The sequence below is a fragment of the Antrihabitans cavernicola genome (assembly GCF_008297975.1).
Classification (GTDB): Bacteria; Actinomycetota; Actinomycetes; order Mycobacteriales; family Mycobacteriaceae; genus Antrihabitans; species Antrihabitans cavernicola.
In genome coordinates this window covers 228,493-326,243 of the sequence record NZ_VLNY01000006.1, presented here as the reverse complement: position 1 = coordinate 326,243, position 97,751 = coordinate 228,493, and the positions used below count along the sequence as shown (strand labels likewise).

Sequence of the window (97,751 nt, the reverse complement as noted above, 5' to 3'; positions counted from 1 at the left end):
GGACTCCAGCGTCACTCTTCAATACGGACTTGAAGATGCCAATCTGCACCGACGTCAGCGGTGACGCACCACCAGTTTCAACCACCCGCGAGCGCCCCGACAGGGGCATAAATCTCTTCAATGGAACTCCCTGGGCGGTGAGGTGACTGGTTGGCACCTTCACCGTCACCGCCCAGGCCGAAAGTTCCTGATCGACACGACGAGCAAGGGGTGGGGACTTCTAACTGGCCACCACCGGGGACCTCAAATTGGCCACCAGTGGGTACTTTTCCATGGCCACGGACAGATGTCAGCTACTACGAGGATCGCTCCACGATCCACCACCCCGGCACAGGCACCCCAGGCGAGGCCGCGCTCAGAAGCACTGCTGTGAATCTGCACCGCTCTTTGCCGGTGCCGACAAGATCGCTGAGGCCTACCGAACCGCCGCATTGACCGGGCACAACGCTCTGAAACTCTTCAAGAGTCCACAAACTCCCAGCTCACGAGCCTGTTAATCGACAACGGCGGAACCCTGGCTGCGCACGGCGGCCTGTAACTGCGAAATTACGGCCAGGGTGACCGTATTCCACAGCGACCGCGGGCGCAGTATATATCGAGCGAATTCGCGGCGGTGGCAGCCGAATTACACATTCTCCGGCCCGTCGGACGCACTTGAAAATCTTACGACAATTCGTGGGCCGAATAGTTTACCGAAACATTGAAGAACGAACGGGTATATTGCACGAATTGCCCGACGCGGAAGCAAGCAAATAAGAACAAGTCGCTATACCGCATTTCGAATAAAATTACATCAGACTTCACTCCTTAATTGGATATCAGACATCACTGAGATAGAGCCTGACTGGTTCGAGCAGAACTAAGCGTCGCAACAAACCGAACTTTCACTGTCCGAAATCCGCGGGGTTCCTCAAGGCAGACAGGACGTTGCGCCCAACCGCCACACCCCAAAAAATCATCATGAGAGCCTGGCAAGTAGATTCGTCCAGTAAAATACCCCAACGTTCAGAAAGGCTGGCTACATTGACAACGCCACTGTTTGCAAACGGCGATAAGCTGAGCTGTTTTACCTCAGCTCTGGCTAGGGCTCTGCTCGTCTGGGGTGAAGAGCGCTGGTGGCGGCCGCTATTGGTAGGGGGGCCGACTTTGTCCGTTAGTCCAGTCGGCGATGTGCTGTTGTTCGAGCATCATACCGTGCCCCCTGTTCCGGCGTTAGGTCTGCGCGTTAGAGGAAGCGAGTCTTGGGAATTGACACGACTAGCACTCAGTGAGCAGGTATCCTTGCACGGCTGCGTTGTAATACTTGCAGATATCTTTAATCTGCCGTGGCAACGCGGATATCGGAGATGGCACGGACCTCATTGGATGACTGTTGTGGGTCACCCCGAGGGCTGGGTGATCGAGGACCCGTTGACTATGACTACCGAACTTGGACCTCAAAGAGGCCAATGCATTCCAGTAGACTCCGAGGCAGACCTAAGTGCTTGGTCGAAAAGCCTTGAAACCGACGCGACGGTTCTGCGTCTGCGCGAAGAGGCGATGGTCGGGTCCAACGAGGCCACCATTGGCGTGACTTACCGCTGGCTCGAGTTCGGTGCCGCATTGGCGCACGCACCGCTTCCGGTAGGCCGCATGTCAGGCGCTGATGCAATGATGACCCTGGCCCGCCACTTCGAAGTTGCCAGTAAGGCAACTGATTTCCTTCAAGTTGACGATCTTTGGCAAGCGCTACGGCAGCGTGAACTACTGGTGTGGAGCGCAGGTCACGACTCCGAGTTGCTCGGTGTGAGCGAAAGAGAGCACTGGGAACACGCCACACAGCTCTGGCGCGGACTTCCGCTGCAGTTGATGCGCGCGCGAATGCGCGCCGAGTCGGGAAAGAAGGTGGATACCGCGCTCATCGTTGATACGCTTGAGGCCTTGTCCGAATACGAAGGAAAACACCTCACATCAGTACCCGAGACGGTATGGGACGGACGAGTTTGAAAACGCATCTATCCTTATTGCCGTCTCGCGAAGATTGAACCGCCCCGGCATGTCCGGAGACTTCATTCTTTGGGAAGGATGGAGTCACGTCATCAGGGATGTCGAAGAGGTATCCGCCGGAGCTGCGTGAGCGGGCAGTGCGGATGGTTGCCGAGATCCGTCACGAGCACAGTTCGGAATGGGCGGCTATCGAGTCCGTCGCCGGCAAGCTCGGCATCAGAACAGCTCAGACACTGCACAACTGGATCCGCAGAGGCCAGGTCTATTCGGGACAGCGCGCGGGCGTGAGTACCGATGCCGCGGCCGAGTTACGGAAGTTGCGGGCTGAGAACCGAGAGCTCAAGCGGGCCAACGACATTCTGAAGTCTGCCTCGACTTTCTTCGCGGCGGAGCTCGACCGCCAACGCAAGTGATCATCGGATACATCGACAGTCACAAACAGGAGTTCGGCGTCGAGCCGATCTGCAGGGTGCTCACCGAGCACGGCTGCAAGGTCTCGTCGAGCACCTACTACGACGGCCGCAACCGGCTGCCCTCCAAACGCGCGATTCCGGACGAAGAGCTGAAATCGGAGATCGCCCGGGTGCACGAGGCGAACTACCTTCGCTCGTATCGTCATCCGAGCGCGTGGCGGGATCTCGGGCACCGCTTCGGTGAACGACTTTCGACTCGCAGGAGATGTTGGTGCACAACCATTTACGCTTTCGCCACAGAACATCGGGGCGGTCCGGTCCGATCTTGGTGTCGCGTGGTGTCGTGGTCACCCAACCTTCGACCGCGTGGACACCGCCGTGCATGACGCGCACACTCCCACCCACTGAGGTGCGGTGGTCACCGCGACCGTGCGGGTGCCGTCGGGACTAATCCGGACGGATTCAACGACGATGCCGTCGAGTCCGAACAGGGCTGAACTACTGTTGGGCATGCTCGCGCCCTTGTTGTTGCTGGATGCGTGAAGAACACCCAGTTCACAAGGGCGCGAGCCCTCAATCAGTCACCGACACGAATCTGATCGGTCGCACCAGACCCCCACCAAGTCGGAAGAGCCGGTAAAGGTTCGTGAGCTCGCAATAGCATCGCTTGTGGTGGCTTGCGTACCAGTTAGCCAGGTGCGTGGGCATTCGCTTAGCCCGAGCGGCCGCCGGTCAAGTCGCGTGCGGTGTTGTTAAGAATTTGTAAGTAACCTGCAACCCCTCTGCAAGAAACACCACCAACTGAAAACCAAACGCCGCTGGACCTGCACCCAGCTACCTGGCGGAGCCCTGCGCTGGACCAGCCGCACCGGTATCACCAGAATCACCATCCCCACCACCCGCACGTTGATCGGGAAACCCGAACCACCACCGAAGCCACAACACCCAACAGCACCGCACCCACCCACCGACCCCATCACCGACCACGACGCCGTCGAACTGCTCTACGAACCCACCTGGTGGGAACGACACATGAGCACCCTCGACCCACCCACCCTGATCGACACCGCGAACAACCCCGCCCTGCAATACCTACGCGACCACCACGATCAACACCGCGCCATCACCACCGCCCGCGACACCCTCGCCCCACCACCCTTCTAACCCACACCCGGCCACGACGATCGCGTGACATTCCTCCCGGAAACCGGGAGGAAACGCAACCAATCAGCCACCACGACAGCGCGATTGCCACAGCCAGCATCAACCGGCACCAATAACGTCGCGCCAACACCACACAGTGGCGACACCAAGGACCGTGACGATCACGACCACACCCACATGCGCCGCATCGAGGCCGCGGGTCATTGAAGGTCGGCCAGCAGTGCGGAGAGGTTCTGCTCCTCTGTCGCTTGCACGGGAGTGGCGGCCCGCACTGCACTAAGCACCCCATCGATACGACTGTCGAGCGCATGCCAGGCCTCTTCGTCCATCGGCCGCAGCGTTGCCTCGTCGTCGTCCCACGCGGTTTCGAGATCCTTGACTCGTGCTGACGCGGCACCGTGATCACCGGCCTGCACCTTCGAAAGTGTCTCTGCGGCAATGGTTCGGAACCTTGCAAGCATCTGGGCGGGGAAATGTGCGGTCACCTGGCCTGGAGCGAGCGTCGCAGGCGTGCTGCTGTCCTCCTCGCTCGCCACCGTGGCGTGCGGCTGCTCCGACGCCGAAATCAGCAGCGCGGCAGTACCGACGGCGACCGCCGCAAAATAGCCGAGCATGATTCGCTCGCGGTTCAGCGAGGCTGGCGCAGTCGGCTCGGACTTCTCGATGACGTCACTCCGGCTGAATGTTAGGTACCCGACCGTCGCGAAGATTGCGACGAGAAAGATCACGCTGGTGAGTGCGGTACCCACACCGAGACCGTGATCCGCAGTGGGAGAAGCGAACCAGTCGCCGAGGTTCGCGCCCAGCGGCCGGGTCAGGATGTACGCGAGCCAGAACGACAGCACCGCATTGGCACCCAGCCGCCACCCGATCACGATCGACACGATGAGCCCAGCCGGCAACAGCACCGACGTCCCGGGTCCCCATCCGGTCAGAGTCAGCGTCCAATCACCGGCTGCTGTGCCCAGGGCGAAGGTGACCAGGATTGCGATCCAGTAGAACAACTCTCGCGGAAGCGTGACGATGCTGTGAATCGACAGCGTGCGCTCACGGGCATACCAGACACCGAAGACGACGGCAAGGATCGCTGTGAACACTCCGGTACTCACGGCGAGCGAGACACCCAGATTGTCGGTGAGTATGTCGGTGTAGAGGGTGCCGGTCACGCTCAGCACGACGACCGTCAGCCAATACGCGAACGGTACGTAGTGCGTGAGACGTAACTGCCACCCCAGAACCACGGCAAGCACGACCGTGAAACCGACGGCGGTCGCACCGAGACCCACACCCAACGTCATGTTTATCCAGTCGGCGAAGCTTTCACCCACGGTGGTGCACAGAATCTTGATTACCCAGAACCACACCGTGATCTCTGGAACCTTGCTGGCCAACACACGCTGTCGCGTTGGGATATCCGCCTTCTCTGTTTCGGTCATAGTGGCCGAGATTAGGAAACCGCAGCTGAAACAACGCTGAGACGTAGGTTCTCAGCGCCGTTCAGCGGTCCTTCAGCACCGTCGGCGAACAGTCGAGATTGCCGATCCACACCGGACCGGCGCAGGCCAAGGAGGACAGTCATGAAACTGAAGAAGAAGATCGTCTCTGTTGCTGCCGTGGTGATCGTCGCGGGATCGATCGGCGGCGGTATCGCTACAGCGCACGCACTCGACCACTCTGCCCCGGCACCTACTGCGGTGGTCGACACCCCCGAACCTGGCGACACCCCGGACCACCAGGGTGCGGTCGATGTCCCCGAACCTGGCGACACTCCCGATCAACCCGACGCAGTCGACAGTCCGGACCAACCCGACTCAGTCGGCACCCCGGATACTGGGCGCTGACCATCAACCGCCGCAGCCCCGCGCTGCGGCGGTCGCGCCGGATCTGGGCGACAGCACTCGCCGTCGCACTCGCGAGTTCGCTTGTCGTGTGCAGCTATTCCTACGCCTCCGCCGTGTTCGCGCCGGGCTACGCTACCTGGACCGACAAGACCGCAACATGGCTCCGTGATCACGGCGGAGCACCGCTCGTCGATGCCTACGAGAACTGGCGATACGCACGACCGCCACGCACCATTGCACCGGACCTGAAGCGTGCGCTCGACTCCACCGGCCTGATGGGACATGCCAAGCGAGCGTGGGTGCGTGGGCGCACCGGTAGCGACGGAACCGTGCACAGCTTCACCACGCTCTATCAACCGGACCCGCAGCACCGCGCAACGGTCATCGGCGTCGCCGTCATACCGATGATCGGCGTTGTGGCGCACCTGATGGCGGGAACCACACAGCCACAGACATCGACGACAACACTTGCGCGCGTTCCCGATTCCGACTTCGCGAACCTCGTTGCCACGTTCAATTCCGGCTTCAAGATGAACGACACGGCAGGCGGCTTCTACTCGGATCGGACGCTCGGTCGCGCCCTCGTCGACGGCCAAGCGTCGGCCGTCATCGACGACACCGGTCACTTGACCGTCGAACAATGGGGCCGCGATGTCGTGATGAACCCGCACATCGTTGCTGTTCGACAGAACCTGGCGCTGATCGTCGACCACGGCGCACCGGTATCCGGCCTTTCCCGCAACCGCGATTCCAGTTGGGGCAATGCGAAGAATCAACTCCAGTACACCGAGCGATCGGCGTTGGGCACCAAAGCCAACGGCGATCTGATCTACATTGCGGGCGCCAACGTCAACCTCACCACGCTGGCACAATCGCTTGCCGACGCCGGTGCCGTGCGCGGGATGGAACTCGACATCCACAGCGGCCTGACCGCTTTCAGCTCCTGGACTGTCGGCGGCGACGGAAAGCTTTCTCCCACATCACTTCTCCCCGGCGTTCAGAAAAGGCCTGATCGCTACCTCAACGAGGATCGTCGCGACTTCTTCTACGTCACGCTCGCGCCGCGCCGCGCCCGATGACACTCTGGTGTCCATGACCAACCCGATACATCCCGGTCGGTGGAACGTCCGGATGCGGTCCGCGGTCGCGTCGGCGCTGGTTGTCGGCCTTTGCCTGGCCATCGCGGGCGGCGCTCTGCTGTTCATGCTCTACCGCTCGCTGGAGACATCGGCACGGACCGCGGCAGACGGCAGGGCCCAGCAAGTGGTGGAGCAGCTCGTCAACGACCCCGCCGAAGAACTGGACCGGTCACTGTTCGCCACCGACGGTCAAGTGGGGATCGTGCAGGTGGTGGACTCGAACAACAAAGTGGTCAACGAATCCGCCGGTGGGGAGACCACCCCGATCGTTGCGACACTGCTGGCGCCATCGCAGTCGCAATTTCTCGGCCGAGTCGAGCTCACCGATGCGGACGACTTCTGGGTCACCGGTCGCGGCGTACAGTCACGCAACGGACCGGTCACCGTTTTGGTGGGCGCGGATCGCGAGCCGGTCGAAAACGTCGTCACCACCGTCGCATTGCTTCTCGCGGTGGCCGGACCCGTCGTGGTTGCGTTGGTCGCGGTCGCAACCTACCGGCTGGTGGGCATTGCGCTACGGCCGGTCGAACGGATGCGAGCGCGAGTCGCATCGATCTCGAGTAGCCAACTGGCCGAACGCATTCCGGTACCCGAGACGCGCGACGAGATCACCCGCCTCGCTGTCACCATGAACGACATGTTGGCGCGCCTGGAATCCGGGCAGCGCGCGCAACAACGGTTTGTCAGCGACGCGTCGCACGAGTTGCGAAGCCCGCTGGCCACCATCACAACCGCGCTCGAATTCGCAGAAACGCGGCCAGAACTGCTCGACGGCGCTCTGATCGACGAGTCCCTCCTCCCCGAGGCCCGCCGCATGCGTCAACTGATCGAGGACCTGCTCATCCTTGCCCGCGCCGACGAGCACACGTCACCGCTGCCGACCACAGACGTCGACATCGACGACATTCTGTATCTGGAAGGTGCTCGCATTCCCAATGTTTCGAGCCTCGCCGTCACGACGGCAATAGTTCCGGTCCGGGTCACCGGCGATCCGCGGGCGCTTGCGAGGGTGGTTCGCAACCTGGTCGACAACGCGCTTCGCCACGCGCGCAGCGAGATTCACCTGGAGTGCGGGACGGCCGGCGGCGTCGCACTGATCGTGGTCGAGGACGACGGGCCGGGTATCCCGGCCGCGGAACGCGACCGCGTCTTCGACCGGTTCGTCCGATTGGATTCGCCGCGAACGCGCGAATCGGGCGGAGCCGGTTTGGGTCTCGCGATCGTGACGGAAATCGTCCTCGCACATCACGGGACCGTCCGAGTGGTCGAGCGCGCCGGCGGTGGCAGCCGATTCGAGGTACGCCTGCCCTGGGAGCAGCACTGATCGAAACGTCACGGTGTCCGATTCAGATCTTCAGACTCGATTTCGCCGTCGTTCACCTTGCAGGCCTTTGATCCGAGCATGACTCGCGATCACCGCGGCCTTGCCGCCGCCGTCCTGTGCAGTGCCTGCGTGCTTCTCGCCACCGGCTGCGGCAGCGACGCCACCACGCCGACCGCCAACGGCAAGCACGTGCTGCTGCTGTCGATCGACGGGATGCACGAGTCCGACCTCGCCGGGTACATCACCTCGCATCCCCAGTCGGCACTGGCCAAGCTGGTCGGTTCGGGCACCCAGTACACGCACGCGCAGACCACCATTCCGTCGGACTCGTTCCCGGGCATGGTCGCTCAGGTGACCGGCGGAACGCCGAAGACCACCGGTATCTACTACGACGACACCTTCAACCACGACCTGCTGAAGGCAGGCACCACCAACTGCGCCGGGGTGGCCCCCGGTGCCGCGGTGGAGCTGACCGAGGACCTCGACAAGGACAAGTCGCACATCGACGCGGGTGAAGGGCTGCCCAACCTTCCCGACGGCGTCATCGACATGACCGGCGACCCGACCAAGGTGATCGACAGCGCAAACCTGCCCGTCGATCCGAAAACATGCAAGCCCGTCGAACCCGGAAACTACTTGCAGGTCAACACGATCTTCTCCGTTGCCCACAAGGCAGGCCTGCGCACAGCGTGGTCGGACAAGCATCCCGCGTACGCCATCCTCAACGGTCCCGGCGGCACCAGCATCGACGACCTCTTCACACCGGAGATCAACAGTGCGACCGACGGCACCAAGGATGGCAAGGACTGGACCAGCGACAACGCGCTGACCCAGCGATACGACACCTACAAGGCAGACGCTGTTGTCCACCAGATCGACGGCAAAGACCATTCCAGCCGCAACGACGTGGGCGTCCCTGCGATCTTCGGGATGAACTTCCAGTCCGTGTCGACTGCCGAGAAGCTGCCGACGTCCGGCGGCAAGACAGGTGGGTACGAAGCGGACGGCGTGACGCCCGGACCGGTCCTTGCCTCCGCGCTGGATTTCGTCGACAAGCAGGTCGGGCGGTTCGTCGACGAGTTGAAAGCGAAGGGACAGTCGGACAACACGACGATCATCGTCTCCGCCAAGCACGGGCAGGGGCCGATGAAGCCCGACACGCTGAACCGCATAGACGACGGCAAGATCATCGACGGGCTCAACGCGGCATGGGCGGCCACCCACCCGGACAACAAGGAACTCATCACCCATTCCGTCGACGACGACGCCATGATCATGTGGCTCTCGGACCGCTCGGCTGATGCGGCGACCTTCGCTAAGAACTACCTGCTCGGACAGAGCGGCAACGGAACCGACATCGCAGGAAACCCCAAGCCATTCCACGCATCCGGCCTCGACCAGGTGTACGCGGGTACCGACGCAGCCGGCTACTTCGGAACCAAGCCGGGCGATTCGCGGGTGCCGGACATCTACGCGACCACCCAGCCGGGCACCGTCTTCACGGCAGGCAAGTCGAAGATCGCCGAGCACGGTGGCGTCGCCGCCGATGATCGCAACGTTCCGCTCGTCGTTGCAGGAGCCACCGGCGGACACACCGTGATCGACGCCGACGTGGCCACCGCCCAGATCGCGCCGACCGTTCTGCAGCGTCTTGGCTTGAACCCTGACGATCTACAGGCTGTGGCTGCCGAGCACACCGCTGTTTTGCCGAACTGAGCTGGGTTGCCGAACCGAGTTGGGTTGCCGAACCGATAAGCGCCTACTCAAGCCGGCTCGCCGTGCGGCGCCAATCGCCGAGCCGTATCGACGAGCAGGACCGCTGCGATCGTGACAAGCAGAAAGGCAAGTGCGATCCACGAGCCGTCGTACAGCGTTCCTGCCGTGGCAGGCGCGCCGTCGATAGCCGGGCCGAACGACGTGGTTCGCACACCGTGATTCCACGACCATATGGCCGCGAAGATCCCGATCAGCGCGACAGGTAGTTCGGCGAACACAGCGATCGCTCTACTCACTTCGGCTCACTTTCCGATTCGTCGGCAAGGTCGGGTCGCGCAGTCAGCAACGCCGCCCGCAACCCCTTGTCGTTCTTGGCCCATGTTCGCAGCAACACTCCACTGCGCAGCCGCAGGCCGATCCCGGTGCGCCCGCGCGGGACGTCGGACAGCTCACCCATCGCTCGCGCCACCTCCCACAGTTCGTCGTCCCACGAGTCCTTGTCGCGCTCCGGAAAAACGTGGTCGATGTCAGCGAGATCGAGTTCTTCGGGACCGTTACGCAACGTGGTCGGCGTCAACTCGACGCTGACATAGCGCCTGCCACCGAGTACCTGTACCCACACCACCGTCGCCATGATGACCGCCGCGATGGCCAGCGCAACCCAGTGCACACCGCCACCTGCGACGATTTCGTAGAACGCCACAGCAAGGCAGAACAGCGGACCGTACGCGATCGTCCGCCAGCGGGCGCCCGACTCGGCAAACAACGTGTCAGTCATCGGCAGCCGACCCCCTATTGTCGAACCCCGGCTTTTCGAACCCCGGCTTTTCGAACCCCGGCTTTTCGAACCACAGCGCAGAGGATTGGCGAAAGACCAAGATGCCCGCACTCACCAGCAGCAGCGGCACGATCAGTAGGAACGCGGGGCTCAGTCCCAGCAGCACGGCCGCGATCTGCAGAAGGGCGAATACGCCGGACAAAGTCACCAACGCTCGACGAAAGCGCGGATCGCCCGAACGCACAGGCCCCGACAGCAACCCGGTCACGATTCCGACGATCAACGATCCGACGCCAACGCCCCGCAACAGCACCAGAAAACTGTCCGTGTTATCGGGTTTCACACCGTTGTCGACGAGTTGCTGCCGGATGGCGTCGCCCGACGACGTGAGAGCGAGCAAGCCGAAGAGAACGAGAATCACCGACGCCGCTAGCCACAGCCAGTAGGCAACCGAAACGGTCTTGGGACGGGTAAGCACCCCACCATCCTGCGCTATCCGCAGGTCAGTTGATGATCCCGGGCACCAGCAGCACGACGACCGTGACGATGGCGAACAACAGGAGCAGTCCGAGGATGACCAACTCGCGACGCAAGCTGTTGGTCTGCTCGATCACTACACGCATTTCGACGAGCCCTCCGAGATCCCACATACCTTGTGACAGCACTCACAATACATGTCGGCGTGTTCGGCGCCAATTCACCTGACAGACATAGAAATAAACCTGAAAAGGTGCTGCGAATTCACCGAGAGTTCACCTCGACTGGGACAGCCAGCCCGCGACCTCGGTCGCCCAGTACGTCAGCACCACATCGGCACCCGCACGACGAATGCTGGTCAACGACTCCAGAATTGCGGCGTCGCGATCGATCCAGCCGTTCTGCGCGGCAGCGGTGATCATCGCGTACTCACCCGAAATCTGGTATGCGCCAACCGGTACCGATGTCACGTCGGCAACCTCGCGCAGAATGTCGAGGTAGGACATGGCCGGCTTCACCATCACCATGTCGGCACCCTCGGCGATGTCGAGATCGACTTCGCGGATGGATTCTCGACGGTTCGCCGAATCCTGTTGGTAGGTGCGACGATCGCCCTTCAAGGACGACCCGACAGCCTCGCGGAACGGGCCGTAGAAGGCCGACGCGTATTTGGTGGCGTAAGCGAAGATTCCGGTGTCCAGATGACCCGCCGCGTCGAGACCTTCGCGAATCACGCCGACCTGACCGTCCATCATACCGCTGGTGCCGAGTAGGTGGGCACCCGAATCAGCTTGCGTCAGCGCCATTTCCACGTAGCGGGTCAGCGTCGCGTCGTTGTCGACCGAACCGTCGGTGGCCAGCACGCCGCAGTGTCCGTGATCGGTGAACTCGTCGAGGCAGGTATCGGCCATCAACACTGTCGAATCGCCGAGTTCGTCACGCAGCGCACGCAATCCGCGGTTGAGGATGCCGTCCGGATCGGACGCGCCGGACCCTTGCGCGTCTTTGTCCGCCGGCTTCGGAACGCCGAACAACATCAACCCGCCGACCCCTGCCTGCACAGCTTCGGTCGCGGCAGCGCACAGCGAATCCAGCGTGTGCTGGTGGACGCCCGGCATCGACGTGATCTCGCGAGGCTCCGCAAGGCCGTCCGCAACGAACATCGGCAACACGAGATGCCTTGGCGCCAAGGAGGTCTCGGCAACCAGTCGTCGCAGCGCGGGGGTGCGACGCAGGCGACGTGGTCGTTGCGTTGGGAACACCGACTAACGCCTGCGGCTCTTCTTCCGCGGCGGCGGGAGTGCACCTTCGGCCCGCAGGCGGCACGCGTGCTCGGCAAGCGCCTCCACCAGCGGTCCGACCTGTGCGGTCTCGGGCTGCACGTCGACGCGCAGGCCGAACTCCGTTGCCGTTTCGGCCGTCTTCGGACCGATGCAGGCGACGATGGTGCGCGTGTGCGGCTTACCTGCGATACCGACCAGGTTCCGAACGGTGGACGACGAGGTGAACAGCACCGCGTCGAATCCGCCGGTCTTGATCATCTCACGGGTCTCTGCCGGCGGCGGCGCGGCCCGTACGGTGCGGTACGCGGTGACGTCGTCGATCTCCCAGCCACGTTCGCGCAGGCCTTCGGCGAGGGTCTCGGTGGCAATGTCCGCGCGCGGCAACAGAACTCGGTTGACCGGATCGAACACGTCGTCGTACGGCGCGAACTCCTCGAGCAGGCCGAGGCTGGACTGCTCGCCCGACGGCACCAACTCGGGGTTGATGCCGAACGAGCGCACCTTGTCCGCGGTGGCCTGACCGACACACGCGATCTTCACGCCGGAGAACGCACGAGCATCGAGTCCGAATTCCTCGAACTTCTCCCACACGGCACGCACCGCGTTGGTCGAGGTGAACACGACCCACTGGTAGCGGCCGTCGACGAGGCCCTTCACGGCCCGCTCCATCTGGGCGGGGCTACGCGGCGGCTCGACGGCGATGGTCGGCACCTCGATCGGGATGGCACCGTGGGTGACGAGGCGTTCGCTCATCTCACCCGCCTGATCCTTGGTGCGCGGCACCAGGACAGTCCAGCCGTAGAGTGCGCGCGACTCCCACCAGGACATCTTGCTGCGCTGGCTGACCACCTTGCCGACGGTCACCACCAGTGAACCCTGCAGGTCTGCACCCGCGTCGTTCATCGTCGCCAGCGTTGCCTCGACCGTGCGCTGCTGACGCGTAGTGCCGCGAACGGTGATCGCGACCGGTGTCTGCGGAGCGAGTCCGTGCTCGACCAGCGCACTGGCGGTCTCGGCCAGGTGGCCTGAGGTGGCATGCAGGACCAGCGGGCCCGGGGCGGCGGCCAGTGCGGCCCAATCGGTTTCACCACGCACGTCGGCTTCGGTGTGGCCCGAACCCAGCGCCATTCCGGCGTAGCTGGGCACCGCGGAACCTGCGGGCAGACCCGGAAGCACCTCGAAGTGCACCTGCGTGCGCGCAACGGCAGTAACCTCGGCGATCACCGAATCGGTGGTCAGCGGGTCGCCGGAGACGATGCGGACGACGTCGTGGCCGTTCTTCGCCTCGGTGACCAAGGTCTTCGCAACCTCGGCAGGCTCGCCGAGCGCGGGGCGCACCTCGGTGATCAGTTCGTCGGAAGCGGCCTCGGGCGATGGCTCCAACGCGCTCAGCGCCGACCCGACGAGCGCGACGACACCCTTGTCGACATCGGGGTCGGTGAAAGCCAACGTCGCGGTGGCAATGACTTCGCGGGCGCGCACGGTGAGCAGTGCCGGATCGCCTGGGCCGGATCCTACGAAGAGGATCCGTCCGGGATTGTTCTTACGGGCTCGGCTCATGGGTTGTTCTCCAGTGCAATTTCGTGTCGAGCGTTCATGTTCAGGTTCGGTGTGCGGCGGCGTCTGGCGCCGCTGGCTTTTCGGTCACACGGTGGCCAGGGAATCGGTTCAGGCACCGGCACCACCTCCGCCACTCGCAGGTTCGGTGACCGCCATCAATTCGCGGGCGCCCAGATCGAGCAACTCACGGGCGAGGTCACGCCCCAATTTCTCGGCGTCGTCGGGCGAGCCGACGATGGAGGCTTTGACGACATCCGAACCGTCGAGTGCCGCAGCGCATCCACGCAAGGACAGCTCGTCGAAGATGCGACCGCTCTCGTCGATCGATTCGACCACCTCGGCGATCGCGCCGACCGGAGCCGTGCAGCCGGCTTCCAATTCGGCGAGCAGCGCCCGTTCGGCAGTAACCGCCGCACGACTCTGCGGATCGTCCTGAAGAGCAAGTGCTGCAATGGATTCCGCGTCGTCGATCCGGCATTCGACGGCCAGCGCACCCTGCGCGGGAGCGGGCAGCATCTGCACCGGCTCCAACGCCTCGGTGACGGCATCGAGTCTGTCGATGCGCGAAAGACCTGCGCGGGCAACGACAACCGCGTCCAGCTCGCCGTCGGCGACCTTGCGCAATCGGGTGTCGAGGTTGCCGCGCAACGGAACGACGTCGAGGCCCAGCCCCAGTGCCCGCAACTGCGCGGCGCGCCGTGGAGCCGAGGTCCCGACCTTGGAACCCGCAGGGAGCTCGCCGAGGACAAGTCCATCGCGTGCGACGAGGGCATCTCGCGAGTCCTCACGCGGCGGAATGGCGGCGATCACGAATCGCTCGTCCGGCGCGGTCGGCAGATCCTTGTACGAGTGCACGGCGATATCGACTGCGCCCGAGAACAATTCATCGCGCAGCGCGGTGGTGAACACGCCGACGCCGATCTCCTGAACCGGAGCTGCCGACTCGTCGCCCGCAGTGCGCACGACAACCAGCTCCGCTTGATGTCCAGTGGCGATCAAGGCGTCGCGCACGGTTCCGGCCTGCGTCAACGCCAACAGGCTGCCGCGGGTGCCGATCTTGAGGATCCGGCCGGTGTCGACGCCCGGAACGGCTTCGCGGGCAACGTAAGTGGGTGCGGTCACTGCGCAGCCCCCCAGGCGTCGTGCTCGTTGAACTGACCGGTGGTGAAGTCGTCGGCCAATTCGATCGAGGTCTCCAGCTGCCGGGCGGACGGGTTGGCGCTGATCTCCATCGGCGTCGCAACCGACTGGGCGGCACCGGGCTTCAATTCGAACAGCTCGCGCAGCGCCTCGGCGTAGGTATCCCCGCCGGGGGTGGCAGCGAGTTGCTTCACCCGCACCGTCGGCGCGTGCAGCAGCTTGTCGACGACGCGGCGCACGGTGCGCGCAACCTCGTCGCGCTGCGGGTCGTCCAGTCCGGGTAGCCGCGACTCCAGGCGCATCAGCTCGGCTTCGACCACCTCGGCGGCGCGCTGACGCAGCGCGGTGACGGTGGGAGTGACCTCCGCCAACCGCTGACCGGACAGGTACGCGGCCAACTCGCCCGCCACGATCTCGCGGGCAGCATCGGCATCGGCGCTGGCAGCACCGGCGGCCGGATCACGCTGCAGGGTTTCCATGTCGATGACGGTCACGCCGGGCAACCCGGCAACAGCATGCTCGACGTCGCGCGGCAGGCCGAGGTCGCAGATCACCAGCGGTCGGTCGTGTGCTCGCTTGGACAGCGCGAGGTGCGCATCCGCGAGCGTGACGACGGTACCGACCGCGCCGGTACAGGTGATGAGAATGTCGGCATCGGACATGGCCGACGACAGGTTCGCGATATCGACGGCGTCGGCTTCGACCCCGTGCGACTTCGCCGTGGCGGCGAGGTGCTCTGCACGCTCCATGGTCCGGTTGACCACGACGATCCGGCCGATACCGCTGCGGGTCAGCGCGGCCACCGAGAGGCCGCCCATCGCACCGGCGCCGAACACGACTGCCTGCTTGCCGACCAGCTGACCGTCCCCGAGGATTCCGGCGGCCCGATCCAGCGCCACCGACACCACCGACGCACCAGCCGAGTCGATGCCGGTTTCCGCATGAACCCGCTTGCCGACGCGCAACGCCTGCTGGGCAAGTTCGTGCAAGACCCGGCCCGACGCCTGCTGCGCATCGGATGCGGCATACGCGGAACGGATCTGGCCGAGGATCTGCTGCTCGCCGATCACCATCGAATCGAGCCCGCTCGCCACCGCGAACAGGTGCTCCGCCGCGGCCTCGCTGTAGCGGACGTACGCGTGCTTGGTCAGGTCGGGCAGCGGCAGGCCCGCATGCTCTGCCAGCATCTCGCCGACCTCGGCAAGCGCGCCGTGGAAGGCGTCGACGACGGCGTAGAGCTCGACGCGGTTGCAGGTGGAGACGATCATCGCCTCGGAGACGTGGCTCGACGCAAGCATCCGGTCGGTCAGCTTCGGCCGATCGGACTCGGAAATCGCGACCCGCTCCAGCACCGAGACCGGCGCGCTGCGGTGCGAAATTCCGAGGAGCAGAACACTCATGGGGCTACCACCGATCCGTTGCTGGTCGCATGTGCGGGCACCGGCACTGCCTCGCCTTCGGCATTGCGTGCGCTGCTGAACGACAGCATCTGCATTTCCACGGCGAGGTCGACGCGTCGAATCTCCACATGGGCGGGCGCGGTCAACATCAGCGGCGAGAAGCTCAGGATGCAGCGCAAACCGGCGGCGACCAGTCGGTCGCAGGTGTGCTGCGCTGCCGAGTCCGGAACGGCGAGCACGGCAATGGTCGGCTCGAGTTCGGCGCAGGCCGCGTCGAGCTGATTGCTGTCGCGAATGTCGATACCGGCGATGGCGGTGCCGACGAGCGTCGGATCGGTATCGAACAGCCCAACGATCGAGAAGCCGCGGCGCCCGAAGCCGCCGTAGCCCGCAAGCGCGCGGCCAAGGTTGCCGACGCCGACCAGAATCACGCGATGCCCCTGATCCAGGCCGAGGGCGATTTCGATTCGGGCACGCAACCGGGCGACGTCGTAGCCGACACCGCGAACCCCGTTGGGGCCTAGGAAGGACAGATCCTTGCGGAGCTTCGCAGAACCGACACCCGCCGCAGCGGCCAGTTCTTCACTCGATACGATCAGGATTCCGTCATCGACCATGCCGGTCAGAACACGAAGGTAGGTCGCAAGCCGCGAGACTGTGGCCTGGGGAATGTCCCTGGCCAGATGCAGCGACTTTGCCGTGGTGACCGCTGCGTCGACGCCAGCAGCGCTCGGCGTCGCGTGCTGATCGGTCACGTCAAAGGCTCCTCGTCTTCACCGGTGCTTTTGCGCCGGCCTTCACGCTGATCCGGGAATTGTTCTCACCACGGTAACTGCTTGTGAAGCCACGCACAAAGTCAGCGAATTCGGCCCCTACCACCACCTCGACCAGCGAAATGTCAAATCGCCCTCGTGGTCGGACAGCTCTCAGCGCGCCAGATCTGCTCGCAGGCGAGCCTCGTCGACTTCCCAATAGCTGTGCTCGCGCCCGTTCAGCAGGACGACGGGTAGCCGGTCGCCGTACTCCGCGCGCAACCCCGGTTCGGTGGCTGCGGCCGCGTCGACATCGACAGAATCGAGGGTTGCGCCGAACTCCGCGCAGATCGAGACCAGCTGCCCGTGCGCCACGTCGCAGAGTCCGCAACCGGCTCGCGTGAGCAAGGTGACTGCGTTCGTGGGGGTGATCATGCCGACACTCTGCCATCGACCGGAGTCATAGGGCGGAGCCGACCGGGATAGTGTTGTGACAAGGGTTTCGCGACACTGGAGGTGTGGTGCCTGGTCACACGGGAGCTGGTCGCTCCGTCATTTTCGGCGTGTTCGATTCCGGCCGTTTCGGTCAGTCCGGCGGCGGGCCCCGACGCACCAGAAATCCGTTGGGCCCCAGCGAAGCCGAGGTTCGCGCGAACCTCGCGGGCGAGGCCAGTGCCGACGCCGCGTTGGCCCTCCACGAGGCTGCCGAGTCGGCCCGCCTCGAACCGGCCGACGACGACCCGGCAGTCCCCCGCGACCTCACCGCCGCCGCCTTCTTCGACGTCGACAACACGATGGTGCAGGGCGCGTCGATCGTGCATTTCGCTCGTGGACTTGCCGCACGGAAATATCTCAAGACATCGGACCTCGTCGACTTCGCGTGGAAGCAGGTGAAGTTCCGGGTATCGGGCAAAGAGAGCAGCAGCGACGTCGCCAGTGGCCGTGAGAAAGCACTCTCGTTCGTTGCAGGCCGCTCGACGGCGGAGCTCGCCAGACTAGGCGAGGAGATTTACGACGAGATCATCGCCGACAAGATCTGGCCGGGAACGTTGGCACTCGCGCAGATGCACCTCGAGGCGGGCCAACAGGTGTGGCTTGTCACAGCGACACCGGTCGAACTCGCGCAGGTGATCGCGCAGCGGTTGGGTCTCACGGGCGCCCTCGGCACCGTCGCCGAGAGCGAGGACGGCAAGTTCACCGGTCGGCTGGTCGGTGACATCTTGCACGGCACCGGCAAGGCGCACGCCGTTCGGGCGCTCGCGGTGCGGGAGGGACTCAACCTCAAGCGCTGTTCGGCGTACTCGGACAGCCACAACGACGTCCCGATGCTCTCGTTGGTCGGCACCGCTGTGGCCGTCAATCCCGACTCGGATCTTCGCGAGCTCGCGAAGAACCGTGGCTGGGAAATCCGCGACTTCCGGACCGGCCGCAAGGCGGCCAAGGTCGGCGTTCCGACGGCGCTGGTGCTCGGTGCCGCGGGTGGCGCGCTTGCGGCGGTCATCACCCGCAGGCGCGACCAGCCGATCGCGAGCTAGCCCAGAAAGACACTGCTACCCGAGAAAAACATTGCGGCGCTGAGCAAGCAGGCGGTACAGCGTCTGCTGGATGGTTTCGCGAACGTTGTCGGTGACCTCGAACATGATCATAGGATCGTCGGCTGCGCCCGGCTCGTAGGAGTCGGTATAGATCGGCGCGCCGAACTCGATGTGCCACTTCGACGGCAGCGGAATCAGCCCGAGCGGACCGAAGTGCGGGAACAGCGGTGTCACCGGGAAGTAGGGCAGATTGAGCAGTCGCGCCAACGGTGCGAGGTCGCCGATCTTCGGGTAGATCTCTTCCGACCCGACGATCGAGCACGGCACGATCGGCACGCCGGTGCGCACCGCGGCGGAAACGAATCCGCCACGACCGAACCGCTGCAGCTTGTAGCGCTCGGTGAACGGCTTGCCCACTCCCTTGAAGCCCTCGGGGAACACGGCAGCCACCTCACCGTTGCGCAGCAGTCGTTCCGCATCGGGATTGCAGGCCAGCGTGTGACCGGCCTTGCGCGCCATCGAGCCCACGACCGGTGTCTCGAAAACCAAGTCGGCGGCCAGCATGCGGAGGGGACGGTGCTGCGGGTGCTTGTCGCGAACCGCGACCGACGCCATCAGCCCGTCGAGCGGGATCACGCCCGCATGGTTGGACACCACCAGGGCGCCACCGGTCGCGGGAACGTTCTCGATCCCGCTGACCTCGACACGGAACCACTTGTCGAACAGCGGCCGCAATGCGGGCAACAGAACGGCGTCGTTGAAATGGGGGTCGTAGCCGAACTCGTCCACCTGGTAGTCGCCGGTGATCCGACGCCGCAGGAATGCCGCCGTATCCCCGATCTGTTTGGTCAACGACCGCGCGACACCGTCGACCATGCTGCGTGAGGGGTCGGCCTCGTCGAGCCGGTCGGTGATCGACGTGACCTGCGCAGGCGCGCTCGGCACCGCAGGCTCGGCGGGAAACCGCAGTCGCGGCGACACCCTGCCCGGCTTGTCCTCGTGGAGGTGGATGACCTTTGCCACGTCGTTCATCGCAAAGCTCCTGCTCCGGCTGCGACCAGCCCTCGTAGTGCGGATTCGCCCCTGTCCACCCAGGCCGGGTCCACAACAGGCTTGATCGAGTTGCCTTGGACGAAGTCGTCGAAGGCTTGGATGGTAGTCCATCGGGGCTCGAACCCGAGGTCGGTTCGCATCCGTCTGGTGTCGAGACCGCAACCGAAATTGAAATACTCGAGCTGCTCTTTGGTGAAGTCGCGCATCATCGGCCCCATCAGTACGCGGCCGACGCTGCGGAACAACCGCATCGGCATCGGGACCTCGATCGCGCCTGCGCGTCGGATCGCCTGCGACATCATCATGGTGCCGTCGGCGGCGACGTTGAAGGTGCCCGCTCGGCCGACGGTCGCCGCACGCTCCATCGCTGCGAGGGCATCTTCCTCGTGCAGCAGCTGCAGCCGCGCGTCGCGGCCGATGATCGTCGGGACCACCGGCGACGTGAAATAGCGCGACACCGAGCCGTTGTGGCGCGGTCCGATCAAGGGTGCGGTGCGCAGAATCGAAATCGCGATGTCGGGTCGACGCCGGGCAAGCCCGCGTAGGAATCCCTCGATCTCGATCATGTCGTGCGCGAAGCCGCCGCTCGGCCTGCGCTGGGCGCTCATCTCCTCGGTGAACATCGCAGGGTCCTTCGGGCTGCAGCCGTAGACCGCGGACGACGACCGCAGGATCACCGATCGCACGCTCGGCGCGTTGTTGCACACCGCGAACAGCTGCATGGCGCCGAGGACGTTCATGTCCTTCATCGCCGCCCTGCTGCCGCCCTTCGGCGGGCGCTGCACCGTCGACGCATGCACAACGGTGTCCACGTCGTTTCCGTTGACCACCTTGCCTATCAACGGATTTCGGATATCGGCGCGCACGAACTCCGCGCGCCCCATGCGTCGCAGCATGTCCTTGCTCGGCGACTCGACGTCCACCGCGATCACTCGATCGATCGCCTCGTTGCGAGCCAACCTGGTCACCAGGTAGCCGCCGAGGTACCGGCTCGCGCCGGTGACCAGAACGACCTTGGGCGTGCTGTTCCCACGCTCGTCAGTACTCACCGGCAACCCCCATCACATTCTCTTCTTGGGGAGAGCTTAGTCACCCGGGGTGACGAGCAGGACGGTGTAACCGACTTCTTACGGTCTGTTAATACGACAACCTGCCCCGAAGACGCCGAATGCCCGCTGCCAGGAGGCAACGGGCATGGGCAAAAGCGGGTTCGGCTACTTGCCGAGTTTCCTACGCTGCACGCGGGTACGACGAAGCAACTTGCGGTGCTTCTTCTTCGACATGCGCTTGCGGCGCTTCTTGATCACTGAACCCATAGTGGGTGGCCCCTCACGTTCTTGTTTGCGTTCGTGCGCACGACGGTTACGTACGCGTATTCAGCACAGCGCCCACGAAACCGGCTCGCTGGCACGACGAGAGTCCATCTTACCGGGACAGCACGAGCAGAACGAAACCGGACGCCTGACCGGACCACCGGCTCTGCGTGCAGAGCGATGATCCGACCGTCGTCCGGTCACGTGCCACTCGTGCCGACCTCGTCGAACTGGCTTGTCGCCGTAACTACCGACTGTCAGCCAGCATCGAAATACGAGGTCTCCAAATAGTCGTGTACCGCCTTGGCGTGCACGCGGAACGAACGACCGACCCGAACAGCCGGCAGCTCACCCCCGTGCACCAGTCGGTACACCGTCATCTTCGACACTCTCATCAGGTTCGCCACTTCTGCGACCGTCAGGAACTGTGTACCACCGAGGGTCGAGCCGTCCGAAGACGACGGGCCCTGCGGCGGCTTGTTTACAGACGCCATAAATCCACATACCTCCGGCACGCGTCGCGCCGCCAGGCTTCCCCTCCGGCGGAACAGACACGCACGTGCTGTATGGAGCTTAGCGGGACTAGTGGGGTTACTGCGACGGGTGTGGGCAATCGAATACTTATTCGTTTACAGCGCCTTGCTCGGCCGAACGGTCGCGAGATGCCCTCAACGCCTCGATAAACGCAGATCGGAGGCCCTTTTCTTCGAGAACTCGCACAGCTGCGGCGGTTGTCCCCGCCGGCGAAGTTACTGCGGCGCGCAGCTCGTATGCACTGTCTCCGGAGCGTTCCAGCATGGCTGCGGAGCCGATCATGGTCTGCACGATGAGCGTTTTGGCCGTTCTGTGCGTAATTCCGAGGCCGACGGCAGCCTCCATCATCGCCTCGACGACCAGAAAGAAGTAGGCAGGTCCGGACCCAGACACAGCGGTCACGGCGTCCATCTGCGACTCGGTGACCGTGACCACCTTGCCCACCGATGTCAGCAGCTCGCGGACCAGTTCCACATGCGATTCCTTGGCGTAGCGGCCCGGGGCCACGGCAGTCATGCCCTCGCCGACCAGCATCGGCGTATTGGGCATCACGCGGACCACGGGGAAACCGGCCGGGAGCTTGGGCTCGAACCGGCTGGTCGGGATGCCTGCGGCCATCGTGACGATCAGCTGTTCACGCTCGGCGTCGATATCGACAGTGGCGAGCTCGTTGATCACCGCGTCCACATCGGCAGGCTTGACCGCGACGACAATGATGTCGGCGCCTTCGGCGGCGTCGGCGACGGTGGTGACCCGAACTCCGAAGAGCTCCTCGAGCTCGGCCGCTCGTGCAGGAACAGCCTCGGCGACAACCAAATCCTTCGCCGCGCGTCCCGCGTCCAGCAGGCCTGCGAGCAGTGCCTCACCGATCCTGCCGCCACCGATCAATGCGATTCTCGTCATGGCGACCAACAGTAGGCGGCGCTGCCGCCCGTGCGTGAAATCGGGTGCTGGGGCACCGAACTTCGCGCACGGTTGTCAGCTTCTCGGCAGCAAGGCCAGCTGTCTACTCTGCACGATCACGGCGCCGGTCGAGTCGACGATCAGATGGTCCTCGTCGAAGTTGCCGACACCGATCGACTTTGCGCTCGACATCACGCGCAACCAGCCGGGGGCAGGCTTGCGTTGGAGATAGGTGGTGAGCTGAATGGTCGGCGACCACCCGAACATGCCGCGGTTGAACACCACCGGCGGGCTGATGTCGCCCGCCATCATCGCGAACAACAGCACCACGTCGGGATCGTTCGCGTCGTCCTCGAACGGCCGAATCCAGAGCCGGAACGATGGCTCGCCCTTCTTCTGTTCGAGAAATGCCGCCGACGTCGGATCCAGGCGCAGATCGCAGCCCTTGGCCACGTTGACGATCTTGCCCATATCGGTGCTGTCGTCGTACACGATCGCGTCGGGTGTGGGCTCGATCGGCATATCGATCAGCGAATCACGCTGGTAGGCAGGCGGTTCGGTGTCCAGGTGACCCAACGTGACGGCTGCCCGCACCAGCGTTCGGTCCCCCTGTATCAGCTCGACGTCGGCCAGACAGATCTGCTTGCCGGTCTTGCGCAGGTTCACGTCCAGGATCACCGCACCCGGAACGGGCGCGCCGAGGTAGTCGACCGCCACCGACAACGGCTGCATGGCCCGCATCGGTTCGGAATCCTGTTCGCGCACCTTCTGTCGAGCGGCCGCGGCACAGACGGCGAGCATGACGCCGCCGTGCACCTTGGGCCCGATGGTCCAGAACTCGGCGATGGTGGCGTCGTAGCGTCCGTCGTCGCGCACACCGAGGGTGCACAGATCGCGGAAGGGAGCGGCACCTATCGGATCAACGGACATCGGGGCCTTGCCTTTCTCCATGAAGTTTCTTCGCAGCAATGTCTTGATGGGCAAGCCGTCGCATCGCGGCGATCACCGGTTCGTAGATCGCGGTACCCAACACGGCGTATTCGATGGCGTCGGCGGTGGCTTTCGGCATAGCAGCGACGTCGGCCTCGGCCAGGCCCATGATGTGCTTGCCGTAGGCGCGTAAGCGATCGTCGGTCATCGGAATGCCGACCTCCTCGGCAGCCCGCAGCGCACTCTCCAATTGGGCGACACCGACATAGCTCGGGTCGTAGACCTGACCGAGATCCGCAAGCACCGCCTCCGCCCGTGGAAAGTCACCGTCGGACGACACGTATGGCGGCAGTGCGCCGATCGCCTCACCGAGCGAATCGAACAGCGACGACGACGGTGCATCGATCAATTCGAGGATCACTTTGATCTTCGGAATCGGCAGACCGAGGCCTGACAGCGCCTTGACGAGCGCCAGTCGGTGGACGTGTCGGTCGTCGTACTCGGATCGGGTTGCACTGGTGGCCGCGCCAGGCATCAGCAAGCCCTCGCGCAGGTAGTACTTGACCGTCGCAAGCGGGATGCCGGTCTCGGCGACCAATTCGGATACCCGCACGGCACCTCCCTTGACAATTGGATACTGACGCTATCCAATATTGGAGAGTGCCGGTATCCAATCAAGAATACGCATCCCGAGGGGTTTCCATGCAATCGCTCCCACCATTTCTGACGATCGTCCTGGGCGGCACCGTGCTGACTGTGATCGGAATCGCGTTCGGCGGCACGTTTCTGCTGAAAGTCCTCGGCGGAAAGCAAGGCGCCAACGACCTACAGAAGACCTTCTTCCGAGCCGGTCATGCCCATGCCGGTGTACTGGTCACGCTCGGACTGACGATCGGATTGCTCACGCACGCAGCGGCTGTCGGCGACGGCTGGGCGGCAGCGGGAACCATCACAGTGCTCGCCGCGGCCATCTTCATGCCGGCAGGCTTCTTCCTGTCCGTCGTCGGAACGAACCCGTCGAAGCCGAACAGACTGATCACTCTGCTGTGGTTGGGTGCGGCCTGCCTGGTTGTCGGCCTGACGATCTCAGGCGTCGGAATCCTCGCCGCCGGTATCGGCAGGCTGTGACTCCGCAACTGCCGCATGACCGTTGAGATGCACCCGCGCGAACGTCAGCGCCTGGTGCAGCATGGATGCCCGCTCCGTCCTGGTGCGGGCGTTCTGCGTGTTGATCTCGACCACCGCCTGCCCGGAGAAACCGGAGCGCACCAGGTACTCGCACAGCTCCACGCACGGCTGCGAACCGTGTCCGGGAATCAGGTGCTCGTCGTAGGCGGCGCCGCGACCGTCCGCGAGATGCAGGTGGCTCAGGCCACTGCCCATCCTGGCGGCGAGATCCAAGGCGTCCATGCCCGCGGTGGCTGTATGCGACAGATCGAGGGTGTAGTGCGCGTGGTTGGAATCCGTCGGGTCGTAGGACGGGCTGAACGCCGACAGCGCCGCTCCCGGCCCGCCGCGCCGCTTCAACCGTTCCGCCGATGCCTCGCGGCGACCGAAGAAGCTGTCCGCGCGCATCGGGAACATGTTCTCGACGGCGACCACCACCTCGCTGGTCGATTCCAGCTCCGCAACCTGATCGGCGAACCCGTCGGTGTAGCGCCGCTGCCAGCGAAACGGCGGATGTACGACGACGTTGCCCGCACCGAGAGCTTCCGCCGTTCGCACCGACCGCTCCAGCTTGGCAACGGGATCGGCACCCCAGACGCGCTGCGAAATCAACAGACACGGCGCATGGACGGCCTGCACCGGGATCGCGTACTTACGGACCAGCCCCTTGACGGCGTCGATATCTTGGCTGATCGACTCGGCCCAGACCATGAGTTCCACGCCGTCGTAACCGAGTTCGGCGGCGTAGCGGAACGCAGCCTCGGTGTTCTGTGGATAGACAGATGCCGTGGACAGTCCGACCAAGATGTTCCGTCGCGCAGCGCGACCTCGAACGACCATCGGCTACGCGCTCAACTCGTACTCAGGAGGAATACGAGCGGACCCATCGTGACGAACACTCCGACGACGATCGCTATCACGATGCTCAACAAATCGTCCGTCTTGCGCAGGATGCGTACCAGCGCCACCAACCCGAGAATCACCAGCACCGCAAGCACCAGCGCCACCCAGGGCAGCATGTCCCAGAGCCGCTCGAAACCCTTGAACAACAGCGCGCCGATGACGATCGCGACGACGGCCTGACCCAGCAGCACCAGCCACTGGCGAACATTGCTGTGCTTGGCCTCCGGAACATCGGACGCCGCCGGTTCTTCGACCACCGGCTTGTCGTCGGGGGCGACGACGTCGTCGCTCCGCTTCGTCATCCAGCTGCGCTGTACCGGCGCACCCGACGGGTCACGAAGCGGCCCGAAGTTGTTGACCACCTCCGTCGACTCTTCCGGGCGCACGTCCTCGCGCACATCCGGCCGACGAATCAGATCGTTGGAGGTCGGCGAGCCTGCGAGTAGCTGCGGCTCGCTCTGCGACGACCACGCCGTCGGCCGTTGTGGCTCCTTGGGTACAGGAATGTCTTGGATGCGCAGGGCCGCGGTGGGCTCAGGCGCCTGGTTCGGTGTGGGTGTGGGTGCCGGCCACGCTGCTGTTGCCGGCGGCTCGGGCTTGGGCTCCTCGACCTTGGGCTCTGCTGCCTTGGGCTCGACAGGCTCGGGTGCTTCGACCTTGGGCGCTTCGGCCTTGGGTTCCTCGAGCTTGGGTGCTTCGGCCTTGGCAGGCTCGGGCTTGGCGGGCTCTACGTTGGCCGGCTCGGGCTTGACTGGCTCGGACTTGACCGGCTCTGCCTTGGCGGGCTCGGGAGCCTTTTCCGCTACCGGCGCCTCCTTCGCATCGACGCGCGGCTCGTCGCGATAAACCGGAATCTCGCCGGTGAGCTCGGCGACCGTGATGCCGCCCGCGACACCTGCGCGCCGACGACCGCCCTCGGTGGCATTGACGCCACCTTTCTGACCGTTGCGTGCCAGCAACTCCGCGACGGAGATCTGTTTCGGCTCTCCAGCCGTCTCGTCAGTCGTCATGTAGTACTCACCACCAGGTCACCGCCCATCTCGGTATCGAGCTTGCGCAAAATCAAGCCCTCGCGTAGCGCCCACGGGCAAATATCGATCGTATCGATCGACAATGCCCTCATACTGGCCTCGGCAATCAGCGCGCCTGCCACCAATTGCTGGGACCGATCTGCGCTGACACCTTCCAATTCTGCACGGTCCGCGGACGTCATCCGGGATATGAAGGCGATGAGTTGGCGCAGTCCGCTACTTGTCAGTGTTCTTTTCACACGAATACCTGCCCCGGACGGGGCCGCGCCGGTCAGCCGGGCGAGCGATCTGAACGTCTTCGACGTGCCGACGGCAAGGTCGGGTTTACCCGCGGCCTTCAGCTCTTTGGCGGGTTCGACCAGCTCGGCGTCGAGCCAATCGCGCAGCACGGAGACCCGGCGCTTGCCGGGCGGATCGCCTTGGAGCCAGTCCCGGGTGAGCCTGCCCGCTCCCAGTTGCAGCGAGTGCGCGACTTCCGGATCCTCGTCGCCGCCGATGGTCAGCTCGAGCGAACCGCCGCCGATGTCGAGATTGAGGATGCGACCCGCACTCCAGCCGTACCAGCGTCGTACCGCAAGAAAGGTGAGTCGGGCCTCGTCCTCGCCGGACAGCACTTCCAGCTCGACGCCGGTCTTGTCGCGGACTCGGGCGAGCACCTCGTCGGAATTCTCGGCGTCCCGAACGGCGGAGGTAGCGAACGCCATCAGCTCGCCGCAGCCCGATGTCGTAGCGATACTGGCGAATTCGTCGACTGTGGAGGTGAGCAGATCGGAGCCGTCACGTGTGATGCGACCCTTGTCGTCCATGTTCTCCGACAGTCGCAAAACGGACTTGGTGGAGCTCATCGGCATGGGGTGCCCACCACGATGCGCGTCCACGACAAGCAAGTGGACGGTGTTGCTTCCGACGTCGAGTACCCCTAGGCGCACACGGATACGGTACTGGTCTACCGTCGGGCCCTGTGACAGCAGGTGACGGTGGGTCCATCGGCAAGATCGACCCGGCCCCCGAGGTAGACCTCGACTTTCCCCGGGAATGGATCGAGTTCATCGACCCGGCGAATGCCGAACACGTGATCGCAGCCGACCTGACTTGGCTGCTTTCGCGATGGACCTGCGTGTTCGGCACACCTGCGTGCCAAGGAATCATCGAGGGCCGACCTGACGACGGCTGCTGCAGCCACGGCGCCTTCTTCTCCGACGACGACGATCGCAAGAAGCTGGACCGCTCGGTGAAGCTGCTCACAGCGGCCGATTGGCAGTTCATGTCGAAGGGCCTCGGCAAGAAGGGCTACGTCGAACTCGACGAACTCGAAGACGAGCCTGCCCTGCGTACCCGCCGTCATCAGGGCGCGTGCATCTTCCTGAACCGCCCCGGATTCGAGGGCGGTGCGGGCTGCGCGCTGCACATCATGGCGATGCGAAAAGGGATAGAGCCGTTGGAAGTGAAGCCCGAGGTGTGCTGGCAGCTCCCGATCCGCCGCACTCAGGATTGGGTGAAGCGGCCCGACGGCGTCGACATTCTGCGCACCACCATCACCGAGTTCGACCGTCGCGGTTGGGGCGAAGGTGGCGAAGACCTGAACTGGTACTGCTCCGGCTCACCTGACGCCCATGTCGGCACCAGACCGGTGTGGCAGTCGTACGGCCCCGAGCTCACCGAATTGCTCGGCAAAGATGCGTACAAAGAGCTCGCACGCCATTGCAAGCGGCGTGAAGGTTTGGGCTTGATCGCTATTCATCCTGCGACGGTGCACGCTTCCCGCTGATTTCCCCGCTGATCACGGAGTTTCTGCGCGCGGCTCCTCGCGTTTTGCATCAGAAAGTCCGTGATCGACGGTTATCCACAACGCATATTTCTATCCACAGATTTCCCTGGAAACCCATTTGCGGGGCTTTCTCGTCGGACGGCTGGTTCAAGATGCCGCTATGGGGGATATTCGGCTCGACAATCTAGCCAGGGCGCACCGTGGAATACTGCCGACTGGAGTTCTGCTCACCGAGTTCACGACGGCCGAGTGCCGCCGAATGGTGCAGCAGGGCATGCTCTTTCGGATATGGCAGGGCATATACTCGACGACGCCGCCCGATCTCGCGCACAAGCTCGCCGGGCTCGATCAGCTGTTCGGCACGCGCGTCGCGGCGTGCCTCGACAGTGCGTCGCAACTTTGGGGGTTCGACGTCCAGGAGAGCGAGACTGTGCACGTCATCGATCCGCTCGACCGGCATCGCAACGGTCGCCCCGGCCTCGTCGCGCAGCAACGGCTCGGCGCACCGATCACCGCGCTTGACGGCCAGTTACTGACTGCACCGGCGTGGACGGCCGTCGAAGTCGCTCGATCGCTTCCTCGCCCGCGTGCCCTCGCTACCCTCGATGCCGCGTTGCGTAGCGGTCGATGCACAGCTGCTGAGCTCGACGATGCGGCCCGACAGCAAGGGCGTCGTCGGGGCATCTGTGCAACGCGAAAGCTGTTGCCGCTTGCCGATTCCGGTGCACAATCACCGATGGAGTCGGAGACCCGATTACTGCTGCTCGACGCCGGTCTACCCGCGCCGACGTTGCAATACCCCGTGCCCGACAGGTGGGGCATGCCGAGGTACTTTCTCGACTTCGGTTGGGAAGATGCGAAACTCGGTGCCGAATACGACGGCGACGAGTTCCACTCGGGGGCGCTGGCTGTACGACGCGACAAGGGCCGCATCACCTGGCTGCAGGATCAGGGCTGGCTGATCGTGTACATCACGGCGGACGACGTCCATCGACGGCCGAAGCAATTGATCAATCGGCTCCGCGCACACCTCGAGCGCGCCGACAACTCACTTTCCGCCAACACCGTCTCGCGATTAGCGTGAGAAAGTCCGTGATCAGCGGGACCTAAGCCTCGAGCTTGTACCCCAGCCCGCGAACGGTGACGAGGTGCTCGGGCTTCGCAGGATCACCTTCGATCTTGGAGCGCAACCGCTTGACGTGCACATCCAGGGTCTTGGTATCCCCGACATAGTCCGCACCCCACACGCGGTCGATCAGCTGACCACGCGTCAGCACCCGACCGGAGTTGCGCAGCAGGTACTCGAGCAGGTCGAACTCTTTCAACGGCAGCGTCACCTGATCGCCGTTGACCAACACGATGTGCCGCTCGACGTCCATTCGCACCGGACCCGCTTCGAGAACGCCGGTGTCGCCTGCGCCGTCGAGATCGGTGTCGGAGCCGCGTCGCAGTACCGCCCGGATCCGCGCGATCAGCTCACGGGCGGAGTACGGCTTGGTGACGTAGTCGTCGGCGCCGAGCTCGAGCCCGACCACCTTGTCGATCTCGCTGTCGCGCGCCGTCACCATGATCACCGGGACGCCGGAACGCGTTCGCAGCTGCTTGCACACGTCGGTACCGCTCATCCCCGGCAGCATCAGGTCGAGCAGGACGATATCCGCCCCCGACTTGTCGAATTCCGCCAACGCCGACGGGCCATCGGTGCAGATGGTCGTCTCGAAACCCTCCTTGCGCAGCAAGAACGCCAGCGGATCAGCCAACGACTCCTCGTCTTCAACGATCAACACACTGGTCACCGGTGGGCCTCCACATTGTTTGTCGACTTGCCCCTCTGCACACCATCGCGGTGGTGCAGAGGTTCTTCGTGATCGGTTTCGAGATAGGCGGGAATTCGCAAGGTGAACGTCGATCCGGTCCCGATCTTGCTCCATAGCGAGATCGCGCCGTTGTGATTCGCCGCAACATGCTTGGCGATTGCGAGTCCGAGGCCGGTGCCGCCGGTCGCCCGGGAGCGTGCCTTGTCGACCCGGAAGAAGCGCTCGAACACCCGCTCCTGGTCCTCCTTGGCGATGCCGATGCCACGGTCGGTGACGGCGATCGCCACCTTGCCCGCGCGGATCGACCGGCTCACCGAGACCTGGGATCCCTTCGGCGAGTACGCGATCGCGTTCTCCACCAGATTCGACAGCGCCGTCACCAGCAACGTCTTGTCACCGATCACCTCGAGGCCGCTGGGGTGGTCGGTGTTGACGGTGATGTCCGCGGCTTCGGCTGTGGTGCGCGAGCGATCGACGGCCTCGGCGACGATCTCGTCGACAGCCACCACCTCCATGTCCGGCAGCTTCTCCGCACCCTGCAGCCGCGACAGCGCGATCAACTCGCTCACCATGTTGCCGAGCCGCACCGATTCCGCAAGCACGCGCTCGCCGAAATGCCGGACCGAGTCAGGATCATCGGCGGACTCCAGCAGCGCTTCGGCCAGCAGTCCCATCGCGCCGACGGGCGTCTTGAGCTCGTGGCTGACGTTGGCGACGAAGTCCCGTCGGGTTGCCTCCATGCGGACCGTCTCGGAATCGTCGTCGGCGAATATGACGACGAACCGGGTGTCTTCGCGGCTGAGCAGCCGTGCGACGCCACGGACAGCGATCCGATCACGCCCACCCTGGATCTTCTTGGTGGACAGATCGCATTCGACGGTATTGCCGGTGGTCAGCACCTTTTCCGCGGCCGCCCATGCGCGTTCGTCGAGCTGCCGGTTCTTCACCACAGAGAGTTCTTCGGCGCGCGGATTGAACAGGACGACGTCACGATGCTTGTCCACCACGGCGATACCGCTCTCGGACGCCAGCACGATCAAGTCGAGCACCTGCGACATCGTCAACCCGGACTGCGCTTGCCTGCGCACCGATTGCCGGGTGTTCATGTACGGGATCAGCAGACCGCCGACGCCCAAACCGACAAGAGCTGCCACGATGGCTAGCAGCACGGCTTGAACTACAGTCACGCGTGAATCGTACGTTCGCTGGACAGCTCACCAACGCAGGGTGCAGGCATTTTGATGCGAGTCACATGCTGGGAAACGAATGTTCTCCGCGAGTTCACGCAGAGTTCGCCGCAAACCCGCGAATCGATGGAACGGGACATGAAGGACAGCCGCTGGCACCAGTATCTCTTCGAGCAACACTCGCCCGACCGGCTGCAAACCTGGGCACGCAGCCTGCGCTATTTCCGGTTCTGTCGCGCATACGGCGGTCACGCGAACGACGGCGATCAACTGTTGGTTGCCATCGGGTTCGACGGCGTCGACGATCTGCTGTCCGTCTGCGACGGCCTCGGCATCACGCTCGCTGCACCGGGTGGGCCGGCGCCGGTCACGGGCGTCACCTACACCGGCGCCGAGTGGGCGAAGCTGGCGTTCCCGATCCAGGCCTTTCCACAGTTCGCGCAGCCAGGTTGGGTGCGGTTGGCCGACCACAACGTCCACGTGCACGTCGGCCACGACGTGCGGATCTCAGCGGCCGACGAGGACGAGCGCTACGACGTGACCGAAACTGCCGTCGCAGCGGCCCAACGGATCGAAGGACTCCTCGCGCCGATACAGGGCAGAATCATCGACCCGCCCCAGAACGACCGCAACTGCATCTGCCCGCAGCAGTACCCGGAGTTCTGGGATACCAGCTACTTCCCGCCCTGATTCGCGACAGCCGCAGCACCGGCAGCAGCAGCCTCGGGATCGAGGTAGGTGCCGCCGGGGTTGGTCGGCAACAGATCGTCGTCGAGGTCGTATCGGAGCGGAATACCCGTCGGAATGTTGAGCGCCGCGATGTCGGCGTCCGAGATCCCGTCGAGGTGCTTGACCAACGCGCGCAGCGAGTTGCCGTGTGCCGCAACCAAAACCGTCTTCCCTGCGCGCAATTCGGGCACGATCGTGGACTCCCAATACGGGATCATCCGCTTCACCACGTCGAGAAGGCACTCGGTCGTCGGAACGTCGATACCTGCGTAGCGAGGATCGCCGTCTTGCGCGAATTCGCTGCCGACCTCGATGGGTGGCGGCGGCGTGTCGTAGCTACGGCGCCACAGCATGAACTGCTCGTCGCCGTACTTGTCCTTGGTCTGCGCCTTGTTCAGGCCCTGCAGCGAGCCGTAGTGCCGCTCGTTGAGACGCCAATCGCGTACCACCGGAATCCAATGCCGCTCGGCGACGTCGAGCGCCAGGTTCGCGGTGCTGATCGCGCGTCGCAGCACGGAGGTGAACACGACGTCGGGCAAAACGTCGTTCTCGACGAGCAGTTCGCCGGCGCGCTTGCCTTCGCCGACACCCTTCTCGGTCAGATGCACGTCCACCCAGCCGGTGAACTGGTTCGATGCGTTCCATTCGCTCTCGCCATGGCGGAGCAGCACGAGGGTCCCGATACTCATGGACTTATCCTGACATGCTCGCGTCCACTTATTGCTGCGTGGCCTGCGATCCGTCCACCAGATGCTCGAACGCCTCGAGGTTCTTCAGCGATTCGCCACGCGAGACCCGCCATTTCCATTCTCGCCGAATGGATTCCGCGAAACCGAGTTCCAACAGGGTGTTGAAGTCGCCGTCGGCGGCCTCTAGCACCTGACCGAGAACGCGATCGAGCTCGTCGCCGTTGACCGCATGCGACGACATCCGACCGACCAGGTAGATGTCCCCGCTCCGGTCGATCGTGTAGTGCACGCCGTAGAGCCGACGGTTGCGCCGCAGCAGCCACTTGTGGACGCCGTCGATGTTCTCGTCGGGGTGACGGCAGACGAAGGCTTCGACGCGGACGCCGTGTTTGCCCACCGTCAGCAGGCACGTGGTCTTCAGTTTTCGCTCACCGGGCAGTTCGACGACGAACTGCTTGTCGCCCTTGCGCTCGTACTCGAGTTCGCGCTCACGCAACGCGGCATCGATGGTCTCGGCGACGGATTCGCTCATGCCCGCACTCCCCTACGGATCTTCCACATCCCGCGTGGACGACGCTGCGCGGGAGCCTCGGCTCTGGAATCGCGAATGTCGTAGTCCACAAGCGCCTTTCGATAGCTGGCGAGCAGACCCTCCGCGGTGTGCTCCCAGGAGAAATTGTCGGCATGGTGGTGCGCACGCTCGCCCATCCGAGCGAGTTCGCTGCGATCGGCCAGCATCGATCCGAGCGCCGACGCCCAGTCGTCGGCGCGATGACCCTGGACCAGGATTCCCGTCTCGCCGTTGCGAACCGCCGTGCCCAACCCGCCGACGTCGGCGGCGATCACCGGTGTCCCGCAGGCTTGCGCTTCGATCGCAACCAGACCGAAGGACTCCGAATAGCTGGGTACCGCAACGACATCCGACGCTCGATACACCTCGACCAACCGATCGGGCGGCTGTGGCGGTAGAAACGTGACGCGATCTGCGATGCCCAGGTCGGCCGCAAGCTCGATCAGCGAATCGGGCCGCGCCAACCCCGTCCCCGACGGACCTCCGACCACCAGTACGCGCAACGGCGCATCAGGTCGTCGGGTCAGAATTTCGGCGGCGGCGCGTAGCAGCACATCCGGAGCCTTCAGTGGCTGAATCCGTCCGACGAACGTCACCACCGACTCGAGCGGATCGATGCCGAAGGCAGCGCGTGCCGCAGCCCGATCACCCGGGCGGTAGCGGGCCAGATCGGCACCTGGTGACACGACGTCGATCTTGTCCAGCGGGGCGCCGTATGTCTCGATCAGCTGCTTGGCCTCTTCCGCGGTGTTCGCGATCAGCCGGTCGGCTTCCTCGACAACCTGGCGCTCGCCGATCTCGCGGGCGGCGGGCTCCGGAGTGTCGCCCTCGGCCAACGACGCGTTCTTCACTGCCGCGAGCGTGTGGGCGGTATGTACAAGGGGAACGCCCCAGCGGTCACGGGCGAGCCAGCCGACCTGGCCGGAGAGCCAGTAGTGCGAGTGGATCAGGTCGTAGTGGCCGGGCTGGTTACGCGCCTCTTCGCGGAGCACACCGGCCGCGAAGGCACACAGCTGAGTGGGCAGATCATGTTTGTCGAGGCCCTCGAAAGGCCCCGCGACAACGTTGCGCACCAAGACACCGGGGGCGGCTTCGACCACCGGCTCGTCGGCCGACGAGGTCGCTCGGGTGAATATCTCCACCTCGACACCGCGTTTGGCCATTTGCAGAGCGCTTTGCAGCACGTAGACGTTCATGCCGCCTGCGTCGCCGGTGCCCGGTTGCGCCAGCGGCGAGGTGTGCACCGACAACACGGCTACTCGCGTCAACCGCCTGCTCTGCAATGGGCTCACATCTCCATAGTGCACTGCGTGGAATCACGGTCAGGCGAGTGTGTCGATGAATTCACTCACCTCTGCGACAAACTTCCCCGGATCCTCGATGAACAAACCGTGCTTGGCGCCGTCCCAGTACGACGTGTGGACGTCGGGAATCAGCGCGGCGGCGTGCTCGGACGCGGCGATGTCGACGACGGTGTCGGCGGTGCCGTGCATGAGCAGCGCGGGAACGTCGAGCGTGCGGAGCATGTCGTCGTGATCGGTGGTTCGGACGAACAGCGCCTTGCGAACCCGCGGCGGTGTCGAGAGGCTGGCGCCGAACAGCCGCTGCGCATCGACACCCTTGCCCTCGCCCGAACCGATGTTGGCATCGCCGAACGCCGCGAATGCGCGCACCGCGGTGCCGGGCGACTCGTCGAACACTGCCGGCATTGCCGCCCGCATCGCCGGACCGGTGGTGCCGCCTGCCTTGCCAGGTCCGATTCCGTTGATCGCACTGACGAGGATGATGCCGTCGACCTCCGACGTGCCGTGCTCGGCGAGGTAGTCGCAGATCACCAGTCCGCCGTAGGACCAGCCGAGCAGTACCGCGCCGTCGATCGCGCTTTCGGCGTCGAGGATCGCGGCGATGTCGGCGGCCCAGTTCTCGGGATCGTCGTAGCCGGATTCTGGTGCGCCGGAATAGCCGTGACCGCGAAGGTCGGCGGCGATCACCCGGTACCGGGTCGACAGTTCGTCGACAACCCCAGTGCCCCAACAGGTCAACGATTCCGCCCAGCCGTGCAACAACACCAACGGGCGAGCATCCGGGGGTCCGCTGACCCGATAGACGATCGATGTACCGTCAGCGCTGATTACGTCCCGGATAGTCATGCTGCGCAACGCTACGCGGCTACTAGGCTCGGGAAATATGAACCCAACCGACATCGTCGCGGCCATCCCGTTTGCAGTAGCCACCGGCATCGTGCTGGTCTCGGCGTCGCCCTACGAGGCGGTCGGCACCCTCGAATGGAGCGAAGACCGCACCACGACGGGCGGAGCCATGCACGGCGGCGCGATCATGACGCTCGCCGACACCATCGGAGCCGTCTGCGCGTTTCTCAATCTGCCGGAAGGGTCCTTCACCTCGACCACCAGCTCGAGCACCGTCTTCACCCGGGGCGTTCGGAAAGGCACGGTCACGGCCACGGCGCGACCGATCCACGTCGGACGCTCGACGATCGCAGTTGTCACCGAGGTGCGCGACGGCGATGGCAAGTTGGTAGCGCAGGTGACACAGTCGCAGGCGGTGTTGAAGCAGGGTTAGAACTCGATCGGTTCGACGCGGCACGGTAGGCCTGGCGAATTTGAAAGTCGCCTATCGGCAGTGAACAGTGAAATGCCGAGTCCAGCGGCAAGCGTCACGTAGAGGCTGTCGTAATACGACAGATTGTCTCGCAACCTCCATGCTGAATCGCCGATCGAACCGTGGTGACTGTAGCGATAGTTGATCAAGCGTGGACCGTGGATGCGCGCGACCTCGGCACGTTCGATGTTCAATTTGCCGCTGCCGACCATCTTCCGCAACACGTTGCCGAACTCCGCATCGATCAAATGCGGTGCGTGACAACGTGAATTATCGAGTCGTGCGCGTAGGTCAGCGCCACGCGGTCCAACGTCGAGTGCAGCAAAAATCAAGACGTTCGCGTCGACGACGATGTCCGCGCGACTATCGACGATCGGCATGAATCGCGTCGACAACGAGGTCCGGTGTCAACCAAGAGTGATCGGCACCCACGAGCGACGCCTCGAGATACTCGATGGCCTCACTTTTCGTCGGCGCAAATGCAAAGTCGATGACGACTTCTCGCATGTACGCCTGGATCGACTGTCCGTGAGACTTCGCACGACGACGTATCGCTTCGTACGCGTCCTCGGGTATCTCTCTGATCTGAATTGTCGCCATAGCGCTATTTCAGCGCACTAGCGCTGAATCAGCGCTAGGTTTGTCAGGGCTACGGTCTACTTATGTCGCTGCTCGATCGCTACCGTTCCACCGGCGCCGACCTGCCCTTCGGTGATCCGTTGCGCGCTCACGATGTCGCAATGGAGGGCTACTTCTGGCGGTTCACATTGCCGGAAAGCGGACGGGTGCTGATCGCGCTGATCGGTATCAATCGGGCTGACGACGGGACGTGGTCGACGCTGGGACTCGCGTCGCATCCCAACGGGTTTCTGCGCACCGTCGCGCATCCGGACGGGGTCGCCGATCCAGAAGCGTTGGGCGCCAGTGCAGGTACGGCGTTTCGCGCTTCTGCCGATCGCGTTGTCGTCGACATGGGACCCGACGCGCGACTGGACGTGCAGATATCGGATCCGGTGACATGGTCGCGGCGCTCGTTCGGCGGGTCGAGCGTGTTTCAAGCCGTTCCTGCACTCAATCAGTACTGGCATCCGTGGCTGCTCGGCGCAACGGTGCGCGGGACGGCGACCGTCGGCGACGAGGAATGGAACCTCGACGGCGCCCAGATTTACGCCGAAAAGAACTGGGGCAAAGGCGGATTCCCGGAATCGTGGTGGTGGGGCCAGGCGCAGGGCTTCGCCGAACCCGAGGCCTGTGTCGCCTTTGCTGGCGGCCAGGTAACGGCCGGTCCACTTCGCACCGAAGTGACGGCAGTGGTGGCGCGACTGCCCGACGGCAAGCTGATCAGGCTCGGCAACCCGGGCGTTTCGGCGGTGCGGGCCAAGGTGAGCGACGAGAAGTGGTCGTTGCACGGACGCAGTGCGCAGTACGAATTGAGATCGAGGGAAACTCGCCGCTCGGCGCCGCACACGTCCTGCCGGTGCCGTTACCCGACGAGCGTCGTAACGTCCCCGGTGCGATCGAACACCTTGCGGGACATATGAACGTCGTCGTACGTCATCGCGCCAAGATCATCTGGAGCGGCGAAACCGATCTTGCCGCCCTCGAGCACGGCAGCATCGATCGTGCCAGAGCAGAAGTCACCCGACGAGGCGGAGCACCGGACGCAACCGATGCCCGCCCCCATTCGGGGTGAATGTACCTTTCGTTCGATCTGACCGAACGAAAGGTACATTCACCCAGGGTGGTCAGCCGAGCGCGCGCCGCATCGACGGCAGCGGATCGGCGTAGATCGCACTCAACGACGTCACACCGGCAGCGAATTCCTGCACCCGCTTACCGAAGCCGCTGACGCGAACGTCCTTGCGCGCCAGGGTCGACGTCGCCGCAAACGCCTCCGCTACGTGCGGAATGCCCGCCGGATATTCGGTGAACGCCTGACCGCCCAAGATCACCCGATCGGGGTTGAACAGGTCACGCAGCATCGCGACCGTTCGCCCCAGCACCTGCGCCCGCTCGACCAGAAGATCATGCGCCGCAACCGAACCCGAGCTTGCTGCGGTGTACAGGCTGGCAACGGTCGGACGATCGACGATACCGAGTCGTACGGCCCGTGCGGCGACACCCCGATCGCTGATCGTCGCTTCCAAGCAACCACGCTGCCCGCATTCGCAGATCACGTCCGAGCCGGTCGGTAGATGCGCGACCGATCCCGGACCGTTGTTGGGTGTGTGCACTCGGCCGTCGATGGTCAGGGCAACGCCCGCCGTCTCTCGAGCGTAGAAGTACAGGCTGGTGCCCGACGTCTGTCGATCCTCGGAAATTTTTGGCGCAAGCAACAATTCGGATGCTGCCATCGCCTCGACGTGCGCCGAGACCGACACCGGCAGCCCGAGTGCTTCGCCGACGATCGAACCGACTCGCGCACCGGTCCAACCGAGGCGCGGATGATCGACGACGCCCGACGCCGCGTCCACGCGGCCGCCCAGCGCGACGCCCACCCACAGGGGCTGACGCCGGTGCCATCGCGCGGTGAACGCACGCGCACTGCGGGCGATCGATCCCAACGCCGCGTTCTGATCTCCTTGCGGCGTAGGGATTTCCACGCCGCCGAGGATGCGGCCGCGTAGATCGCTGGCGATGACGCTGGTGACGACGGCGCCGATATGAATACCCACCGTTAGGTACAACTCGTGGTTGACCTCGAACGGAACACGCGGCCGGCCGATCGCACCCGAGGCGGTGAGGTCGGCCCGTTCCCGCAGCAGTCCCGCTCCAAGCAGGACTGCTACCTGGCGATTGACGGTCGCGATACTCAAACCGGTATCGCGGGAGGCCGCGTCACGCGAAATCGGACCCTGACCGGACGCAGCGCGCAAGACAGCGGCGGCTGGGTTGTCAGCGATCCGCAATTCCGGTGCGACTACCTGAACACGGTTAGGGGAAGGGCGAGAAAGTACTTGCGGGGAAGCGAATGTCGCTGTTGACATGATGTTCCTTGCTTGGGTCCCGAACGCACGGGACTATGTCTTTGCGGTAGGCAGACAGCACTGGACCAGCGCAAATATCGGCGGGCAGTGCCGACGGCATCCGAATTGCGGGCGCGTGTCAGCTGCAGAGGCAGCGACAGGAACAACACAATTCCCGCGCAAGAGGCAGCCGCGAACCCAGCGCAGCGGTCACATAGGTGACCCGCAGCGCGGACGACTGGCCGGTAGACATAGCGCCAAAGTTAGCACCCTGGCGGATTTTGTCCAATCGCAGGGGCGAGCGAAGCGGCGGGGGAATGACGCAGCGATTGGGATCACAGTGACAGAAAGCATTTCGCGCAGTCCGAACGGCTGCTTTCGTCGGAGGCGTCGAATTTCCAATCCTCTTCTGCGCGAAAGGCACCCATGTCCATCGATTTCGCCCCCAGCTCCCAAACCGTCCCCGCGCGCACAGCCTCGGTCGTCAAACTCGGCGCCAATATCGGCGCACGGATCGACGGCGTGCGACTCGGCGGTGACCTCGATCCGGCAACGATCTCGCTGATCCGCAAGGCTCTGCTCGAAAACAAGGTGATCTTCTTCCGCGGCCAGGATCACCTGGACGACGACTCGCAGCATGAGTTCGCCGAACTCCTCGGCTCTCCCACCACCCCGCATCCCACCGTCACCTCGCGCGGCGTGAAGACCTTGGCGATCGATTCCGACTACGGCAAGGCCAACAGCTGGCACACCGACGTCACGTTCGTCGACCGCATCCCGAAGGCGTCGATCCTGCGCGCCGTGTCCCTGCCGGAATACGGCGGCTCCACCACCTGGGCGTCGACGACGGCCGCCTACGAAGCCCTCCCCACGCCCCTGAAGCACCTGGTGGAGAACCTGTGGGCCGTGCACTCCAACCGCTACGACTACGCCGCTGCCAGCGCCGACGCGATCAACGACGAGAAAAGCAAGGAATACCGCGCCGAGTTCGAGTCCACCGAGTTCGAAACCGAGCACCCCGTCGTCCGCGTGCACCCCGAGACCGGCGAGCGCACGCTGCTGCTCGGCCATTTCGTCAAGCAGTTCGTCGGGCTGAGTTCCAAAGAGTCGCAGATCCTGTTCAACCTGCTGCAGGATCGCGTGACCAAATTGGAGAACACGGCACGCTGGAACTGGCAGGCAGGCGACGTCGCGATCTGGGACAACCGCGCAACGCAGCACTACGCCGTCGCCGACTACGACGATCAGTACCGTCGCCTCAACCGCATCACCCTTGCCGGCGATGTGCCCGTGAACGTCCGCGGCGAGCGCAGTCGAGTGGTCACCGGTGACGCCGAGCACTACTCCGTCATCGACGAGCCCGTCGCCAGCTGATCCCCTCGCCCGCTGATCACGAGCAACAGGTGGCGAAATCCGCGAGAACTGCCACCAATTGCTCGTGATCAGCGGGGCAACCGGGCACCCTAGGATCGAACCCATGACTACACAGCGCACAGCAGTTGTCACAGGTGCCAGCTCGGGGATCGGTGAAGCAGCGGCACGCACACTCGCCGCTGCCGGCTATCACGTGTTCGTCGGCGCTCGTCGCCTGGACCGACTCGAAAAGCTGGCCGACGAGATCGGCGGTACCGCACTGGAACTCGACGTCACCGACGAGGATTCGGTCGATGCGTTCACCGCCGTCATCCCCCGCGTCGATGTCCTGGTCAACAACGCCGGTGGCGCGAAAGGCCTTGCGCCCATTGCCGAAGCCGACCTCGACGACTGGCAGTGGATGTGGGAGACCAATGTTCTCGGCACGCTGCGGATCACGAAGGCGTTGCTGCCGAAGCTGATCGAGTCCGGCGACGGCCTCATCGTCACCATCACCTCGGTCGCCGCGTTGGGCCCCTACGACAACGGCGCGGGCTACACCGCGGCCAAGCACGGTCAGGCGATGGTGCACCGCACACTGCGGGGCGAGCTGCTGGGCAAGCCGGTACGACTCACCGAAATTGCCCCTGGCGCAGTGGAAACCGAATTTTCGCTGGTGCGCTTCCACGGCGACGCGGAGAAGGCCGCGAAGGTCTACGACGGCATCGATCCACTCCTCGCCGACGACATTGCGGAGATCATCGGCTTCGTCGCATCCCGGCCGCCGCACGTGAACCTCGACCAGATCATCGTCCGACCCCGCGATCAGGGTGCGGTGCCGGGGCAGTTCAGTCGTCGGTCGTAGTCGACAACTTGTCGAAGATGCTGATCGACATGCCGTAGGGCAGGAAGCGAACCTGGCGGCGACTGTCAGTGTTGTCGCGGTGTGCCCGCAGTGCGTCGAGTTCGGTGGCGAAGACTTGATCCGCGCGAGCGACACCGTCGTCGTCGACGATGAAGATCGCCCAGACCCCGTCGCCCTTCTGACCCGTGGTCTCCTGCTCGGGTGCAGGCGGGGCCGACGGTCGAGGTGTTGCGCCGCGCGCGAAGTCGGCAAACAGGTTCGACCAGCCTGCGGACTTTCCGGGTTCGACGAACTTGTTGAGCCCCTCCACCAACTCGCGGACACCGTCGCCGGCCTCGCGCATCACACGCTCGATGTCTTCGGGATCGAACCCGAACGGTCCATTCGCGGCCATTGCTGCTCCTGACGGCTCGATCGCCACGCCGCTCGCCGACGGGCACCTCTCCAGTGTGGGCATTGTCGGCGCATTGCGCCATGAGCGGTTGTTGTCGGTGACCTATGGAAAGCTCGCAACCATGTGGCCCACCGAATGGCCGGCGATTCCCCGCAAGATCGCCGACGCGACCGACGACGCGCTGACTGCGGTCCGCGGCACCGACTCGTCGGCTCTGAGCGACGCGCTCGACGACCTCGCGAAGTTGCCGAATCCGCAGGTCAGCGGTGTGCACGCCGGGATCGTGCGAGAACTGCTCGAGACTCTGCATCCCGACGGCCTCACCAGTGACGACGTTCATGCCGTGCTGGAACGCACCGCCCGCGGCGCGATCGGCTGGCTACCGCACCTCGACGTGTCCGCTGTCGCAGACGTGCTCACCGGCGCACTCGGGGTTTCCGATCCCGACGACGAGACGCCCAAGCGGGCTCGCACGGCTTACCTGCAGGCAGCCGTGCTGGTCATTGCCGATCTCGCGGCGACGGCGCACATCCCGACAACGGACTACATCAAGCGCGCCATCGCCGAGATCGCCAGAGCCGAAACTGTCGAAATGCCCTGACGCTATAGCGAGATGCCCACGGTGACCGGCTCCGGCTCCAACATGACCCCGAACGATCCGTGCACACCGTCGCGTACCGCTCGCGCGAGCCGCACCAGGTCGGTGGCCGTTGCGGAGCCACGGTTGGTCAGCGCCAGCGTGTGCTTGGTGGAGAGTCGAGCAGCGGCATCGGCGTCGGGATAGCCCTTCCCGAAACCGGCCTGCTCGATCAACCAACCAGCCGACAATTTGACACCGTTGGTCCCCGGAAACTGCGGCACCGCAACATCACCCAGCTTGCCTGCGATGGTGTCGAGCACCCCCGGGAGGCTGCTCTCCGACACGATCGGATTGGTGAAGAACGAGCCGGCGCTCCAGGTGTCGTGGTCGGTGGCGTCGAGCACCATGCCCTTACCGCTGCGCAATCGGAGCACGGCGTCGCGGACCGCCGCCGCAGGCCTGCTCTCGCCTTCCGCGGCGCCCAACGCATTCACCAATTCGCGATAGCGCAGCGGCGCACTGGAACCGTCCGAGCGAAGGGCGAATTCGGCGCCGAGGACCAAGGCGTGGTCGGAGTGTTTGAGCACGCTGGTTCGGTAGTCGAGACCGAGCGCGTCCGGTTCCACCCAGTACACGTCCCCGCTTCGCCGATCCAACAGACTCACCCGACGCAGCAGCCCTGAGATCTCGACTCCGTAGGCGCCGACGTTCTGGACCGGTGTCGCACCCGTCGAACCCGGAATTCCGGAGAGGCATTCCAGGCCGCCGAAGCCTGCGATGACGGTCGCGGCGACCACGGCATCCCATTCCGCACCGGCCTCGGCGTACACGGCGTCGTCGCCGATCTGCACGCCCGCGTTGGCAACCCGGACGACGACGCCGTCGAATCCGGCATCGGAAATCAACAGATTCGATCCACCGGCGACGATCAAGGTCGGCACCTGCGCCGCATCGAGCGCGCGCACGGTGTCGACCAGAGTTTGCGTCGATTCGCACTCCGCGAGAACCGCCGCGGGACCGCCGACGCGCAGCGTGGTGAGGCCGGCGAGCGGGACGGAGTCGGAGAGTCGGGCGCCCGCCGCGATCAGCTGGTCGCGTACTCGTGGATTCAGCACGCCACAGACGGTAGCGTGCCGCACATGGCAAGCCGCATCGAGCATTCCGCTCGCTACTCGAAGTCCGTTGACGCCGTGCACGCCGCTTTCACCAGCGAGCAGTACTGGAAGGACCGTATGGCCGAGATCGGCGGGCCGGGTGGACAATTGCTGGGCATCGAGACGGCAAACGGCACCACCACCGTCAATTTGCAGCAGAGCATCGCCGCCGACAAACTCCCGGGCGTGGTGACCGCGGTGCGCCCGGGCGACCTGGTGATCAAGCGTTCCGAGTCGTGGGGGCCGGTCACGAACGGCACCACCAACGGAACATTCACCGCCGCTGTCGACGGGGCACCGGCCAAGATCGGTGGCACGGTCACCGTCACCAACGACGGCACCGGTTCGGTTGCGAAGGTCGACGGTGAGGTCGAGGTCAAGATTCCACTGTTCGGCGGAAAGATCGAGAGCGTCATCGCCGAACAGCTGGGCAGGCTCCTCGACAGCGAGGACGCCTTCACCGAGCAGTGGCTCGACGCCAAACCTTAGGCACACGTTCGGTTCTGCCTGCCCCGACCGGTAGCCTTGACCGTCATGGCTCGCCGAATCGACTACTCAGCCCGCTACCAGTACACCGTTCCCCAGGTGTACGCGGCGATGACCGATCCCGACTACTGGGAAGCGCGCGTCGAGGAGATGCGGCAGTACTCGCCCAACCACGTGGAGAACTTCCATGCGGACGACAACGGCATCGAGATCGAGCTGCACCACATCCTGCCCCGCACCGAACTGCCCGAAATCGCACAGACGGTGATCCGCAAGGACATGGTGATCACCCGCAAGGAGAGCTACTCGGCGCTGGGCGACGAGGTCACGGGTAAGTGGGATGCATCCATTCCCGCAGGTCCAGGCAGTCTCGGCGGCACCGTGCGCCTCTTTTCGACGGATACCGGTTGCACACTGCGCACGTCGTCGGAGGCCAAGGTGTACATCCCGATGGTCGGGCCGAAGCTGGAGCAGCTGATGCTGGTGAACCTGATCGACCTGTTCCGCGCCGAGGCCGCCGCGACCGTGGCATGGCTCGAGAAAAACCCGCCGAGCGCCTGACCGCACATGCCGCCGCCCCCTCCGCGTGGGGTGATCACCCGCGGCACCACCGGCATCAATCGACTGCGTCGCAGTGATCGCTGGCTGATCCACGACCCACTCGTCCAGGAAACGCTCATCGCCGCACCCGATCCCCTGGTCGTCGACCTCGGCTACGGCGCCAGTCCCACCACCACCCTGGAACTGGCGTCGCGGTTGCGCACCGTCCGGGCCGACATCCGCGTCGTCGGCCTCGAGATCGATCCTGCTCGGGTGGTTCCAGGCCGCGACGGCGTCACGTTCGCGCGCGGCGGATTCGAGCTGGCAGGGCTGTCGCCGGTGCTGGTCCGCGCTTTCAACGTACTGCGGCAGTACCCGGAAGAGGCGGTGTCCGACGCGTGGGCAACCATCGCGTCGGGGCTGGCACCGGGCGGGCTGATCGTCGACGGGACGTGCGACGAACTCGGGCGCCGCTGCGCGTGGGTGCTACTCGACGCGGCCGGCCCATTGTCGTTGACGCTGGCATGGGATCCGTTCACCACCGATCGGCCGTCGGATGTGGCCGAGCGACTGCCGAAGGCGCTCATCCACCGCAACGTTGCGGGAGAACCAGTGCACGACCTGCTGGTCGCCGCCGATCGCGCCTGGGCGAGCGCCGCGCCGCTGTCCCCGTTCGGGCCGCGCGTGCGGTGGCGTGCCACGCTCGCGGCGCTGGACAAGCAGGGCATTCCGGTATGGCTGTATCGGCGGCGCATGCGTGATTGCGTGCTGTCGGTGCCCTGGAGTGTGGTGGCACCGAACGGGTTCTAGCCTGGACACATGCGGTCAACTTTGCTGTCCCGGCGCGACATCGATTTCCTGCTCTACGAATGGCTGCACGTCGACCGTCTGGTCGAGCGCGAGCGGTTCGCCGACCACTCCAAAGAGACCTTCGACGGCGTTCTCGATCTGTGCGAGCAAGTGGCGACCAAGTACTTCGCCCCGCACAACAAGAAGAACGACGCCAACGAACCCACCTTCGACGGCACCACCGTGACCATCATCCCGGAGGTCAAGGAGGCCATCGACGCGTTCTCTCGCGCCGATCTTGTGGGCCTGTCGATGGACAGCGCCATCGGCGGTTCGCAGCTCCCTGCAACCGTCAGCGCAGCGGGCTTCGCGTGGATTCAGGCCGCCAACGTCGGCAGTGCCGCATATCCGTTCCTGACTGTCGGTAACGCCAATCTTCTTGCCGCCCATGGCAACGCAGAACTTGTCGATACCTACGTCAAGCCGATGATCGCGGGCCGATTCCACGGCACCATGTGCCTGTCGGAACCGCAGGCGGGTTCGTCGTTGGCGGACATCACCACTCGCGCGGAGCCGCAGGACGACGGCACCTACCGGATCGTCGGATCCAAGATGTGGATCTCGGGTGGCGATCACGAGCTCGGCGAGAACATCGTGCATCTGGTGTTGGCGAAGGTCGTCGGCGGACCTGTTGGTACCAAAGGGATTTCGCTGTTCGTCGTGCCGAAGTACCTGGTGAACGCGGACGGCAGCATCGGTGACCGCAACGACGTGCTGCTCGCCGGGTTGAACCACAAGATGGGCTACCGCGGTGCCGTGAACACGGTGCTGAGTTTCGACGGTGCGACGGGCTATCTGATCGGCGAGGAAAACCGCGGGCTCACCTACATGTTCCACATGATGAACGAGGCTCGACTCGGCGTGGGGCTCGGCGCGACCGCGCTCGGCTACACCGGATACCTGAAGTCGTTGGAGTATGCGCGCGGCCGCGAACAGGGTAGGCCGGTGGCGGCGAAGGATCCGGCCGCCGCGCAGGTGCCGATCGTCGAACATCCCGATGTGCGGCGAATGTTGTTGGCGCAGAAGTCGTACGTCGAGGGCGCACTTGCGCTGAACCTCTATTGCAACCGCCTTGTCGACCTGCAGAAGACCGCGACGACGCCCGACGAACGCGCATCCTTGACACTGCTGTTGGACACGTTGACGCCGATCGCGAAGAGCTGGCCATCGCAGTGGTGTCTGGAGGCGAACAGCTTCGCGATTCAGATTCACGGCGGTTACGGCTACACCCGCGAATACGACGTGGAGCAGCATTACCGCGACAATCGACTCAACCCGATACACGAAGGCACGCACGGCATTCAGGGGCTGGACCTGCTGGGCCGCAAGGTGGTCGTGCAGGGTGGCGCCGGTCTCGCTGCCATTGCGGGCGAAGTCACCAAGACCGTCGTCGCCGCAGGCGAACTGGGCGGCGAGCCGGCCGATCTTGCGACACAGCTGGATTCGACGTGGCAGCGCATCGTATCGGTGACAGCCGCCATGTTCGGTTCCGGCGACATCGAGGCCGCACTCGCCAACAGTTCGGTCTATCTGGAAGCGTTCGGTCACGCTGTCCTCGCCTGGATCTGGCTGGAGCAGTTGGTGGCCGCCGATGGCAAGTCCGGCGACTTCTACGACGGAAAACGCCAGGCGGGCAGGTACTTCTACCGCTTCGAGCTGCCAAGGACGGCACCACAGCTGGACCTGCTGGAAAGCCTCGATCGCACGACGTTGGAGATGCAGGACGCCTGGTTCTGAACCGTGCGTGATTTTCGGTGCCCTGACACCCAAATTCACGCACGGGGGCGTCAGCCCATCAACGCCTTCGGATAACCCGATGCGGCAGCGACGCCGAGAACGGAGACCGGATCGAAAGGCTGCCGCCACAATCCGCCGTGGACTGCACCCTCGTAGAACAGCTCCTCTGGGTTGGCACGCTTGCGCACCTCCACCGGTGCGAACAGATCACTCACCAGCTTGGCTGCCATCAGCGCTCGCGCGGTCTCCGGTTCGAAGATCTCGACGCCGAAGTGACTGGCACCGTGATACGCACCCGCAAGAACTCGGCTACGCGTAACCGCCTCGGTCCACGATGCAGGTGCGACGTTGAACGAAACGCTCTGGCCCGCAGCCCTCGTCACGACGCCGCGCCAGCGCTGCAGCCGCTTCGACAGTGCGTATTCGGGACCCTGCACGGCGACCAGCCCGTTCGCCACACTCCAGTGCGTTCCCGACCGATCGATGATCTCGTCCAGGTAGTTCGGGCGGAACAGCGCCGATCGCGACGCGAACCGCAGCGCATTCTGCACGTGTCCACTCAATCCCCGGTCGCGCCATCGTCCGCGAGCTTCGGCGATCACATCCGCCTTGACCGCAAAGCAGTCGGTGGGCGTGGCGAGGTAGGACAACGTGGTATCCGGTCGAGTCTCGAGGATGTCGTGGGCCAGCACGTCGGCGGCAGCGGTCAACGCCAGGTCTGCCGCGTCGTCGGCGTCGGCGTAGGTTCCGAACACCAACTTTCTCCGCTTGGTGGTGTTCGCGTAAATCCATTGCAGCGCTTGCGGAAATTCCGTGGTCAGGTCGACACCCGGCCCGTCGTCCCCAACCGCGTACGTGACTGTCGACGCACCGGCTTCGGCACCGCGCAGCAGCCGATCCCAGCGGTCACCCGGCTGTTCGAGCGCGAGAACCGATGCGCCCCAGGTCACCAATGGCTGAAACGGTCCTGTTTCCGCCCCTGCACCGACCAGCACTGCCTGATATCCGGGCAGCGCAAGCCATTTCGGATTGTCGATGACCGCCTCGACGGCACTGACGAAACTTGGCTCCATGATGCCGCGGTCACGCCAATCGACCAGCTTCCGGCGCAGCCCGTCGCCTTCGAGGAACACTCCGTCGTAGGGCACCTGCAGTGACGTCACCGGCGTGCCGCCGCCTTCGACGGTCACGGTTTCGAGGCTGTCGGCTGCCGATCGCCATTGCCCGGCATCGAGGGCGGACTCGGTGCCGTCGTCGCAGTAGCGCAGCAGGGCGTGCGCAGATCGGAGCCCTTCGGTTGCTATGCCACGCGACGCCTTTGCCGACGAAGCGCTCACCGCGGTGATCGAACGGAACGCGTGCAGATATTCGGAATCCCATTTGTGCGACGATTCGATGTCTTGCGACAGGTCGGCGTCGTACTTCCGCACGGAGTCGGCCAGAACAGCTTTGGCGAATTCGGAGGTGCTACGACCCTCGCCTCGTAACGGCAATGCGATCCCGGCTGGGTGCTGTTCTTCGCCCATGGTGTGAACCCTGCCACGAACAGCGCAGTGACGAAACTATTTCGGCACCGACACAGCCAGGAGTTCTCACTGCCACGCCAGCAGAGCGCAACGCAAACGATCGCCGGTGCGGGCTTGCTGATGAATCAGCACCTCGTGGATCTCCGCTCCGCAGACCCGCCCGATAGCGACCCCGTCCCCGATCGCTTGGTTCAGCGCACCCTGCGATATCGAACTTTCGGCAAGATCGAGGATCGTGCGCAGCGGTGTCGTGATGCGGAACGATCCCCAGTCGTAGATCTCGTCGGGACGCAGGACTCTGCGATGAATTGCGATCGACTCGATCCGCGGCGTGGTGGCGCTGCAGCTGAGATGCAGATAGTGCGGTGCGAAGTCGCCCATCCCGTACAGCTGAGCCGCACTCTGATCGGACACGACGCCTCCGGTCGCCGCACAGCCGCGCACCAGGTGGGCGAATCGCTCGATCATGCGGTCACCCTACGCTCGGGCTGTGGCGTGACTCACATTTTCGGGCGGGCTACGGTCGTGAGCGACATTCACAGAGACCGCTTAGAAAGTTCGGGAAGAATCTCCACATGGTTTCCACACGGAACGCGCCCGCCGCCCCGCGACCGCCCACATCGAAGCGCAACCGCGTTGTGCTGATCGCGATGCTGGTGGTCGGCGCCCTGGTGGTGGCCTTGATCGCCGGCGAACTCTTCGCGCGCCACACAGTGAAGAACTGCATGTCCGACCAGTTCAAGAGCGAGCTCGGCACCCAGGTGGACGTTGGCCTGAGCGCGAAACCGATGCTGCTGCAGATGATCGACAAGGATGTCCCCTACGTCACCATCGACAGCGACGACTCGTCGTTCGGTCCCGCCAAGGACATGAAGGTGCACGCGAAGGTGCAGGACGTGAAGATCGATCAAACCGCGCAGAGCAGCGGTTCGATCGGCAGCTCCACCGCGAACATCGAGTGGTCCGATCAGGGGATTCTCAGCACCGTGCAGTCGCAGTCGTTCGGTGGGCTGGTCTCGGGAGTCACCTCGAGCGGCACGGACGGCACCCTCACCTTCGACGTGGGTCCGGCCGGTCTCGCGAAGCTGACCGTTCGGCCTCAGGTACAGGGCAGCACGGTGAACCTGGAAACGGTCAACGCCGAAATCTTGGGTCTCGGTCTTCCGACCGATCTGGTCGACGGAATCGTGAAGACCGTCGGTGACAGCCTGCAGACCTACCCGCTCGGCATGACCCCGAAGGAACTGAACATCACCGACGCAGGCCTGACGATGTCGCTGGCCGGTGGGCAGTACACGATGCCCGCCGTACCCGACGGCGTCGATCTGAAGGGTTGCGGCGTTCTGGGCTAGAGACCTGCCAGCACAGCGCGGGTTCCGGAGAGCCCCAGCCGGGTCGCACCCGCGCCGATCATCTCGAGTGCGGCCGCCGTCGTCCTGATGCCCCCGCTGGCCTTGACGCCCAACCTGTCGCCGACCGTGTTCGCCATCAACTCGACAGCGTGCGCACTGGCACCGCCCGCCGGGTGAAAGCCGGTGGACGTCTTCACGAATTCGGCGCCGGCCTGTTCGGCCGCCCGGCAGGTGGCGACGATCGCCGCATCGGACAACGCAGCCGACTCGATGATCACCTTGAGCACGGCGTCCGAGCCGACACCTTCGCGGACGGTGATGATGTCGGCGAGCACGGCGTTGAAATCACCGGCGACGGCAGCGCCCACATCGATCACCATGTCCACCTCGGCCGCGCCCTGTTCGACCGCAAGACGCGCTTCGGCGGCCTTCACCAGAGAATGATGTTTCCCCGACGGAAAGCCCGCGACGGCGGCGACGACGAGGCCCGGTGCTGCGATCGGCAACATCGACGGCGAGACGCACACCGCGTAGACGCCGAGATCCTGCGCCTCGGCGATCAGCGCAGCCACGTCGGCAGCGGTTGCCTCCGGCTTGAGCAGGGTGTGGTCGACGATGGCTGCGACGGCGTCGCGCGTGGAAACGGCAGGCATGCTGCGAGCTTGTCATACCTGTGTTGCGCGCATCGCCCCACCACACCAGACTGTGCCCCATGCTGATTCGCCGCGAGCGGTCCGACGATATCGAAGCAATCGACCGAGTCCATCGCAGCGCATTTGCGACCGACGACGGCGCGGAACCCGGCGAAGTGGGCCTTGTTCGCCTGCTCCGACAAGATGCGAGTTGGCTCCCGGCGTTGTCATTCGTGGCAGAGCAGGCAGGCACGGTCGTCGGCCACATCTGCCTGACGCGGGCCACCGTCGGATTCGTTCCAGTCGTGGCGTTGGGCCCGATCGGCGTGTCGAGCGACCACCAGGGCACCGGCGTCGGCGCGGCGCTGATGCATGCCGCGATCGGCGCCGCGGACGCTCTGGAGGAACCGGTGATCGGGCTGCTCGGTCACCTCGACTACTACCCGCGGTTCGGCTTCGCCCTCGGTGCCACGCTCGGGATCGATCCCGACCAGCCGGACTGGGCAGCGCACTTCCAGGTTCGTACGCTCACCGCGTACTCGGACGAGCGGGGCGAATTCCGTTATGCCGCACCGTTCTACGCGCTCCCGGCCTGATACCACCGAGCCCGGATTATCCTGGGACGAATGACAAGCAGCGACCTCGCAGCAGTCTTCGACGCCAGTAGTTCCTACTTTGCCAAGGTGACTCCGCAGGTGTGGGGACCTGCAGGTCAGTCCCTGGTCTTCGCGCTCCGACTGCAACCGGGCGACACCGTGCTCGACGTCTGTTGCGGCGCAGGCGCATCCGCGCTTCCCGCGGCGGCAGCGGTAGGCCCGACCGGCCGGGTACACGCGATAGACCTCGCCGACGACCTGCTCGAGGAAGGCAGGCTGATCGCCTCCGATCGAGCGTTGCAGAACATCGATTTCGTCCATGCGGACGTGACGACGTGGGAGCCGCCCAGCAGCGTGCCGGATGCCGGATACGCCGCGCTCGCCAGCTCGTTCGGTGTGTTCTTCCTGCCGCACATGGACGCTGCCGTTTCCCGACTATTGCGGCTGGTTCGCCCCGGTGGCGGATTCGGGGTGACCGTCTGGCGCAGTGGCGCACTGGATCGATTTGCGGCCGCCTACTACGAGGTGATCGGCAGGCACCAGGCGAATTCGGCTACGGGAACACCGGTCCCGCCGACTCGACATGTGGAAACGCCGAAGGAAGCCGCCGAACGCATCGACAATCCGGAGAAGCTTGCGGCCTGGCTGACCGACCTGGGCGCAGCATCGGTCGCCGTGACGGTGCTGTCCAACCTGATCCCGGCGACGGAGCAATTCGCGTGGGACCTCGTGCTGGGCAGCGGATTTCGAGCACCGCTCGATCAGATGAACGACGACACCGTCGTAGCCGTTCGCAGCGACTTCCTCGAGCTGATCACCGATCGAGGCATCCACACCGTCGACGCCACCGCCTTGGTGGGAACCGGCGTGATTACCGGTTGGCGCGGTGGAGAAGACTGACCGCATGACCGACGACCGCCGCTACGTCCTACTGCTCGGCTGCCCCGACCGCACCGGCATCGTTGCGCGCATCTCCGCGTTCCTCGCCGAACAAGGTGGCTGGATCGTCGAGGCGGCGTATCACGCCGATCCCGACTCCGGCTGGTTCTTCACCCGCCAGGCGGTCCGGGCGTCGTCGATTGCTGTCGGTATCGACGAACTACGCGAACGGTTCGCCGACGTCGCGGCCGAGCTGGGACCGAAAACCGAATGGGCACTGCACGATTCCGGCGAACGGCAACGGGTGGTGCTGCTGGTCAGCAAGGACGCGCACTGCCTCCATGACCTGCTGGGCCGGGCAGCGGGTGGCGAGCTTCCCGCAACCGTGTCCGCCGTTGTCGGCAACCACCCCGATCTGGCGCCGGTCGCCGATGCCCACGGTATCGAATTTCATCACGTCCCGTTCGCCCGCGATCCTGCGGAGCGCGGCCCGTCGTTCGACAAGGTGCGCGACATCGTCGACGCCCATGCTCCGCAGGCCGTCGTGCTCGCCCGGTTCATGCAGGTGCTACCGGGCGAACTGTGCGAACACTGGGCGGGCAAAGCGATCAACATTCATCACAGCTTTCTGCCGTCGTTCGTCGGTGCCCGGCCGTATCACCAGGCATTTGCGCGCGGAGTGAAGCTGATCGGCGCGACCTGCCATTACGTCACTGCCGAACTGGATGCGGGCCCGATCATCGAGCAAGACGTCATCCGCGTCGATCACTCGGACGAGATTCGCGACATGGTGCGGCAGGGCCGCGACATCGAGAAACTGGTGCTCTCCCGTGGCCTCCGATGGCACCTGGAGGCCCGGGTATTGGTGCACGGCCGCAAGACCGTGGTGTTCACATAGACCGTGTTCAGCTAGGAGTCAGCCGATCGGCGTTGGCATCCGGACGGTTCGGTAGCTGCAGCTGATTTGGTCGCCGGTCGACGGGTCGCGCAGGGCGACCTTCCAGGAGTCGGCGAACTGGTCGACATCGTTGCGCATCGAGATCGTTCCGGACACGAGCACGGTCCCCGGCGCATACAGTCCCCGCTCGCGCAGAACGTCGAGCCAGTATTTCGGTGCCAGCAGGTCGGCGAGCGTACCGGTCTGGATGAGGGTGGACGGTTCGCCGTCGCCTTCCCCGACCCAGGCCGACATCGTGATGTCGTCGAGGCGGTCGGCAATCTCCGACAACCGCCATGCGTGGGAGCCCAGAACGTCGGGCGCGGCGTTCTTGCTCCATGCCACGCTGTGGACTTCGAGGTCGCGGTCGGTGTGGTCGCAGGCAGCGGTCAGCAGCACGTCGTCCTCGGTGATGACAAGGGCCCACTCGGCTTCGCCGGACGTCCTGCCGTGCTGGACGAAGACCTCGTCGGTCTGCTGCGCGAGGTAAGGCGAAATGGGGTACATCGCCGGGATGGTCGTCGGAGCAGGCACGCCCAGTTCTGCGAGTTCGGCAATGTGCGAGGCGACCTCCTCCTGGTTACGACCGGCGTAGCCCGCGTTGAGGAGGGTTGTGACCTCGACGTTTTCGACTGTGCCGTCGGGCAGGGTGAACGTGAGTTGCGACATGGGTCTCGGCTCCTGGCTTCGGATGGATTTCTTGATTTTCTGCGCCAAGGGGGTTGCGCATACCTCTTGTATACCGCAAGTATGTAGCGAGTACAACGGCAAAGGTGAGCTGAACCACAGCACGGACCACGTCGTCGAGGACAAGAATTCAACCCACAAGGAGTTGCCATGATCGGAGAATCCACCTCCGTCGACGCAGGCAGGCCTGCGCCTGTCGACAAGAAGGGTCTGGCGAAAGCGTTCGCTGCCAGCCTCACCGGAACCGCGCTGGAGTGGTACGACTTCGCTGTCTACTCGGCATCGGCCGCGTTGATCTTCCCGCAGATCTTCTTCCCCGACAGCGATCCCCTGACGGGAACGTTGCTCGCGTTCTCCACCTACGCGGTCGGCTATGTCGCGCGACCGATCGGCGGGTTCGTCTTCGGACGCCTCGGCGACGTGATCGGCCGCAAGCAGCTGCTCGTCATCACCCTGCTGATGATCGGCGTGACGACCTTCGCGATCGGATTGCTTCCCGGCTACGACCAGATCGGGGTCGCGGCACCCGCCATTCTCGTGTTCTTGCGATTCGCCCAGGGCGTGGCAGTCGGCGGCGAATGGGGTGGTGCCGTTCTGCTCTCCAGCGAATACGGCAACCCGAGCCAACGCGGCTTCTGGTCATCGGCAGCTCAAATCGGGCCTCCTGCAGGCAATCTGATGGCCAATGGCGCACTCGCCGGCCTCACCCTCGCGTTGACGGAAGCGCAGTTCGAGTCCTGGGGATGGCGGCTCGCCTTCTTGCTGTCAGCAGTGCTGGTCGGCTTCGGACTCTGGATCCGGCTGAAGCTGGAAGACACGCCTGTCTTCAAGGCGCTACAGGAATCCGGTGACCGTGCCGAGGCCCCGATCCGCGACGTCTTCACCACGCAGGCCCGACCGCTGGTCGCGGCCATCCTGTCGCGCATCGCACCGGATGTCATCTACGCCCTGTTCACGGTCTTCTCGATCACGTACGGAACCCAGAAGCTCGGGTTCGAGCGCGGCGAGGTACTCACGGCGATCTTGATCGGCTCCGCATTCCAGCTCGGCCTGATTCCGCTGGCAGGCGCGATCTCGGACCGGATCAACCGGCGCCTGGTCTACGCCGTTGCCGCGGTGGGCGGTGTCGCGTGGAGCGCCATCTTCTTCCTCGTCATCGGTGGCAGTTCGTTCCCGCTGCTCATCCTCGGAGTCGTCGTCGGATTGGCCTTCCACTCGTTCATGTACGGGCCGCAGGCGGCATTCGTGACCGAACAGTTCACCGTCGCACTGCGCTCGACCGGCAGCTCGCTCGCCTACACGATCGCCGGTGTGTTCGGTGGAGCGATGGCGCCGCTGATGTTCACATGGCTGCTGAGCAAGACGGACAGCTGGGTACCGATCGCCGGCTACGTCGTGATCGTCGGAGCGGTGACCCTCGTCGGCCTCGCCCTCGGACGCAACCCAGACCCCACCGAGGACGAGCACTACACGCTATTGGCGACCGAAAAGGCTAGGCGCGCAACAGAATCTGAAGCGTGAACTCGAGATGAGCGTTGATCTTCTCGTGCACGAGCGCCTCGTCCCCGACGTCGAGAGCATCGATGATGGCCTGATGCTCCACACACACCCCGTGTTGCCGATCGGACGCACCGAGCGCTGTCAGACCGACCCGGAGCTGGCGCGCCCGGAGTCCGGCGTAGGTGCGAGTCAGCAAGTCGCTCCCGGCAGAATCGATGAGAATCTGATGGAAGCGGCCATCCCAGTCGATGAAGGTGCGGGCATCGTCGGCGCGCCGACCGGTCGCGATCGCTTCCTGCGCCGCCAACGCCGAACGCATCGCGGCAATGGGCACCTGCCCCACCTCCAGGGCGCGACTGGCCGCATGTCGTTCGAGCACACCGCGCAACTCCATCAATTCCGCGATCTGCCTGCCCGACATCGCCGGGACGTGCGCCCCACGCTTGGGCACCATCTCGACGAGGCCCTCCGCCTGAAGCATCAGGAGAGCCTCTCGAACCGGAGTCCTGGATACGCCGATCCGCGTCGCAAGTTCCTGTTCGTTGAGAAAGGATCCGGTAGCAGCAGGCGATGTCAGCACCTGATCTCTGACGTACAGATAGGCCTTTTCGCGACCGGACAGCTCGGAGCCCGAACCCTCTACCCCAACCAATTCCTGCATACAATACGTATACACCCGAAGCAGCCAGGAGCAACACAGTGACGCTACGTGTCAGTCTCGCCCAGATCACCAGTTCGTCGGACCCGAACGCCAACCTCGCCACCGTTGAGAAGCAGGTTGCAGCTGCCGCGGACGCGGGGTCGCGCCTCGTCGTGTTCCCCGAGGCCACCATGCATCGTTTCGGAACACCACTCGGCGACGTTGCACAACCCCTCGACGGCCCGTGGGCCGACGCCGTTCGCGACTGCGCGGCCCGAGCCGGAATCACCGTTGTCGCAGGCATGTTCACACCGTCCGACAACGGCAGGGTGCGCAACACGCTCCTCGTCACCGGCGGCGGCGTCGACAGCCACTACGACAAGATCCACCTGTTCGATGCGTTCGGGTTCGCCGAATCGGACACCGTGGCACCGGGCACCGAGCCGCTGGTCGTGACCGTCGATGGCGTCGGTATCGGCCTGGCCACCTGCTACGACCTCCGCTTCCCCGGACTGTTCCAGACACTCGCCGACCGTGGCGCGGCGCTCACCGTCGTCGCAGCGTCATGGGGAGCCGGGCCCGGCAAGGTCGATCAATGGACCCTGCTCGCCCGGGCTCGCGCGCTCGACTCGACCACCTTCATCGCTGCCTGCGATCAGGCCGATCCGGTCGCATCCGGAGAGGAAGTCCACGGCACGGCACCGCTCGGGGTCGGCAACAGCATCGTCGTATCACCGACGGGAACTGTTCTGGGGCACCTCGATTCGGCCCCGGGACTGCTCACGGTCGACATCGACACGGATACAGTCGCGAAGGTTCGCGAAACGTTGCCGGTCCTCGCGAACCGGCGGTTCTAGCCAGCTACAACCGAAAGTCGACGGCGCGGGCGGCGACGCTTGGCCAGCGAACGCATCCGCACGATCTCGTCGTTGACCTGCAGGCTCGCTTCGACATTGCCCATGTGGCCGACACCGGGAAGCACCACGAACTTGTCGAGCAGATCGTGACTGTCGAGCGCTTCGGCAAGTCGACGCGAATGCGATTGCGGCGTAAGACGATCCAACTCACCCGCGATCACGGTCGTCGGAACGTTCAGGTTTTCCAGCGCGGCGGTGATGTCGAGGTCGGCAAGCGCCATGCCCCACCGACTGCGCGCGCGGCCGCTACAGGACACGACGATCTGCTGGCAGAATTCCACCTCGGCGCGGGTGGCACCCGGTGACAACACGCCGTACTTGAAGCCTCGCGTGATCACTCGACCGTGCGGGAGCGGAATCGGCGCACCGAGAACGGCGCGACCGACGGCGGAGCGAACGTAGCGCATGCGACCCGGCATCGGGATGACCGTGGTCTGCGCAAGAAGGCTGTCGCTGGCGGTGTTCATCAGCACGACGCCGGCCGCGAGACGATCGACCTGGTCGGGGTTCTTACCTGCCCACGCCATGATGCTCATGCCACCCATGCTGTGACCGACCAGCAGCGCGCGCTTACCGCGTCGAACGGTCGCGGACAGCACTGCTGCAAGGTCGTCGGCCAGGACGTCCGCACTGGCCTTACGGGAGCCGAAGGTGCTCTCGCCGTGCCCGCGCTGGTCGTAGGCGATGACGCGGTAGCGGTCCGCAAGAGCGTTGATCTGCGGTGTCCAGTACTCGATGTTGCAGGTCCAGCCATGGGCCAGCACGATCGGATCGGCACCCTTGGGGCCGTAGGCATGTACTCGGAGTGAAGCGCCATCTTCGGTAACGACGGGGATGACCTCGGGCTCGACGCTGATCGGCCGGAGAAGTGCGTCATCCCGCTGCCCTACCGGGGCCAGCAGAACGTTCTTCTGTGACTTCACGTAACACTCCTTTGTGTCTCAGGCCACACTATCGCGCTAACAGCGCTGCTTGCTAGAGCTAGCAGCAAATTCAACCCGCTTTGGCCGGTCCCTCGACGTCTGCCGAGGTCGCAAGCCGCTGCGCGGCCTGTTCGAGAGCCGTTCCGATCGCTTCTTCCATTGCATCCACCAGGAGCGACTGCACGACGTCGTGCACCATCGCCCTGGCGTTGTTCACCAGCTGGGCCGCTTCGCCCACCGTCTGTTCATCGAGGTGCAGCGGTTCGGCATTACGGCCCGGCAGGTAACGATCTGTGACGAGCTTCACGAATCGCCCGGCCACGTCACGCAGATCCGACCGCACGCCCGCCGCCTGCGCGAGGATCTCCGCCATCGGGACACCTGCCCCGTAGAGCAGCGTCGCCGCTTCCAGCAATCGAGCGTTGGCAACCCGGTAGAGCGCACCTTCGCGTTTGACCAGTCCGCCGTCGAGCGCCGATTGCAGGTTCTCGTCGAACTGTTCGGTTCCGAAGATGTCACGGAGCTCGTCCTCGTTCACCGCTGCCGTGTCGCCGTAGCCGGGACCGGACACGTCCAGCTTCTCGACGTCGAGAACATCTTCGACGCGCATGCCGTACTGCGCGGCGGTCAACAGCTCGCTGATGGTGGCAAACGTGTAACCGCGGTCCAGCATGCGGCCGATCAGATTCAATCGCGAGAGATGCGATTCGCTGTACCACCCGGTGCGACCTTGACGCCGCGGCGGCGGCAGCAGCCCGCGATCCTGATAGACGCGCACGTTGCGGACGCTGACGCCTGCAGCGGATGCCAGGTCGTCGATCCGGTACTCGGCGGACTGCACCTCGCTGGCAGGAGCGGGGGAGATGACCCCCGCAAGCCCACGCAGCATGCGTGCAGATTCCGACGCCAGAAAGTTGGCCATGATCAGATGATGTGTGCGCGGCGAAGGAGGAACTTCGACGGCCCACCGATCAGGCCGACAACGTCGAGAAATTCCACCGTCTTGCTGCAGCCTTCGCGCAGCTTGCGGTGGTAGTGCTCATTGTTCTTGGCGGCCTTCTTGGCTTCCTTCACATCCAAACCGGCTGCGGCGTAGACCTTGTCGTTCACCAGGCTGGTCAGAATGAAGTACGCGGTGATGCCGAGCACCAGCTGCACGCCTGCGCGGCCGACCCAGTTGCTGTCCTCCAGCCTGCGCACGGTCTCCTCGCGGGCGAACCGGATGTGACGCGCCTCCTCGAGAACGTGGATCTTGCTGACGGTGCGGGTGATCGGCTGCACGCGGTCGTCGCGCATGAAGTCGCGCTGCATCATGTCCAGCACTTCCTCGGCGAACAGGGTGCCGCCGTAGGCGAGCGATCCGCTTGCAACGGTCTTGAACACGCGCGCCGCCTGATGCACCCACCACTTCGGGCGGTACGACGGGACGCCGAAGCGCTCGGCCGACTTGGCGAACATCGTCGAATGCCTGCACTCGTCGGCGATCTCGGTGAGCGCGAACTGCACGTGCGGGCTGGACGGGTCTTGGTCGTAGACGTCGCGCAGGATCATCTGCATCAGGATCATCTCGAACCAGAGTCCGGTGCCTGCGATGCTGGCGGCCTCGTGCGTGGTGAGCGTGATCCGCTGCTCCTGCGTCATCGACTCCCAGAGATCGGTGCCGTAGAGGCTGCACCACTCGGGCGTCATGCCGTACAGGTCGTCGGGGATGGGGGCTTCCCAGTCGACCTCGACGAGCGGGTCGTAGGACTTGCGGGCCGACGACTGGAGCAACCGTGCGCCGGTGTCGGCACGCTTGCCCGCCTTGACGAGGCGCATGTCCCATTCGCGGGAGGTGGGTGTTTCGACGATCGTCATGTGCTTGCTCCTTTGCAGCGTCATCGGTGCAGTGAAGGCGGTGATGCGAGGAGCCCTTTCGGACTTATCTACACACTGCATTGTCACAATGACCATTGTCAAGGTTTAACTATAACTATCGGGTACACACATCCTCGCTCACACTCCGTGATCACGAGCAAACGGTGGCCAGAAACGCAAAAATCACGACCCTTCGGTCGTGATCAGCGGAGAAGTGGGGGCCGAAATTACCAGCGAGGGCCGCGCTGAATCTCGTCGACGCGCGGGCGCACGTCCACCAGATAGACGCCGATGGCGACGACGGCGATGATGCCGAGGAACCCGACGGCACCGGAGAACAGCAGGCACACCAGCGCCACTGCGAGGATGCCGAGCCAGATCGGCTTGCTGAGCTTGTCCACGGCGGTGAACGCATCCTTGCGCTGACGTAAGGCGTGGAACAGCGCGAATACCGCTGCCGCAATGGCGACGAGCTGCAAGGCGAGCAGGATCAAGCTGGTCGCGGAGCCGGTGACGGAGTACACGACTACGAGTATAGAAGGGAGCAGCCCCAGCGCACGTAATGTGCGCTGGGGCTGCTCTTTACTACTTGTGGAGCATCCTGGGGGATGTTCGTCAGGCCTTCTTGGCCGGAGCCTTCTTGGCCGGAGCCTTCTTGGCGGGAGCAGCCTTCTTCGCCGGTGCCTTCTTGGCCGGAGCCTTCTTGGCAACGGCGTCCTTGGCATCGTCGATGGCATCGGCGGCCGAATCAACGGCATCCTCGGCCCGACCGGTAGCGCGGCCCGCGAGCTTCACGGCCTGCTCACCGACGGCGCGAGTGCGCTCGGAGACCTTGCCCAGCGCCTCTTCGGTCAGCGAAACGGCGTCGCTGTAGAAACCTTCGGCCCGCTCGATGCGTGCGTCGACGGCCGGCTTGGTGCGCAGACGCTCGACGGCACCTTCGCCACGCTCGGCGAGATCGGCGTAGAGGTCGACCGCAACCTTGAGGTAGCTGTCGGCAACCTTGCGCAGCTCCTCGACGGTGAAGCGCTCACGCAGCTCGGCAAGCTCTTCCGGCAGCTCGGACGGCAGGCCCGCGAGGCGGTCACGCAGCGAGTCGATCTGATCCTGCACATCGGCCGGCAGGGTCGCGAAGCGCTCACGGGCTTCCTCGACACGACCGGAGACATCGGTGCTGGTGTTCTCGGCGCGCTCGCGCACCTTGGCGACAACATCGGCAACGGCCTGAACGGCAACATCGGTAGCACCGACGGTGGCGTACAGCGGCTTCTTCACGTTATCGATGCTCTTGTCCTTGGACTCACTCATCTTTGCTCTCCTGTTCTAAGGGCTTGATTTCAGCTGGCGACTCGGCCTCGTCAGAGGACGCGAGCACATCTTCGGGTCCATCGTTTTCACGACAGAAGGATTCGTAGATTTCGAGAAGCACCTGCTTCTGACGCTCGGTAACTGCGTCGTCTGCGAGGAGCGCATCTCGAACCGGGCTGTACGGACGCTGCTCGAGATAACCAGCACGTACGTACAACGCCTCGGACGAAACCCGGAGACCTTTCGCGATCTGTCCGAGAACTTCCGCAGAAGGGTTCCGCAATCCGCGCTCGATCTGGCTGAGATACGGATTGCTGACACCCGCCAGTTGTGCCAGCTGGCGAAGCGACACGTGACCGGCTTCACGCTGGGCACGAATGAAGCTTCCGATGTCCTGAGCGGCGTCTTTCACCTTGACGACCCGCGCAGTCAACTCACCCGTACCGACTTCGTCAGTGGATCCCTCTTCGGGGACTACGGGCTTGTCCGACATCGTTTCCTCTCCTGGCTGGTGTACTTCGGCAAGCATAAAACGAAGTGCTAACTATTGCAAGCACTACTGCTAGCAACCGATTGTTCACCCTCCGAACATCAATTGAGACACCGTGTAAATGATCAAGCCGGCCAGCGAACCCACCACTGTTCCGTTGATCCGAATGAACTGAAGATCGCGTCCCACCTGCAGTTCTATCTTCTTGCTCGCCTCCTCCGCGTCCCATCGGGCCACGGTGTCGGTGATGATGGTCGTGATTTCTCCTGCGTAGTTGGCGGCGATGTAGCGGGCTCCGCCCAACACCCACCTGTCTACCTTCTCCCGCATTTCCGTGTCGTCGCGCAGCCGCTCGCCGAGTTGCTGCACGTTCTCACCGACTTTGGTGCGCAGTGTGCTGTTGGGATCGTCCACCGATTCCAGAATCAAACGTTTCGCGACTCGCCACGTCGTCTCCGCCAGGCCGGTGATCTCCTCACGACCCATGATCGACGCCTTGATCGACTCGGCCTTCTGGATGGTCGCGGGATCGTTCTGGAGGTCGGCGGCAAAGTCCGTCAAGAACCGGTTGGCGGCGAGCCGGACCTCGTGATCGGGCGTCGAGCGCACCTTCCATGTGAACTCGACGAGCTCGCGGTAGATCTTCTCCGACAGCAGAATGTCGACGAACTTGGGCGACCACTGCGGCGAATCCCGCAGCACGATCTTGTCGATCGTCTCCTGGCTGCCCAACGCCCACTGATGCGCCCGCTCAGCCAGCATGTCGACCAGCGGAAGCTGCCGGTTCTCCTTGATCAGCTCGTCGAGAATCTTGCCGATCGGCGGACCCCAGAGCGGTTCGCCGATTCGCCGGACCAGGGTTTGATCGATGACCTGCTGGACGTCTTCGTCGCGCAACACCCCGACCAGCGCCCGCAGAATCGTCGACGTCTCCGCAGCGATGCGCTGCGCATTCTTCGGCTGAGCCATCCAGCCACCGATCCGCAACGGAATCTGCGCCGATTGCACCTTCTCCGAGACCACATCGGGATTGAGGAAGTTGTCGCTCACGAAGTTGCCGAGGCTTTCGCCCAGCTGATCCTTCTTCTTCCGGATGATCGCGGTGTGGGGAATCGGCAGGCCCAGCGGATGCCGGAACAGCGCCGTCACCGCGAACCAGTCGGCAAGTGCACCGACCATGCCCGCCTCCGACGCCGATCGGACGTAGCCCACCCAGTCGCCCGCTCCACGCGACTCCTGCCAGCGGCAGAACAGGTAGATCAGGGTCGCGATCGCGAGCAACCCCGTCGCAAACGCCTTCATCCGGAACAGGTCACGGCGCTTGACGTCGTCGTCGGTCGCGGAGCCGAGGCCGCGCGAGACGGCAGATCGCGCGTCGGGACGCTGCACCGGGTCCCGCTCCACTGTCGATGGGTTCACATCCGACATTGTGCCCAATTACGGACCGACGCCGGTCGAAGCGCGACGTGCTTACGTCGTCGAACTGTCGCGACGGTCGGGCAAATGGACGAAGAGCAGTGTGACCAACGCGAGCACCGAGTTGCGGAACGCAGGTTCCAATCCGTTCCACGCCGTCGATTTCCACATCTGAAACCACTCACCGCCGACCGCGATGAATCCGCCGAAGAAGAGGAGCACCATCATGACCAGACCGATGCTGGCCAGCGGGCGGGCATTGCGCGAGCCACGCCACCACAGCACTGCGGCGACGACGAGAACGAGCGCGGTGACGGTCTCGACAACGATGACGCCGATGTAGGCGACGTTCTGCAGGACACTGCCGTCGATGGCGCGCCACATCACGTCGTCGTCGAGGCCGGTACCCGGTTTCGCGCCGAAGTTGGTCGTGTCCATCGACAGCACGTGCGCGACGAAGGGTTGATTGGTACCGAAATCGGTGATGTTTCCGAAGGCCACGAACGCCAGGTAGATGCCGTTGAGAAAGACCAGTACGCCGATCGCGAATGCGGGGGTACCGAGGCGTTGCCACTTCCAGGCGGCACGGGCAGGAATTGTGTCACGGTCAGGAACTCTGTCGGTTTCCGTCATGTCGGCTCACGATAGCCGCGTGCTACCACGGGCTCGGCGGGCGCGGCTTAAGCTGGCGGGACCCGATCATCGTTTACGAGGGGGAGCTCTGAATTCCACGGAAGAAGTCGCCGACGACGACACCAGCGTTTCCGATTCCGCGAAGCCCGCGGCCAAGCCCGCGAAGCAGGACGGTCGCAAGAAGCGGTGGCACGAGCACAAGATCGCCCGGCGTGAAGAGTTGGTCGACGGCACCATCGCCGCGATTCGTGCGCGCGGCAGCAACCTCGGCATGGACGAGATCGCCGGTGAGATCGGCGTGTCCAAGACCGTGCTGTATCGATACTTCGCCGACAAGAGCGACCTGACCAATGCCACGATGCGCCGGTTCGTCGAGACGATTCTGGCGCCGCGGATCTACCTGGCCATCGGTAGTCAGGTGGAGGAGTACGACCTGGTTCATTCCGCGATCGCCGCCTACGTCGAGACCGTTGCCGCCGATCCGGAGCTCTACCTCTACGTCATGAACAACACGTCGGTCAACACCAACAACGACGTCGTGGCGGACTCGGAGCGCATGTTCGCCGAGGTGGTCGCGACCGTTCTGGGTGAACGAATGCGGCAGTGGCAGATGGATTCCGGCGGCTCGGTGCCGTGGGCATATTCGATCGTCGGCGGTATTCAGCTGGCGACGCACTGGTGGATATCGAACAAGTCGATGTCGGCGGAGGATCTGATCGATTACCTCACGATGATGACGTGGTCCGCCGTCGAAGGTGTCGCGCGCGCAGGCGGTTCCCCGTCCCGTTTCAAGGCGCGACCGCACCCGATCCCGGCGGTCGAGGACTGATGTCCGACGACGACGCCCCGGACGGATACTCCGGAACGGCGGAGGTCACCGTCGGATCGCACGCCCCGGTGACCGTGCGCGTGGAGTTGGCGGGCAACTTCGATCCGATCGTGGGCAAGTTTCGCTGGCACGGCAGACTTCGCGAACTTGCTGCTGCCGTCTCGCCCGCCCCGGAGAAGGGCACCGAGGTGTCCATCGCCACCCCAGACGGTGTGGGGACCGCGGTGGTAACCCATGTCGATCTGTGGGGTTCGCACATGGTGGACGGGGTGTCCGAGCCGCCGTTCCCGGTCTTCGCGCCCTGACGCGGACTCAGCCTGCGACGTGCTCGCGCACGAACTCGCCGATCATGTCGATGGCCTGCTGGCCTTCGGGGATCAAGTCGGCGGCGGCTTGGAACACGTGGAATTGGCCTTCGAAAAGCTGCAGTGTGCACTCGGCACCCTGGTCGGCGATTTCGGTCGCGATCAGCTCGGCGTCGACCACCAACAGCTCGTCGGCGCCGGCCTGAATCAGGACGGGCGGCATGCCGGAGAGGTCGGCGTCGAGCGGCCTGCGCACGCGGCCGTACTCGTCGAGGTGGCCGCGCTCGCCTTCGACCTTCGTCATGAGTTCGGCGAGCGACATCAACCCGTTCGCGGGAAACAGCGGATCGCGCACGTTGCCCAGTCGCTCCAACTTGCGCTCGGGGTCGGTGTCGACGAACGGCGACTGGCACACCACAGCGGCCGGATAGCCGATGCCACGTTCGTTGGCGACGATCGCCGTCATCAACGCCATGTAGCCGCCGGCGGAATCGCCCACGATCACGATCTGGTCGTTGCGATAGCCCAGGTCGAGCAACAGTTGATAGCCGTCGAGACAGTCTTCGATCGATTCGGTTATCGGGTTCTCGGGCAGCATCCGGTAGTCGACGCTCAGCGCAGGCGCCTTGCAGACGGCCGAGATCCGCGAGACCAGCCGACGATGCGTATGCAGGCCACAACAGATGAACGCACCACCGTGCAGGTAGAGCAGCACACGATCGCTGTCCGCTCCCGGACCGCGCACCCACTCGGCGTCGCAGTTGGTGAGCTTGCGGGGGCGAACGGTCGAGCCACCGATCGCACGCAGCGGCGTTGCGATGGTATCGATCAATCCGTACGGCCACGGTAGGTTCGGCAGTGCGCCCCACGTTTGGAGGACCGGTCGAACGGTGACTTGCAACGCGGCACGCAGAGCGCGGCTCTGCAGACTCGGGCCGGGGAGAACGTCGATCGTGGGAGAGCTGATCGGAGAACGCAATGCAGACTTCCCCACGGTGGCTCCTCTCCGAACCGGTCGCGAGCGGTTTTCGCCCTTGGCACACAATGACACACAACGGCGTTCCAGCGCCGAATAGGTGATCTTGAAACGGAGACGAAATGGCAGCAAAACGTGAGTTCGACCTGGTGCTTTACGGTGCGACCGGTTTTGTCGGAAAACTGACCGCGCAATACCTGGTCACGGCCGCACCACCGAAGGCGCGGATCGCGTTGGCCGGGCGGTCGCTGACGAAGTTGACTGCCGTCCGCGACGAACTCGGAACGGCTGCCGCCGACTGGGCGCTGATCGTCGCCGACGCCGCGGATCAATCCGACGTCGACGCGATGGCCAAGCGCACCAAGGTCGTCGTCACTACCGTCGGCCCGTACGCGAAGTACGGCCTGCCGCTGGTGCAGGCCTGCGCGTACGCGGGCACGCACTACGCAGACCTGACGGGCGAAACGCTGTTCGTCCGCGACTGCATCGACAAGTTCCACAACGTTGCACTCGACTCCGGCGCGCGGATCGTGAACTCGTGCGGATTCGACTCCGTGCCGTCCGATCTGAGCGCCTACCTGATCTACCGGAAGTCGTTGGAGGACAACACCGGCGAGCTGGAGACTACCACCTTGGTCGCGACGCTCAAGGGCGGCGCGAGCGGCGGCACCATCGATTCGGCACGCACCCAGTTCGAAGAGATCGCCGCCGATCCGGCCAAGGGCAAGATTGCCGGTCACCCGTACTCGCTGACCCCCGATCGCGACATGGAGCCCAAGCTGGGCAAGCAATCCGATCAGGCGCTGCGCCGTGCGGACACCATCGACGCGAGCCTGTCGGGTTGGGTCACCACGTTCGTCATGGCGTCGTACAACACGCGCGTGGTTCGACGTTCCAATGCGTTGCTCGGCTGGGCGTACGGCAAGAACTTCCGCTACAGCGAGGTGATGAGCGCGGGCAAATCGACGCTGGCACCGGTACTCGCGGCCGGTATCGCGGGCGGTATCGCCGTCGGCGTCGTGGCGGGTCCGCTGACGTCGCGCGGTATCGGCAAGAAGATCGTCGACCGCATCGTTCCGAAGCCGGGCACCGGGCCGAGCGAAGCCGCACGAAACAGCGGCTACTTCTCGATGAAGACCTTCTCGCACACGTCGTCCGGCGCGAAGTACGTGGCAACGTTCGCCGCGAAGGGCGATCCCGGATACGCGGCGACGTCGGTGCTGCTCGGCGAGTCGGGACTGGCGCTGGCATTCGACGACAAGCGGTTGGGCGACGTCGGCGTCGTGACACCCGCGATCGCAATGGGTGAGCCGCTGGCCGATCGGCTGCGCGCGGCCGGGATGACGATCACGGTGGAACGCGGCTAGCCGGGATACCGGCTTTCTTTCCGGACCCACTTCGCCTGTGGCAAGGTCACATCATGGGGAAACACGGTAAGTCCTGGAAGGTTCCCGCAGCAGAGGCGCTCCGGGCGAAGCCCGACATCGAGGTTGCCGACTTCGATGCAAGTGCGACACCGGGATTCGCCGGTGACAAGAAGTCCGGCAACGAATTGCTTGTCGAACGCGGCGAGCATCTTGCCGAACTACAGGAGCGCCTCTACGCGGCAGGCAGATCCGGCGATCACCGCTCCGTGCTGCTGGTGTTGCAGGGAATGGACACAGCAGGCAAAGGCGGCATCGTCAAGCACGTGATCGGCGCCGTCGATCCGCAGGGCATCGATCACACGTCGTTCGGTGTGCCGTCGGAGGAGGAGAAGAAGCACAACTACCTCTGGCGCATCCGCAATGCGCTGCCGCGCGGCGGGCAGATCGGCGTCTTCGACCGGTCGCACTACGAGGACGTCCTTGTTGTCCGCGTCCACAATCTCGTCCCGGAGTCGGTGTGGGAGAAGCGATACGACGAGATCAACCGCTTCGAGAGCAAGTTGGTCGAATCGGGCACCACCATCGTCAAGGTCGCGATGTTCGTGTCGTTGGAGGAGCAGAAGGAGCGTCTCGCCGAACGCCTCGACCGGCCGGACAAGTATTGGAAGTACAACCCCGCCGACATCGACGAGCGCAAGCGTTGGCCCGACTATCAAGAGGCGTACCAGGCTGTGCTGGACAAGACGTCGACCGACGTAGCGCCGTGGTACGTGGTGCCGTGCGATCGTAAGTGGTTCAGTCGGCTCGCTGTGACCGAACTGCTGATTGACGCATTGGAGCGCCTGCAACTCGGTTGGCCGCCCGCCGATTTCGATGTCGAGGCCGAGAAGAAGCGACTCGCGAAGGCGTGATGGCCGCATGAACGTCGATCATCCGGAGCGCGACGACGCGTGGAATCGGGATGCGCGCGACGAGACGGAAACCGAACGCCTCGACCGCAACTGGATCAGCCTGCTGCAGGAGCTCCGGGTGGTGCAGACCGGCGTTCAGCTGCTCACCGGCTTTCTGCTGATTCTGCCGTTCCAGGACCGCTTCGCCGATCTGAGCGACGTGATGCAAGGTGTGTACCTGGCGACCGTGCTGTTCTCGATGGGCGCGACGATTTTGTTGATCGCGCCGGTGGGGATGCACCGAGTATTGTTCCGGCAGCATCGATTGCTGGAATTGGTGTCGACCGCGCATCGTTGCGCGCTCGCCGGGCTGGTGCTGCTCGGACTGGCGCTCACGGGTGTGGCAACCCTGATTTTCGACGTCGTTGCGGGCGGTATCGCGGGAGCGCTTGTCGGCGTCGCCACTGCCGCTCTGTTCGTTTTTGCCTGGCTGGTTTTTCCCAAGCTTGTTCAACGTTCTCAGCTGGAAAGGCATCCGACATGACGCAAGTGAAGTGGCTCGACGAGCCGGAAGAGCACGATTATCCTGCTGCCGCAGACTATCTCGCGCTGATAGGGGCGCCTGCGGCCGTCAAGTCGATCGTGGCGGCGCTACAGAAAGCGCCCATAGTCGACAAGAAGGCAAAGGACATTCTGCGGGCCGCTCGCTTGCCGTTGCTCGACAAGGACAACCCGCATGTCGCCTCGGACCTGGCGAAGATCGCGAAAGGAAAGGCAATCTCGCCGGTCCTGTTGGTGCGTGGCGATCTGCACACCGGGTTGGCGCTGCAGGTTGCCGACGGCTACCACCGGGTGTGCGCCAGCTACCACACCGACGAAAATACGGACATACCAGTGAAATTGGTTGCCGCCGACGGCTCGAAGTAGCACCCGGTGTCATTCGCAACGCTGGCCATGATCATGGTGGTGGGGTTGCTCGGTCCGCTGCTGGCGGCGCGACAGGGCTGGCACATTCCGGTGACTATCGGCGAGCTGCTCGCCGGGATCGCATTCGGCGCCACCGGTTTCGGGTTGTTGCACTCGTCGGACGCGACGTTCAAGCTACTCGCCGACGTCGGCTTCGCGCTGACCATGTTCGTGGCGGGATCACATGTGCCGGTGCGTGATCCAACGGTTCGGTCGGCGCTGGGCAAGGGCGTCGGCAGGGCCGTGGCGGTCGGGCTGCTCGCAGTCGCGGCCGCTGCCTTGATCAGCTACCTCTTCGACACCAGCCACCTCGCCCTGTACGCGGTGTTGATGGCGTCGTCGTCCGCGGCCCTTGTGCTGCCGATCGTGGACTCGTTGGAACTCGGCGGACCGCAGGTAATCCAGATGATGGCGCAGGTAGCGATCGCCGATACCGCGTGCATCGTGGCGCTGCCGCTGGTGGTCGATCCGTCGAATGCCGGGCGTGCGGCACTGGGCGCCGCAGCTGTTGCGGCCTGCGCCGTAGTGCTGTTCTTCGGTTTGCGCGCGGTCGAGAAGACGGGATTGCGGCACAAGCTGCATGACATCTCCGAAGAGCGCAAGTTCGCACTGGAGCTGCGGATCAGCCTGGCGATCCTGTTCGCGCTCGCTGCGTTGGCGACGACGACTCATGTGTCGATCATGTTGGCGGGCTTTGCGTTCGGGTTGGCTGTCGCAGGTGTCGGCGAACCGCGACGCGTCGCGAAGCAACTGTTCGCCATCAACGACGGGTTTCTCGGTCCGTTGTTCTTCGTGTGGCTGGGCTCGTCGATCGATCTGCGCGAGCTGGCACACAATCCGTCCTACATCGGCGTCGGTGTCGCACTCGGGTTGGGCGCGTTGCTGGTGCACAGCGCGATGCGGATAGCCGGCCTACCGCTGCCGTTGGCTGCGATGTCCGCTGCGCAACTTGGTGTTCCGATTGCAGCAGTGACAGTCGGATCGCAGTTGCATCTGCTGAAGCCCGGCGAATCGGGCGCCTTGATCTTGGGTGCGATGATCACGATCGCGGTGGCTGCAATATCGGGCGGAATAGCGGCGAAGCATTTCGCTGCGGCACCATCTGAAGGGGCGCAGGGAAAAGCGGTGCCAGCACAAGCGGACACGTCGCTGGGAAAAGCGACGCCCTGAAATTTGCCACGGAGGGCACTGCGCGGATCTAGCTATGGATCGTCGTCGGATTTCTTTGCCGCATCGATGGCTGCTTTGATGGCCCGGTCGAGTAGTTCTTCGGGGTGGTGGCAGTGGTTGATTCTCGGTTTTTGTTCCGGATCGATGTGTTTGGGTGGGATCCACAGAGTTCGCCCGGGGAATTCATGATTGTCGTCGGCTTTGATGGTTTGCCAACCGTTTTCGGTTCTGGTGACGAGTGCGTGGCAGCCGTCGCAGGCGAAGGTTTCGCCATCGATATCGGTTTCGCCACCTTCCACCCAGTCTTTGACGTGATGAACCGCGCACAGGGTTGGCGGTTTGTCACACCCGGGTTTGGTACACCCCCGATCGAAGGGAATCAGGACCAGGCGTTGCTCTCCACTGGCGAGGCGGCTGCTTCTGCCGAGGTGCAACGGTCGGCCGGCGTGATCGAAGATCGCCAACCACGGTCTCGTCTTCTCCGCCATCTTCAACGCGTCGGAAACGGGGATACGACCACCGGTCGCGGTGGTCGCGACTCCGGCGGCTTCTTCGAGTTGATCGAGGGTCATGGTGATGATCGCGGTGACGGGGAGGCCGCGGTGGCTGCCGGATTTCCCGGACTCCAAAGCTATCTCGCAGATCCGTTTCAGCGCATCATGATTGCGCTGGGCTGCGGTGCGAACATCTTTCGTGGCAGCGTCGGCGGGATCGGCCGGGTTCGGATCGTCGGGGTTGTTCATCCCTGGTTTGGCGTGCTTCGCCAACAACGCATCCAGCAGGGCCCGCAGGGTGGGGTCGATGCACCCGGACACCGGTGACATCAAATCCGGTCCTTGCGGTCCGATCCGAAACGCACGTCGTCGTTGCCGGTCGCGGTCGTCGGTGAGCTTGCCGTCCGGATCGAGGTAGCTCAACAGTCGGTCACCGGCTTTGCGAACGTCCTCGGGTGTCCCGTCCCTCGCGCACTCGGCGAGGATCTTTTCCGCTTCGTCCCGATGCGCTCTAGGTAAGGCGGCGGGAACGTCGTGCATGACGGCTGCGATCTTGCGGGCATGCTCGGGGCTGATGTCACCGCCCTGTTGTGCTTTGGAGGTTGCGGGCAGATCGACAGGAATCTCATGCCCGCCGACGTCATGCCAGGTGCCCAACTTCTTCGCCGCCGTCACCCGAGCGGTCGCATCCGACCGGGACAGCCGAAGCACGTCTTGGAGGTACGACGCGGTCGAGGTGCACCCGGCTCGGCGTGGGATGGAGCGTTCTTCGGTCTCGACGAGGGCTTTGGTGAAGAACGCGGCGAGTTGGCGGGTGCACCGCTCGGCCATCCGCAGAACCTCGGTCAACTGGTCGTCGGAATAGCGGGTCAGGTCGTCGTCGAGCACCGCGGACACGTCAGCAGCGAGTGCTGCGACAGGTCCTTCGGTGATCGAATGCATGTGCTAATTCTAGCGGCACCCACCGACACGAAACTTCTGAAACTGTTGGGGCTCAAGGGGTTAGCGCGAGCACTTGACCTTCGTGATCACGAGCAAAGGGTGGTAATTTTTGCGATTTCTGCCACCCGATGCTCGTGATCAGCGCGCCAGGGCGGATCAGCCCGCGAAGTTGGGGCACAGGTTCGTCGTGGCAGCGCTGACGAAGAGGGTGCCCTGGTTGAAGTGGTAGGTCTGCTCGACCGCAGACATTTCGTCGAGAACCGAAACCCCGGCGCGCAGGTGATCACACGTCGCATAGCCGGCGGCGATCATCTGATCCGCCGTCATGCCCGGCAACGTCGCGCCGTTGATGGTGATCTCGTCCATGAACGACACCGGATCGGCCATCGCCGTACCGGCGCCCATCACTCCGGCACCGAGACCGACGACGGTGAAGGCGAAGAGCGAAGCGGCGACGCGGTTACGGGTGCGGGTGCTGAACATGGGGTTTCTCTTCTCTGTCAGGGGGAAGGTGACCGTTTCCGGTGTGAGATAAACGATCCGGCATTGCCGCCCCCGGCACTACACACCCTGAGGGTGATAAACCCACACCCAGCGGCTACCGGCGGGTCAGTTCGGCGGACCGTCGTCGAGCGTGATTGCCGCAGCTTTCGGATTGCCCTCTTTCGTGGTCCATACGAACTGGATCACGTCGCCTGGACGATGGCCGGAAATGATGGCGCGCATGGTCTTTGCCGAATCGATGCGCTTGCCGTCCATCTCGGTGATCAGATCGCCGTCGGTCATGCCGGCCTCGTCGGCGGGCGTCCCGAACAGAGCGCCGTCGACATGTGCGCCCGGCGGCTTGCCGGGATCGTTGTCGGACACCAGCACACCCAGCACCGCCGTCGGCCCGATATGCACTGTGTCAGAGGCCTTTCCGGCCTGAATATCCTTGACGATCGCCATCACCTGGTTGATCGGCACCGCAAATCCACGTCGGGGCGAGGCGGGCGGGACCGGAGCAACGGGTGTCGAACCCTGGGCCGGTGGATCCTCCGGCGAGGTATCGTTCGTCGACGCTGCGGCAATCACGCCGACCACTTCGCCGACCCGATTGACCAACGAGCCGCCCGACTGCCCCGGCGCCACATCGGCATCCACCTCGATCAGTCCGGTCAGGTATTTGCGAGAGAAGTCGGCGTCGTTGCGCGCGACAATCGTGCTGTCCAGATCGACAGCTGCACCCGTGACAGGTGTGGGCACTCCACCGACTCCCCCGGCGTTGCCGATCGCCGCCACCTGATCGCCGACGGCAACACCCGACGAGTCGCCGAATTTCGCGGTCGGTAGGCCGCCTGCGTTTGCCAATTGCAATAGCGCGATGTCGTGGTCGCTGTCGTAGCCGATCGGCTTCGCGTCGTAGATCAGGCCGGTCCCCACGTCCGTCACGCTGATGCTGCTCGCGCCCTTGATCACGTGGTGGCTCGTGATCACCTGCCCGCTGTCGGTCAGCACGATTCCGGTACCGGCCCCTTCCAGGCCCAGCGGTTCGATCGTGACGTTGATGTTCACCAGGGTCGGCACCACCGCGCCTGCGACGGCCTGCGCGTCGAGTGGTCCGGCGCCTACCCGCGGCGACGCAGGCGGTGCTGCGACCAGAGGTTGCTGTTGGGCAGTGGCCGGGCTCCACGGCAACGTCCACTGCCCCTTGTCGACGCCGACCCCGTACGTAACGGCACCTACCAGCAGCAACACGACCAGTAACGGCCCGATGAGGCCACGACGCGGTGGCTCGGGTGCCACGTACGCGGGCTCGATCCGAACCGGACCGACCGGACGCGACCCCGGCGGCACCCACATGTTGCCGACAGCGGGAGGAACCGCGGGCAATTCGGCGTCGTCGGGGCGAGCCTGGTGCCTGTCCATCGCCCTCCTGACCTGCGCAGCCGGCAATGCCTCAGCCTATGCCGGAAGGAGCGGTCCGCGCATCGAACCGACGCCTCCGTAGGCTGTGCGTGTGTCGGAAACTGAGCCGCGGCGTCTCTTCATCACTGGAGGCAATGGATTCATCGGTCGCGCCCTCGGCGTTCGATTTCGCAAGCACGGCGTCGAGGTCCGCGGTGTCGACTTCACCGCCGATCCAAGTGCCGATGTGGTTGCGGGTGACATCACCGATCCCAGCCCGTGGCGCGATCACCTGATCGGATGCGACACGGTGATCCACACTGCGGCGATCGTCTCCAACGCCTACGACGCCGACACCTCCTGGCGTGTGAATGTCCTCGGCACCCAGCGAGTGCTCGACGCAGCTATCGCCGCAGGCGTTCAGCGCTTCGTTCACATCTCGTCGATTCGCGCGTTCTCCGATCTCGACTATCCCGACGGTGTCACCGAGGACCACCCGGTCCGACCCGACGGAAATCCGTACGTAGACACCAAGATTGCCTCCGAGCAGGTTGTCCTGCAACGCCACGCGGAAGGGCGCATCGAGTGCACCGTCATTCGCCCCGGTGATGTCTACGGACCGGGATCGCAACCGTGGACCGTCAAGCCGATCGGTCTGATTCGCAAGAACATGTTTCTGCTGCCCGCGATGGGTAACGGCATCTTCAGCCCCGTCTACATCGACGATTTGGTCGCCGGAATACGACTCGCCACCATCACCGACGCCGCCGCAGGCCAGGTCTTCACCATCGGCGGCGCGTCCGGCGTGCGGTGTGCCGATTTCTTCGGTCACTACTACCGCATGCTCGGTAAGCGAGGGCCGCTATGCCTACCGACCGCGGCGGCACTTGCCCTGGCCCGCACCAGCGAAACCGCGGCACGAATCACGCGAACGCCCACCGAGGTCAATCGGACAAGCCTGCTGTATCTGTGCCGGACCGGCACGTATTCGATCGACAAGGCCAGACGGGTACTCGGATACGAGCCGACTGTCGACGTCACCACCGGCATGGTCCACACCGAAAACTGGTTACGTGAACAACAATTGATACCGAGGAGCACACATGCCGACAGCTGACAAGCTGGCAGTACGACGTTTCGGCGTCACCGATATTCCCGATCTGGCCGGCAAGACGGTCGCGATCACTGGATCGAACAACGGCCTCGGCCTGCAGTCGGCAACTGCGCTCGCCCGGGCGGGTGCCCGCGTGATCCTGTTGTGCCGCAACCAGGAAACAGGTCGCGCGGCATTGGCGAAGGTGCGTGCCATCTCTCCCGACGGCGCCGATCACCAACTGGTTCGGCTCGACCTCACTAGTCTCGCCGCCGTTCGCGACGCCGCCGACTCGACGAAAGCGCTTGCGCCTCGTCTCGACGTCCTGATCAACAACGCCGGTCTCATGGCGGTGCCATTCGACCGAACCGATGACGGTTTCGAAAAGCAGATCGGGACAAACCATTTCGGCCATTTCGTCCTCACGGACGCGCTGCTCCCGTCGTTGCTGGCGACCAACCAACCGCGGGTCGTCACACTCGCGAGCGTTGCGCACAAGCGTGGTGCGATCGTGCTCGACGACCTGAACTATCACCAGCGGCCCTACACGCGCATGGGCGCATACAGTCAGTCGAAGTTGGCAAATCTGATCTACGCCGCCGAACTCGGTAGGCGAAGCGCAGCGGCGGGGTCATCGCTGATTTCCGTTGCCGCACACCCCGGTATCGCGGCGACAAACCTCTTCGACTCGATGGTGCCGCCCATTCCCGGGGCGTTGACCGTGACGCACCTCGGGCTGCGTGCCATCGGAAACAACGAGCGCGGCGGCGCACTCAGCCAGCTCTACGCAGCGACCATGCCGGACGTTCGCAACGGCGACTACCTCGGTCCCAACCAACTCGGCGGCGCCCGTGGGCCGGTGCGGCGTTCGAAGCGCACGCGCTCCGCTCGCGACGAAACGGTGGCGGCAGGCCTGTGGGACAAGTCCGTCGAGCTGACCGGTGCGGACTACAGCGCACTCGCATCCACGGTCGCGGAATGACGAAGAACCCCGACGGCGCCGACGCCGCACTCGAACGCGCGCGGAAACTCATCCGCCCCGCCGATCTGCAGAACGCAGATCCTCAGGCACAGAACTACATCGATCTGATCGGGCCCGAAGACGCCCCGCAGCCGACGGCTTCGCAGCGTGCGATGATCAACACGATCGTGGCAGCGATCTACGAACGACTGTGGCGTCCGGTCGGCGTGGCAGCCTTCGGGCTGTACGGACTCAGCGCGCAGAAGGAACGTGAGGAAGCCGCCGAACGCCTACGACTTCGCGGCAACCAGCAGGTTCTCGACGTCGCCTGCGGCCCAGGAAATTTCACCAATTTCTTCGGCTCACAACTGTCCGGAGACGGCATTGCCGTCGGATTCGACATCTCCCGTCCGATGATCGCACAGGCTGTTCGCGACAATCGCAGCTCGCATGCCGCTTACGTGCGCGGTGATGCCCGACGCCTGCCGTTCGACGACGCCACGTTCGACGCAGTGTGCTGCTACGCAGCTCTGTACCTGGTGCCCGACCCGTTCGTCGTCGTCGACGAAATGCTTCGTGTGCTCGCACCCGGTGGGCGAATCGCGATCATGACCAGCTACGGCAGCGAGATCGCACCCATCCACGCAGCACTCTCGTTGGGCGCCAAAACAATCGGCGTACGCATCTTCGACCGGAGCACGTTTCCGGCCATCTTCACAGCCGCGGGCCTCGTCGACATCAAGCAGCAGACTCGCGGCACTGCGCAGTACGTGAGCGCGCACCGCCTTTAGCGGTAGGACGTATCTCGCGCCAGCGGTTCGATCTCGTCCAGCGCAGCAAGGCGCGCAGTAAGTGCAGCCCGAATCCGGTCGAAAGACTGCGGCCCCAACGGGACTCGGAGCGGCGGCTCGGCCATATCGGCGATCGTGAGGATCACCTCGGCAGCACGGTCGGGGTCACCGGGTTGCTGACCGTCCTGCGCGTCGAACCTGGTGCGTTCGGCGTCGAGCACCGGTTCGTAGGCCGCCAACGGTTCCGCCCAGCGAATCGAGCGCCCCGCGAAATCGGTTCGGAACGGACCTGGCTCGACCAGCACGACCTTGATTCCGAAGTACGCCACCTCTGCTGCCAGCGCCTCCGATAGCCCTTCGAGCGCGAATTTCGTTCCGGCATAAGCTGCTCCGCCAAGTGCAACGGTGACGCCGCCGACCGATGACATCTGCAGAATCAGCCCGCTGCCCTGTTGCCGCATGGTCGGGAGCACTGCGCGGGTGACGGCAAGAACGCCGAACACGTTGGTATCGAACTGTTTCCGCAGATCGGCGTCGTCGAGTTCCTCGATTGCGCCACGCAGTCCGTAGCCGGCGTTGTTGACCAAGACGTCGATTCGTCCGAACGCACCGAGAGCATCACGAACGGCGTCGTCGATGGTCGCCTGATCTGTGACGTCGAGGTGCAATGCGAGCACCTTGGGATCCGACGCGAGGTCGGCGAGCGCAGTCGTGTCTCGCGCGGTCGCGACAACCCGGTTGCCCGCAGCCAATGCGGCGCGGGCGATGGCTCGTCCGAAGCCGGTGCTGGCACCAGTGATGAACCACACGCGAGAGGAGTCATAAGTCATTCTATTATCGAAACGCTACGTATCGTTTTTGTCAACAGGTATGTTCATTCCATGCAGAACGAGACCGCGGGCAGGCCGCGGAGCGAATCGACTCGACGCGCGATTCTCGACGCCGCCTACGACATGCTCGCGGAGACCGGCTTCCGCGGCCTCACCATGGAGGCAATCGCTCAGCGCGCAGGCGCGGGCAAGACCACGCTCTACCGCTGGTGGCCGTCGAAGGCCGCGATCCTGCTCGACGCGGTGCACGACCGCGCCGACAGGTATCCAGGATTCGGCGACTCGGGCGACGTGCACACCGACCTCCTGGACGAGGTCCGCGGCGTCATCGCGTTCTATCGCACCAAAACCGGTGCCGCGATGTTGGACCTGATCGCCGAGAGTCGCTTCGAGCCGTCACTCGCCGAGGCCATCAGCGAACGGTTCATCGCAGGCCGTCGCGCCGCGACAACCGAGGTGCTGCAACGTGGGATCGAGCGCGGTCAGGTTCGTGCCGACCTGGACATCGACGTGACGATGGACGCGATCTGGGGCTCGATCTACTACAAGCTGCTCATCTCGCACGCCACTCTGACATCCGCCCATGCCGACGCGATTCTCGCCCTGATCTGGCCCAGTCTGCGAACCCCCTGACCCTGTCCTTTCGATTCGGTCATAATGGAGCCAACCCGACCGCCTCGGCGGTGTCGGGCAACAACGCTGATGCCACACGCAGTTGGGGAGCTGGGCTCAGTTGTCTGCACGCAGCCGCGTCACACACGCTTCGGCAATCAAGGAGAACCTCGCGTGTCGATGGTCAAGTCAGCAGTCGAGCTGGCGAAGGGCGTGGCACCCATCGTGCGGTCGGGGGCCTTGCGCCCGATGTCGCCCGCAAAGTTGGCACGCATGGGCGTGGCGGCGGTGCGGTGGGACGTCACCCCGGGCATGGCGATCGCGATGACCGCACGGCGCTACCCCGATCGGACCGCAATCATCGACGACGCCGGCAGCGTCACCTATCGCCGACTCGACGAGGAGATCGACGCACTGGCCCGCGCCATGCTCGTGCGTGGTATCGACGACAAGGCGAAGGTAGCCATACTCTGCCGAAACCACCGCGGCTTCCTGCACGCTGTCGCTGCGGCAGGTCGAGTCGGCGCCGATCAGGTTCTCGTCAATACCGGGCTCTCCGGAGATCAGTTGGCGACGGTGCTACGCGAGCAGCGCGTCGACGTACTGGTCGCCGATTCGGAGTTCACCACCGCGGCGGGCATCGAGGGAATCCAGCTGATTCAAGCGTGGTCCAACGAGGGCTATCCGCGCTTACGCGACGGTGTTCCGACCATCGACGAATTGATCGCGCGCGATACCGAGCACCGCCTCCCTTTCCGCCCGCGCGTCGCCCATTCGATCATCCTGACGTCGGGTACGACGGGGGCACCGAAGGGGGCGCTTCGCACCAACCCGCGTAATCCGATGCCTGGCGCAGCACTGTTGTCGCGCATACCGTTTCGAGCAGGAAGCACCGATCTGGTCTGCGCGCCGATCTTTCATTCCTGGGGCTTCGGAGCACTGATCAGCAGCATCGCGATGGGGTGCACCGTTGTACTGCAACGCAATTTCCTTGCGCGGGAGGCACTGCACGCCATCGAAGCGCATAGGGTGCGGACGTTGATAGTCGTGCCGATCATGTTGTCGCGCATCATCGATGCTTCCGCGGATACCGATACCGACACGTCCAGTCTCGACGTGATCGCTGCCTGCGGGTCGGCGATCGCGGCGCCTGTGGTTCGCGAGACCCTACGCAGGTTCGGGCCGGTGCTCTACAACATCTACGGCAGTACCGAAGTCTCCTTTGCGACGATTGCAACTCCCGACGAGCTCGCGGCGCACCCGACAACGTCCGGACGAGCGCCGCTCGGCACCACGATCGCGATCCTCGATCCCGCAGGTCGCCCGGTCAGCGCCGGTGCGGTGGGCGAGATATTCGTAGGCAACGGAATGCTTTTCGACGGTTACACGCGCCAGGGCGCAGGAAAAAAGGTGGTCGACGGTTTGATGGCCACGGGCGATCTCGGGAGGATTGGCGCCGACGGCCTGCTGTTCCTCGACGGACGAGCCGACGACATGGTGGTCTCCGGTGGTGAGAACGTCTATCCGAACGAGGTGGAACAGGTGATCGCCGAGATCGAGGGCGTAGCCGAAGTCGCGGTGATCGGCGTCCCGGACGTCGAATTCGGCCATCGCCTCGCCGCGTTCGTCGTGCGCCAAGATCCCCGATCCGCCACTGTCACAGCCGAAGCCGTCACCGCCGTCGTCAAGCAGCGACTCGCGCGCTTCAGCGTTCCGCGCGAAGTACGGTTCGTCGACGCGCTCCCCCGCAACACCACAGGCAAGGTGGTGCCGCGACTGCTCCGCGAGATCGTGGAAGCCGACGAGGTGCAGTGACGATGTACTACGAGGATCTGGAAGCAGCAGGTCCGCTGAATCCCGATATCGCGGAACAGTTGTGTTGGAAGACCAACGAATACTCGTCCAAGATCGTACTGACGGTGGCAGGTCGTCGAATCTTGGCGCAGACCTTGCCGCTGTGTTGGAACGAGCTGAAAGTTCGCAGGGGAACTGCCATTTCGATCACCGTCGATGGTGGCCATCAGTCGCCGGACGAAGACAAACGCGCGCTGCGAGATTTCAGCGAGCTGTTCAGGACGTTGACGGCAGGCTGATGGCCCACAAGCCGATCCGTTGCGATTCATCCCGGATACCGGGAGGAATGTCACGCGATCAGGTTGGTCAGGCATACCGTCGAGGTGTGAGCACAAGGATCGCGCTGATCTGAGAAACGGGGTCATCCTTCGCAAGGCTCGCGCCCACAACCTGCCGACACCGATGGGGTCGGTGCTGGTGCCCCTGCTCGCCGCCGCAAGCGACGGTCCGGGCTGACACATGGAGGTAGTCGAATGAGCTCGAAAAGCGATCGCATCGTACGTTGTTCCGCTGGTCATCTGTATACGACCAAGTGGGTTCCGCTCGGATCGTTCAAAGCTATCCGCCTTGGCTCCAAGCGATTTCAGCGATGCCCGGTCGGCAAGCATTGGGCGCTCGTGAGCCGGGTGGATCCGGCAACCTTGACGGACGCGGAACGAGCTAGCGCCGCAGAAATTCACGACATCAACATAATATAGACAGTCCAAGCTGGACAGTTTGAACTGATGGTTCTACTCTGGAGCCATGGCCACAACAAAGGACGGGATCTCTGCGTCGGCGTCTCTAGCCGCACGCGATCTCAGGGTGGCCATCAGCCGCATCCGTCGTCGCATCAAGCGGGTCTACGACACCCGCGATCTCACGCCGTCACAACTGTCGGTTCTCAGTCGCCTCACGCAAGAGCAGAACGTCTCCGCGAGCGACCTTGCGGCCGCCGAGCAGGTTCGCCCGCAATCGATGGCCGCCATCCTGTCGTCGCTCGCCGAGCGCGACATGATCGAGCGTCGACCGGACCCCAACGACGGTCGTAAGCAACTGATCTCACTGAGCGAGACCGGCCGCGAGCACATCCGCGTGAGCCGACGAGCACGCGACGAGTGGCTCACCCGCTCCATGCAGGATCTCTACACCGAGGACGAGCGACGCACGATCAACGACGCCCTGACGCTGCTGGAACGGTTGACGGACACATGACCGTCGGATCGACGCTGAACCGCCCGTCGAACACCCGCTTCGACCGCAAGCTCAGCGCGCCACTGGTTCTGGGCTCGATGCTGAATCCGGTGAACTCTACGATGATTTCGGTGTCGTTGATTCCCATCGGACTGGCCTTCGGAGTTCCGCCGTCGACTACCGCATGGCTGGTCTCCGCCCTGTATCTCACCACCGCAGTCGGTCAACCCGTCATCGGCCGACTGGTCGATCGGTTCGGTCCGCGCCCGCTCTACCTCGCTGGATCGGCTTTGGTCGGCATCGGCGGGCTCCTCGGAACGCTGGCACCGTCGCTCGGGTTCCTGATCGCCGCACGGGTTCTGATCGGCCTCGGCACCTCCGCCGCCTATCCGGCCGCAATGTTTCTGATCCGACGCGAAGCAGAACGCACAGGACGGGACACGCCGGGCGGAATCTTGACAGCGCTGTCGGTGGCCGGTCAGACCACGGGAGTGCTCGGACCCACGCTGGGCGGCGTGTTGATCGACGTCGGCGGCTGGCGCACCATCTTCGCGGTCAATCTTCCGCTCGCTCTCGCGTGCGTTGTCCTCGGCATGTTGCGGCTACCGAAAATCCCCACACCCAGGCGTGCCGACGTCGGCGGGATCGACACTCCGGGTATGACGTTGTTCGCGACGATGCTCACTGCCGCAATGCTTTTCCTGATGAATCCGCACGTGTCGAACTGGTACCTGCCTGTTCTTGCAGTCGCAGCCGCCGCGGCACTGACGTTTCGCGAACTGCACACCGCCAAGCCGTTCCTCGATCTGCGAGTACTCGGTGGCAACCTCCCTCTGCTCGCTACCTTCCTGCGTCAACTCCTCTCCTACACAGTCGCTTACGCGTTCCTCTACGGCTTCACGCAGTGGCTGGAGGAGTGCCGCGGACTCAGCGCGTCGAGCACAGGTTTGATCCTGCTTCCGATGTCGTTGATCGGCATCGGCACCAGCATCCTCGCCGGACGTCGCAGCGAAGTTCGCGGCAAATTGGTGATCGGCAGCATTGCGATGATTGCGGCGTGCTCGATACTGCTCTTTCTGAACTCGTCGACGACTATCTGGATTCTCGTCGGAATCGGTGTGTTCACCGGAACGCAGCAGGGCCTCAACGGACTTGCCAACCAGAACGCTCTCTATCACCAAGCCGATCCGGAAAGGATGGGTTCCTCAGCTGGCCTGCTCCGCACTTTCACCTACCTCGGTGCGATGGTCGCTGCGGCAGCGGTCGCCGCCGCGTTCGGTCACGGCGCCGATACGTCCGGCCTTCACAATCTCGCATTGTTCCTACTCCCCTGCGCTGCACTGCTTCTCGTCGTCACACTGGCCGACCGCTCGCTGAGCCACGTCGTGCCAGCCAACCCACAATAGAAAGGCCGCCCATGGCCGTCACCACTCTCGATCCCAACACCGCACTGGTCGTCATCGACCTGCAACGCGGAATCGCCTCACTGCCAACGGTTCCCCACTCCGGACCCGAAGTGGTTGCGAACGCCGTCGAACTGGCCGATGCATTTCGTGCCAGGAAAGCGCCTGTGGTCCTGGTCCGCGTGAGTACCGCGCCGGACGGCTCCGATGCCGCACCCGGACGCACCGACGGCGGCGCGCAGCCCAAAGGCGCCACGCGACCCGAGGGGTGGGACGTGATCGTCGACGAGTTGTCCGGTCACGACGAGGACATCGTTGTCACCAAACGCAATTGGGGCGCATTCTTCGGCACCGACCTCGATCTGCAGCTGCGTCGTCGCGGTGTCACACAGATCGTGCTGGCAGGAATCGCCACCAGCATCGGCGTCGAATCGACCGCTCGCGCCGCACACGAGCACGGCTACCACGTCACATTGGCGACCGACGCGATGGCCGACGGCAGCGAGGATGCGCACGACAACAGCATCCAGCGAATTTTCCCGCGCCTCGGTGAAACCGGAACGACGGCAGAGATTGTGGAGCTGCTGGCCGCGTCCCACGACTAAGGCACAATCGGTATGTGAGCGAAATGTCCCACTCCGTACCAGAAGCGCACGATCGTGACCTGATCAGCGCACGGGAGGGCGACAATGCGGCGTTCACCCGCCTGGTCGCGCCGCTTCGCCACGAGTTGCACGCACACTGCTACCGCATGCTCGGCTCGTCGCACGATGCCGAAGATGCGCTGCAGGACGCGTTGCTGCGCGCTTGGCGTGGGCTACCGCGGTTCGAGGGTCGTAGTTCGTTGCGCTCCTGGGTCTACACCGTCGCAACCCGCACCTGCCTCGATACGGTGGCGAGCCGGGGGAAGCGGGCGCTGCCGATGGACCTCGGGCCGTCCAGTGATCACGCGGTCCTAGGCGATCAGCCGCTCACCGACATCGCCTGGCTCACGCCGTTCGCCCCCGATCCGCACGCTGATTACGAGCAGCGCGAGACCATCGAGCTCGCCTTCGTCGCTGCACTGCAACATCTTCCAGGCAACCAGCGGGCAGCCTTGCTGCTGTTCGAGGTGCTCGGATTCCCAGCGTCCGACATCGCGCAGATGATGGATACCTCGACAGCATCGGTCAACAGCGCCTTACAACGCGCTCGCCGCATCGTCGCCGACAAAGTACCCGCGGCCACCCAGCAACAGACGTTGCGCGAACTGGGCGACGCACAATTACGGAAGGTGGTCGCCGAGTACTCCGCGGCACTGCAGGACGGCGATGCAGACGCACTCGTCGCCCTGCTCACGGAAGATGTCACCTGGTCCATGTCGCCGCTCGCACATTGGTATCGCGGCATCGACGCTGTCACCGATTTCGCCGTCAAGGTCCCGCTGACCGGCTGTGGCGGTTGGCGTCGAGTCCCGGTCGATGCCAACGGTCAGCCGGCCGCGGCGTCGTACCTGTGGGATGAGGTGGTCGGCACATACCTACCCTGGGCTATCGATGTGTTGACGTTGCGCGGCAACAAGATTGCCGCGGTCACCAGCTTCATCGGCCGCGAGCATTTCGAGCTATTCGGACTTGCCGACAGCGTCTCGCGCTAGATAGGGCTTCTGATCGGGCAGGTCGGCGAAGAGCGCCCACTCGTGCACCTGCTGCCGCCCGCGTAATGCCGGGGGCGCCACCGATGCCAAATCGCTCACACCGACGACCTGGCACTCCGAGAATCGCGACTTCGGAATCTGGTCCCACCGGTCGAAATCCTCAGGTCGCATCCGCCGAAATATCACCACGTCGTGCTGCTCGAGCAGATCGAGCGTCCAGTCTTCGCCGACCTGAACGCAGTACACGCTGGTCGCGTTTCGCTTCTCGACCATGCACGACACAGTGGCGTGAATGAGATGCGTCGTCAGACCTACCCGCGGCGAGTGGATGAACAGCGGGTTATACGCCTCACGCGGGTGATGGGCTACGACCTCGAAGGCGCGATACGCAAAATGGGTATGCCGCGCGAGCTCGCTCGCAAATGTTTCGAAAGTCAGCATCGGATCCGGTGCGATGTTGTGCAATGCGGGCAGTGGTGCAGTCACGTGAAGGTCCCCAATCCTCAGTTGTGCACTCCAGTATGCGCCGCGAAGAAGTCCCAGATCACATCGTTCGCGACAACCGCATTCGACACCGGTCCCAGCAAGTCGGTCAATGCTGACATGCCGTTGCTCCCCGGCCAGGTGTGCTCACCGCCCTCGATTACATAGAGGACCACGTCCGCGCCGCCTCTGCACCCGCCCCAGGCCTTGCGCGTAACTCCCTGTGCAACAGCATCATCGACGGGATCGGATCGGCAGCCGTTGTGCGCAGCCCACGCCTGCGACGATGCCAGCGCGCCTGGGCGAGCACTCATGAACAGCAGACCCTCGGTCGTGGCATCGGACAGTGCGAGCCCTGACGCACCTGTTCCCACGCCGCCGTCGAACGGTACGAACCTGTCGGCCGTCCCATGAAACGACAAGACGGGGAGCGGCTTCGCAGGCGCACAGTCGTCCGGGCTGTACAGGCCCGACACGGTGACCAGCGCCGCGAAACGATCCGCCTGATCGCACGCAACGATCGAGCCGAACACACCACCGACCGCAAATCCCATCACCAGCACCCGACTGGTGTCGATACATGCATCGCGCTCTACGTCGTCGAGCAAGTCCGATACGAAGCGTTGGTCGTCGGTCCACCACGGGATGTTCTTGTAGTTCCAGGTGAGCAGCCCCTGGCCGTTGACCGGCTCCGGCGTGATCACCACAGCACCGACGTCGTCCGCCTTCACCTTGCCCGCGGCATCCGGCTTGGTGAAACCGCTGATCGATTCCTCGACCGTGGCAGGCGAGTATGCGGTGAGGTCGAGCACCAACGGAGCGGGCTTACGTGCATCCAGCCCGAACGGCACATAGCGCGCATAGCTGCGATCGCGGCCACCGCTGGACAGCGACTCCTGCGTGCGTCCTGAAGCCGTCGGGGCTGCGGTGCAACCCGGCGACGCGTTGGACGTCGGTGGCGTGCGGACCTCTGGCTGCTCCGCGGCGCAGGAGGCGAGCAGCAGCCCGGCCGCCACAGTGAACAACCACCAGCGCCTCACAACAAGGCTGCGAAGCGCTCGGCAAACAGATAGGCGTCACCCGGCCAGCGAGCGGAGACGTAGTTGCCGTCTTCGACGACGAACGCATGCGAGTCGTCTGTTCGGGTGCCTCTGCTGACGCTACGCGGGCCTCGCTGGAACTGCGCCGAATCTGCCAGCGCCGCAACCACTTCGTCTTCGACGTACGCGGGATAAGTGCGGTAGTACCGGCCCAGTTTCCATGCCGTCGCCAGGTATGCGGAGCGCTCCATGTACTTCGGCAGGCAGGTGGTCCGCCGTTGCGCCAGTACGCTTTTCCCTGTCGCGACATCTTCGGTTCGGGCCAGCACCAGCACGCCGTGACAGATTGCCCCGACCGGTTTTCCGGTGGCCCAAAATCGAGCAACCACGTCCTGCAACTCGGTCGACCCCAAGTACTGCCGCATCCCGGGTGCGTGCCCGCCCGGAAGGATCAAACCGTCGAATCCGGTGACATCGAGATCGCGCCAACTCACCGGATCGGCGAACCGGCGATCCTTCGTCAGCTCCCGGTAGAACTCGATGGGCTCCGGATCGGCACCGAGTTGCCCGAACAAGACTCCGGTCAGCAGGCGCGGATCGCACTGCGGCGCAACGCCTCCTGATTCCGTTGCGAAAACGATGTCGTGACCTGCGTCGGTCAGCAACCGCCACGGCACTGCAACCTCAGTGGTATCGAAGTCGTTGTCCGGCAACGGAATCAGGATCTTCATTCGACTGCGATCAGTCCGTGAAGGTTGCGGCGTCGATGACGAACCGGTAGCGCACGTCGCTGGCGACCACCCGCTCGTAGGCCTGATCGATCTCCTTGGCTGCGATGGTTTCGATCTCTGCGCCGATCTTGTGCTCGGCGCAGAAGTCGAGCATCTCCTGCGTCTGCGGAATGCCACCGACCATCGACCCCGCGAGGCTGCGACGGTTCGCGGCGAGGCTGAAACCCTTGACCTCGATCGGATTCTCGGGCAGGCCCAGGATCACCAGCGAACCGTTGATCGCCAGCAACGACATGTAGCGGTCCATGTCGAGATTCACCGACACGGTGTTGATGATCAGATCGAAGTGACCGCGAAGATCCTTGAACGTCTGGTCGTCCTTGGTGGCGTAGTAGTGATCGGCGCCGAACTTGGTGCCGTCTTCCTGCTTGCTCAGGCTCTGGCTCAGCACCGTCACCTCGGCGCCCATCGCGCTGGCGATCTTCACACCGACGTGGCCGAGGCCGCCCATCCCGATGATCGCGACCTTCTTACCTGGCCCCGCACCCCAGTGCTGCAGCGGCGAGTAGAGCGTGATGCCCGCGCACAGCAGCGGTGCGGCAACGTCGAGTTCGAGGCCGTCCGGGATGGACAGAACGAAATGCTCGGTGACGACAACCTGGGTGGAGTAGCCACCCTTGGTGATCTCGCCGTCGGGCTGTTTCGAATTGTAGGTCTGGACAACACCTTTGAAGCAGTACTGCTCTTCACCGGCCTTACAGGCGTCGCACTCACCACAGGAATCGACGAAGCAGCCGACACCGACGCGATCGCCGACCTTGTGCTTGGTCACGTCGGAGCCCACTTCGGCGACAACGCCTGCGATTTCGTGGCCGGGCACCACCGGATACCTGGTGCCCTTCCACTCGTTGCGGGCAGTGTGAATGTCGGAGTGGCAGATGCCGGCGTACTTGATATCGATCAATACATCGTTGGGACCGAGATCGCGGCGTTCGATTTCGATCTTCTCGAACGACGCGTCGGAGGCGGACATCGCATAGGCGGTAGCTGAAACCATAACTACATGGCTACCTGCGCATTCCGGATAACGCAAACCATCCGTCGCGCAGCGTTCACCTGCATGAGGCCCATCACACGATCCCAGGGGGTATGACGGGAATATGAAAGCGCTGACCGTTGTTCCGGGCCGTGCCGGTTCCATCGAATTGTCCGAAAGGCCCGATCCCGAGCCCGGCACCGACCAACTCCTCGTGGACGGTCTCGCACTGGGCGTCTGCGGTACCGACAAGGAGATCGCCGCGGGCGAGTACGGCTGGGCACCCAGCGGATCGGACCGGCTGATCCTCGGCCACGAGTCGCTCGGCCGTGTTCGACAGGCGCCTGCCGATTCCGGCTTTGCCGCAGGCGATCTGATCGCGGGCGTGGTTCGACGGCCCGATCCGGAGCCGTGTGGCGCCTGCGCCCGAGGCGAATTCGACATGTGCCGCAACGGAAAATACACCGAGCGCGGAATCAAGGAACGCGATGGCTACGGCAGTCAGAGCTGGGTGGTCGAGCCGGAGTACGCCGTGAAGCTGGACCCGAATCTGGAGCGGGTCGGCGTCCTGATGGAACCGACCAGCGTCGTCGCGAAGGCATGGGAGCAGATCCGGCTGATCGGCGAGCGTAGCTGGTTCGAACCGAAGACCGCGCTGATCACCGGCGCCGGACCGATCGGTCTGCTCGCCGCCATGATCGGCGTCCAGCGCGGCCTCGACGTTCACGTCCTCGATCGGGTGACGTCCGGTCCCAAGCCCGACCTCGTCGCACGGCTCGGCGCGACCTATCACTCCGGCACCGTCGCCGATGTCGCCAAGCAGCTTGCGCCTGACGTGATTCTCGAAGCGACCGGCGTCGGCCAACTGGTGTTCGACGCGATGAACGGCACCGGTGGCTACGGCATCGTATGCCTGACCGGCGTCTCCACCGCGGGTCGAACACTCGACGTCGACGCAGGCGCAATCAACCGCCAGATGGTGTTGGAAAACGACGTCGTGGTCGGGTCGGTCAACGCCAACCTGCGCCACTACACACTGGCGGCGCAGGCCCTGGCCAAGGCGGACCCGGCCTGGCTGAACGGTTTGATCACCCGACGCGTGCCGATCGAACAGTTCCAGGATGCCTTCACCGCACGCGACGACGACGTCAAGGTCGTCATCGCGCTCGACGAGAGCCAGCAGTAGCGCACAGCAATCGTTCAGATGGCGGTCTGTCCCGCCGCCTACCGACATAGCGAGACCCCGACGAGACGTCCGGGCGTCGGCCTGACAATTAATTCGCTCGCCGTGCATCGTTTACGAATCGTTTCAGGAGGTACCTCTCCTGCAGGCAGCAGCTCGCTGCCGGCAGCCCGAGGGGAAACAGGTGACTCGACCGAAGCTCGTGATCGCCGACGACGGAAACGCCGATCTGAACGCCGCCTACAGCCGGTGTCGGGCGTTGAACGCCGAGCATGGACGTACTTACTATCTCGCGACACGAATGCTGCATCCGACTCAACGACCAGCGGTGTACGCGCTCTACGGATTCGCCCGCTACGCCGACGACATCGTCGACGAGCCGGCCAGCGGAACCGACGTCGACACAATTGCGACGCAATTGACAGATCTCGGTCGATCGTTGCGCTCGGGGTTGGACAGCGGACACTCCGCGCATCCTGTGCTGGCTGCCGTCGTCGATACGGTCGGTAGATACCAGATCGATCCCGCACTCTTCGCGGTGTTCCTGGACTCGATGCTGATGGACCTCACGGTTACCGACTATCCGAACCGCGCTGTGCTCAGCAGTTACGTTCACGGTTCCGCCGAAGTGATCGGGCTGCAGATGTTGCCGGTACTGGGCACCGTGACCTCACGAACGGAGGCTGTGCCCTATGCCGCCGCGCTCGGCCATGCCTTTCAGCTGACCAATTTCCTCCGCGATATCGCAGAGGATCTGGATCGAGGACGTATCTATCTGCCTGCAGACGAACTCGCCACTTTCGACGTCGATCGCGATCGGCTGCTGTGGTGTCGAAGAACGGGTCGGCTCGACAACAACGTTCGACGTGCCCTCGAGCACCAGATCGCCTACGTTCGCTCTGTCTATCGTGAGGCCAAGGACGGCATCGTGATGCTGCATCCCATTTCACGCCCTTGTGTCGCAACGGCATTCGACCTCTACGGACGCATCCTGAACCGAATCGAGGACCAGGATTTCAATGTCTTCGCAGGTCGGGCGACCGTCGGAACAGGACAACGAATTGCAGTCGCCGCACGTGCGGCCGCGCGGACCGTCGCCGTGCGGGCAAGCGTGCGAACGCTCCCGACGCCAGCGCCGTCGTGACTCCCCCGAAGTCAGCCGCGCCGACGCTGCATCGGATCACCGCAGCCGTTGCGCCGCCGTCACCTGACGGCCGCGGGAAGGATGCCGAGTTCGCGGCCTCCGTCACTGAGGTGCTCGACCATTTTTTCGCTTCCCGTGACGGAGAACTTTCGCGACTGGGCGACGTGTACGTCAACGCCGTACGCGAGTTGCGGAGTTTCGTCTTGCGCGGCGGCAAACGAATCAGACCCACCTTTGCGTGGCTGGGATGGCTCGGCGCGGGTGGAGACGAAACCGGCAGTCAGGCAGATTCCGTGCTGCGCGCCTGTGCCGCATGGGAATTCATACAAGCGTGTGCACTGATACACGACGATGTCATGGACGCATCCTGCACTCGGCGCGGCGAACCATCGGTACACACACGATTCGCGGACGTTCATCGCCGGGCAAGCTGGAGGAACGATCCCGCCAAGTTCGGCGAATCGGTAGCCATCTTGCTCGGCGATCTCGCATTGTGCTGGGCCGACGATCTCTTTCACGAGGCCGGTCTACGCAGCGATCAGGTGGCGCGCGCGACGCACGTGTGGAGTGCGATGCGTACAGAGTTGATCGGTGGTCAACTTCTCGACGTGGTCGGCGAGGCCAGTGCCGACGAGTCGATGGAGACAGCGATTCGCATCGACCGGTACAAAACTGCTGCTTACACCGTCGAACAGCCGTTGCATTTCGGCGCCGCCCTCGCCGGGGCGGATCCGCGACAGATTCGGGCTTTTCGCGCGTTCGGACGCGACATCGGCGTCGCGTTCCAACTGCGTGACGACCTTCTCGGCGTTTTCGGCGATCCTGCGGTTACCGGTAAACCCGTCGGCGACGATCTGCGCCAAGGCAAGCGCACCGTCTTGCTGGCAGTCGCATTGCGAACGGCCGACGCCGAAAACCCATCGGCAGCAGGACTCTTACGCGACAAGATCGGTACCGAGCTGTCAGACAACGACATTGCAGACCTTCGTGAAGCTGTGCATGAACTGGGTGCGGCCGACGACATCGAGGCGCGCATCGACGTGCTTCGACAAGGTGCATTCAGCGCATTGGACGCAGCGCCTATCGATCCCGGCATCCGGGATCGGCTGCACGGCATGGCGTGGTCGGCAACCCGGCGGAGCCTATGAGTAGCGCCGAGCTGGACGATCACTGGCAGTACCTGATCGTCATGGCGGGATGTCTACTGATCACCGCGCCGCTGGAGTTCGTCGGTGGCGGCGTGTATCGCCGTCCGATTCGCGTACTGCGCGCTGTGTTGCCAGTCGCTGCCGTGTTTCTGCTCTGGGACGGGTTCGCCATCGCAGCGAACGTGTGGACCTACAACGAGCGTTACATCACCGGCAGAACGCTGCCGTTTCGAATTCCGTTGGAGGAGTTGATTTTCTTCCTCGTGATACCGATCTGCGCGATTCTGACCTATGTCGCTGTGCAAGCGATAGTCGATCGGCGTTCGATGACCAAGCGCTTATCCGGGCAGAACACATGACCGGCCTCGGCTACACCGTGCCCACGACGCTGGCCGTACTTCTGGTGTGCGCGTGGGAGATCAAGGTCCTGCGTACCGGCCTGTTCCGAAAACCTGCGTTCTGGCTGTCGATGACAATCGTGCTGGGCTTTCAAACTCTCGTCGATGGCTGGCTCACCAAGCTCAGCGCACCGATAGTGCGATACAACTCCGACGACATGACAGGGTTGCGGGCGCCCTGGGACATCCCGGTCGAGGATTTCCTATTCGGGTTCGCCATGGTCACCGCCGTTCTGTTGCTATGGGAACGGCAGGCGAGACAACGATGACAGCCTTCCGCCCCGATCGAGGACGGGACCGTCGACGGGTACTCCACCCTGCGCCCTCCGGCATCCCTGATGCCGGGTGCTTGTACGGACACCGCCGACCACATGTCGTGGTCGTGGGAGCCGGAATCGCCGGTCTGTCCGCCGCTACTGGACTTGCCGAGCGCGGAGTCGACGTGGACATCGTGGAACGCGAGCCGTATATCGGAGGACGCGTCGGTGGGTGGACCCAGACGCTGCCCGGCGGCAGCGTCGTCGGCATGAACAGGGGCTTTCACGCCTTCTTCCGCCAGTACTACAACCTGCGGAACTTGCTGCGCCGCAACGACCCCGGTCTCCACCGCCTGATTCAGCTGGACGACTATCCATTGATCGACGCGGGTGGCGCGGTCGATCGTTTTCGCGGCCTGCCGCGCACTCCGCCCTGGAATGCGCTCGTGTTCGCGCTCCGCAGTCCGACGTTCTCGTTGCGTGATCTCGCGAAACTCGACTCGAGAGCCGCAGCGCCCTTGGCAGCTGTGTCCGTTCCGGAGATCTACGAGCAGCTCGACCACCTGGACGCGGACCGCTTCCTGCAGAACATCAACTTTCCGGCCGCCGCGCGCCACCTCGCCTTCGAGGTCTTCTCCCGCAGCTTCTTCGCCGAGCCGACCGATCTCTCGGCCGCCGAACTGGCAACGATGTTTCACATCTACTTTCTCGGTTCCAGTGAGGGCCTCGTCTTCGACGTTGCTGAAGATAACTTCGACGACCTGTGGGCTCCGCTTCGTCGATACCTCACCGACAAGGGAGTTCACGCTCGTACTGGGACGGTCCGATTTCACACTCGCGTCTCCATCGCGTCCATCGACACCGCCGGTTCCACTGCCGCTTTTCACCTCACCGACGACACCGGTGCCGGCATCGATGCGGACGGCGTGGTGCTGGCCACCGATGTGGCAGGCCTACGCACAATCGTCGCGGGCTCACCCACTATCGCCGACCACGCGTGGCGCGAACGCGTGCAGAGGATGGGTACCGCTCCCGCGTTCGCGGTACTGCGGCTGTGGCTGGATCGACCCGTTGCAACCGATCGACCAGGATTTCTGGGAACCGGAAATCTCGAGCCTTTGGACAACGTCAGCGTCGTCAACCACTACGAACACAGTGCTGCCGTGTGGGCTCGCCGCCACGGCGGATCCGTGGTCGAGCTGCACGCGTACGCGCTTCCGGACGAGGCGCAGATCGGCGAAGGATCGGTCCGCCTTCGAAGGCAACTGCTCGGGCGCCTCCACGCGCTCTATCCCGAAACAGCGACAGCTCGCATCGTCGACGAACGCCTGCTCTTCCGCCGCGACTGCCCACGCTTCGCGCCGGGCGATCACGCGCAACGTCCCCGCGTCGGCACTCCCGAGCCTGGCCTCGCCCTCGCCGGCGACGGCATCCGCATCGATCTACCCGTCGCCCTGATGGAGCGGGCCGCCACCACAGGCTGGGCGGCCGCCAATCACCTGCTCGCCCGCTGGGGCGTGGCGGGGCACCCGTTGTACACAGTTCCCACCCAGGGGCGTTCGGCGCTACTGCGTCGCGTCGCGAATCGAGAAAGGCGGATGCACAATGAGTTTGCGTGATGACATCAGTCGGAAATGGACGTCGCTGGTGCCATTGCGACGACTTCGCTCTATCGATTGGGATCGACAGGAGCCTACCTACCGGCAAGCGCGGCCATCGGTGATCGATGCCGCGCTCGACAGGTCTCAGAGCCGCCCGTCAGGCAACTGGTACGTGTTCGCGGCAAGCCGACGCGTTGGCGGCGACAAACCGTTCGGCACCACAGTCGGAGGGATCGAAATCGTCGCCTGGCGCGACGAGCAGCAGCGCTTGCATGTCGGACCCGGCGCATGCCCACATCTGGGCGCTCCCCTGTCGGACGCCGCCATCCATTGCGGCGCGTTGATCTGCCGCTGGCACGGCCTCAGGTTGGGCAACGAGCGGACGCCCAACTGGAAGACATTTCCCAGCCACGACGACGGCGTCCTCGCGTGGGTTCGCCTCGACCAGCTCGGCGGCGACGAGCCACTCGATCATCCTGTGATCGTCGGCCGACCCGCCCGCACGGAACTGCACGCGGTGACGAACGTTGTCGGCGTGTGTGAACCGGCCGACATCATCGCCAACAGACTCGACCCGTGGCACGGTGGCTGGTTCCACCCGTATTCGTTCACGCAACTAGAGGTGCTGGACTCGCCCCCGCCGAGCGGGACCGCCACCGCCGCAGCGGATCGTTTCCTGGTCGATGTCACGTTTCGTGTCGGAAAATTCGGTGTGCCGGTCCGGGCGGAGTTCACCAGCCCGGAGCCGCGCACTCTGGTCATGCGAATCACCGACGGCGAAGGAACGGGAAGCCTTGTGGAAACACATGCCACCCCGCTGGGACCGGGCCTCGACGGTCGGCCGCGCACCGCCGTGATCGAAGCTGTCATCGCGACCTCCGATCGCCCGAAATTCGAGTACGCACGGCGCATGCGTCCGCTGATCGCGCCTCTGATGCGACGCGCCGCCGATCGGCTGTGGCGCGACGATCTGGCTTATGCCGAGCGTTTGTATCGACTTCGCACACAACGCCTGACCGATTCTCTGTGAGCGTCAGTCGTCGGCGTCAGAAGCGGCGGTCTTCACGGCGATGTCGGTGGCTCCGCTCATCGGGCACTCGTCGACGGTGCGATCTATCAGCGCACTGCGCACGTCGGCGTCGTCGGTGTGCGGAAGGTCGAATGACACTTCCGCGCTCAGGTCGTAGGCCAAGCCACCATTGTGGGTCAGCGTCACCCTTGCGGTTGCCGTCGCATCCCTGAGGTCGACGTCACCGTTCGTCGACGTGCTCACGAGCGTCTGCCTGAGGCAGCTCGCGAGCGCCGCCCGCAAAGGCGTTCGGGTGTCAAGTCGTCGGAATCGGTTGCGACATCGGGTGTGGCGACTCGATAGGAGAGCTTCTCGATGTCGTCGATCGTGACGCTCCCGGCGTCGGCGATCGCGTGCGTTGCGTAGGTCAATTCACTCATGATGTCCTCTCGCCTTTCGAAAATCTCTGACTGTCAACGGAATACCCGCGAGCTTCGATCCGACACGTCACTGCTGGAACGAGAGGAGTACGGTCCGTTCGATGACACGCAGTGATGACGTAGAAGACTCGCCCGCGGTGGACCCGCGTGTGGTCCGCACGCGTTCCGACGTCATCAAAGCTGCAATGCAGGTACTCATGGACGAGGGCCTCGAGGCGGTCACTCATTCGAGAATTGCGCAGGTCGCCGGGTATTCGAAGGCCACGTTGTACTCGCATTGGCCTACCCGCGCACACCTGATCCGGGACGTCTTCGCGCAGTTCCAGAATTTCGAACACCACACGCCGACAGGTGATCTCCAGGCGGATCTCGTCGCCGAGCTGATCATGTTTCGACAGGCGATAGTCGAACACCGCCTCGATCGAGGACTGGTCATGCTGCTTGCACTGATGTCATCGCATCCGGAGTTGGTCGACATACGAGACAACATGGTCACCGACGGTGAGCGGGTACTGCGCCGGCTGCTGGCAACCACCGTGTCAGGACCTGCGCTGGAGGCCGCGGTGCTGTCGCTGAGCGGCGCTGTTCTGCACGCTGCGCTGCTGCACGGCGAACCACCCAGCGATTCCGTGATCGAGGCGACCGTCGACATGACGCTGCGCGGGATAGGTCTGCAGCAGTAGCTGCCGGTCGACATTTTTGGTAGCCAAAGCTTGCTACTGAACATATAGTTCAATAGTGTTCAGTTAGTCGAGTAATCGAAGAACTGTTCAGGATACGCTGTTGGCTGTCGCGCGCTGCGACGCGGACCGCGCCAGTTGCAGTCAGTGCACGATTGGGGAAATACACATGCCGGCAATCGTTTTCGGATCGATAAGCACCATCGCAGACACTTCGGAGTTGCAACGACAAGCGTTCAACGAGACGTTCGCCGCCGAGGGTCTCGATTGGCAATGGAGTCGCGACGACTATCGCGAGATGCTCGTGCAGAGTGGCGGGAAGTCGCGTATTGCGGAATTTGCGCGATCGCGTGGGCAGGACGTCGATGCCGAAGCCCTGCACAAAGCCAAATCGCAAGCCTTCCAACGCAATGTCGCCGCTGCCGATCTGGCACCGCGTCCAGGGGTCGTCGACACCATCAAGAGCGCGAAGGGAAACGGCTGGAAGCTCGGGTTGGTCACCACGACGTCGCGCGACAACATCATGGCGTTGCTGAATCGGCTGAGCCCCGACGTCTCGGCCGACGACTTCGACGTCATCGTCGATCGTGGCGATGTCGAGCAGCCGAAACCGGACAAGGCCGCGTATTCCTTTGCGCTGCAACACATCGGTGAATCGGCTGAAGATTGCGTAGCGATCGAGGACAACGCCGACGGTGTCACCTCCGCCACGACCGCCGGCATCACATGCGTCGCATTTCCCAACGCGAACACCGGCGAGCAGGATTTCGGCACAGCCCGACGCGTCGACCGTTTGGACGCCGACCAACTGCAAGGACTCACCGGCGGCGGGCGTTCCGCATGACTTCTCACGTCGAGTCGACGTTCACAGCGACCGACGCCGCCTTCCGCATCGAAGCGTACGAGAAGATCGACTACTCACTGCTGTGCGTCGACGGCGTCTTCGCGATCGAGAACACCGAACTCGCCGACAGCTACGCACGTTTCGGACGGGCCCTGATGGTTGTCGATCCCACGGTCTATGGGCTGTACGGCGAGCAGATGCATGCGTACTTCGATCATCACGGTATTGCGTTGACGGTCTTTGCGGTGCGCATCAAGGAGACCGACAAGGCGCTGGCAACAGCCGAACTCATCATCGACGCATTCGAAGACTTCGGTTTGGTACGCAAGGAACCGGTGCTGGTGGTCGGCGGCGGACTGACCACCGACGTCGCAGGCTTCGCCTGCTCGATCTTTCGGCGCTCGACGAATTACATTCGCATTCCCACCACCCTTATCGGCCTCATCGACGCGAGCGTTGCCATCAAGGTCGCGGTCAACCACGGCAAGGCCAAAAATCGGCTCGGCTCGTTTCACGCATCGCAGCAGGTGTTGTTGGACTTCTCGTTCCTGAAAACGCTCCCGATCGACCAGGTGCGCAACGGGATGGCGGAGTTGATCAAGATTTCCGTCGTCGGGAACAACAACATTTTCGAACTGTTGGAGAAGTACGGCGAAGATCTGCTGCTCACTCGGTTCGGACATCTCAACGGAACGCCCGAGTTGCGGGAGATCGCCGATCGCATCACCTACGACGCGATCGAGACGATGTTGACGCTCGAAGTACCCAATCTTCACGAGTTGGATCTCGATCGCGTCATCGCGTTCGGGCACACCTGGAGCCCGGTTTTGGAATTGACGCCGGACATCCCATATTTTCACGGTCACGCCATCAACGTCGACATGGCGTTCTCCACGACCATCGCCGAACAACGCGGCTACATTTCCGTCAGCGAGCGCGACAGAATCTTCTGGCTGATGAGCAAAGTCGGTCTCGCACTGGACAGTCCGCATTTCACGCCCGAGTTGATCGAAACGGCGACGGACTCGATCGTCAAGACGCGAGACGGGCAAACGCGTGCAGCGTTACCGAAACCTATCGGCGCATGTGTCTTCGCCAATGACCTCGCCATGGCCGAACTCGCCGAAGCGCTGACCATTCATCGTCAGGTTTGCCGTAAGTACCCTCGGCACGGCGACGGTGAAGACATGTTCACGCCGTGATCACAGCGGCACGTCCGGTCACACCGATGAGCCTGCTCGCGGACAGGCTGGACGGTCTGGCTACCGCGCTTGTCGGGGTCGACGCCGCGATAGCCGACCAAGTGCGCGAATTATGCTTACTGGCAGGTGGATTGGATCCATATCTGAGCCGGTGGAGCACCCCGGAATCGGAGGCTTTGCGGCTGCTGGATCAACGCACAAGGGAAGCCGAGTGGAGTCCGCGTAGCGGGTTGGAGCAGGAAATGCTGTCCGGCCACGTCGAAGGGCAATTCCTGCAGATGCTGGTACACGCGACGCAGGCGACGCGCGTTCTCGAAATCGGCATGTTCACAGGCTATTCCGCGCTGGCGATGGCGGAAGCGTTGCCAGAGGACGGCACGTTGATGGCGTGCGAAATCGATGCCGCCGCGGCACGTCTCGCTCGCGAGCTGGTCTCGGCTTCGGCAAGCGGTCACAAAATCGATATCGCCCTCGGGCCCGCCGAACACACGCTCGACCGACTTTCCCTCGCCGACGCGCAGTTCGATCTGATCTTCATCGACGCCGACAAGTCGGGCTACGTCGAATACCTCGACACTGTGCTCGACACAGGTCTGCTGGCGCGAGCGGGGCTGATCGTGGTCGACAACACCATGATGCAGGGCCAACCGTGGGCGTCGGCGACTCCAAATGCCAACGGCGTAGCGATCGCCGAGTTCAACCAGTTCGTCGCTACCGATCCCCGTGTCGCGCAAGTACTCATCCCACTCCGCGACGGGGTCACCTTGATCCGACGGGTCGACGGTAGCTGAGGTGCGTCGAGTCGCGTTACACCCTGTCGGCATCGAGATCAGCGATGTCTCACTGGTCGACGCCGATACGAATCTGATCGACGAACTCCGACATCTGCTCGCCGAGCACGGCGCTGCGATACTGCCTGATCAACCTATCGACGACACCGCCTTTGTCGCATTTCTGCGTGCGTTCGGCGACCTCACCTTCTCGACAGGCGAGACTCCGGTGCCCAACTTCCCCGATCTCAATCTGATCAGCAACATCGGACGAACCACACCACCGCGCAGCGTGTTTCACGCCGACACCACGTACGTCCGTCACCCGCCTGCCTACACGGCGTTACGCGCGGTCGAAATACCCGCGCAGGGTGGCGAAACGCTCTTCACCAATCAGTATCGCGCCTACGACACCCTTCCGGACGACGTCCGAATACGTCTGACCGGCAAAACGATTCGCCATGTCGTCACCGGCGTGGATCTCGGCGCCGACGACGAGTCGGAAGCTGACCATCCCGTCTTCCTGCAGCACCCGATCTCAGGCCGGACAGCCCTTTACCTGTCGACTCCGCAGCGATGCATGGCAATAAGCGGCGAGGCGGAACAGCAGGGCAGGGACATGATCGACTACCTGTACGCACATTCGACTGCCGCGGAGAACATC

Annotated in this window: 110 protein-coding genes, 3 pseudogenes and 1 other annotated feature (1 of these 114 running past the window's edge); of the genes and pseudogenes, 57 read left to right on the top strand and 56 right to left on the bottom strand. The window is 64.0% G+C overall.

The features are described 5' to 3' along the window. The first annotated feature begins 1,416 nt into the window (after window positions 1-1,416). Window positions 1,417-1,986, top strand: coding sequence for a hypothetical protein (locus tag FOY51_RS15500; RefSeq protein WP_149431126.1), 570 nt, complete (start codon window positions 1,417-1,419; stop codon window positions 1,984-1,986). 98 nt (window positions 1,987-2,084) lie between these two features. After that, window positions 2,085-2,399: a transposase gene (locus tag FOY51_RS15495; protein ID WP_149431125.1), complete on the top strand. Its 315-nt coding sequence runs from the start codon at window positions 2,085-2,087 to the stop codon at window positions 2,397-2,399. Next, window positions 2,360-2,474: a sequence feature (AL1L pseudoknot), on the top strand. (Overlaps the previous gene by 40 nt.) A 113-nt stretch (window positions 2,475-2,587) precedes the next feature. On the opposite strand, the pseudogene FOY51_RS27615 reads toward FOY51_RS15495, so the two are convergent. Beyond that, a pseudogene (locus FOY51_RS27615) lies at window positions 2,588-2,958 on the bottom strand (transposase family protein); the annotation flags it as partial. A 473-nt stretch (window positions 2,959-3,431) separates the two neighbouring features. On the opposite strand from FOY51_RS27615, the gene FOY51_RS27845 reads away from it, so the two are divergent. Then, window positions 3,432-3,563 carry a hypothetical protein gene (locus FOY51_RS27845; RefSeq protein ID WP_290367895.1) on the top strand — a complete coding sequence of 44 codons (132 nt, stop codon included), beginning with the start codon at window positions 3,432-3,434 and terminating at the stop codon, window positions 3,561-3,563. A gap of 200 nt (window positions 3,564-3,763) precedes the next feature. On the opposite strand, the gene FOY51_RS15490 is transcribed toward FOY51_RS27845, so the two are convergent. Continuing rightward, complete coding sequence (locus FOY51_RS15490) at window positions 3,764-4,999, bottom strand: COG4705 family protein (protein ID WP_149431124.1); 1,236 nt, start codon at window positions 4,997-4,999, stop codon at window positions 3,764-3,766. Between the two features lie 141 nt (window positions 5,000-5,140). On the opposite strand from FOY51_RS15490, the gene FOY51_RS15485 reads away from it, so the two are divergent. The 4 genes from FOY51_RS15485 to FOY51_RS15470 all read left to right on the top strand — a co-directional run bounded on the left by FOY51_RS15485 (window position 5,141) and on the right by FOY51_RS15470 (window position 9,583). Further along, the gene (locus FOY51_RS15485; RefSeq protein ID WP_149431123.1) at window positions 5,141-5,404 is read left to right on the top strand and encodes a hypothetical protein; all 264 of its coding nucleotides are present in this window, start codon (window positions 5,141-5,143) and stop codon (window positions 5,402-5,404) included. 86 nt (window positions 5,405-5,490) lie between these two features. After that, window positions 5,491-6,483: a phosphodiester glycosidase family protein gene (locus FOY51_RS15480; protein WP_149431122.1), complete on the top strand. Its 993-nt coding sequence runs from the start codon at window positions 5,491-5,493 to the stop codon at window positions 6,481-6,483. A 13-nt stretch (window positions 6,484-6,496) separates the two neighbouring features. Then, complete coding sequence (locus FOY51_RS15475; protein ID WP_235916367.1) at window positions 6,497-7,867, top strand: sensor histidine kinase; 1,371 nt, start codon at window positions 6,497-6,499, stop codon at window positions 7,865-7,867. A 78-nt stretch (window positions 7,868-7,945) separates the two neighbouring features. After that, on the top strand, window positions 7,946-9,583 hold the full coding sequence (locus FOY51_RS15470) for an alkaline phosphatase family protein (RefSeq protein ID WP_149431121.1): 1,638 nt from the start codon (window positions 7,946-7,948) through the stop codon (window positions 9,581-9,583). 47 nt (window positions 9,584-9,630) lie between these two features. Here the strand turns inward: FOY51_RS15470 and FOY51_RS15465 are convergent, their stop codons facing one another. From FOY51_RS15465 to FOY51_RS15425, 9 genes are all read right to left on the bottom strand, one after another. Then, window positions 9,631-9,879, bottom strand: a complete 249-nt coding sequence (locus tag FOY51_RS15465; RefSeq protein WP_149431120.1) for a hypothetical protein — start codon at window positions 9,877-9,879, stop codon at window positions 9,631-9,633. Beyond that, a complete protein-coding gene (gene mce1N, locus FOY51_RS15460; RefSeq protein ID WP_149431119.1) occupies window positions 9,876-10,361 on the bottom strand; it encodes a transport-regulating membrane protein Mce1N in 486 nt (161 codons plus the stop codon). Before mce1N ends, FOY51_RS15465 begins: the two co-directional genes overlap by 4 nt. Beyond that, a complete protein-coding gene (locus FOY51_RS15455) occupies window positions 10,354-10,839 on the bottom strand; it encodes a hypothetical protein (RefSeq protein WP_149431118.1) in 486 nt (161 codons plus the stop codon). The genes mce1N and FOY51_RS15455 overlap by 8 nt, the downstream gene beginning before the upstream one ends. Before the next feature lie 274 nt (window positions 10,840-11,113). Then, complete coding sequence (gene hemB, locus FOY51_RS15450; protein WP_149431117.1) at window positions 11,114-12,100, bottom strand: porphobilinogen synthase; 987 nt, start codon at window positions 12,098-12,100, stop codon at window positions 11,114-11,116. A 3-nt stretch (window positions 12,101-12,103) separates the two neighbouring features. Next, window positions 12,104-13,681: a bifunctional uroporphyrinogen-III C-methyltransferase/uroporphyrinogen-III synthase gene (locus tag FOY51_RS15445; RefSeq protein ID WP_149431116.1), complete on the bottom strand. Its 1,578-nt coding sequence runs from the start codon at window positions 13,679-13,681 to the stop codon at window positions 12,104-12,106. A gap of 108 nt (window positions 13,682-13,789) precedes the next feature. Continuing rightward, on the bottom strand, window positions 13,790-14,746 hold the full coding sequence (hemC, locus tag FOY51_RS15440) for a hydroxymethylbilane synthase (RefSeq protein WP_371830451.1): 957 nt from the start codon (window positions 14,744-14,746) through the stop codon (window positions 13,790-13,792). Window positions 14,747-14,799: 53 nt separating this feature from the next. Continuing rightward, window positions 14,800-16,221, bottom strand: coding sequence for a glutamyl-tRNA reductase (locus FOY51_RS15435; protein ID WP_149431114.1), 1,422 nt, complete (start codon window positions 16,219-16,221; stop codon window positions 14,800-14,802). After that, on the bottom strand, window positions 16,218-16,976 hold the full coding sequence (locus FOY51_RS15430; protein WP_149431113.1) for a redox-sensing transcriptional repressor Rex: 759 nt from the start codon (window positions 16,974-16,976) through the stop codon (window positions 16,218-16,220). The genes FOY51_RS15435 and FOY51_RS15430 overlap by 4 nt, the downstream gene beginning before the upstream one ends. 171 nt (window positions 16,977-17,147) lie before the next feature. Next, complete coding sequence (locus tag FOY51_RS15425) at window positions 17,148-17,408, bottom strand: glutaredoxin family protein (protein WP_149431112.1); 261 nt, start codon at window positions 17,406-17,408, stop codon at window positions 17,148-17,150. 119 nt (window positions 17,409-17,527) lie between these two features. Between FOY51_RS15425 and FOY51_RS15420 the strand changes: the two genes are divergently transcribed. Further along, window positions 17,528-18,508 carry an HAD family hydrolase gene (locus tag FOY51_RS15420; protein ID WP_149431168.1) on the top strand — a complete coding sequence of 327 codons (981 nt, stop codon included), beginning with the start codon at window positions 17,528-17,530 and terminating at the stop codon, window positions 18,506-18,508. 15 nt (window positions 18,509-18,523) lie between these two features. Here the strand turns inward: FOY51_RS15420 and FOY51_RS15415 are convergent, their stop codons facing one another. The 7 genes from FOY51_RS15415 to FOY51_RS15385 form a co-directional block, all read right to left on the bottom strand. Continuing rightward, a complete protein-coding gene (locus FOY51_RS15415) occupies window positions 18,524-19,540 on the bottom strand; it encodes a lysophospholipid acyltransferase family protein (protein WP_149431111.1) in 1,017 nt (338 codons plus the stop codon). Continuing rightward, entirely contained in the window at window positions 19,537-20,610 is a 1,074-nt protein-coding gene (locus tag FOY51_RS15410; protein WP_149431110.1) for an NAD-dependent epimerase/dehydratase family protein, read from the bottom strand. The genes FOY51_RS15415 and FOY51_RS15410 overlap by 4 nt, the downstream gene beginning before the upstream one ends. 165 nt (window positions 20,611-20,775) lie before the next feature. Next, complete coding sequence (locus tag FOY51_RS15405; protein WP_003402602.1) at window positions 20,776-20,877, bottom strand: 30S ribosomal protein bS22; 102 nt, start codon at window positions 20,875-20,877, stop codon at window positions 20,776-20,778. 254 nt (window positions 20,878-21,131) lie between these two features. Beyond that, a complete protein-coding gene (locus tag FOY51_RS15400) occupies window positions 21,132-21,368 on the bottom strand; it encodes a helix-turn-helix domain-containing protein (protein WP_149431109.1) in 237 nt (78 codons plus the stop codon). 127 nt (window positions 21,369-21,495) lie between these two features. After that, window positions 21,496-22,311, bottom strand: coding sequence for a pyrroline-5-carboxylate reductase (gene proC, locus FOY51_RS15395; protein WP_149431108.1), 816 nt, complete (start codon window positions 22,309-22,311; stop codon window positions 21,496-21,498). A gap of 75 nt (window positions 22,312-22,386) precedes the next feature. Continuing rightward, window positions 22,387-23,226, bottom strand: coding sequence for a thioesterase family protein (locus FOY51_RS15390; RefSeq protein ID WP_149431167.1), 840 nt, complete (start codon window positions 23,224-23,226; stop codon window positions 22,387-22,389). Window positions 23,227-23,230: 4 nt separating this feature from the next. Next, window positions 23,231-23,854, bottom strand: a complete 624-nt coding sequence (locus FOY51_RS15385; protein WP_149431107.1) for a MerR family transcriptional regulator — start codon at window positions 23,852-23,854, stop codon at window positions 23,231-23,233. Between the two features lie 89 nt (window positions 23,855-23,943). Here FOY51_RS15385 and FOY51_RS15380 point away from each other — a divergent pair, with 89 nt between their 5' ends. Beyond that, window positions 23,944-24,369 carry a hypothetical protein gene (locus FOY51_RS15380; RefSeq protein ID WP_149431106.1) on the top strand — a complete coding sequence of 142 codons (426 nt, stop codon included), beginning with the start codon at window positions 23,944-23,946 and terminating at the stop codon, window positions 24,367-24,369. On the opposite strand, the gene FOY51_RS15375 is transcribed toward FOY51_RS15380, so the two are convergent. From FOY51_RS15375 to FOY51_RS15365, 3 genes are read right to left on the bottom strand one after another with little or no spacing between them, the layout of a single operon-like run. Continuing rightward, complete coding sequence (locus tag FOY51_RS15375; RefSeq protein ID WP_149431105.1) at window positions 24,328-25,248, bottom strand: sugar phosphate isomerase/epimerase family protein; 921 nt, start codon at window positions 25,246-25,248, stop codon at window positions 24,328-24,330. The genes FOY51_RS15380 and FOY51_RS15375 overlap by 42 nt on opposite strands. Window positions 25,249-25,259: 11 nt before the next feature. After that, entirely contained in the window at window positions 25,260-26,321 is a 1,062-nt protein-coding gene (locus tag FOY51_RS15370; protein ID WP_149431104.1) for an Rv0497 family membrane protein, read from the bottom strand. Beyond that, window positions 26,318-27,271 carry a Ppx/GppA family phosphatase gene (locus tag FOY51_RS15365; RefSeq protein ID WP_149431103.1) on the bottom strand — a complete coding sequence of 318 codons (954 nt, stop codon included), beginning with the start codon at window positions 27,269-27,271 and terminating at the stop codon, window positions 26,318-26,320. The genes FOY51_RS15370 and FOY51_RS15365 overlap by 4 nt, the downstream gene beginning before the upstream one ends. Window positions 27,272-27,303: 32 nt before the next feature. Here FOY51_RS15365 and FOY51_RS15360 point away from each other — a divergent pair, with 32 nt between their 5' ends. Both FOY51_RS15360 and FOY51_RS15355 read left to right on the top strand, forming a co-directional pair. Continuing rightward, window positions 27,304-28,110 (top strand): DUF3109 family protein, encoded by an 807-nt coding sequence (locus tag FOY51_RS15360; RefSeq protein ID WP_235916366.1) that lies wholly within the window; start codon window positions 27,304-27,306, stop codon window positions 28,108-28,110. A 160-nt stretch (window positions 28,111-28,270) separates the two neighbouring features. Next, window positions 28,271-29,194: a type IV toxin-antitoxin system AbiEi family antitoxin gene (locus tag FOY51_RS15355; RefSeq protein WP_187776337.1), complete on the top strand. Its 924-nt coding sequence runs from the start codon at window positions 28,271-28,273 to the stop codon at window positions 29,192-29,194. 22 nt (window positions 29,195-29,216) lie between these two features. Here the strand turns inward: FOY51_RS15355 and FOY51_RS15350 are convergent, their stop codons facing one another. Together FOY51_RS15350 and FOY51_RS15345 are read right to left on the bottom strand one after the other, a co-directional pair. Next, window positions 29,217-29,906, bottom strand: a complete 690-nt coding sequence (locus FOY51_RS15350) for a response regulator (RefSeq protein WP_149431102.1) — start codon at window positions 29,904-29,906, stop codon at window positions 29,217-29,219. Next, on the bottom strand, window positions 29,903-31,114 hold the full coding sequence (locus FOY51_RS15345; protein ID WP_149431101.1) for a sensor histidine kinase: 1,212 nt from the start codon (window positions 31,112-31,114) through the stop codon (window positions 29,903-29,905). The genes FOY51_RS15350 and FOY51_RS15345 overlap by 4 nt, the downstream gene beginning before the upstream one ends. Window positions 31,115-31,252: 138 nt before the next feature. Between FOY51_RS15345 and FOY51_RS15340 the strand changes: the two genes are divergently transcribed. Further along, window positions 31,253-31,804 (top strand): hypothetical protein, encoded by a 552-nt coding sequence (locus FOY51_RS15340; protein WP_149431100.1) that lies wholly within the window; start codon window positions 31,253-31,255, stop codon window positions 31,802-31,804. Here FOY51_RS15340 and FOY51_RS15335 read toward each other — a convergent pair. From FOY51_RS15335 to FOY51_RS15320, 4 genes are read right to left on the bottom strand one after another with little or no spacing between them, the layout of a single operon-like run. Beyond that, entirely contained in the window at window positions 31,789-32,532 is a 744-nt protein-coding gene (locus tag FOY51_RS15335; RefSeq protein ID WP_149431099.1) for a phosphoglyceromutase, read from the bottom strand. The two genes, FOY51_RS15340 and FOY51_RS15335, sit on opposite strands and share 16 nt — an antisense overlap. A 28-nt stretch (window positions 32,533-32,560) precedes the next feature. Beyond that, complete coding sequence (locus FOY51_RS15330) at window positions 32,561-33,064, bottom strand: type III secretion system chaperone family protein (protein ID WP_149431098.1); 504 nt, start codon at window positions 33,062-33,064, stop codon at window positions 32,561-32,563. Continuing rightward, on the bottom strand, window positions 33,061-34,395 hold the full coding sequence (gene mshA / locus FOY51_RS15325) for a D-inositol-3-phosphate glycosyltransferase (protein WP_149431097.1): 1,335 nt from the start codon (window positions 34,393-34,395) through the stop codon (window positions 33,061-33,063). The genes FOY51_RS15330 and mshA overlap by 4 nt, the downstream gene beginning before the upstream one ends. Before the next feature lie 30 nt (window positions 34,396-34,425). Continuing rightward, a complete protein-coding gene (locus tag FOY51_RS15320; RefSeq protein ID WP_149431096.1) occupies window positions 34,426-35,253 on the bottom strand; it encodes an alpha/beta fold hydrolase in 828 nt (275 codons plus the stop codon). A gap of 37 nt (window positions 35,254-35,290) precedes the next feature. On the opposite strand from FOY51_RS15320, the gene FOY51_RS15315 reads away from it, so the two are divergent. After that, window positions 35,291-35,686 carry a PaaI family thioesterase gene (locus FOY51_RS15315; protein ID WP_149431095.1) on the top strand — a complete coding sequence of 132 codons (396 nt, stop codon included), beginning with the start codon at window positions 35,291-35,293 and terminating at the stop codon, window positions 35,684-35,686. Here the strand turns inward: FOY51_RS15315 and FOY51_RS15310 are convergent. Next, a complete protein-coding gene (locus tag FOY51_RS15310) occupies window positions 35,683-36,105 on the bottom strand; it encodes a type II toxin-antitoxin system VapC family toxin (protein WP_149431094.1) in 423 nt (140 codons plus the stop codon). The genes FOY51_RS15315 and FOY51_RS15310 overlap by 4 nt on opposite strands. Continuing rightward, the gene (locus FOY51_RS15305; protein ID WP_149431093.1) at window positions 36,089-36,325 is read right to left on the bottom strand and encodes a FitA-like ribbon-helix-helix domain-containing protein; all 237 of its coding nucleotides are present in this window, start codon (window positions 36,323-36,325) and stop codon (window positions 36,089-36,091) included. The genes FOY51_RS15310 and FOY51_RS15305 overlap by 17 nt, the downstream gene beginning before the upstream one ends. 62 nt (window positions 36,326-36,387) lie before the next feature. On the opposite strand from FOY51_RS15305, the pseudogene FOY51_RS15300 reads away from it, so the two are divergent. Then, window positions 36,388-37,418: pseudogene (locus tag FOY51_RS15300) on the top strand (tocopherol cyclase family protein). A gap of 52 nt (window positions 37,419-37,470) precedes the next feature. Here FOY51_RS15300 and FOY51_RS15295 read toward each other — a convergent pair. Beyond that, window positions 37,471-38,712, bottom strand: a complete 1,242-nt coding sequence (locus tag FOY51_RS15295; protein ID WP_149431092.1) for an ROK family transcriptional regulator — start codon at window positions 38,710-38,712, stop codon at window positions 37,471-37,473. Between the two features lie 405 nt (window positions 38,713-39,117). On the opposite strand from FOY51_RS15295, the gene FOY51_RS15290 reads away from it, so the two are divergent. Together FOY51_RS15290 and FOY51_RS15285 are read left to right on the top strand one after the other, a co-directional pair. Continuing rightward, window positions 39,118-40,065: a TauD/TfdA dioxygenase family protein gene (locus FOY51_RS15290; protein WP_149431091.1), complete on the top strand. Its 948-nt coding sequence runs from the start codon at window positions 39,118-39,120 to the stop codon at window positions 40,063-40,065. Window positions 40,066-40,168: 103 nt separating this feature from the next. After that, a complete protein-coding gene (locus tag FOY51_RS15285; protein ID WP_149431090.1) occupies window positions 40,169-40,909 on the top strand; it encodes an SDR family NAD(P)-dependent oxidoreductase in 741 nt (246 codons plus the stop codon). On the opposite strand, the gene FOY51_RS15280 is transcribed toward FOY51_RS15285, so the two are convergent. Continuing rightward, window positions 40,893-41,303, bottom strand: a complete 411-nt coding sequence (locus FOY51_RS15280; RefSeq protein ID WP_149431089.1) for an Rv0313 family protein — start codon at window positions 41,301-41,303, stop codon at window positions 40,893-40,895. The genes FOY51_RS15285 and FOY51_RS15280 overlap by 17 nt on opposite strands. Window positions 41,304-41,424: 121 nt before the next feature. Between FOY51_RS15280 and FOY51_RS15275 the strand changes: the two genes are divergently transcribed. Further along, window positions 41,425-41,904, top strand: a complete 480-nt coding sequence (locus tag FOY51_RS15275; RefSeq protein WP_149431164.1) for a hypothetical protein — start codon at window positions 41,425-41,427, stop codon at window positions 41,902-41,904. 2 nt (window positions 41,905-41,906) lie between these two features. On the opposite strand, the gene FOY51_RS15270 is transcribed toward FOY51_RS15275, so the two are convergent. Continuing rightward, window positions 41,907-42,998: a UDP-N-acetylmuramate dehydrogenase gene (locus tag FOY51_RS15270; RefSeq protein ID WP_149431088.1), complete on the bottom strand. Its 1,092-nt coding sequence runs from the start codon at window positions 42,996-42,998 to the stop codon at window positions 41,907-41,909. A 24-nt stretch (window positions 42,999-43,022) separates the two neighbouring features. On the opposite strand from FOY51_RS15270, the gene FOY51_RS15265 reads away from it, so the two are divergent. The 4 genes from FOY51_RS15265 to FOY51_RS15250 are packed head-to-tail and all read left to right on the top strand — an operon-like array spanning window position 43,023 to window position 46,649. Further along, complete coding sequence (locus FOY51_RS15265) at window positions 43,023-43,526, top strand: DUF2505 domain-containing protein (RefSeq protein ID WP_149431087.1); 504 nt, start codon at window positions 43,023-43,025, stop codon at window positions 43,524-43,526. A gap of 45 nt (window positions 43,527-43,571) precedes the next feature. Then, window positions 43,572-44,084: a DUF2505 domain-containing protein gene (locus FOY51_RS15260; RefSeq protein WP_149431086.1), complete on the top strand. Its 513-nt coding sequence runs from the start codon at window positions 43,572-43,574 to the stop codon at window positions 44,082-44,084. A gap of 6 nt (window positions 44,085-44,090) precedes the next feature. Further along, a complete protein-coding gene (locus tag FOY51_RS15255) occupies window positions 44,091-44,873 on the top strand; it encodes a class I SAM-dependent methyltransferase (protein WP_149431085.1) in 783 nt (260 codons plus the stop codon). A 9-nt stretch (window positions 44,874-44,882) separates the two neighbouring features. Further along, window positions 44,883-46,649, top strand: coding sequence for an acyl-CoA dehydrogenase (locus tag FOY51_RS15250; RefSeq protein WP_149431084.1), 1,767 nt, complete (start codon window positions 44,883-44,885; stop codon window positions 46,647-46,649). A gap of 50 nt (window positions 46,650-46,699) precedes the next feature. Here FOY51_RS15250 and FOY51_RS15245 read toward each other — a convergent pair whose 3' ends face one another. Both FOY51_RS15245 and FOY51_RS15240 read right to left on the bottom strand, forming a co-directional pair. After that, window positions 46,700-48,175 (bottom strand): hypothetical protein, encoded by a 1,476-nt coding sequence (locus FOY51_RS15245; protein ID WP_149431083.1) that lies wholly within the window; start codon window positions 48,173-48,175, stop codon window positions 46,700-46,702. A 66-nt stretch (window positions 48,176-48,241) separates the two neighbouring features. Next, window positions 48,242-48,643 carry a hypothetical protein gene (locus tag FOY51_RS15240; protein ID WP_149431082.1) on the bottom strand — a complete coding sequence of 134 codons (402 nt, stop codon included), beginning with the start codon at window positions 48,641-48,643 and terminating at the stop codon, window positions 48,242-48,244. Window positions 48,644-48,750: 107 nt separating this feature from the next. On the opposite strand from FOY51_RS15240, the gene FOY51_RS15235 reads away from it, so the two are divergent. After that, a complete protein-coding gene (locus FOY51_RS15235) occupies window positions 48,751-49,527 on the top strand; it encodes an LmeA family phospholipid-binding protein (protein WP_149431081.1) in 777 nt (258 codons plus the stop codon). Here the strand turns inward: FOY51_RS15235 and deoC are convergent. Further along, window positions 49,524-50,180 (bottom strand): deoxyribose-phosphate aldolase, encoded by a 657-nt coding sequence (gene deoC, locus FOY51_RS15230; protein WP_149431080.1) that lies wholly within the window; start codon window positions 50,178-50,180, stop codon window positions 49,524-49,526. The genes FOY51_RS15235 and deoC overlap by 4 nt on opposite strands. A gap of 59 nt (window positions 50,181-50,239) precedes the next feature. On the opposite strand from deoC, the gene FOY51_RS15225 reads away from it, so the two are divergent. From FOY51_RS15225 to purU, 3 genes are read left to right on the top strand one after another with little or no spacing between them, the layout of a single operon-like run. Further along, the gene (locus tag FOY51_RS15225) at window positions 50,240-50,755 is read left to right on the top strand and encodes a GNAT family N-acetyltransferase (protein ID WP_149431079.1); all 516 of its coding nucleotides are present in this window, start codon (window positions 50,240-50,242) and stop codon (window positions 50,753-50,755) included. Window positions 50,756-50,785: 30 nt separating this feature from the next. After that, window positions 50,786-51,655, top strand: coding sequence for a class I SAM-dependent methyltransferase (locus FOY51_RS15220; RefSeq protein WP_149431078.1), 870 nt, complete (start codon window positions 50,786-50,788; stop codon window positions 51,653-51,655). A gap of 4 nt (window positions 51,656-51,659) precedes the next feature. Then, on the top strand, window positions 51,660-52,532 hold the full coding sequence (gene purU, locus FOY51_RS15215) for a formyltetrahydrofolate deformylase (RefSeq protein WP_149431077.1): 873 nt from the start codon (window positions 51,660-51,662) through the stop codon (window positions 52,530-52,532). Between the two features lie 18 nt (window positions 52,533-52,550). On the opposite strand, the gene FOY51_RS15210 is transcribed toward purU, so the two are convergent. After that, window positions 52,551-53,240 (bottom strand): DUF2848 domain-containing protein, encoded by a 690-nt coding sequence (locus FOY51_RS15210; RefSeq protein WP_149431076.1) that lies wholly within the window; start codon window positions 53,238-53,240, stop codon window positions 52,551-52,553. A gap of 168 nt (window positions 53,241-53,408) precedes the next feature. On the opposite strand from FOY51_RS15210, the gene FOY51_RS15205 reads away from it, so the two are divergent. Then, window positions 53,409-54,779: an MFS transporter gene (locus FOY51_RS15205; protein WP_149431075.1), complete on the top strand. Its 1,371-nt coding sequence runs from the start codon at window positions 53,409-53,411 to the stop codon at window positions 54,777-54,779. Here the strand turns inward: FOY51_RS15205 and FOY51_RS15200 are convergent. After that, window positions 54,751-55,419: a GntR family transcriptional regulator gene (locus FOY51_RS15200; RefSeq protein WP_149431074.1), complete on the bottom strand. Its 669-nt coding sequence runs from the start codon at window positions 55,417-55,419 to the stop codon at window positions 54,751-54,753. The genes FOY51_RS15205 and FOY51_RS15200 overlap by 29 nt on opposite strands. A gap of 38 nt (window positions 55,420-55,457) precedes the next feature. Between FOY51_RS15200 and FOY51_RS15195 the strand changes: the two genes are divergently transcribed. Beyond that, window positions 55,458-56,255, top strand: coding sequence for a carbon-nitrogen hydrolase family protein (locus tag FOY51_RS15195; protein ID WP_149431073.1), 798 nt, complete (start codon window positions 55,458-55,460; stop codon window positions 56,253-56,255). Here the strand turns inward: FOY51_RS15195 and FOY51_RS15190 are convergent. The 8 genes from FOY51_RS15190 to FOY51_RS15155 form a co-directional block, all read right to left on the bottom strand. Then, window positions 56,252-57,238 carry an alpha/beta fold hydrolase gene (locus tag FOY51_RS15190; RefSeq protein WP_235916365.1) on the bottom strand — a complete coding sequence of 329 codons (987 nt, stop codon included), beginning with the start codon at window positions 57,236-57,238 and terminating at the stop codon, window positions 56,252-56,254. The genes FOY51_RS15195 and FOY51_RS15190 overlap by 4 nt on opposite strands. A gap of 70 nt (window positions 57,239-57,308) precedes the next feature. Next, entirely contained in the window at window positions 57,309-58,160 is an 852-nt protein-coding gene (locus tag FOY51_RS15185) for a MerR family transcriptional regulator (RefSeq protein ID WP_235916364.1), read from the bottom strand. A 2-nt stretch (window positions 58,161-58,162) separates the two neighbouring features. After that, window positions 58,163-59,056, bottom strand: a complete 894-nt coding sequence (locus FOY51_RS15180; RefSeq protein ID WP_235916377.1) for an AurF N-oxygenase family protein — start codon at window positions 59,054-59,056, stop codon at window positions 58,163-58,165. Between the two features lie 266 nt (window positions 59,057-59,322). Further along, a complete protein-coding gene (locus FOY51_RS15175) occupies window positions 59,323-59,619 on the bottom strand; it encodes a DUF2516 family protein (RefSeq protein ID WP_149431071.1) in 297 nt (98 codons plus the stop codon). Between the two features lie 91 nt (window positions 59,620-59,710). Beyond that, on the bottom strand, window positions 59,711-60,403 hold the full coding sequence (locus FOY51_RS15170) for a heparin-binding hemagglutinin (protein WP_149431070.1): 693 nt from the start codon (window positions 60,401-60,403) through the stop codon (window positions 59,711-59,713). Then, the gene (locus FOY51_RS15165) at window positions 60,396-60,896 is read right to left on the bottom strand and encodes a helix-turn-helix domain-containing protein (RefSeq protein ID WP_149431069.1); all 501 of its coding nucleotides are present in this window, start codon (window positions 60,894-60,896) and stop codon (window positions 60,396-60,398) included. The genes FOY51_RS15170 and FOY51_RS15165 overlap by 8 nt, the downstream gene beginning before the upstream one ends. Window positions 60,897-60,980: 84 nt before the next feature. Next, window positions 60,981-62,195 (bottom strand): DUF445 domain-containing protein, encoded by a 1,215-nt coding sequence (locus FOY51_RS15160; RefSeq protein ID WP_235916374.1) that lies wholly within the window; start codon window positions 62,193-62,195, stop codon window positions 60,981-60,983. A 168-nt stretch (window positions 62,196-62,363) separates the two neighbouring features. Then, window positions 62,364-62,942, bottom strand: a complete 579-nt coding sequence (locus FOY51_RS15155; protein WP_149431067.1) for a DUF2165 domain-containing protein — start codon at window positions 62,940-62,942, stop codon at window positions 62,364-62,366. On the opposite strand from FOY51_RS15155, the gene FOY51_RS15150 reads away from it, so the two are divergent. Continuing rightward, the gene (locus FOY51_RS15150; protein ID WP_149431066.1) at window positions 62,941-63,771 is read left to right on the top strand and encodes a TetR/AcrR family transcriptional regulator; all 831 of its coding nucleotides are present in this window, start codon (window positions 62,941-62,943) and stop codon (window positions 63,769-63,771) included. The genes FOY51_RS15155 and FOY51_RS15150 overlap by 2 nt on opposite strands. Beyond that, window positions 63,771-64,076 carry a DUF4873 domain-containing protein gene (locus tag FOY51_RS15145; protein WP_149431065.1) on the top strand — a complete coding sequence of 102 codons (306 nt, stop codon included), beginning with the start codon at window positions 63,771-63,773 and terminating at the stop codon, window positions 64,074-64,076. The genes FOY51_RS15150 and FOY51_RS15145 overlap by 1 nt, the downstream gene beginning before the upstream one ends. A gap of 7 nt (window positions 64,077-64,083) precedes the next feature. Here the strand turns inward: FOY51_RS15145 and FOY51_RS15140 are convergent, their stop codons facing one another. Next, window positions 64,084-65,070, bottom strand: coding sequence for an alpha/beta hydrolase (locus FOY51_RS15140; RefSeq protein ID WP_187776335.1), 987 nt, complete (start codon window positions 65,068-65,070; stop codon window positions 64,084-64,086). A gap of 104 nt (window positions 65,071-65,174) precedes the next feature. On the opposite strand from FOY51_RS15140, the gene FOY51_RS15135 reads away from it, so the two are divergent. Genes FOY51_RS15135 through FOY51_RS15115 form a run of 5 tightly spaced genes read left to right on the top strand, consistent with a single transcriptional unit; the run spans window position 65,175 to window position 69,445 of the window. Then, the gene (locus FOY51_RS15135) at window positions 65,175-66,419 is read left to right on the top strand and encodes a saccharopine dehydrogenase family protein (protein ID WP_149431064.1); all 1,245 of its coding nucleotides are present in this window, start codon (window positions 65,175-65,177) and stop codon (window positions 66,417-66,419) included. Window positions 66,420-66,472: 53 nt separating this feature from the next. Then, the gene (locus FOY51_RS15130) at window positions 66,473-67,330 is read left to right on the top strand and encodes a polyphosphate kinase 2 family protein (protein ID WP_149431063.1); all 858 of its coding nucleotides are present in this window, start codon (window positions 66,473-66,475) and stop codon (window positions 67,328-67,330) included. Between the two features lie 7 nt (window positions 67,331-67,337). Next, window positions 67,338-67,853: a DUF6328 family protein gene (locus tag FOY51_RS15125; protein WP_149431062.1), complete on the top strand. Its 516-nt coding sequence runs from the start codon at window positions 67,338-67,340 to the stop codon at window positions 67,851-67,853. Next, window positions 67,850-68,236, top strand: a complete 387-nt coding sequence (locus FOY51_RS15120) for a hypothetical protein (RefSeq protein WP_149431061.1) — start codon at window positions 67,850-67,852, stop codon at window positions 68,234-68,236. The genes FOY51_RS15125 and FOY51_RS15120 overlap by 4 nt, the downstream gene beginning before the upstream one ends. Window positions 68,237-68,242: 6 nt before the next feature. Further along, on the top strand, window positions 68,243-69,445 hold the full coding sequence (locus FOY51_RS15115) for a cation:proton antiporter (protein ID WP_149431060.1): 1,203 nt from the start codon (window positions 68,243-68,245) through the stop codon (window positions 69,443-69,445). A 32-nt stretch (window positions 69,446-69,477) separates the two neighbouring features. On the opposite strand, the gene FOY51_RS15110 is transcribed toward FOY51_RS15115, so the two are convergent. The 3 genes from FOY51_RS15110 to FOY51_RS15100 form a co-directional block, all read right to left on the bottom strand. After that, window positions 69,478-70,881 (bottom strand): HNH endonuclease signature motif containing protein, encoded by a 1,404-nt coding sequence (locus tag FOY51_RS15110; RefSeq protein ID WP_149431059.1) that lies wholly within the window; start codon window positions 70,879-70,881, stop codon window positions 69,478-69,480. Between the two features lie 156 nt (window positions 70,882-71,037). Then, window positions 71,038-71,364 carry a DUF732 domain-containing protein gene (locus FOY51_RS15105; protein WP_149431058.1) on the bottom strand — a complete coding sequence of 109 codons (327 nt, stop codon included), beginning with the start codon at window positions 71,362-71,364 and terminating at the stop codon, window positions 71,038-71,040. Window positions 71,365-71,490: 126 nt separating this feature from the next. Then, entirely contained in the window at window positions 71,491-72,789 is a 1,299-nt protein-coding gene (locus tag FOY51_RS15100) for a S1C family serine protease (RefSeq protein ID WP_149431057.1), read from the bottom strand. Window positions 72,790-72,880: 91 nt separating this feature from the next. On the opposite strand from FOY51_RS15100, the gene FOY51_RS15095 reads away from it, so the two are divergent. From FOY51_RS15095 to FOY51_RS15085, 3 genes are read left to right on the top strand one after another with little or no spacing between them, the layout of a single operon-like run. Next, window positions 72,881-73,885 carry an NAD-dependent epimerase/dehydratase family protein gene (locus FOY51_RS15095; RefSeq protein WP_149431056.1) on the top strand — a complete coding sequence of 335 codons (1,005 nt, stop codon included), beginning with the start codon at window positions 72,881-72,883 and terminating at the stop codon, window positions 73,883-73,885. After that, a complete protein-coding gene (locus FOY51_RS15090; protein ID WP_149431055.1) occupies window positions 73,872-74,843 on the top strand; it encodes an oxidoreductase in 972 nt (323 codons plus the stop codon). The genes FOY51_RS15095 and FOY51_RS15090 overlap by 14 nt, the downstream gene beginning before the upstream one ends. Further along, complete coding sequence (locus FOY51_RS15085) at window positions 74,840-75,613, top strand: class I SAM-dependent methyltransferase (protein ID WP_235916363.1); 774 nt, start codon at window positions 74,840-74,842, stop codon at window positions 75,611-75,613. Before FOY51_RS15090 ends, FOY51_RS15085 begins: the two co-directional genes overlap by 4 nt. Here FOY51_RS15085 and FOY51_RS15080 read toward each other — a convergent pair. Further along, a complete protein-coding gene (locus tag FOY51_RS15080; protein WP_149431054.1) occupies window positions 75,610-76,443 on the bottom strand; it encodes an oxidoreductase in 834 nt (277 codons plus the stop codon). The genes FOY51_RS15085 and FOY51_RS15080 overlap by 4 nt on opposite strands. A 51-nt stretch (window positions 76,444-76,494) precedes the next feature. On the opposite strand from FOY51_RS15080, the gene FOY51_RS15075 reads away from it, so the two are divergent. The 8 genes and pseudogenes from FOY51_RS15075 to FOY51_RS15035 all read left to right on the top strand — a co-directional run bounded on the left by FOY51_RS15075 (window position 76,495) and on the right by FOY51_RS15035 (window position 83,121). Beyond that, on the top strand, window positions 76,495-77,076 hold the full coding sequence (locus tag FOY51_RS15075) for a TetR/AcrR family transcriptional regulator (protein ID WP_149431053.1): 582 nt from the start codon (window positions 76,495-76,497) through the stop codon (window positions 77,074-77,076). Between the two features lie 159 nt (window positions 77,077-77,235). Further along, window positions 77,236-78,870, top strand: a complete 1,635-nt coding sequence (locus tag FOY51_RS15070; RefSeq protein ID WP_149431052.1) for an AMP-binding protein — start codon at window positions 77,236-77,238, stop codon at window positions 78,868-78,870. After that, on the top strand, window positions 78,867-79,148 hold the full coding sequence (locus FOY51_RS15065) for a hypothetical protein (RefSeq protein ID WP_149431051.1): 282 nt from the start codon (window positions 78,867-78,869) through the stop codon (window positions 79,146-79,148). The genes FOY51_RS15070 and FOY51_RS15065 overlap by 4 nt, the downstream gene beginning before the upstream one ends. A 106-nt stretch (window positions 79,149-79,254) precedes the next feature. Beyond that, window positions 79,255-79,365, top strand: a pseudogene (locus tag FOY51_RS27610) (oxidoreductase); the annotation flags it as partial. A gap of 288 nt (window positions 79,366-79,653) precedes the next feature. Then, window positions 79,654-80,103 carry a MarR family winged helix-turn-helix transcriptional regulator gene (locus tag FOY51_RS15050; protein WP_149431049.1) on the top strand — a complete coding sequence of 150 codons (450 nt, stop codon included), beginning with the start codon at window positions 79,654-79,656 and terminating at the stop codon, window positions 80,101-80,103. Beyond that, window positions 80,100-81,488, top strand: a complete 1,389-nt coding sequence (locus tag FOY51_RS15045; RefSeq protein WP_149431048.1) for an MFS transporter — start codon at window positions 80,100-80,102, stop codon at window positions 81,486-81,488. Before FOY51_RS15050 ends, FOY51_RS15045 begins: the two co-directional genes overlap by 4 nt. An 11-nt stretch (window positions 81,489-81,499) precedes the next feature. Next, window positions 81,500-82,090 carry a hydrolase gene (locus tag FOY51_RS15040; RefSeq protein WP_149431047.1) on the top strand — a complete coding sequence of 197 codons (591 nt, stop codon included), beginning with the start codon at window positions 81,500-81,502 and terminating at the stop codon, window positions 82,088-82,090. 23 nt (window positions 82,091-82,113) lie between these two features. Then, window positions 82,114-83,121: a sigma-70 family RNA polymerase sigma factor gene (locus FOY51_RS15035; protein WP_149431160.1), complete on the top strand. Its 1,008-nt coding sequence runs from the start codon at window positions 82,114-82,116 to the stop codon at window positions 83,119-83,121. On the opposite strand, the gene FOY51_RS15030 is transcribed toward FOY51_RS15035, so the two are convergent. From FOY51_RS15030 to FOY51_RS15015, 4 genes are read right to left on the bottom strand one after another with little or no spacing between them, the layout of a single operon-like run. Then, a complete protein-coding gene (locus tag FOY51_RS15030; RefSeq protein WP_149431046.1) occupies window positions 83,089-83,607 on the bottom strand; it encodes a DnaA ATPase domain-containing protein in 519 nt (172 codons plus the stop codon). The two genes, FOY51_RS15035 and FOY51_RS15030, sit on opposite strands and share 33 nt — an antisense overlap. Before the next feature lie 17 nt (window positions 83,608-83,624). After that, complete coding sequence (locus tag FOY51_RS15025; RefSeq protein WP_187776334.1) at window positions 83,625-84,629, bottom strand: CE1 family esterase; 1,005 nt, start codon at window positions 84,627-84,629, stop codon at window positions 83,625-83,627. Between the two features lie 11 nt (window positions 84,630-84,640). Further along, window positions 84,641-85,375, bottom strand: a complete 735-nt coding sequence (locus FOY51_RS15020) for a type 1 glutamine amidotransferase domain-containing protein (protein ID WP_149431044.1) — start codon at window positions 85,373-85,375, stop codon at window positions 84,641-84,643. A gap of 10 nt (window positions 85,376-85,385) precedes the next feature. Further along, complete coding sequence (locus FOY51_RS15015; protein WP_149431043.1) at window positions 85,386-86,432, bottom strand: NAD(P)-dependent alcohol dehydrogenase; 1,047 nt, start codon at window positions 86,430-86,432, stop codon at window positions 85,386-85,388. A gap of 103 nt (window positions 86,433-86,535) precedes the next feature. Here FOY51_RS15015 and FOY51_RS15010 point away from each other — a divergent pair, with 103 nt between their 5' ends. From FOY51_RS15010 to FOY51_RS14980, 7 genes are all read left to right on the top strand, one after another. Next, window positions 86,536-87,597 (top strand): glucose 1-dehydrogenase, encoded by a 1,062-nt coding sequence (locus FOY51_RS15010; RefSeq protein WP_149431042.1) that lies wholly within the window; start codon window positions 86,536-86,538, stop codon window positions 87,595-87,597. Between the two features lie 181 nt (window positions 87,598-87,778). Continuing rightward, the gene (locus FOY51_RS15005) at window positions 87,779-88,738 is read left to right on the top strand and encodes a phytoene/squalene synthase family protein (protein ID WP_235916361.1); all 960 of its coding nucleotides are present in this window, start codon (window positions 87,779-87,781) and stop codon (window positions 88,736-88,738) included. Next, window positions 88,735-89,886 (top strand): polyprenyl synthetase family protein, encoded by a 1,152-nt coding sequence (locus tag FOY51_RS15000; RefSeq protein ID WP_353961373.1) that lies wholly within the window; start codon window positions 88,735-88,737, stop codon window positions 89,884-89,886. Before FOY51_RS15005 ends, FOY51_RS15000 begins: the two co-directional genes overlap by 4 nt. A gap of 11 nt (window positions 89,887-89,897) precedes the next feature. After that, window positions 89,898-90,245, top strand: a complete 348-nt coding sequence (locus FOY51_RS14995) for a lycopene cyclase domain-containing protein (protein WP_149431157.1) — start codon at window positions 89,898-89,900, stop codon at window positions 90,243-90,245. Next, window positions 90,242-90,553 (top strand): lycopene cyclase domain-containing protein, encoded by a 312-nt coding sequence (locus FOY51_RS14990; protein ID WP_149431041.1) that lies wholly within the window; start codon window positions 90,242-90,244, stop codon window positions 90,551-90,553. The genes FOY51_RS14995 and FOY51_RS14990 overlap by 4 nt, the downstream gene beginning before the upstream one ends. Next, window positions 90,550-92,160 (top strand): FAD-dependent oxidoreductase, encoded by a 1,611-nt coding sequence (locus tag FOY51_RS14985; protein WP_149431040.1) that lies wholly within the window; start codon window positions 90,550-90,552, stop codon window positions 92,158-92,160. The genes FOY51_RS14990 and FOY51_RS14985 overlap by 4 nt, the downstream gene beginning before the upstream one ends. Beyond that, a complete protein-coding gene (locus FOY51_RS14980) occupies window positions 92,147-93,172 on the top strand; it encodes a Rieske (2Fe-2S) protein (RefSeq protein ID WP_149431039.1) in 1,026 nt (341 codons plus the stop codon). The genes FOY51_RS14985 and FOY51_RS14980 overlap by 14 nt, the downstream gene beginning before the upstream one ends. A 3-nt stretch (window positions 93,173-93,175) precedes the next feature. On the opposite strand, the gene FOY51_RS27230 is transcribed toward FOY51_RS14980, so the two are convergent. Both FOY51_RS27230 and FOY51_RS27225 read right to left on the bottom strand, forming a co-directional pair. Then, complete coding sequence (locus FOY51_RS27230; protein ID WP_187776333.1) at window positions 93,176-93,415, bottom strand: hypothetical protein; 240 nt, start codon at window positions 93,413-93,415, stop codon at window positions 93,176-93,178. Beyond that, window positions 93,412-93,591, bottom strand: coding sequence for a hypothetical protein (locus tag FOY51_RS27225; protein ID WP_187776332.1), 180 nt, complete (start codon window positions 93,589-93,591; stop codon window positions 93,412-93,414). Before FOY51_RS27225 ends, FOY51_RS27230 begins: the two co-directional genes overlap by 4 nt. A gap of 101 nt (window positions 93,592-93,692) precedes the next feature. On the opposite strand from FOY51_RS27225, the gene FOY51_RS14970 reads away from it, so the two are divergent. From FOY51_RS14970 to FOY51_RS14950, 5 genes are all read left to right on the top strand, one after another. Then, window positions 93,693-94,274, top strand: coding sequence for a TetR/AcrR family transcriptional regulator (locus tag FOY51_RS14970; RefSeq protein ID WP_149431037.1), 582 nt, complete (start codon window positions 93,693-93,695; stop codon window positions 94,272-94,274). A gap of 166 nt (window positions 94,275-94,440) precedes the next feature. Then, a complete protein-coding gene (locus FOY51_RS14965; RefSeq protein ID WP_149431036.1) occupies window positions 94,441-95,115 on the top strand; it encodes an HAD-IA family hydrolase in 675 nt (224 codons plus the stop codon). Then, window positions 95,112-96,317 carry a sedoheptulose 7-phosphate cyclase gene (locus FOY51_RS14960; protein WP_149431035.1) on the top strand — a complete coding sequence of 402 codons (1,206 nt, stop codon included), beginning with the start codon at window positions 95,112-95,114 and terminating at the stop codon, window positions 96,315-96,317. Before FOY51_RS14965 ends, FOY51_RS14960 begins: the two co-directional genes overlap by 4 nt. Continuing rightward, a complete protein-coding gene (locus FOY51_RS14955; RefSeq protein ID WP_235916359.1) occupies window positions 96,314-97,108 on the top strand; it encodes an O-methyltransferase in 795 nt (264 codons plus the stop codon). Before FOY51_RS14960 ends, FOY51_RS14955 begins: the two co-directional genes overlap by 4 nt. A 1-nt stretch (window position 97,109) precedes the next feature. Beyond that, window positions 97,110-97,751 carry the 5' portion of a TauD/TfdA dioxygenase family protein gene (locus FOY51_RS14950; RefSeq protein WP_149431034.1) on the top strand. 138 nt of this gene lie beyond the right edge of the window, so only the first 642 of its 780 coding nucleotides appear in the window; its start codon is at window positions 97,110-97,112; its stop codon lies off the right edge, out of view.

Coding starts and splice junctions, on each gene's coding strand:
- FOY51_RS15500 (WP_149431126.1), top strand. CDS start 1,417: ATGACTACCGAACTTGGACCTCAAAGAGGCCAATGCATTCCAGTAGAC.
- FOY51_RS15495 (WP_149431125.1), top strand. CDS start 2,085: ATGTCGAAGAGGTATCCGCCGGAGCTGCGTGAGCGGGCAGTGCGGATG.
- FOY51_RS27845 (WP_290367895.1), top strand. CDS start 3,432: ATGAGCACCCTCGACCCACCCACCCTGATCGACACCGCGAACAACCCC.
- FOY51_RS15490 (WP_149431124.1), bottom strand. CDS start 4,999: ATGACCGAAACAGAGAAGGCGGATATCCCAACGCGACAGCGTGTGTTG.
- FOY51_RS15485 (WP_149431123.1), top strand. CDS start 5,141: ATGAAACTGAAGAAGAAGATCGTCTCTGTTGCTGCCGTGGTGATCGTC.
- FOY51_RS15475 (WP_235916367.1), top strand. CDS start 6,497: ATGACCAACCCGATACATCCCGGTCGGTGGAACGTCCGGATGCGGTCC.
- FOY51_RS15470 (WP_149431121.1), top strand. CDS start 7,946: ATGACTCGCGATCACCGCGGCCTTGCCGCCGCCGTCCTGTGCAGTGCC.
- mce1N (WP_149431119.1), bottom strand. CDS start 10,361: ATGACTGACACGTTGTTTGCCGAGTCGGGCGCCCGCTGGCGGACGATC.
- FOY51_RS15445 (WP_149431116.1), bottom strand. CDS start 13,681: ATGAGCCGAGCCCGTAAGAACAATCCCGGACGGATCCTCTTCGTAGGA.
- FOY51_RS15435 (WP_149431114.1), bottom strand. CDS start 16,221: ATGAGTGTTCTGCTCCTCGGAATTTCGCACCGCAGCGCGCCGGTCTCG.
- FOY51_RS15425 (WP_149431112.1), bottom strand. CDS start 17,408: ATGATCACCCCCACGAACGCAGTCACCTTGCTCACGCGAGCCGGTTGC.
- FOY51_RS15415 (WP_149431111.1), bottom strand. CDS start 19,540: ATGAACGACGTGGCAAAGGTCATCCACCTCCACGAGGACAAGCCGGGC.
- FOY51_RS15405 (WP_003402602.1), bottom strand. CDS start 20,877: ATGGGTTCAGTGATCAAGAAGCGCCGCAAGCGCATGTCGAAGAAGAAG.
- FOY51_RS15400 (WP_149431109.1), bottom strand. CDS start 21,368: ATGGCGTCTGTAAACAAGCCGCCGCAGGGCCCGTCGTCTTCGGACGGC.
- proC (WP_149431108.1), bottom strand. CDS start 22,311: ATGACGAGAATCGCATTGATCGGTGGCGGCAGGATCGGTGAGGCACTG.
- FOY51_RS15380 (WP_149431106.1), top strand. CDS start 23,944: ATGCAATCGCTCCCACCATTTCTGACGATCGTCCTGGGCGGCACCGTG.
- FOY51_RS15375 (WP_149431105.1), bottom strand. CDS start 25,248: ATGGTCGTTCGAGGTCGCGCTGCGCGACGGAACATCTTGGTCGGACTG.
- FOY51_RS15370 (WP_149431104.1), bottom strand. CDS start 26,321: ATGACGACTGACGAGACGGCTGGAGAGCCGAAACAGATCTCCGTCGCG.
- FOY51_RS15355 (WP_187776337.1), top strand. CDS start 28,271: ATGGGGGATATTCGGCTCGACAATCTAGCCAGGGCGCACCGTGGAATA.
- FOY51_RS15340 (WP_149431100.1), top strand. CDS start 31,253: ATGAAGGACAGCCGCTGGCACCAGTATCTCTTCGAGCAACACTCGCCC.
- FOY51_RS15335 (WP_149431099.1), bottom strand. CDS start 32,532: ATGAGTATCGGGACCCTCGTGCTGCTCCGCCATGGCGAGAGCGAATGG.
- FOY51_RS15330 (WP_149431098.1), bottom strand. CDS start 33,064: ATGAGCGAATCCGTCGCCGAGACCATCGATGCCGCGTTGCGTGAGCGC.
- FOY51_RS15320 (WP_149431096.1), bottom strand. CDS start 35,253: ATGACTATCCGGGACGTAATCAGCGCTGACGGTACATCGATCGTCTAT.
- FOY51_RS15315 (WP_149431095.1), top strand. CDS start 35,291: ATGAACCCAACCGACATCGTCGCGGCCATCCCGTTTGCAGTAGCCACC.
- FOY51_RS15310 (WP_149431094.1), bottom strand. CDS start 36,105: ATGCCGATCGTCGATAGTCGCGCGGACATCGTCGTCGACGCGAACGTC.
- FOY51_RS15305 (WP_149431093.1), bottom strand. CDS start 36,325: ATGGCGACAATTCAGATCAGAGAGATACCCGAGGACGCGTACGAAGCG.
- FOY51_RS15295 (WP_149431092.1), bottom strand. CDS start 38,712: ATGTCAACAGCGACATTCGCTTCCCCGCAAGTACTTTCTCGCCCTTCC.
- FOY51_RS15290 (WP_149431091.1), top strand. CDS start 39,118: ATGTCCATCGATTTCGCCCCCAGCTCCCAAACCGTCCCCGCGCGCACA.
- FOY51_RS15285 (WP_149431090.1), top strand. CDS start 40,169: ATGACTACACAGCGCACAGCAGTTGTCACAGGTGCCAGCTCGGGGATC.
- FOY51_RS15280 (WP_149431089.1), bottom strand. CDS start 41,303: ATGGCCGCGAATGGACCGTTCGGGTTCGATCCCGAAGACATCGAGCGT.
- FOY51_RS15275 (WP_149431164.1), top strand. CDS start 41,425: ATGTGGCCCACCGAATGGCCGGCGATTCCCCGCAAGATCGCCGACGCG.
- FOY51_RS15265 (WP_149431087.1), top strand. CDS start 43,023: ATGGCAAGCCGCATCGAGCATTCCGCTCGCTACTCGAAGTCCGTTGAC.
- FOY51_RS15260 (WP_149431086.1), top strand. CDS start 43,572: ATGGCTCGCCGAATCGACTACTCAGCCCGCTACCAGTACACCGTTCCC.
- FOY51_RS15255 (WP_149431085.1), top strand. CDS start 44,091: ATGCCGCCGCCCCCTCCGCGTGGGGTGATCACCCGCGGCACCACCGGC.
- FOY51_RS15250 (WP_149431084.1), top strand. CDS start 44,883: ATGCGGTCAACTTTGCTGTCCCGGCGCGACATCGATTTCCTGCTCTAC.
- FOY51_RS15245 (WP_149431083.1), bottom strand. CDS start 48,175: ATGGGCGAAGAACAGCACCCAGCCGGGATCGCATTGCCGTTACGAGGC.
- FOY51_RS15240 (WP_149431082.1), bottom strand. CDS start 48,643: ATGATCGAGCGATTCGCCCACCTGGTGCGCGGCTGTGCGGCGACCGGA.
- FOY51_RS15235 (WP_149431081.1), top strand. CDS start 48,751: ATGGTTTCCACACGGAACGCGCCCGCCGCCCCGCGACCGCCCACATCG.
- deoC (WP_149431080.1), bottom strand. CDS start 50,180: ATGCCTGCCGTTTCCACGCGCGACGCCGTCGCAGCCATCGTCGACCAC.
- FOY51_RS15225 (WP_149431079.1), top strand. CDS start 50,240: ATGCTGATTCGCCGCGAGCGGTCCGACGATATCGAAGCAATCGACCGA.
- FOY51_RS15220 (WP_149431078.1), top strand. CDS start 50,786: ATGACAAGCAGCGACCTCGCAGCAGTCTTCGACGCCAGTAGTTCCTAC.
- purU (WP_149431077.1), top strand. CDS start 51,660: ATGACCGACGACCGCCGCTACGTCCTACTGCTCGGCTGCCCCGACCGC.
- FOY51_RS15210 (WP_149431076.1), bottom strand. CDS start 53,240: ATGTCGCAACTCACGTTCACCCTGCCCGACGGCACAGTCGAAAACGTC.
- FOY51_RS15205 (WP_149431075.1), top strand. CDS start 53,409: ATGATCGGAGAATCCACCTCCGTCGACGCAGGCAGGCCTGCGCCTGTC.
- FOY51_RS15200 (WP_149431074.1), bottom strand. CDS start 55,419: ATGCAGGAATTGGTTGGGGTAGAGGGTTCGGGCTCCGAGCTGTCCGGT.
- FOY51_RS15185 (WP_235916364.1), bottom strand. CDS start 58,160: ATGGCCAACTTTCTGGCGTCGGAATCTGCACGCATGCTGCGTGGGCTT.
- FOY51_RS15180 (WP_235916377.1), bottom strand. CDS start 59,056: ATGCGCCTCGTCAAGGCGGGCAAGCGTGCCGACACCGGCGCACGGTTG.
- FOY51_RS15170 (WP_149431070.1), bottom strand. CDS start 60,403: ATGAGTGAGTCCAAGGACAAGAGCATCGATAACGTGAAGAAGCCGCTG.
- FOY51_RS15165 (WP_149431069.1), bottom strand. CDS start 60,896: ATGTCGGACAAGCCCGTAGTCCCCGAAGAGGGATCCACTGACGAAGTC.
- FOY51_RS15160 (WP_235916374.1), bottom strand. CDS start 62,195: ATGAAGGCGTTTGCGACGGGGTTGCTCGCGATCGCGACCCTGATCTAC.
- FOY51_RS15150 (WP_149431066.1), top strand. CDS start 62,941: ATGTCGGCTCACGATAGCCGCGTGCTACCACGGGCTCGGCGGGCGCGG.
- FOY51_RS15155 (WP_149431067.1), bottom strand. CDS start 62,942: ATGACGGAAACCGACAGAGTTCCTGACCGTGACACAATTCCTGCCCGT.
- FOY51_RS15145 (WP_149431065.1), top strand. CDS start 63,771: ATGTCCGACGACGACGCCCCGGACGGATACTCCGGAACGGCGGAGGTC.
- FOY51_RS15135 (WP_149431064.1), top strand. CDS start 65,175: ATGGCAGCAAAACGTGAGTTCGACCTGGTGCTTTACGGTGCGACCGGT.
- FOY51_RS15130 (WP_149431063.1), top strand. CDS start 66,473: ATGGGGAAACACGGTAAGTCCTGGAAGGTTCCCGCAGCAGAGGCGCTC.
- FOY51_RS15125 (WP_149431062.1), top strand. CDS start 67,338: ATGAACGTCGATCATCCGGAGCGCGACGACGCGTGGAATCGGGATGCG.
- FOY51_RS15120 (WP_149431061.1), top strand. CDS start 67,850: ATGACGCAAGTGAAGTGGCTCGACGAGCCGGAAGAGCACGATTATCCT.
- FOY51_RS15110 (WP_149431059.1), bottom strand. CDS start 70,881: ATGCATTCGATCACCGAAGGACCTGTCGCAGCACTCGCTGCTGACGTG.
- FOY51_RS15105 (WP_149431058.1), bottom strand. CDS start 71,364: ATGTTCAGCACCCGCACCCGTAACCGCGTCGCCGCTTCGCTCTTCGCC.
- FOY51_RS15100 (WP_149431057.1), bottom strand. CDS start 72,789: ATGGACAGGCACCAGGCTCGCCCCGACGACGCCGAATTGCCCGCGGTT.
- FOY51_RS15090 (WP_149431055.1), top strand. CDS start 73,872: ATGCCGACAGCTGACAAGCTGGCAGTACGACGTTTCGGCGTCACCGAT.
- FOY51_RS15085 (WP_235916363.1), top strand. CDS start 74,840: ATGACGAAGAACCCCGACGGCGCCGACGCCGCACTCGAACGCGCGCGG.
- FOY51_RS15080 (WP_149431054.1), bottom strand. CDS start 76,443: ATGACTTATGACTCCTCTCGCGTGTGGTTCATCACTGGTGCCAGCACC.
- FOY51_RS15075 (WP_149431053.1), top strand. CDS start 76,495: ATGCAGAACGAGACCGCGGGCAGGCCGCGGAGCGAATCGACTCGACGC.
- FOY51_RS15070 (WP_149431052.1), top strand. CDS start 77,236: ATGGTCAAGTCAGCAGTCGAGCTGGCGAAGGGCGTGGCACCCATCGTG.
- FOY51_RS15050 (WP_149431049.1), top strand. CDS start 79,654: ATGGCCACAACAAAGGACGGGATCTCTGCGTCGGCGTCTCTAGCCGCA.
- FOY51_RS15045 (WP_149431048.1), top strand. CDS start 80,100: ATGACCGTCGGATCGACGCTGAACCGCCCGTCGAACACCCGCTTCGAC.
- FOY51_RS15040 (WP_149431047.1), top strand. CDS start 81,500: ATGGCCGTCACCACTCTCGATCCCAACACCGCACTGGTCGTCATCGAC.
- FOY51_RS15035 (WP_149431160.1), top strand. CDS start 82,114: ATGTCCCACTCCGTACCAGAAGCGCACGATCGTGACCTGATCAGCGCA.
- FOY51_RS15020 (WP_149431044.1), bottom strand. CDS start 85,375: ATGAAGATCCTGATTCCGTTGCCGGACAACGACTTCGATACCACTGAG.
- FOY51_RS15015 (WP_149431043.1), bottom strand. CDS start 86,432: ATGGTTTCAGCTACCGCCTATGCGATGTCCGCCTCCGACGCGTCGTTC.
- FOY51_RS15010 (WP_149431042.1), top strand. CDS start 86,536: ATGAAAGCGCTGACCGTTGTTCCGGGCCGTGCCGGTTCCATCGAATTG.
- FOY51_RS14990 (WP_149431041.1), top strand. CDS start 90,242: ATGACCGGCCTCGGCTACACCGTGCCCACGACGCTGGCCGTACTTCTG.
- FOY51_RS14985 (WP_149431040.1), top strand. CDS start 90,550: ATGACAGCCTTCCGCCCCGATCGAGGACGGGACCGTCGACGGGTACTC.
- FOY51_RS14980 (WP_149431039.1), top strand. CDS start 92,147: ATGAGTTTGCGTGATGACATCAGTCGGAAATGGACGTCGCTGGTGCCA.
- FOY51_RS27225 (WP_187776332.1), bottom strand. CDS start 93,591: ATGAGTGAATTGACCTACGCAACGCACGCGATCGCCGACGCCGGGAGC.
- FOY51_RS14970 (WP_149431037.1), top strand. CDS start 93,693: ATGACACGCAGTGATGACGTAGAAGACTCGCCCGCGGTGGACCCGCGT.
- FOY51_RS14965 (WP_149431036.1), top strand. CDS start 94,441: ATGCCGGCAATCGTTTTCGGATCGATAAGCACCATCGCAGACACTTCG.
- FOY51_RS14960 (WP_149431035.1), top strand. CDS start 95,112: ATGACTTCTCACGTCGAGTCGACGTTCACAGCGACCGACGCCGCCTTC.